Source organism: Rhodococcus sp. SJ-3, from assembly GCF_051918125.1.
GTDB lineage: Bacteria > Actinomycetota > Actinomycetes > Mycobacteriales > Mycobacteriaceae > Rhodococcus.
This window is the reverse complement of record NZ_CM123306.1, coordinates 227996-342279: the sequence shown is the minus strand read 5'-3', so window position 1 is coordinate 342279 and position 114284 is coordinate 227996. Positions and strand designations below refer to the sequence as shown.

Genomic DNA, 114284 nt, shown 5'->3' with positions numbered 1-114284 from the left:
CGCCGACATCACGGTGGTGGTCGGAATCGACCGCCAGCCTGCGGTACTCGGATGTGAGCCCGGTGGCAGTGTCGACGAGCAGGGCCGCGCCGACGCCGGAGGCGCCGACGGAGATCCCTAGCGACGTTGGCATTGTTCACCTCTCGTGCGTGACTGGCGATCGTCGGGGCGAGGTTCGCTCGCCGCCGTGATCACCGAATGGTCACGCTCTCGGTTTCCGTTATTGAACCGTAACATGCGAGCCGTCTTGTTCGCTCTCCGCGTGTCAGCACCCGCAGCCCTTGAGCGCTGGCACTCGCATGTATAGAGTGCTAGTGACACCGAGCGTCGGCCCGGCACCCGCGACGACGGGACTGCGCGAGGAGTCACTCTGGTGACTGAACAAAACCGAGTTCGAGGACGACGAGAGCCTCGGACCCAAGTACCCCTGAAAGTGGAGGGCTCATCGTGGCGAGCGTGAACATCAAGCCGCTCGAGGACAAGATCCTCGTCCAGGCCAACGAGGCCGAGACGACGACTGCCTCCGGCCTGGTCATTCCTGATACGGCGAAGGAAAAGCCCCAGGAGGGCACCGTCGTCGCCGTCGGCCCCGGCCGCTGGGACGAGGATGGCGACAAGCGCATCCCGCTGGACGTCAAAGAAGGTGACGTCGTCATCTACAGCAAGTACGGCGGAACCGAGATCAAGTACGCCGGCGAGGAGTACCTGATCCTTTCGGCCCGCGACGTTCTGGCTGTCGTCGCAAAGTAGGCCGCAACTGTTCCGCCCCGGAGTTCCGTAACGGACCCGGGGCGGAATCTGTTGGGGATCATCCGAACCCAGGAGTAGTCGGAGAACATGTCCAAGCAAATCGAGTTCAACGAAACCGCGCGCCGTGCCCTCGAGCGCGGTGTCGACCAGCTCGCCGACGCCGTCAAGGTCACCCTCGGCCCCCGTGGGCGGCATGTGGTGCTCGCCAAGGCGTTCGGCGGTCCCACGGTGACCAACGACGGTGTGAGCATCGCTCGCGAGATCGAGTTGGAGGATCCGTTCGAGAATCTCGGCGCCCAGCTCGTCAAGAGTGTCGCCACCAAGACCAACGATGTTGCAGGCGACGGCACGACCACTGCCACCGTCCTCGCGCAGGCGCTCGTCAAGGCCGGCCTGAAGAACGTTGCCGCGGGTGCCAACCCCATCGCACTCGGCGTGGGGATCTCCAAGGGGGCCGAGAAGGTCTCCGAGGCGCTTGTGGCCGCGGCGACTCCCGTCGAGGGAAAGAAGGCCATCGCTCAGGTCGCCACGGTGTCCTCCCGTGACGCCGAGATCGGCGAGATGGTGGGCGAAGCGCTCACCGTCGTGGGAGAGAACGGTGTGGTCACGGTTGAGGAATCCTCGACCCTGAGCACCGACCTCGTCGTCACCGAGGGTGTCCAGTTCGACAAGGGCTACCTGTCGCCCTACTTCATCACCGACGTCGACGCTCAGGAAGCAGTCCTCGAGGACGCCCTCGTGCTGCTGTACCGCGAGAAGATCAGCTCGCTGCCCGACTTCCTGCCGTTGCTCGAGAAGATCGCCGAATCCGGTAAGCCGGTTCTGCTCATCGCAGAGGACATCGAGGGCGAGCCGCTCTCGACCTTGGTGATCAACTCGATCCGCAAGACGCTCAAGGCTGTCGCGGTGAAGGCCCCGTTCTTCGGCGACCGTCGTAAGGCGTTCCTCGACGATCTTGCCGTCGTGACCGCAGGTACCGTGATCAACTCCGACATCGGCCTGTCCTTGAAGGAAGCCGGACTCGATCTGCTCGGCTCGGCCCGTCGTGTCGTGGTGACGAAGGACAACACCACGATCGTCGACGGTGCAGGCTCGGCCGAGGACATCGAGAACCGCGCAGCTCAGCTGCGTCGCGAGATCGAGAACACCGATTCCGATTGGGACCGGGAGAAGCTCGAGGAGCGCCTCGCCAAGCTCGCAGGTGGAATCGCCGTCATCCAGGTCGGTGCTGCCACAGAGACCGATCTGAAGGAACGCAAGTTCCGTGTCGAGGACGCTGTCAACGCCGCGAAGGCTGCCGTCGAGGAGGGCATCGTGCCCGGCGGTGGCTCCGCGCTGGTGCAGGCGTCGTTGGCGCTCGCCGAGCTCGAGGCCTCGCTGTCCGGTGACGAAGCCACCGGTGTCGCAGTGTTGCGGACCGCCCTCACGGCACCGCTCTACTGGATCGCCTCGAATGCCGGACTCGATGGTGCGGTCGTGGTGAGCAAGGTCGCCGAGGCGACCAAGGGGCACGGCTTCAACGCGGCTACGCTCACCTACGGCGACCTGCTCGCCGACGGTGTAGTCGACCCCGTGAAGGTGACCCGGTCGGCGGTCGTCAACGCTGCCTCGGTGGCCCGGATGATTCTGACCACGGAGAGTGCTGTCGTGGACAAGCCCGAGCCGGTCGAGGACGACGGCCACGGGCACGGACACGCCCATTAGGTAGTACAGGCCCTCCGAAGAGCTTCGGGAGGCCACGATGTGCGAAGCCCCGCACGGATTTCTCCGTGCGGGGCTTCGTCGTATCTCGGTGGCATACATCCAGGAACCGGCTGTCAGCCCCGCAGCGGGCGCGGCGGAGTTTCGGCCCAGGCGGCGCTCACACCGCCACCTTACGGCGATGGTGTCGCGTGTACAGCTCACGTTCACTTTCCGACATTCCGCCCCAGATGCCATACGGCTCCGCGACCCGAAGGGCGTGCTCGCGGCACTGGATGAGGACGGGGCAGCTCTGGCACAGTTCCTTGGCACGGTTCTCGCGCTGGCTTCGGGCGCGACCGCGCTCGCCATCCGGGTGGAAGAAGACGGAGGAGTCCGCGCCTCGGCACTTACCATGCATCTGCCAGTCCCAGAGGTCGGCGTTCGGACCGGGCAGGGTGTGAGGTGCGGGCATGTGCACTCCTTTGCAGCGTGCTCACCCGAGGAGGGGAGCGGACCATCGTTCGGAAAGGCGTCCTTCCGAACCGGACCCCAGTAATGTCCGGCTCTCTCACCGTAAAAGTGGTATCGATTATTCGTCAATGCCTTCGGTCAGTGGGGAAGTCCATAACGAAAATGGAAAGAATTAACGGCGAAAATATTTACATTGGCCGGTGATCATGATCGCAGTACGGGTACGACGGCGGGCGCAAGGCTGAGATTGCGCCGGGATGCCGACCGGTTAAGGACCCTGAACAGGGGTTTCGTTCAGGATGCGGGGTGTGCTGGGCTGTGATAATCGACGTGCAATATCACGATTCACCTCACGCAAACCTACATGCACCATGTATGCAATTCATTTTTTGTTCAACTGGATGTCGGTTTCAGGACTGGAGAAATGCCTGAATCCATTGTTTGGGAATTGTTGCGCCCTCAGTGCGAAATTCTCGAATCCGAGGGAATGGGAAACTTTGCAGTGGCAGTGCAATGATTCTCCCTATGTCGATCCTCAGCAACTCGGAACCCGAAATCGGCGCGGCGCCTCCGGGTGATGCAGCTTCGTTTCGTGTGGCGGCCTTCGGCGGGAGCCCGGCTCACGTGCCCACAGCGGCTACTCCTGTGATCGAAGAACGCTGGATGCGTGCGGTCGCGCTCGGGGCACAAGGTCGCTACAGCGCCGCCCGGACGGAGTTGGCAGTGGTGAATCGGTCGGGTTCGCGAGGAGTGTGGGCGTCGCTCGCTGCAAGCACCGAAGCATCGTTCCTGAGGCAACTCGGATGGCACCGCGCTGCCGCAGTGCACGATGGTCGCGCCCTGGCCGCAGTCGCAGGAATACCCGTTGACACCCGCAGTGCCGATCTGGGCGTGCGACTCGCGGAGGCACGTTGCGATGCACTGACCGGTCTGGCCGCTGACGCGCTCGGCCGGGGGAGACTCGCACAGGCGCGTCGACTACTCGAGCGATGCTCGGAGGTTCTCGCCAGGCCACGGTCGGGCAACAACGAACTGCACGGCGAAGACACACTGTTGCGTCAGCGGATCCGGTTGTCGTGGGTCACTGCGGAGACTGCCCTGGCATCCGGCGACTTCGAGACCGCGCGTGTGTTCGCGGATCGTGCTGCGACCGCCTCCGAAACTTTCGCGTCGGTACGCCATCAAGTGAAGTCGGACCTCCTTCGTGCTGCCGCACTCACCGATGCACCGGACCCGACTCCAGCCCTCGAGCTTGCGACCGAGGTGTGTGGCAGGGCCGCTGTGCACAGATTGATTCCGCTGCAGTGGGCAGCGTCGATGTTGCTCGTCGGTCTGGGTGCGGGGGCCGGCGCCGAGCGCATGCGTGATGAATGCGCTACCGCCGTGGCGCGCGGTGGAGGCCGGTTCGCAACGATCCGGCCCTAGTTCGGTGCCCGCCCGCGATTGTTCGTCACGGGGTGTCGTTACTCTGGAGACGTTCCACTGCCAGGTGGAAGCACGCCCGGTTGGGGGACCGTGCCACTTGTAACGCCAGGACTTGCGCATTCGATGACTGTTATGGGTGAGGAGTTGGGCTCCGCCGTTGCTGCGGCTGCGCAGGGCGATCGGGCTGCTCTCGCTCGAGTACTTGCAAGTATTCGGCCTCTCGTCGTCCGGTATTGCCGGGCACGGGTCGGATCTGCCGAGCGTGGACAGCTTTCGGCAGACGATGTGGCGCAGGAGGTGTGCCTGGCGGTGATGACGGCGTTGCCCCGTTACCAGGATCAGGGGCGTCCTTTCATGGCGTTCGTGTACGGCATTGCCGCACACAAGGTCGCCGATGCGCATCGCAACTCCGCGCGCAATCGTGCGGATCCGGTAGCCGATGTACCCGAGGTGATGTCGCTCGACGACAGTCCCGAAGACCACGCGTTGAACTCCGAAGCGAGCAGGCAGATGAAGGATCTGCTCGGCACGCTGCCCGAGAAACAACGGGAGATCCTCATCATGCGTCTGGTCATGGGGATGTCGGCCGAAGAGACGGCGTCTGCACTCGGGAGTACTGCAGGTGCGATCCGGGTGGCCCAGCACCGGGCCATCGCGAAACTCAAGAAGGAAGTGACGAGAGCAGGTGAGAGGAATGGGTAGGAGGCGCGGCGCGGGGCACGGCATATCCGACGATTTTCCCGACGACGGCACCCCCGTGGACATCGCGGCAGTGCGGCGCGATGACGCCCTCATCGATGCGATCTCGGGCGATGGTCCAGTGGAGACCCAGTCGACCGAAGAGTACGAGCTCGCCACGATGCTCGCGGGGTGGCGAGCCGAGATCCTGGCAGATCCGCTACCCGCAGGCCCTGATTTCGACGAGGTCGTCGCTGCAGTCAACCGTGAGCTCGGTGCCCGTGAGGCCCTGGCGGCGCAACCGCCGGCGCGTTCCAAGGGTCAGCTCCGGCTGATCCGTCCACTTGCCGGAGCCGCCGCACTCATCGCGGCTGCCCTCGGTGGTGCTGCCACCGTCTCCTACAGTGCGGAGCCGGGAGACGCACTGTGGGGCGTCAAGGAAGTCGTGTTCAGCGAACAGGCCGAGTCGACCATGGCGAGGATCGATACCAGTTCGACCTTGCAGAAGGCCGAAGAACTGATCGCAGGCGGCGAGACCGAGGCAGCGACCGAACTGCTCCGATCGGCGGAAGTGCGGTCGTCGGAGGTCAGGGATGCGGGCCAACGTAACGAACTCGGCGATTGGTTGCAGCGGCTCACCGAAGAGATGAACCGAGCGATTCCGCCGCTGCCGGTGCCGCCGCCGCTGCCGGGGATGCCATTGCCTGCCGGGCCGGAAGCAGCAGCAGTGCCGTCCGTGCAGCCGAGCGTTCCGGGTACACCGCAGCCGTCGGCGCCCGTCGAACCCACGACGAATCCGGGTTCGAGCGTCGATCCGACCATCCTGGACGCGCCTACGTCGCCGGTGGAGACCACTTCCCCATCCGTGCCGCCGTCTACCGGGACGCCCGCCCCGGACAGCTCGACCGGCACGACCCAGCCCGCTCCGACGACCACGGTGTCCGCGCCGGAGCCGAGTACCTCGACCGCAGCGGATACGCAGGGGTCGAGTACCGCGCAACCTTCGTCGGCCGACCTGAACGTCGACCAGTCGACGGCGGGGGGCGCCTGACAGCGAAGAACGACAGATAGGCCCGGCAGCGCGCGCTGCCGGGCCTATCTGTCGTTCTTCGCTGTGACGTTCGGATCGTCAGGGATCGAGTCCGTACGGGTCGACCGGCATCGCCTCGTTCATCGATGCGTCGGCGTAGCCGCGACAGTAATCCCACGTGACGTACGCGTCGGGAGACGGGTCGAATGCGGGCTCATGCGGGCGAACTGTGCCGTCGACGAGCAGTTGGAGCAGGTTTGCGCGGAGCATGTCCCAGTCGTGGTAGTGCTCCTGGTGGCAATCCTCACAACATACGACGAGTCCGCGGACACCGCGGGGAGCCAACAACGCTTCGTACACCGCGAGGTCGGCAAGATCCTCTTCGACCGCGAGGCGTTCGGCAGAGTCCAAGGGTTGACCCGGTTCGATCGCGTCCAATGCGGCAGACGGATCGTCGGGATCTCCTGCAAACGGATCCGGTGGCAGACCGGGGGGCAACTGATCACGCACGCCACCACGGTACGCAGTTCGAGGGGGTCCGCGCCAGCCGTCGGGGGTGGACACGCCGACGAACGGGGGGTATTCGGGAGATCTCGACCACGCCTGCACGGGTTGCGGCGAGTCACGCGGTTGCAAACAGATACCATGGTCGTCGACGGCTTCGCCATCTGTGACGTTGTCGTTCACACAATCCCACTGTCGGACGGTCCGTCCGTCCGCCCCCATCGATCATCACGGAGGGTCCGAACCGCATGAGTAGTACCGGAGGGCACGTGCACACCGGCGGTGACGACCCGAACAAGGTCGCAATGCTCGGTCTGACCTTCGACGATGTGCTGCTGCTGCCCGCGGCCTCGGACATCGTCCCCAGCAAGGTCGACACTTCGAGTCAGCTCACCCGCGAAATCCGCCTCCGGATTCCCCTGGTCAGTTCTGCCATGGACACGGTCACCGAATCACGTATGGCGATAGCGATGGCACGCGCCGGTGGCATGGGCGTCCTGCATCGCAACATGCCTGCAGAGGTACAGGCCGCGCAGGTCGAGACCGTCAAGCGCTCGGAGGCGGGCATGGTCACCGACCCGGTGACCTGCAAGCCCACCGACACCCTCGCCGAGGTCGACGCGAAGTGCGCGCGATTCCGGATCTCGGGCCTTCCGGTGACCGACGACGCAGGTCAGCTCGTCGGCATCATCACCAACCGCGATATGCGGTTCGAGGTGGACCAGAACCGCCAGGTCGCCGAGGTGATGACCCACGCTCCGCTCGTCACCGCAAGCGAAGGCGTGACCGCGGAGGCCGCACTCGGGCTCCTGCGCCGCCACAAGATCGAGAAGCTGCCGATCGTCGATGGACAGGGCAAGCTCACCGGTCTGATCACGGTCAAGGACTTCGTGAAGACCGAGCAACATCCCTTCGCCACGAAGGACCGCGACGGGCGACTTCTCGTCGGTGCCGCGGTCGGTGTCGGCGACGAGGCCTGGTCTCGTGCGATGACGCTCGCCGACGCAGGCGTCGACGTGCTCGTGGTCGACAGCGCTCACGGACACTCCGCCGGAGTGCTGTCCATGATCTCGAAGCTCAAAGCAGAGGTAGGCGACCGAGTCCAGATCATCGGCGGCAATGTCGCCACCCGCGAGGGAGCCACGGCGCTCATCGAAGCAGGCGTCGACGCAGTCAAGGTCGGTGTCGGGCCCGGCTCGATCTGCACGACCCGCGTCGTTGCCGGCGTCGGCGCACCGCAGATCACGGCGATTCTCGAGGCCACCGCGGCTGCGAACGCTCTCGGCGTTCCTGTGATCGCCGACGGCGGCCTGCAGTTCTCCGGCGACGTCGCGAAGGCTCTCGCTGCAGGCGCCTCCACCGCGATGCTGGGCTCTCTCCTTGCTGGTACCGCCGAATCGCCGGGCGAACTGATTCTCGTCAACGGCAAGCAGTTCAAGAGCTACCGCGGGATGGGTTCGCTCGGCGCGATGCAGAGCCGCGGCGAGGCCAAGTCGTATTCCAAGGACCGTTACTTCCAGGACGACGTCCTGTCGGAGGACAAGCTGGTTCCGGAAGGAATCGAAGGCCGCGTTCCGTTCCGGGGGCCACTGCAGCAGGTCACCCATCAGCTCATCGGTGGTCTGCGCGCCGCGATGGGCTATACCGGGGCCTCGACCATCGAAGAACTGCAGCGCGCCCAGTTCGTACAGATCACCGCCGCGGGGCTCAAGGAGAGCCATCCGCACGACATCACCATCACTGCGGAGGCACCGAACTACGCTGCCCGCTAGGTTCGGTGCGTTCGCAGTAGGTCTCGTCTCGGTCGACGGGGCAACCGCATTCTCACGAGAAAGGGGCGCGCGTGCGCGACCTCGTTGAAATCGGCATGGGCCGGACAGCCCGCCGCACGTACGAGCTGGACGATGTGGACATCGTGCCGTCGCGTCGTACCCGCTCGTCCAAGGAGGTGTCGACAGCGTGGCAGCTCGACGCCTATCGGTTCGACATTCCTGTGCTCGCACATCCGACAGACGCGCTCGTGTCCCCGGCGTTCGCGGTGGAACTCGGCAAGGCCGGCGGCCTCGGTGTGATCAACGGTGAGGGGCTGTGGGGGCGGCACGCCGATGTCGATGCCGTGATCGCCCGGCTGGTCGACATCGCCGAGAGCGATCCGGATCCGAGCGCAGCGATCGCATACCTGCAGGAGCTGCACGCAGCGCCGTTGCAGGGCGATCTACTTGCCGCGGCCGTCGCGCAGGTGCGCGACTCGGGTGTCACCACCGCAGTGCGTGTGAGTCCGCAGAATGCCCGGGCACTGACGCCGGAGCTGGTCAAGGCGGGTGTCGATCTTCTGGTCGTGCACGGCACGATCATCTCGGCAGAGCATGTGGCGCACGGCGAGAGCGAACCGCTCAACCTGAAGACGTTCATCTCGGAACTCGATGTGCCGGTGGTCGCGGGGGGCGTGAGCGATCACCGCACAGCTCTTCACCTGATGCGCACTGGCGCCGCGGGCGTCATCGTCGGTTTCGGGTCGACGCACGGAGCCACCACCACGAGTGCATCGCTCGGGATCGGTGTCCCCATGGCCACCGCGATCGCGGATGCTGCTGCGGCCCGCCGCGACTACCTGGACGAGACCGGGGGCCGGTACGTCCACGTCATCGCCGACGGCGACATCGAGACCTCCGGCGACCTCGCGAAGGCGATCGCCTGCGGTGCTGATGCTGCGATGCTGGGTGCCCCGCTCGCCATTGCTGCGGAGGCGCCGGGCAGTGGATGGTACTGGCCATCCGCAGCCGCACATCCGTCCCTTCCTCGGGGTACCGCACTCCAGGTCGCCTTCGACGAGCGGCCGAGCCTCGAGCGCGTGCTGACCGGGCCGTCCGACGATCCGTACGGTTCGCTGAACTTCGTCGGTGGTCTGCGACGGGCGATGGCGAAGTCGGGATACTCGGATCTCAAGGAATTCCAGAAGGTCGGGTTGTCTGTGCGCGCCTGACCGAATCCGCCGTGCCGTTGTGGCCGGATGTGACAATCTGTGCGTTGTAGTGCACAGATGTCGCATCCGGCCACTTTTGCCTCGAGTGACCTGCAGTTTCTGCAACCATCCGTAACAGTTAGGATGCCCTTGTGTGCGTAGTCACATGCGGGGCGTGCATACTGGCCGGTAACAATGCAGGTTCGGCGGAGGTACTCCAATGGGTAGACAGCGGGTCACGGACTACGACGTCCTGATCGTCGGGTCGGGTTTCGGTGGCAGTGTCACCGCATTGCGACTGGTGGAAAAGGGATACAAGGTCGGCGTTCTCGAGGCCGGTCGCCGGTTCGCCGACGCCGACTTCGCCAAGACCAGCTGGGATCTGAAGCGATTCCTCTGGGCACCGAAACTCGGATGCTTCGGCATTCAGCGGGTCCATCTCCTCCGCGACTGCCTGATCCTCGCCGGAGCGGGTGTCGGCGGTGGATCGCTCAACTACGCCAACACGCTGTACAAGCCGACCGCCGCGTTCTTCCAGGACCAGCAGTGGGCGGACATCACCGACTGGCACGACGAACTGACCCCGTTCTACGACCAGGCGCGACGCATGCTCGGCGTCGTGCAGTACCACCGTATGACCGCGGCGGACAAGGTGATCAAGGAAGTGGCCGACGACATGGGCGTGGGCGACACGTTCATCCAGACGCCGGTGGGTGTGTACTTCGGTGAACCCGGGAGGACTGTCCCGGATCCGTACTTCGGCGGCGCAGGCCCGGATCGTGCCGGTTGCATCGAATGCGGCGAATGCATGACGGGGTGCCGCCACGGAGCGAAGAACACCCTCGTCAAGAATTACCTCGGCCTTGCCGAGAGTGCGGGTGCGGACATCCTCCCCATGACCACCGTGACCGATCTGAGCGAAGGGGCGGACGGCACGTGGACAGTACACACCGAACGCACCGGCGCGTTGGTGCGCAAGGGCAAACGGAGTTTCACAGCATCGCACGTCGTGCTCGCTGCAGGGACCTGGGGCACACAGCATCTGCTGCACCATCTCAAGGACACCGGGGCCCTGCCGAAACTGTCCGACCGCCTCGGGCAGCTCACCCGCACCAACTCCGAGTCCATCGTCGGAGCAGGCAAACTGAAGGTCGATCCCGAGATGGACCTGACCGACGGGGTCGCGATCACCTCCTCGTTCCATCCCACCTCGGACACTCACATCGAACCCGTCCGGTATGGCAAGGGCTCCAACGCCATGGGTCTGCTGCAGACGCTGATGACCGACGGCGACGGCCCGGTCCCGCGCTGGGTGAAGTTCCTCGGTCAGGTCGCGAAGAACCCCACCAGGATGCTGCGGATGCTCTCGGTGAAGGACTGGAGTGAGCGAACCATCATCGCGCTGGTGATGCAGAACCTCGACAACTCCATCACTACCTACACCAAGAAGAATGTGTTCGGACGGCGCAAGGTGACCAGCAAGCAGGGCCACGGGGAGCCGAACCCGACGTGGATCCCGGCGGGCAACGAGGCGACCCGCCGGATGGCGGAGAAGATCGATGGTATCGCCGGCGGCACCTGGGGCGAAATCGTCAACATCCCCCTGACAGCGCACTTTCTCGGCGGCGCAGTCATCGGAGCCGACCGGGAGCACGGTGTCATCGACCCGTACCACCGCGTGTACGGCTACCCGACGCTGAGTGTCGTCGACGGGGCTGCCATCTCCGCGAACCTCGGCGTCAATCCCTCCCTGACCATTGCGGCACAGGCAGAACGTGCGGCGTCGCTGTGGCCGAACAAGGGTGAGCAGGATCTGCGTCCCGTACAGGGTGAATCGTACGGTCGGCTGCAGCCGATCGCGCCGAAGAACCCCGTCGTTCCAGAAGGTGCGCCCGGCGCGCTGTCCCTGCCGATCGTCGAGATCACCGGTGGTTCGGGAGCGGCCTGAGCGCCACGGCAGATGTGATCTGTGCAGGACCTGAGCGGCCGCGTCCGGATGTCCGGGCGCGGCCGCTTAGACTGTTCGGGTGTCGCAAACCCAGCAGTCCCGACCCGTACTCGTCGTCGACTTCGGAGCCCAGTACGCACAGCTGATCGCACGACGTGTGCGCGAGGCCAATGTCTATTCGGAAGTTGTCCCGCACACCACGAGCATCGAGGAGATCGCGGCCAAGGAACCCCTTGCGGTGATCCTGTCCGGTGGTCCCTCCAGCGTGTACGAGGACGGTGCTCCGCAACTCGACCCGAAACTGTTCGGCCTGGACATTCCGGTGTTCGGCATCTGCTACGGCTTCCAGGCCATGGCGAATGCGCTCGGCGGCACTGTCGCGCACACCGGAGCCCGTGAGTACGGCCGCACCGACCTGTCCGTGTCCGGTGGTGTGTTGCACGACGGTCTGCCCGCGACGCAACCCGTGTGGATGAGCCACGGCGACGGCGTGACCGTGGCACCCGAGGGATTCGAGGTGACCGCCACGAGTGCAGGCGCACCCGTCGCCGCATTCGAGGACCGTGCGCGTCGTCTCGCCGGCGTCCAGTACCACCCTGAAGTGCTGCATTCACCGCACGGCCAGCAGGTTCTGAGCCGGTTCCTGCACGAGATCGCGGGCATCCCCGGCGAGTGGACCGCCGCCAACATTGCCGATGCACTCGTCGAGCAGGTTCGCGAGCAGGTCGGTGACGGACGCGCGATCTGTGGGCTCTCCGGCGGTGTCGATTCCGCAGTGGCTGCGGCGCTCGTGCAGCGCGCCATCGGTGACCGATTGACCTGTGTGTTCGTCGATCACGGTCTGATGCGTGAGGGGGAACGGCAGCAGGTCGAGCGCGACTTCGTCGCAGCGACAGGGGCTCGGCTCATCACCGTCGACGCGTCCGAAACGTTCCTGAGTGAACTGTCCGGCGTCACCGATCCCGAGACGAAGCGCAAGATCATCGGTCGCGAGTTCATCCGTAGCTTCGAAGGTGCAGTGTCGGAGGTCTTGGGTGAAGGTGCCTCGAAGGGCGAGAAGGTCGAGTTCCTTGTACAGGGCACCTTGTACCCCGACGTCGTCGAATCCGGCGGAGGATCCGGAACCGCGAACATCAAGAGCCATCACAATGTCGGCGGGCTCCCCGAAGACCTGCAGTTCGAACTCGTCGAACCGCTCCGCCTGCTGTTCAAGGACGAGGTGCGCGCGGTCGGTCGTCAGCTGGGTCTGCCCGAGGAGATCGTGGGCCGTCAGCCGTTCCCGGGCCCCGGTCTCGGTATCCGCATCATCGGTGAGGTCACCCGCGAGCGTCTCGAGATCTTGCGCCATGCCGATTCGATCGCCCGCGAGGAACTGACGTCTGCAGGTCTGGACGGTCAGATCTGGCAATGCCCGGTGGTGCTGCTCGCCGACGTGCGCAGCGTCGGCGTTCAGGGCGACGGACGCACCTACGGTCACCCGATAGTGCTGCGTCCGGTCTCCAGTGAGGATGCGATGACTGCCGACTGGACGCGCCTGCCCTACGAAACCCTCGAGCGGATCTCCACGCGCATCACCAACGAGGTGGCCGACGTCAACCGCGTGGTCCTCGACGTGACGAGCAAGCCGCCGGGAACCATCGAGTGGGAGTGACGACACCGCAGGTGTCGTGAGATATGCCTGTGCCCTGGACCGTCACGGTCCGGGGCACAGGCATTGTCGTCCCTAGTGGTGGTTCTTCCGGCGCCCCGGAATCAGCACGAGGATTGCGCCGATGACGATCGCGGCACCGACGAGAATCCATCCGGTGTCGAATGCGCCGAGGAAGTCGAGGGAGAAGGGACCGATGAGGGCCCATCCGCTGACCACCAGTGCTGCGATCGCAGAGAGCAGAAGCAGGATCGAAGGCCCGCGTCGTGATTTGTCGGTTGCGCCGGCGTCGGTTCCAGCGTCGAATGTGGTGTCGAAATCAGCCACGATGCACCTCCGTGTTTCCCATGACGGTGTCGATGTCGATGGACAGGACCGGTCCTCCGGGGCCGTCGTCTCCACCGTCGAATCCCTGCATGGCACACGGGGACGCGGCGGTCGAGCTGCACGTGATGTCGACGTCGAGGTTCGGTGGCAAGAAGATCTGCGAGTCGCCGAGCCGGGTGTCGATCGAGATCGCGTGGTCCTGCGTCAGATCGAGGTTCGTCAGATCGAGCTGTAGGTCTCCGAGCTGGACGGAGTACTCCGAGTTCAACTCGGCGGCCGTACGCGCCTCGAATCGTTGCTCGCCCGACGACTGGATGTCGAGCGGCCCGACCAATGATCCGAGGATGACGAACCCCATCAGCGGACCGGTCACCACGAGGAGACCGTATCCGCGGTGCAGGAACGCACCGAGCAGCAGACCCAGACCGATCACCGCAAGAGCGATCGCCGCGATCCGTGCCGGGGTCAGCCATTGGACGTCGGTGGAGACGGCGACCGTCCCGGCAGCTGCCGCTGCCAACACGGCGAACCCGAGGATTGTCGTGGTCAGACGCGAACGCGGCTTCTTCTCGACGGGGACAGGTGAGTGCGTCGGTGCCGGTTCGGGGAGGTCCCACGCGAACGGCGCGACACCGAGCGGATCCCAAGCGGGTGGTGTGGCACTGCCGGACTGGAACGGCTGTTCCCCCCGGGTCTGTGTGATGCCCTCCGGCGCGGGGGCGTCCTTCGATTTCGACAACGAGACGGTGTTGTCGTTCTCCGGGATGCCGGGGCCGGGACCGTCGGTGGTACCGCCGATGTCGTCACGCCGGGTCGTCGTTTCGGATGTGTCCGGTGACGGGGAGGGCGGGGTGAACGTCGGATCTGTGAACGGCATCTGGAACGGCTGACCGAACGGCGGCGCCGGGAACATGTTGCGGTGGAACGAGAACCCGGTGGCCGGCGGCGGAAGGACGGGAGGCTCGGGTCGGCGTTGATACAGTAACCACCAACCACCGAGCATCAGGACCATGCTGATGAAGCCGGACCCGCCGGAGCCGACACCGACCGGGCCGACCGCGCTCGCAGCGATGGCGAGTGCGACGAGAAGGACGATCACCTTGCTGCTCGAATCGGAGCTGTGGCCGCGGCCGACGAGTGATTCGATCGCCGAGACCTGGTCGCCGTGCCGGGTGAACAGTACCCACGCCGCCAGGTACAGCACGATGCCTGCACCACCGAAGAGCGCTGACACGACGAACGCTATCCGCACCAGCACGGGGTCGATGCCGTACCGCACACCGATACCTGCGCACACACCGGCGACGTGTCCCTGCTCGGGCAACCGCACAGGGCGGGTGCGCCACATATCTGTGAGTTGTTCTGGGAAGGTTCGCGTGGTCATGGCCTCCATCCTGTCGGTCCGGGTCGTTCCGCACATCAGGGGCGAACCCTGATTTCGTGACCGTTGGTGGAGGCTTCGACCTCAGGGTCGTTCCCCGATGCCCCGGGGCGCTACATCGTGTCAGTATCGACGAGTGGACCTTGTATCCGGATTACCCGTGCCTGTCGATCGCCTCCAACGGAGGGTCGGCGGTCGAGTCGTCGGTGGGGTCGCAGGCGGCCTCGCCGACCATCTCGATATCGACGTCACCAAGGTACGTGTCGCATTCACGGTGCTCGCCGCGCTCGGCGGACTGGGCATCGTCGCCTACGGACTGCTGTGGATGTTCGTTCCGCCCGGAGCCGACACGGATCGGCCGTCCGGAACGGAACGCCGTCGCGCCGTGGGACTCGCAGTCATGGGTATCGCGCTTGCCATCGGGTTGTCGTGGTTGTTCAGCGGAGGTGCGGCCTCGGCGATTGCGCCGGTCGTCGTCGTGTCGGTGGGCGCGGCCCTCGTCTGGCGGGAGTTCGACGCCGAAGGGCCCCGTTCGGTGTTCGGTCTGCCTGCGAAACCGACAGTGCTCGCGTGGGCGCGCGTCCTCGGAGGTCTCACCCTCGTGGTCACCGGCCTCGGTGTCGTCGTCCTCGCTCAGGTGGACGTCGAGGCGCTGCGATCGTCGCTGCTCGCTGTCATCGTCACGTTGGTCGGGGCCGCCCTGCTGTCCGTGCCGTTGTGGATTCGCATGTGGAGAGCCCTCGAGACCGAGCGCGCGGCACGGGTCCGCACTGAGGAACGCGACGAGATCGCCTCGCATCTGCACGATTCCGTGTTGCAGACGTTGGCGCTGATCCAGAAACAGGCGGACAGTCCGCAGGAGGTCGTGCGGCTCGCGCGCAGCCAGGAACGTGAGTTGCGGCGCTGGCTCTTCGGCGGCGACGAAACTCCGCGTACGTCCCTGGCCGAAGCACTGCGCACCATCGCCGGGGAAGTGGAGGACCAGCGCGGCGTGTCCGTGGCTCCCGTGATCGTCGGCGACGTGGCGCCCGATGACGAGGACGTATCAGCGGAGGCATTCACAGCGGTGCTCGGTGCCACACGGGAAGCCCTTGTCAACGCAGCGAAGCACGCGCAAGTGGACAACATCGACCTGTTCGCAGAGGTCGAACCCCACGAGATCAGTGTGTTCGTCCGCGATCGCGGTGTCGGTTTCGACCCGGACGCGGTGCCGGAAGACCGGCATGGCCTGGCGCGGTCGATCACCGCGCGGATCGAGCGACGCGGTGGACGCACCGTGGTCAAGACCGCGCTCGGGAAGGGCACGGAGGTCCGCATTCATATGCCCCGATCCGGTGGGGGACACGCCACAGAGACGACCCCGCAGAGGGCAGGTACGGAGGAGGCGACCCTAGAGTGGGAGGCGACACAGCCCCACCACGAGGAGCAGCCCCAGTGAGTTCGACTTCGGCGACACCGTCCGAGATCTCCGAACCGACCCGGCGTTTCCGGGTTTTTCTCGTCGACGACCACGCGGTGTTCAGGTCCGGCGTCCGAGCCGAACTGGGACGCGAACAGGACATGGAGATCGTCGGTGAGGCCGGCGGTGTTGCGGAGGCTGTCGCAGGGATCGGCGCCGCGAAACCCGATGTGGTGCTGCTCGACGTGCACATGCCCGACGGTGGCGGTGTCGCAGTGCTCAGCCGTATCGATCCGGGGTCGGTGTGCCTGGCGCTGAGCGTGTCCGATGCCGCCGAGGACGTCATCGCGGTGATCAGGGCGGGAGCACGCGGCTACGTCACCAAGACGATCTCCGGCCCGGATCTCGCCGACGCGGTACGACGGGTGGCGGGGGGAGACGCGGTCTTCAGCCCACGCTTGGCCGGGTTCGTGCTGGATTCGTTCACCGGCAGGTCGACTGCGCCGGAGCCCCCGCTCGATCCCGAACTCGATTCACTGACTCCGCGCGAACTCGAGGTGCTGCGACTGCTCGCCCGCGGATACACGTACCGCGAGATTGCCGAGGAACTCGTGATCTCGGTGAAGACCGTCGAGACGCACGCGTCGAATGTGCTGCGCAAAACCCAGCAGTCCAACCGCAATGCGCTTACCCGGTGGGCGCATCGACGGCGTATCGACTGATAAAGGGCGGGGAGTCGGTCAAGCCCGTCAATGTGTGACGAGGCGTTCGGTGCTCCTCTCCGCGAGCGCTCGTGTCACGTTGTCGATGCCGGATCGGACGGTGGCGCCGTACCCGTCGTCGGCGAGGGCGTCGAGGTAGATCCGTGCTGCGGTGAGGTGCTCGGTAGCGGCATCGAAATTGCCCAGGCGGCGGTGATCGTCGGCAAGGTTGAGATGCAGCGACGGGTAGAACCCACGGATCTGCAGCGACGCGTGCTCCTGCTGCACTCGGGTGTCGTCGAGAGAATCGGCGGCCTCGAGTGCCCGGGCGTCCCACGTGAGGGAAATCGTGGCATCGTCGTAGAGATCGGCAAGGAAATGCGCGAGAGCGCAGCGGTGCAGCGCGTCGCCTTCGGGTCCGATTTCCTCCCACAGAGTTTCGAGACGGACACGCGCGGCGACGGTGTCGCCGGAGCGGCCCGTGGTGACGGCTTCGGTGATGGCGGCCATGGTCGGATCGGGTGTGGTCGGATCGGATGTGGTCATTGGGTCTCCTCGTGCTGGTTTCGCCGGGCTGACGAACAGTGGCACACGGCACCGACACGCTGCAGGGGATCAGGCCACGGCGGGGATCAGGCCACGAGGAACGCGATGACCAGCGCGATGACGAGCGCGATGAGGATGATCGCCCCCATCACCGCCATCGCCATGGGTGCATATGCGAGAACCTTCTCCTGCGTCGATTCCGGGAGGTCACCCTTGGGAATCAGACGGTCGAGTACAGAGGCCGGCCACGAGGACGGCGAGCCGGTGCCTCCGGCCCTCGGTGTCGTGGGCATGGTCAAAGGCTGATCCATGAACGAACTTCGGGGGCGTGTCTGGTCGTCGGCCGGAGTCGAACGTTGGGCCCAGGACGGAACGGTGCCGTCCTGGGACACGATGGGCCTGCCGCGGAGCACAGCCGGGTTTCCGCCTGGGCCGAGCACCACTTCGGTGAGGCGATTGCGTGCCTCGACCATCGTCGGCCTGCGTGCCGGGTCGGGTTCGAGCATGGCGAGCAGGGTGTCGGTGAGGAGCCCGGTTCTGGTCGGAGGGATGATCTCGGCACGGGCGACGCGGTGCAGGAGTGCGATCGAGTCCGCTTCGTAGCCGAACGGTGGCTGTCCCTCGATTGCGGTGTAGAGGGTGGCGCCGAGGGAGAACACGTCGCTCGCCTCGGTGGGATCGCTTCCCCGGGCGACCTCGGGTGCGAAATAGGCGGGGGTACCGATGATCACACTGGACGGATCGTTGTCGCCCTTGGCGCGGGCGATGCCGAAGTCGCTGATCTTCACGACGCCTGCGTCGTTGCCGCGTTCGGCGATGAGGATATTGCCCGGCTTGACATCGCGATGCACGATGCCTGCCTCGTGGGCGGCTGCGAGAGCATCGGCGACATCGGCACCGATCTGCGCGACCACGTACGGCGGCAAGATGTCGATCGCGTTCATGACCTGAGCGAGGCTGCGGGACGGCAGGTGCTCCATGACCAGCCACGGTTCGCCGTAGTGGAGTGCGACGTCGTACATGGAGATCGCATGCTCGTGGGTGAGCTGGGCGGCGACCCGGCCCTCGCGGAGAGCGAGCCTGCGGATCTCCTCGGCGGCGGCAGGGTCGAGATCTGCGGTGGAGATCACCTGCTTGACGGCCACGTTCCGCCCGAGTCGATTGTCGCGGGCGAGCCATACGGCGCCCATGCCTCCGCCACCGAGCTTGGAATCGAGTCGATATCGTCCGGCCACCAGGTGATCCGGACCGACGACCCTTCCCTCTCGTTCCCGTTCTGCCACCTCACGAGGGTAATCGATCCCGCCGGATACCTCGGCGGGTCGACGGATCACGGTGGGGGCGATCACTTGACGGCAGGTGCCGGCATCGGGTCTACTGGACAAGTTCGAAAATACGTTCGAATTCAATTCGGGCTGGGCCACGTCTTCCCCGTGGTCGGCAGGTCGTGAGCGAATGCGGCAGGCGGATGACAGGGGTGCATGTGGGTGAAGTGGCCGAATTTCCGGTCGATGAAGAAACGGTCGGCGACAGTGGAGGGCCGAGTAGAACGGAGCGGATCGAGGCGCTGAGGCGCCAGATCTCCGCGGTTCCGGCGAAAGGGGAGACCTCCGCGCCTGCTCCGGTGCACAGTCCGGTCGAGCGGGTGCTGCCGGTGCCCGAACCTCTCACCGAACTGCTCCCACGTGGAGGATTGGTTCGCGGCACCGTGGTGTCCGTGTCGGGGTCGGCATCGTTGCTGCTGGGCATGGTGGCGGCGGTGACCGCAGCGGGTGGGCACGCGGCCGTCATCGGTCAGCGGCGACTCGGATTGCTCGCGGCGGCGGAAATGGGAGCCCGGCTGAGCCGGGTGGCGATGATCCCCGACCCAGGGCCCGATCCGGTGGAGGTCGCGGCCGTGCTGCTCGATGGGCTGGACCTGGTGGTGCTCGGTTTGGGAGGAAGGTCGGTTCCGCCGTCGCGGACCCGCGTCGTCGCGGCTCGTGTGCGGAGCAAAGGTGCGGTCTTGGTGGTCACCGACGGGCGTTGGGACGGCGCGCAGGTGCGCCTCGAGGCACAGGTGAGTGGTTACGAAGGACTGACAGGACCGGGACGGGCGCGGTTGTGCGGTATCGGGTTGTCGGTGCGGGCCTCGGGACGTGCCGCCGGTCCCCGAACTGCGCGTATCGATGTCTGTGCCGAGTCCGATGGCGTGCGATGGGTATCCGGTGAGCGGCGGCGAACAGATGCGGTGTCGACCGTCGATTCCGTTCCGAACCTCGTGGTGGCCCAGTGATCAGGGATGATCCAGTGACCAGAGGTGGCCGGTCGACGTCGCGTGTCGTGGCGGTGTGGTGCCCGGACTGGCCCGCGGTGGCTGCGGCTGCGGCGGCAGGCATTCCTGCCACCACACCGATCGCTGTGGTGTCCGCGAATCGGGTGGTCGCATGTTCGGCGTCGGCCCGAGCGGCCGGTGTGGTCCGTGGCTCGGTGCGTCGTGAAGCTCAAGGAAGATGCCCTGAACTTCATGTGGCACAAAACGATCCGGATCGGGATGCTCGGCTCTTCGAGCCGGTGGTCGCGGCGATCGATGCGGCCGCTCCCGGCGCCGAGGTGCTGCGCCCGGGCCTCGTTGTACTCGCGGCGCGCGGCGTCGTGCGATGGTTCGGATCGGAAGAGGCCGCCGCAGAACGTCTCGTCGACGAGGTCGCTTCCGTGGGAGTGGAATGCCAGGTCGGTGTTGCCGACGAACTGTCCACCGCAGTGCTCGCTGCCCGTCGGGCTGCGTTGGTGTCGAGCGGCGACGGCCCTGCGTTCCTTGCTCCGCTGCCGATTTCTCAGTTGGCAGTGGAACCGGCGCTGGCTGCGCCGGAGCGTGCCGACCTGGTCGATCTGCTACGTCGGCTGGGGGTGCGCACGATCGGGGCGTTTGCGGCGCTGCCGGTATCCGATGTGGCGTCGAGGTTCGGCGCTGACGCAGTGGTGGCGCACCGGTGTGCGCGTGGACTACCCGAGCGTCCGCCGTCGGGACGTGCGGTGCCTCCCGATCTCACGGTGGGGCACGTGTGCGATCCCCCGATCGAGCGGGTGGACACCGCGGCGTTCCTCGGCCGGATGCTCGCCGAACTGTTGCACACCCGACTTGCTGCGGCCGGTGTGGCGTGCACGCGGCTCCTCGTGTCGGCCCACGCCGGCAGCGGTGAAGAACTGGCGCGGACGTGGCGTTGCGCCGGGCCGTTGACCCCCGAAGGGACCGCGGACCGGGTGCGCTGGCAACTCGACGGCTGGCTTACCGGACGCAGCGCCGATCGCGCCACCACTGGAATCACCATGTTGCGTCTCGAGCCCGTGGAAGTGGTGGATTCCGGCACTTTGCAGTTGGGCCTGTGGGGCGGTATCGGCGAGGAGGACGAACGGGCACGGAGGGCACTGGTCCGAGTGCAGGGTCTGCTCGGAGGTGATGCGGTCCGGGTGGGGGTGCTCAGCGGTGGACGCGGACCCGTTGAGCGAATCACTCTCGTCCCGGTGGGGGAAGAGGCGGTGCCCTCGTCGGATCCGGACGCGCCCTGGCCCGGACGGTTACCGCCCCCGGCCCCGGCCATGGTGATGCACGTGCCGCCGCCGATCGCGTTGGACGACGACGTGGGTGAGGAGGTGACGATCACCGAACGGGGTCTGCTCAGCGGTCGGCCGACGCAGTTGCGATGGGGAAGTCGCAGCTGGCAGGTGACCGGATGGGCGGGACCTTGGCCGGTGGACGAATACTGGTGGGATCCCGAGACCGCCCGCGACATCGCGCGACTGCAGGTGCAGCTCGATGGAGGCCGGGCCCTGCTGATCGTCCACGGAGCAGACGGGTGGAGTGTGGAGGGTGTCTACGACTGAGCAGACCGGCTGATTAGGCTGGATATCGTGGCTACCTCAGTGCTCACCGCGACGCCGAACGATGTCGCGATCGCCTACCGGGATTCGGCGCCTCGCAGAACTGCTGAGGGGGTGCCGGTCGTGCTGGTGCACGGCATGGGCGGCGACGCGCGCACCTGGGACGGGTTCACCCGGCGGCTCACCGCCGCCGGGCGCCGGGTGGTCGCTGTGGACCTGCGCGGACACGGCCGCAGCGCTCGCGCGACGTCGTACCGGTTCTCGGAGTTCGCCGCCGATATCGCAGGCCTGTGCGAGCACCTGGGTTTCGACACTGTGGATCTGGTGGGGCATTCCCTCGGTGGCCACGCCGGTTCGCTGGTGGCGCAGCAGCAGCCCGGGCTGGTGCGACGGCTCGTCCTGGAGGAGGCGCCGCTACCGTTGCGCGCGAGCGATCCGGTTCCCGAAGTTCCTGCGCACCGCCCGACGCCCGCCGAACTGTGGCACGCCGCCACCAGCATGGTGCTCAACCCGCGGGCAGTGTTCTCGTTCGACCGATCGATGATCGACTCCGTGGTATCTCAGTTCCACACGTCGAATCCGGTGTGGTGGGAACAACTTCCGTCGATGAAGTCTCCGACGATGCTGCTGCGCGGTGCGCGCCGTGGAAGCATGGTCGACCCGCGACTGCTCACCGAGGCCCTTGCGCTGCTTCCGGACGGTGTGGTGCGGGAGGTTCTGTGCGGACACAGTATCCATCGCGATCGGTCGGGAGAATTCGCGGCGACGGTGCTGCCCTTTCTCGCCGACTGACCATCCGGGTGTGGCGGTCTGCTCATTCGGTGGTGCTGTCGAGGGCGGTTGGCCAACCCGGTGTGAAGGGCTCGACCTCCGGCGCGGTGGTGAGGACGTCGCCAGGGAAGGCGAGCGGGTCGGACCGTTGGAATACGTCTGTGCAGTAGTCGACCAGCTGTCGGTCGACCGGATCGCGGGTATCGAAGAACCAGTCGTCGAAATCGACAGATTGTTCGATGGTCCATCCTTTCAGTGCGTTCCAATTCGGATGGGCAGTTCTCATATTGTGATCGAGTATTGGTACCACGTTCGGGGGATCGGTTCGGGTGACTGCGATAACCGTTATGCTGCTGCCCGGATCTCGCACGGTCCATGTATTTTGCGTGGGTTCGGCCGTGCCCGACCGATCTTCGCAGAAGGTGACGCGGGTGGTATCACGTCCCATCCGGTCGGTGAGTGCCCTGATGTCGATGATATGATTGTGAATGGTTCCGGTTCGGGGAAATGCCTGCGTAGTTTCGGGCACATTGTATGGCGCGGCGTCGACGAAGCCGGGATATGTGGAAGAGGCGCTTCCTGAACTGTAGTAGAAATCCTCCGACTCCTGGAACGCACGGACGGTCTGGATCTCAGGGGATTCCAAACTGACTCCAGGGCCGGCGGTCCATCGGTGCGAGAGGTTCTGTGCTTCGAAACCCGCAGTATCGGAGGGCTTCGATGGAATCCCTGGAGGGGGTTCGACCGGGGAGCATCCAACGCAAAGGAGAACTGCGCAGGTACCCGAAACTTTCACGATCCACTTCATGTGGAATTACCGGACAAAGTTGACGGTGGGCGCAACATCGCGGTAACTGATTAAATACTCCTCGTTGTAATTGTTCGAATAGTCAGTGCCGTATTCGGCATTCAGTGCAGTCGTGATCATCTTTCGAATTTCCTGAGTGGGGTGACTGAGGGGATCAGTGCGTTCTGTAGCTGGTGTTCCGTCGGCAGAGAGGATCCCCGCTGCGGCGAGATTCTCGACTGCGGACGGATGTGAGGGGATTCCATCTGTTTCGACAAGATAGCGCGTAATTCTCATATCGTTCTCCGCGGATATTGTCGAGTCGTTCAGCGTGAACGCGCTGTTCTCTGTGGGTGTTTCGGGAATAGTGAAGTGGTCGCGCACCATCGGGTTCAGCATGTCCATCGTCAAGCCGGCTGTAAAGTTTGCGGGAACGAACGATGCGATCGTGTTGCGCATCATCGTGTAGCCGGTGTCGTATGCCTGATTGCGGCGTTCCGCGACGAGATTCTGGATGTTCTCTTGGTCTCGGGTCTGTTCGAGGGCGGCATTGTAGATGCCGGTGTCGATCAGAGCCTGGATGTGGGCGGTGTTCCCGGCCGCGGCGGTATTCGGTGAAATCATGCCGTACTTGTCGGGTTCGACGAGGCTGCGCACGAACTCCCGGTCGTATGCTTCCTGGAACGTCAACGCACCACCCATGAATGTCGTGTTGGCATCGGCTCCGGTCGACATCAGTGAGAAGACGCGCTGAGCGTGGACGAACCGCTTGTCTCCGTCGTCGCTGGATTCGACTGCGCGCAAGGTCCATTCGCTGCTGTCCGTATCGATTCCGGCGAGGTGCGGGATGTAGCCGACAAGACCGCTGCTCATGGCGTGAAGCAGGGCAGGGTTCGCCTCACCCAGATCGGACGTGTCGGAACCGTGAACATCCATGAGCCGCTCGTAATTCTCGGCGTGCGAGATGTACTGCGCCAGTCCGAGTGCGGCGCGGTCGGCCTGGTCTCGCCGTGCGACCGTGTCGGCGTCATTCGGGTCGGTCGCACCGATGGCCTCATCCGTCATCCACGATGTCATTCGGCCGAGTGCTGCGCCGTCGTCCTCCCAGTCGTGGGTGAACAACGGGGTGAGGATGTCGTCGCGTTGGGTGTCAGCGATACCGTCGCCGTCGAGATCTCCGGTGAGGATTCGTGTGTTGACGTCATTGTTGCGGGTGGCCACATCGAGCAGGGGTTCGCCGAGACCGGCCGGTGCCGATCGTGACGTGGACGCGAACGGAGTGTGGTCCGGCGCATCGAACAAACCCACCTGTGTGGAGGCCGCCTGGACGAGTTCGACGCCGAGGCGCGATCCGGGTACCGCCTCGGACGCCGCGACGGCCGCCCAGAAATCGTTCTGCTGCCCCACCCGGCGGGCGTAGGTGCCGTCGGGATCCAGAAGGTGTTCGGCGTGTGCGGCTGCGGCTGCGCCGGGTACGGATTCGAGTCGTTCGCGTTCGAACGGCGACACGGATTCGAGGAATTCGCCGAGTGTCGTGGCAGCTGGTGTGGACGGCCTCAGTTGGGTCAGCGCTCGCACATCGTCCGGGAGTCGCTCCCAGCCGCCTTGTGCGCCGTCCGCGTCGAAGACCTGCTCGTGCGACACGATCAGAACACCCGAACTCAAGGCTTCCGCGGCAGCTACCGCCTGCGGCCCACCGTCGTCCGTGAGGGCGCGATGGAGGGCCAGGAATCCGTCGACACCGCCCTCCCGATACAGGTCTTCGAGGTACTGGACTGCTCCGGTGGGGAGCGTGCGGATCTCCTTCCCTGCCGCAAGGTCGGCGAGCGCAGAAGGATCGAGTCCTGCGGCCGTCAGGTTGGATAGCAGGCGGCCGACCTCCCCGTCGGTGAGCTCGCCGTCGTCGAACATCTTCCAGTCGCGCGCTGCTTCGTCCGGTGAGAAGGTGGCGGCTCGTGGTGTCACGTCTATCAGTTCGGAGACCGCCTGAACGATGAGCGCGGCATAGTGGTCGTCGATCTCTCCGAGGCCGACGAGGTGGGTGCGAATTGCGTCGGAGTGCTCCGCGGCCGTGCGCTCACCGGGTTCCGGATCAGCAGTCCCTCCGGTGACCGTACCGGAGTCGTCGACAGTGAAACCGGCACGTTCGGCGTCAGCAATCGCGTTGTGGACGGTGAGGATCATCCATGACAGCGACTCCTCCGCTCTGCGGATCAGCGCGGCCAGGGCTTCGAATTCGCCGATTACGGTGCCGATGTGCCGCTGTTCGTGGTCGAGGTGGCGTTCGCATGCCTCGGCTGCCCGACCCTCCCAGTGGTGCCACAGAGCCGACGAGACTCCGGAGAGTCGGGTGCGGGACGCGTCGAGGCCGGTGGCCGCGTCGTCGACGGCTTTCGCGCAGTCGGCGAGCACGGAAGGGGCCCAGCGTCGGGCGTGACCGAGCTGTGGGATCATTCAGGAACGGCCGCAGCGAGTTCCGCGGCCAAGTATGCGTCGGTGTGCTCGTAATCCGCACTGACGCGATCGAGGGTATCGGCCAACGACCACGCGCGATCGGCGATCATCGAGATCGCGCGCCGCATCGCGGCCTCGGTCGAGCCCAGCGCCGTCACCACTGCCGCGCCACCGGTAAATCCGTCGGCCGCTCCCGCGACCACCCCGCGTGTGTCGATGCGGCTGACAACCTCCGCATTCGAATCGAAAGAATGAGATACCACACGCATCTCGTCGATGTCGGCTCTGATGGTGTCTTCCATCATCTCCCCCCCCGGGCCGTTGACAGTGCGAACACGATAGCGCACACTCTGCGCCGAGCTCACGAGACGGTCCCTCCGACGCGGGCACTCTTCAGTCACTCGCCTCGGAGTGGACTGGCATACGATCGGGTCATGTCCTTGTCCTCGCCCGACCGGAAGCTTCTCGCGACCTCCGCTCTGTTCGTCGTCTCGCAGGCGAACATCGCCCGCGTCCTCGGTTCCACCGCGCTGACCGTCGGTACGGTGCAGACGACGTTCTCGGCATCGAAGTACCGGAAGATCCTCGATAGTCTCGGACCAGCCGAACTCTCCCGTTATCGGGAGCACTACTACTGGGACATGTTTCATCCGCTGACCTTCGCTGTGGCGTTGCGGGCCGGTGCGCGCGCACTCGACCACCATCGGCCGCTGTCGCCGGCCGTGCGCAGGATTCTGCTCACCGCGCCCGTGATCGCTGCGGCAGGCGATTACGCGGAGAATGTCGCCGGCCTGTACCTGCTCGACCACCGCGACAAGATCACCGACGACACGGTGCGCGCCGCATCCACGATCAGCGTCACCAAGTGGACGCTCGCCCTCGGCTGCCTCGCCTATCTGTCCCAGGGCTTCCTCAGGATCTGGACGCAGGCGGGGATCAGGCGACTGCGGCGCACCCGCTGACACCGTCGCCGCCCGACTTTCTTCGGATGTGCGGGCGGGACACAATGGCGGCGTGACCACCGCTGCCTCCACTTGTTCTGCGCTGTCCGCCGTCGACGAGCCTTTGCCCGGCACCACCGCGACAGCCCCCGGCTACGTATGCTTGGAGTTCCCGTCGGCTTGGGGGCGTGACGTGCTCGACGGCACTGCACTCGGTGCGGAGCTCGCAGCTGAACTCTCGGCCCGCGCGGATGCGGCCGGGGTGCGGATCATGTTCATCCGGCGTCCGGGCCGCGATGTCCCGCGACCGACGAAGACCGTCCTCCTCGCTCGTACCGAGCCGGGCAATGCGTGGTGCGAACGACTCGAGATCACCGACCCGGCGGAGTTACTCGATATCGTGCCGCGCGTGGTGGCCGGCCCCCCGCCGAGGCTGGGAGAGGCGGTGTCCGGCCCGACCGTACTCGTCTGCGCGCACGGAAAGCGCGACCAGTGTTGTGCGGTGCTCGGACGCCCTGTCGCGTCGGCGCTGAAGGAAGAATTCTCGGACGCGGTCTGGGAATGCTCGCACACCGGCGGGCACCGATTCGCTCCGTCGATGATCCTGCTGCCTACCGGTTACTCATACGGTCGTCTCGACGCCGAGCAGAGCGTCGAGGTGGTGCGCGCGGCCGTACGCGGTGAGGTTCCCGCGCTCGGTGCGCGTGGCCGCAGCACGTGGGGAGCAGCAGGTCAGGTTGCCGAACTCGCGGTACGGGGTGCTGTGGGCGACCTGTCGATCGATGCCTTCACCGTCGACGAGACCGGAACCGAACCGCTCGTGCGGCACCGTGACGGACGGGAATGGCGGGTCGACGTCGAGGTCAGGGAGCTCTCGGAGCGACCCGCGAGTTGCGGTGCCGCGCCCAAGCCAGTGCGGCCCGTGGTGGCCACGAAGCTCACGCAACTGTAGGAAGTTCGGCCGACGAACCTTTCAGTGCCCGAGCCCGAATTTCTCGTGGACCTTCTTCATCCACTGCGGAGCCCACCAGTTCGTCTCGCCCATCAGTTTGATCAGCGACGGCACCAGCAGCATGCGCACGACGGTCGCATCGATGATCAGGGCAATGATCATGCCGACACCGAGGAATCGCATGATCGACAATCCCGAGATGGTGAATGCTCCGGTCACCACGATCAGCAGCAGGGCCGCGGACGTGACCACACGTCCGGTGCGTGAGATGCCGTACTCGACGGCCTCGACAGTCGTTGCCCCTGCTGCACGCGCTTCGACCATGCGCGACATCAGGAAGACCTCGTAGTCGGTGGACAGCCCGAACACCACAGCAAGGATCAGCACGACGAATGTCGGCTCCAACTCGTTGGGCACCACATTGATCAGCGATGCGCCGTGCCCGAGCTGGAACACCCACGTGAGCACGCCGAAGGTCGCGGCGAGACTCAGACCTGCCATCAGCACGGCCTTGATCGGCAGTACCACCGATCCGAACGCGAGGAACAGCAGGATCAGGGTCGAAACCACCATGATCAGGACCATCCACGGCAGTGCGTCGGAGACCGCGGTATTGGCGTCGTCGACCAACGCCCGGCTGCCGCCGACGAGCAGTTCCGAGCCGTCCGGGACGGGGATCGACCGCAACTCGTCGGTGATCTCACTGGCCCTGTCGGTACCGTCCACGCCCTGTGCGTAGATGGCCTGCACCACGGCGACGTCGTCCTGCTGCCCGACGGTGACGACCTGCGAAATCCCCTCGATGCCTGCGACCTCACGCGACACGGTGCGGAGGGCATCGGCGTCGACGGCCTGTCCGCCGTCGTCGCGCAGGACGAGTGTCGGGCCGTTGCCCGTGCTCGGGAACTCGTCGAGAAGCGTCTGGGTCGCCGCGCGTGCGGCGCTGTCCTCGGGCAACGCGGTGTATTCGACCTCGCCGAACTGAGCTTTCAGGACCGGGGTGGCGAGGAACAGCAGGCCCGCGGTGATGGCGATTGCGATGAGGGCGGGTCGCTTCATCACCTTGTGTACGACGCTGCCCCAGAACTTGCGTGCACGGGCCTCGCTGCGTGTCGACGCCTCGCGATCCCAGGTCCACGCGTTGATGCGGTGCCCGAGGAGCGCCAACACGGCAGGCACCGCCGTCAGCGACAGGACGGCGGCACTGAACACCGAGGCCATCGCTCCGAGACCGAGCGATCGGAGGACAGCCTGTGGGAAGACGAGCATGCCCGCGAATGCGCAGATGAGCAGGGCCGCCGAGAACATCACGGTGCGGCCCGCCGTCAGCATCGTTCGTTTCGTCGCGGCAGCAGGATCGGATCCGGAGGCGAGTTCCTCGCGGTATCGGCTGACGATGAACAATCCGTAGTCGATCGCCAGCCCCAGGCCGATCAGTGAGGTGATATTGAGGGCGTACGACGACACTTCGGTGACCGTCGAGAGCAGCCGTAGCGTCGCGAGGGAGGAGAAGATGGCCAGCACCCCGACGAAGACGGGGACAGCCGCGGCTACGACACCGCCGAAGATGAGGACGAGCAGGATGAGCGTGATCGGAATCGCGATGGCCTCGGCCTTGACGAGATCGCGCTCGAGCGTGTGAGTGAACTCGATGGAGACGACGGTGTTGCCCGCGAACTGGGACTCGACGCCGGGCACCTCGAGTTTGTCGAGGGCCGATTGGAAGTCGGCCGACGTCACACCCGAGCTCGTGCCGAGCGTGATGGTGGCCGCCACGCTCTGCTGGTCTGTCGAGAGCAACAGCTGATTCGTCGGTGGCGGTGCCGTCCAGTAGGTCGTGATGGCCTCGGACGGATACTGCTCGTCGAACGCGGCGAGCGTCTGCTCGATGTCGGGCCGGATGTCGTCGACGGTCCTGCCCTCGGGGGCGGTGTACATCGCGATGATGTCGGCAGTCTGCGACCCGAACGTGTCGTAGATGATCTGCTGCGCCTGCATGGCTTCGCTGTCGGCGACGTAGTAGCCGGCGCTGGAGAGCTTGCCGAAGACACCGATGCCCCATGCACCTGCAACGAGAACGACGAGTAGGACGAGGGCGAGGACCCACCGGCTTCTTGTCACGACGATCTCGGCCCAGCGATTCATACGTTCTCCCGGTCTGCTCGGTGTTGCCGAACGGCAACTGTAATCGCGAGCAGGACGCAGGTGATCGTCGGTGGGGCGGAGAAGAGAGGCGGACCGGCGCGTCGGGTGCCTCACGGCACGGGGCGCAACGTGGTTCCAGCCGGACGGTATTCCACGAAGGCAATTCACATTGGCTCCGGGGCGTACCGGCGCGCCGATCCGAATGGGTCAACGCGGTCGCGCGAGGATCTATTCCGGAGCCTCCACTGTGCGACGAGGCCCACACGCGGTCACCCGCTGTGGTCCTCTGCGCTGTGCCTCGCGCTGCCGTGGGCCGAGCCGAGAGGAAGGACGCCCACCTGATCGACTTCCTCGGCGCCGACGACCACGAACTGGCCCATCATGCCGTCGTCCTCGTGCCGGAGCAGATGGCAGTGGTACATGTACGGAACGTCGGGGTCGGCGTGGTCGCCGAACCGCATGAGCAGTCGCACAGTGGCGCCGGGCGGGACGTAGACGGTGTCCTTCCTGCCGGTCAGCGTCGGATGGTCGGCAGGCATCCCGGTCGCCTCGACGACCTGGAACTGCACGTCGTGGATGTGGAAGTTGTGGACCATCCCGCTGATGTTGGTCACCTCCCACAATTCGGTGGTGCCGGCAACGACGACCTCGTCGATGCGGTTCATGTCCATCGGAAGGCCGTTGATCTCGGTTGCGCTGGTGAGGTCGAAGGTGCGCGTGACGGTCGGTTCGCCGAGATCGTCCAGCGTCGCCAGTGGTGCCGGGACCAGTTCGTTCGGTTCGAGAGTGTCGGCGGCGCGCAGTTCGAGAACGTCGACGCTGTCGTCTCCGCCCGAGAATCGGGTCTGCCAGAAATCGGCGCGTAGATCGGGTGGGGTACTGCGGAGCACGTTCCGGGTTCCGGCGGGCGCCTCGACGACGATCTCGGCTCGTTCGCCGGGGGAGAGTTGAAGACTGCGGAGTGTCACCGGTGCCTCCAATAGTCCGCCATCGGTGCCGATCAGACGGAACGGCAGACCGGTGTCGAACGAGAAGTTGTAGATCCGCGCGTTCGATGCGTTGAGCAGCCGCAGCCGGATGCGTTCGGTCGTCACGTCCAGGAAAGCGCCGGGCGTGCCATTGACGAGGATTTCGTCGCCCAGGGTTCCGACGTTGGCGAACATCGTGTTGTCCTCGTCGAGCCGGGTGCCGTCGAACTTCTTGTCCTGCACGATGATCGGAAGGTCATCGATGCCGTACCGATGGGGAAGTTCGGGGCCGCTCGCCTCGTCGAGGAGGAACATGCCTGCGAGACCGCGGTACACGTGCGCTGCCGTGGAGCCGTGCAGGTGCGGATGATACCAGAGCGTCGCAGCAGGTTGATCGATCGTCCAGTGCGGCGACCACGTGGCACCGGGTTCGATTCTCTGGTGGGGACCTCCGTCCATTGCGGCGGGAAGGTGCATTCCGTGCCAGTGCAGGGTGCTCGTCTCGCCGATCTCGTTCGTCACGTTCACGCGGATGTTCTCACCGCGCGTGGCGCGCAGTGTCGGGCCGAGGTAGTTGCCGTTCACACCCCAGGTCTCCGTTTCGGGGCCGTGCCCGAGGTCGCTGGTACCGCGCTGCAGGGTCAGGTCGAACACGCGGGTGCCGTCATCGGCCACCGTGCTGTCGGCGAGTGGAGGAACATGCAGCGGCCGGTCGAATGCCACCTGTCCTGTCGTGTCGATCGAGGCTGTGTTCCAGAAGAAGAGCCCGGCACCCGCCGCGCCGAGAATCAGCGCCACGCCGAGGGCGAACAGGGCCGACACGATCCGCACCAGTAGTTTCACGTGCTTGATCGTGGTCGTCCGAGACCGGGAGCACATCAGGTCCGGAGCCTGATCTTCGACTGGGGGAGAACCCTCGGTCCTCGTCCGACTCCGCCTCAATTACAGGAGAAGCTCTTCTGTAATTGAGGCGGAGTCGCTACCGTGCATGGCAGGACCGAATCCTTCGGAGGGAGAAGATGATGCGTGCTGCTGGGTTGCGAGATGGAAGGGTCGAAACCCGGGTCGTCGACGATTCAGTATCCGGATCGGGCGAACTCCTCGTCCGATCTCTGGCGTGTCGCATCTGCGCATCGGGCCTACATTTCGACGCAAAGGACTGTCGATGAGCGATGTCGAGGAACTGCGCGAGATGGTCGCCGCGCTGGCCGCCGAGGTTCGCGCGCTCAGTGACCAGGTCGAGATCATGCAGCTGGTCGCCCAGTACGGACCCGCGGTCGACAGCGGGTCAGGGGAGGCGGCGGCTGCACTCTGGACCGACGACGGTATCTTCGACGCCGTTCCGCAGCGGCGGATGCGCGGGCACGAGGAGATCGTCGGCATGGTTCACGGCGACGGCCACCAGAGCCTGCTCCGAGACGGATGCGGTCATGTCCTGACCGTGCCGCACATCGTGGTCGACGGTGACCACGCCACCGGCCGTAGCTACGCGCTCAACATCCGCTGGGATGCCGACGCCGACCGATTCTGGGTGGCGCGAGTCTCTGCGAACAGTTGGCGTTGGGTGCGTACGCCGAAAGGTTGGCGGATCGAGGAACGGATCAACGCCAATCTCGACGGCACCGCCGAACACCGGGAGATGCTCACCCCGTCCACCGAAAGCGACTGAACGATGACGACAGACTTGGCAGGCAAGTACGGGCACTGGGGCATCGTCGTCGGCGGTTCCGACGGGATCGGTGCCGCGTTCGCTCACGGCATGGCAGGCCGGGGCATGAACGTTGTGCTGGTGGCACGACGAACAACCGTGTTGGAGGAGTGCGCCACCGAAATCCGAGCGCGGCACGGTGTCGAGGTGCGCACGGTCGCGCTCGACATGAGCACTTCCGACGCTCCGGCACGGCTCGAAACCGCGACAGCCGATCTCGGAATCGGGCTGTTCGTCTACAACGCAGGAAGTGACGATCGCAGTAGCGCGTTCCTCGACAAGGATCTCGATACCCACCTGTCGCTGGTCCATCGCAATTGCACGAGTGTGCTCGAAACGACCTACAGGTTCGGCGGCCCGATGGTGGCGCGGGGTCGGGGGGCCGTCGTCCTCGTGACCTCAGGTGCCGCATGGGTCGGGGGCCCCACCCTCGCGACCTACGGTGCAACGAAGGCGTTCGATCTCATCCTTGCGGAAAGTCTGTGGGCCGAGTGGCGCGGTAGCGGGGTCGATGTTCTGGGACTCGTACTCGGCGCGACCGACACCCCGTCGATGCATCGAGCGCTCGGCGCTGCGGGTGAAGCGCGCCGCGATCTGGCAGACCCCCACGACGTCGCGGAGGAAGCGCTCGAGCACCTGTCCGATGGACCCACGTGGATCTGCGGTGCCGACAACCCGACCGGCGGCTCACCGTTCGGCGCCTTGGGCCGCCGCGACGCAGTGCTCGCACTGAGCCGGAGTCTGGGTGTGAGCGACAAATAGGACGTCCGGAACACCTCCGGTGCGTCCTTGTCTCGATGACGGCGCCGCGCGGCGATAGGGTTCTATCCATGCGCATTCACCTGGGACCCGGTCACGATGATCACCTTGCGACCGCGATCGTCGACGGCGGTGCCGCGCTCGCCGAGTTCGACGACGCCGACGCACTGGTGTGGGACGGTGGTCCCGACGATTTCCCGAAGAATTTGCCCGATCACATCCGTTGGGTGCAGCTCACCTACGCAGGCATCGAGCCGTTCTTCCGGGCCGGGCTGATCGACGACCGGCGCATCTGGGCGAATGCCTCGGGCGTGTACGCCGACAACGTCGCCGAATACGCCGTCGGGGGGCTGCTCGTAGGGTTGCGCCAGTTCCACACGTCACTCGGAGCGACGAGCTGGCGGAAAGACGAGATCGATCCGCGGGTCCGGACGCTCCACGGGTCGACCGTGGCAATCGTGGGAGCCGGTGGGATCGGCCGCGCCATGATCCCGCGGTTGCACGCTCTCGGTGTGGAAGTGGTGGCGGTCAACCGTTCGGGTCGGCCGGTCGACGGAGCGAAGGTGACACTGCCGTCGAGTCGCACCGCGGAAGTGTGGTCCATGGCCGATCACTTCGTGATTGCGGCTCCGGCAACCGAGGACACCGATCGGCTCGTCGACGCCGCTGTGCTCGAGGCGATGCCTGACACTGCATGGCTCGTCAACGTTGCGCGCGGCAACCTGGTCGACACGGATGCACTCGTCGACGCGATGCGCGCGGAGAAGATCGCAGGGGCGGTCCTCGACGTGACCGAACCCGAGCCCCTGCCCGATGGACACCCGCTGTGGGATCTCGACAACGTCGTGATCACCCCGCACATTGCGAACACTCGAAGCGGTCTGACCGCGGCGTTCGCGCCGACGCTGCGTGAGAACGTGCGCAGGTTCATTGCGGGGGAGGAGCTGCTCGCTCGGGTCGAGCCGAGCGCCGGGTACTGAGAGTCAACTGAACCTTCCTCCTGCCCCACGGGTTTCCGTTGGTCGTGAACGTGCAGAAACCCTTGGAACTGGAGGAAAGACCAGAGCGCGATTCGATCAGCGTGTGTATTCAAGGTTGAACAACTTCTTCGACCACAAGTACCCGCCGAGGGCGATCAGCGCGCACCAGCCGAGCGCGATCCACCCGTGGTTTCCGATCGGGGTGCCCATCAGCAGACCGCGCAAGGTTTCGATGATCGAGGTGAACGGCTGGTACTCGGCGAACCACCGCAGCCCCGCGGGCATGGAGTCGGTGGGGACGAACCCGCTGCCGAGGAAGGGCAGTAGGATCAGCGGCATCCCGACATTGCTCGAGGCCTCGACGCTCTTGCTCGCCAGCCCGAGCGCGACCGAGAGCCAGATGAGCGCGAACGCCACCACGATCAGGAAGCCGGCCGTGGTGAGCCATTCGCCCGGTCCGGCCGTGGGCCGGAAGCCGATGAGCAGCGCGACACCGAGGACGGCCGCGATACTGAGCATGGTCTGGACGAGGCTGCCGAGCACATGTCCGGTCAGCACCGAGACGCGGGCGATGTGCATGGTGCGGAACCGGGCGATGATGCCTTCGGTCATGTCCATCGCGACAGAAATTGCGGTTCCTTGGACCGCGGCGGCGATGGTCATCAGGATGATTGCGGGCGTGACATAGTTGACGTATTCGGCTCGGCCACTGGATGTTCCGTCTATCCCAGCACCGAGTGTGCCGCCGAACACGTAGACGAACAGCAGCAGGAACACGATCGGCATCCCGATGAGCGTTACGGTCATCGAAGGATATCGTTGCATGTGCCTGAGGTTGCGACGCAGCATCGTTGCCGAGTCACGCAAGGGATGGAACGAGAGATCGGCGGGGGTCTTCCCGGTAAGTGTTGGAGTACTCATCAGTGGGTCACCTTGTCGTTGAGGGCACTGTCGTCGAGGGTGCCGCCGGTGAATGCGAGGAAGACGTCGTCGAGATCGGGTGTGTGTACGGACAGTTCCTCGACGTCGATGGATTCGTCGTCGAGACGGTCGATCAGGGTTTTGAGGGAGCGCATGCTGCCGTCCCCGGGCACCCGCAGGGCGAGCGCGTCCTGCTCATGGGAGGCCTGGTCGAGGATGCGTTCGGCCTTGTCGAGGTTGCTCGGGTCGGCGAATCGCAGGCGGACGTGGCTACCGGGAATGCGGCGTTTGAGCTCGTCGGGGGTGCCTTCTGCGACCAGCCTGCCGTTGTCGAGGACCGCGATCCGATCGGACAGTTCGTCCGCTTCTTCGAGATACTGAGTGGTCAGGAAGACGGTGACCCCGGTGGACACGAGGTTGCGGACGATCTTCCACATGCTCCGGCGACTGCGCGGGTCCAGGCCGGTGGTCGGTTCGTCGAGGAAGATCACTTGCGGACTGCCGACCAGGGTCATCGCGAGGTCGAGTCGCCTCCGCATCCCGCCCGAATAGGTCGATGCCGGCTTTCCGGCCGCGTCGATCAGGTCGAACTGTTCGAGCAGCTGGGCCACGACTTGTCGCCCGGTGCTGCGAGAGAGGTGCTGCAGGTTTGCCATCAACTGCAGGTTCTCCCGTCCGGTCATCAGGTTGTCGACCGCTGAGAATTGACCGGTGACGCCGATCGCGGCTCGGACCGCGTCGGGTTCGTGGGCGACGTCGTGGCCCGTGATGCTGACGTACCCGGCGTCGGCGTTGATCAGGGTGGACAGGATCTGGACCGTGGTGGTTTTGCCTGCACCGTTGGCGCCCAGCAGGGAGAACACTGTTCCCTGCGGCACGGTGAGGTCGATGCCGTCCAGTACGACGTGGTCTCCGAACGACTTGCGTAGCCCGGTCACCTCGATTGCGGGTACGGAATGTGTGGTGGTCATGGGTACTCCCTCGATGTGTGAGCTGGATCAGGAACGGCGGGCCGTGATGCTTCCGAACGAGGTGTGAGCGTGAACCTCGACGGTCGCGTCGGAGGGTTCGGGTGCGGTGGCGTCGTCGAGCAGGTTGTGTACCTGCCCGAATCCGGTGTTCACGTCCAGCCATGCAGCGGTGCCCTCGGCAATACCGATCTCCAGATCACCCATTGCGGTGCCGAGTTCGACCGAGCCGTGGACGATCTCGCCGAGGCGGATGCTGCCGTTGGACGTCTTCGCCTCGACATGTGCGGTGGCCCGGTCGATCGAAATGTCTCCGTTCGCCGAGCGCACCCGGACGTCGCCGGTGACCTCGCCGATCACGGTGTCTCCGTTGTTGTTCTTCACGATTGCGGAGCCGTCGATCTCACCGACGCGGATTTCTCCTGTGCCGGTACGGATCTCGGCGTTCCCCGCGACACGGTCGGCGGTGATGTGACCGGCCGAGGTGTCGGCGCGCAGCGGGCCGGTCTGCTCGAGCCGGGCATTCCCTGCGGAGGTCGTGAATCGGCACTCCCCGAGCCGACCTGTGGCACTGAGGTTCCCCACTTGCACCTCACCGGACAGCCGTGAATCGCTGGGTAGGTCGATGGAGATCTCGACTGATCGGGTCTTGTTGGAGAAGTCGAAGAGGCGTGCCTTCGGCCCCGTGATCCGGAGCGCGCCGTGCTCGAGGTCGATGCGGACTCGTTGCGCGGCCTGCACGTCCGACTCATCTGATTCGTTGCTCGGGCGGACATCGACGGCGGTGTCGGTGCGGTCGCTCGCAGTGATCCGTACGTTGCCGACGCTGAGTTCGACCGTGACGGAGATCGGTTCCGGTGTCTCGAAAGTGGGCATAGGTGTCCCCTGGTCATAGGTGGGTGAAGCATGTCCGCAGGCCGGAGATGCGGTGTGGTGGTAGTGGTGCGGTCAGCGAACCCAACCGGTGAAGCGTTGCTTGGTCGGTCTGCTCCGGATGTCGGTGTGCTGGTCGCGGCTCGGTTGCTGTAGCGCGGACGATGCAGCGCGGACCAGCCAGGCGTTGACCGAGCGGCCTTCCTCGGCCGCGGCCTCTTCGACTGCGGTCTTGAGTTGCTCGGGGAGACGCACATTGATCCGCGCGGTCGGCCCGTCTTCGGGGATCGGCGCACTGCTCGCCGGTGCCGAGGTCTCGTCGGCCACGGTTACCTGTTCGGCGGGAGGTGCGGTGACGACGAATTGCGGATCGCGGCCGCGGAGTCGTAGTTCCACCGAGCCGGGAGCCAGGTCGAGGGTGATCTCGTCGGCGGCGGCGGACAGTGCTTCGAGGATGGTCATCCGGATTGCCGATTCGAGAGATCCTGTCAGGCGCTCGACCAGTGCCCGGGATTCGTCGCCGCCGGCTTCGGCGAGGGTGGCGAATTCGCGTCCGAGATTGTTCACGTACGAGTTCAAATCCATGATGCCAGTGTGGCACACGCTTGGCACCAGGGAAATGGTTTATGGCTCATTTTGGCATCAATTTGGCTCGCTCCTACTATTCGAACATGTGTACGATAGGAATGTCGGTGTCGCGGGAGGTGAAGATGGGGTGGAACAACGGTCCGCCGACCTGGTCGGAGATGGAACGTGTCCTGTCCGGCCGCTCCGCTCCGATGCATCCGGGCGACGGCAACGACGCCCCTGCCTGGTCCCGTACTCGCCCCGGCTACGAGGGGAAGGTGCAGCTGCCGCGCGGCCCCGTCGTGCCGTACGCCGAGCTGCACTCGCACTCGGCGTACAGCTTCCTCGACGGCGCCTCTACGCCCGAAGAACTCGTCGAAGAGGCTGTTCGTCTCGGCCTCGATGCCCTCGCGCTCACCGACCACGACGGCCTCTACGGCGTCGTGCGGTTTGCGGAGGCCGCGCGGGAACTCGGCATGCGCACCGTGTTCGGAGCCGAACTCGGTCTCGACGACGCGCACCTGCTGGTCCTCGCGCGTGGCAGCGAAGGGTACAGGCGCCTGTCGCGACAGATCGCCGCCGCGCACCTGGCGGGCGGGGAGAAGAACAAGCCCCGCTACGACTACGACGCACTCACCGACGCTGCCTGCGGACATTGGCAGATCCTCACCGGATGCCGCAGGGGGCATGTACGGCAGGCCCTCGACGCGGACGGCCCCGATGGCGCCGACCGTGCGCTGCGCGAACTCGTCGACCGCTTCGGAACCGAGCGCGTCACCGTCGAACTCGCCTGGCATGGCCTGCCCGACGACCATGAACGCAACACCGTCCTCGCGGAACTTGCCGGACTATACGGACTTTCGTGCGTGGCGAGTACCGCTGCGCACTTCTCCGTTCCGGGCAGGCGACGGCTCGCGATGGCCATGGCGGCGATCTCCGACCGGCAGAGCCTCGACGCCGCTGCGGGCAGACTGCCCCCGGTCGGCGGCGGCCACCTGCGATCGGGCGCGGAGATGGCACGTCTGTTCGGGGCGTTTCCCGGTGTTGTGCAGGCCGCCGCTGACCTCGGCCGCGAATGCGCCTTCGACCTGAGCCTCATCGCACCGAAACTGCCGCCGTTCGATGTACCCGACGGACACACAGAGCAGTCATGGCTTCGCGAACTCACCTACGGCGGAGCCCTGCGCCGATACGGACCCCCGGAACGCTACCGGGACGCCTACCGGCAGATCGAACACGAACTCGCCATCATCGAGCAACTGGGTTTTCCGGGATACTTCCTCGTCGTCCACGACATCGTGCAGTTCTGTAAGAGCAACGACATCCTTTGTCAGGGAAGAGGTTCTGCGGCGAATTCTGCCGTGTGCTATGCGATCGGCATCACCAACGTCGATCCCGTCCGCAACGGTCTGTTGTTCGAAAGGTTCCTGTCGCCGGAACGTGACGGCCCACCGGATATCGATCTCGACATCGAATCCGACCGCCGTGAAGAGGCCATCCAGCACGTCTACGAGAAATACGGGCGCACCCATGCCGCGCAGGTGGCCAACGTCATCACCTACCGTGGCAAGTCCGCGGTGCGCGACATGGCGCGGGCGCTCGGCTATGCGCAGGGCCAGCAGGACGCGTGGAGCAAGCAGGTCAGCCGCTGGGGCGGAGTGGGCCCCGGATCCGAGACCGCGACCGCGACCGATATCCCCGATCCGGTGCTTCGGCTCGCAGCCCAGATCGAGGGTCTGCCGCGACACCTCGGGATCCACTCGGGCGGGATGGTGATCTGCGACCGTCCCGTCGCCGATGTCGTCCCCGTCGAATGGGCACGGATGGCCGGTCGCACCGTCCTGCAATGGGACAAGGACGACTGCGCCGCCGCCGGACTGGTCAAATTCGATCTGCTCGGCCTCGGCATGCTCTCTGCGCTGCACTACATGATCGACCTCGTCGCCGAACACGAAGGCATCCCCGTCGATCTCGCGCAGCTCGATCTGTCGGAGGACGCCGTCTACGAGATGCTGCGCCGCGCGGATTCCGTCGGCGTGTTCCAGGTGGAGTCGCGCGCGCAGATGGCGACACTGCCACGGCTGAAACCGCGGCACTTCTACGATCTCGTCATCGAGGTGGCGCTGATCCGCCCCGGACCCATCCAGGGCGGATCCGTGCACCCGTACATCCGGCGGCGCAACGGCCTCGAACCCGTCGTCTACGACCATCCGTGCCTCGAGAAAACGCTCGAACGCACTCTCGGGATCCCGCTGTTCCAAGAACAATTGATGCAGATGGCCGTCGATGTCGCCGGTTTCACCGCTGCGGAAGCCGACCAGCTGCGTCGCGCGATGGGGTCGAAGAGATCCCCGGAGAAGATGGAACGTCTGCGCGCGCGGTTCTATCAGGGCATGCGAGAGCTGCACGGACTGACAGGGGAGGTCGCCGATCGCATCTACGAAAAGCTGTACGCCTTCGCGAATTTCGGATTTCCCGAAAGCCATTCGCAGAGTTTCGCCTCGCTGGTGTTCTATTCGTCCTGGTTCAAACTGCATCACCCCGCGGCATTCTGTGCGGGTCTGCTCCGAGCTCAGCCGATGGGTTTCTACTCGCCGCAATCGTTGGTAGCCGACGCCCGGCGACACGGTGTCGTGGTGCACGGACCGGACGTCAACGCGAGCCTTGCCCACGCCACCGTCGAGAATCGAGGCCAGGAAGTGCGCCTCGGGCTGGGGGAGGTGCGACACATCGGCGACGATCTTGCCGCACGCATCATCGAGGAACGACAGGCACACGGCCGGTACCTCTCCCTGCTCGACCTGACCGCCCGCATCGAACTCTCCACGGCTGCGACCGAAGCCCTCGCGACGGCCGGTGCATTGTCGAGTTTCGGCGTCACCAGGCGAGAAGCGCTGTGGGCGGCCGGTCCGGCATCGACGCAACGCGCGGGCCGGCTGCCGGGCATCGGTGCGTCCGCCCCGGCCCCCACCCTGCCCGGCATGAGCGATGTCGAGCTCGCCGCCGCCGACGTGTGGGCCACCGGAGTCTCACCGGACAGCTATCCGACGCAGTTTCTGCGCGACCGGCTCGACGCGCTGGGGGTGATCCCCGCGTCGCGCTTGCTGCAGATCCCGGACGGGACTCGGGTGCTCGTCGGCGGTGCTGTCACCCATCGGCAGCGTCCGGCGACCGCAGCCGGTGTCACCTTTCTCAACCTCGAGGACGAGACCGGCATGGTGAATGTGGTGTGCTCGGTGGGGTTGTGGGCGAGATACCGGACCCTCGCACACACTGCCCCCGCGCTGTTGGTGCGCGGACGAGTCCAGAACGCGGACGGTGTCGTGACGGTGCTGGCCGACCGACTGCAGCAGATGGATCTACGGACACCGGTGAAATCCCGCGACTTTCGATAGCATCGCGCCCCATGAGACGCCTGCTGATGGTTGCGCTCCTCGCGCTGGTCGCGCTCGTCGCCGCTGCGTGCGGTGAGGGAGGTGACGGTGGCTCGGGGCCGATGAGGGATTCGGGACCTGCGATGGATTCGGGGCCTGCAATGTCGGAATCTGCGCCGGCGCTCACCGACGGCGCCCGTTCCTCGTCGCCCGCAGACGAGGCAGAGCCGGACCGGAAGGAGGTCGTGACCGGACGTATCATGCTCACCGCGGACGATCCCGTCGCAGCCGGTCGCGAGGTGGTCACCATCGTGGAAGACTCTGACGGCCGTATCGATTCGATCACCGAACGACCCGAGTCGAGCAGTGTGCTCACCGTCCGTGTCCCTGTGGACGGGCTCGACGCCGTGATCGACGACGTGCGGCAGCTCGGACGCGTCACGAGCCTGACCACGAGCCGCGACGACGTCACCCTGCAGTACACCGACCTCGAGGCGCGCGTCGGCGCGCTCCGCGCCTCGGTCGACCGGCTGCGTACTCTCATCGAGTCGGCCGACAACACAGCCGACATCATCGAAGCGGAGAACGCCCTTGCCGAGCGGCAGGCCGACCTCGACAGCCTCGAAGCCCAGCGTCGGCAGCTGGCCGACATGGTCGACCTGTCGACTCTCACCGTCGACATCAGCACACAGCAGCGCCCGTCGGACAGTGACAGTTTCTGGGACGGCATCGTCGAGGGGTGGAACGGCCTGTGGGCGACCCTGGGGGCCGCGGTGGTCGCAGCGGGTATCGCGCTACCGTGGTTGGCGTTCCTGATCGTGTGCGCCGGAATCATCTACCTGGTGGTCCGGTGGATCGCCCGATCGGGACGGTCTTCCGCCGGAAATCCCGGCGAGGCCCCCGACGAGAGGACCGACAACGATGCGTGAAGTCGATCTGGCTGCACTGGAAACCGCACTCGCCGAGGGTGCGCCCGTCATCGACGTGCGCGAACTCGACGAGTACATCCAGGTGCGGGTTCCTGGCGTGACGCACATACCGCTCAGCGAGTTCGTGGCACGGGTCGAGGAGATCCCCGCGGCCGAGACCGTGTACATCATCTGTGCGGTGGGGGGACGCAGCCTGCAGGCCGCCGACTATCTGTCCGGTCGCGGCATCAACGCCGTCTCCGTTGCCGGTGGCACCGACGGCTGGCAGCAGTCGGGCCGCCCCGTCGAGAGTGGTGCCTGAGCGTCAGTGCAGGTCCGGTGTGGGCAGTGCGTTCGACATGCGTGATCGCCGCCTCCCGCTCCTTGCCGGTGCCTGCGCTGTAGTCGTTCTGGTGCTGACGGCATGCACCGCCGAGAGCGGTACTGCAGTGGCGGGATCCTCGACGGCATCTCCGCAGATCACGGAGAACACCTCGACCTCGATCGGCACCACAACGGCCACCGAAGCCGATCAGCAGCCGTATCGTGCAGAGACCCTTCTCGTGTCCGGATCGACCGATCGCGTCGACTATGCCGTCGAGATCCCCCAGATCGGTGGCGGGGACCCCGCGGTCGTCGACGAGTTCAACGAGTCCATGCAGGCCGCGTTGCAGGACCTGATCGACGGCCGCGGGACCGAGCGCTACACGCTCGCCACGGGCACACAGGAGGTGACCCGGATCGGTGAGCATGTCGTCGCCGGACTGTTGATCACGTCCTACAACATGAATCCACCCGGCGCGCACCCCACAGCACTCGTGTCCACCGTTGTTGTCGACACCGACAACGCCACCCCCGTCACGCTGCAGGACCTGTTCCCGGACCTGCAGGCCGGACTCGACCGATTGTCCGAGCAGTCGGCGCTGCTCCTTCCGGAGACCGCGGCCGGTCCGGACTACGTCCGCGAGGGCATCGCACCCGAGGAGAACAACTTCGCCGACTGGCTCCCGACGCCCGAGGGTATGCAGATCCGGTTCGGCGATTATCAAGTGGGCCCGCACGCCATCGGACTCGTGGACATCACCGTTCCCTGGGACGAACTGGCCGATGTCATGGATCGGGCGATTCTGCCGGTGGTCAGCAGCTGAAACAGACCGGTCAGACTGCGCCGTCGAACCCGTGCTGGCGCCACGCCTCGTAGGCCACCACCGCGGCGGCGTTCGACAGGTTCAGCGAGCGGCGTCCGGGCAACATCGGAATGCGGACCTGTGTGGTGACATGCGGATCGGCGAGCACCTCGCCGGACAGCCCGGTCGGTTCGGGACCGAACAACAGGACGTCGCCCGAGCGGTACTCGATGTCGGCGTAGCTGGTCGTGGCGTGCGCCGTGAACGCGAAGACACGCTCCGGTTTCAGTGCTTCCCACGCCGCCTGCAGATCGGCATGCACCGTCACCGACGCCAGATCGTGGTAGTCGAGCCCGGCCCGCCGCAGCTTCGGCTCGGACAGATCGAATCCGAGGGGCTCCACGAGGTGCAGCTCGTCGCCGGTCGCGGCGACCATCCTGATCGCATTACCCGTATTCGGGGGGATACAGGGCTCATGGAACATCACTCGGAACACTCGTTCCAGCTTGCCAGCCGGTTCGAGACCGGACACACGCGGGGGGATGCGGCCTCGGCCGAGAGCTGTTTGAATCGGACGGGCAGACGCACAGCGAGACCGCGGAGGCGAACCATCGCGATGACACGCACATACGGGGTTCGTCTGGCTCCGCGCGACGCCCTCCACGTGTTCGTCGAGGAGGCGAACCCAGAAGACCCACCTGCGGTAATGCTGAGTTTCTATGTGTGCGACACGGAACAGGACGCGAATCCGATCGGCACCAACGCCGAGGCGGTGACCTGGTTCCTCGATCGGCTGGAACGGACGCCGGCGCTTCGTCGCCGCCTGCATCGAGTTCCCGCCGATCTCGACTACCCGTACTGGGTCGAGGCGGACGTCGACCCCGAGCACCACATTCGCTTCACGACGGTCGGCCACACCTCCCGCACCGAACTGCACAGGCGCCTGGCGTCGATGAAGGAGGCGCCCCTCGACCTGACAAGGCCACCCTGGGAGGTGCATGTCCTGACCGATGTCAGCGGGGTCGACGAGCTCCCTGCGGCGTCGACCATCGTCGCGTTGCGAATACACCATTCGCTCACCGACGGACTGGGAGCAGCCGAGATCGCCCGCGCGTTGTTCGACGATCCGGACGCGAAGCCGGCAGGCACCGAGGCGCTCTCCTCGGTTCCCGGTGTGGTCCGGGCGGTATCGGCACTGCCGTTCCGGTTCGTGCGGATGGTACCTGCTGTGCTCGCTGCGCTCCGCGCGCGGAAGGCGCTGACCACGCTGACCGCAGCGGGAACGATCACCCCACCGGCGCCGTGCCGTCCACGAACGCGTTTCGATACCGGTGGCAGCGGGTCGCGGCAGTTCGGCCGGGTCCGCATGGATCTGCGCGACGTCCGGGCCGTCGCTCGCTCCACCGGAACATCCGTCAACGATGTGATCCTGTCCGTGGTCTCGGGCGGTCTGCACTCGTATCTCGAGCAGCACGGAGAAACCCCGCCGGCGTCGCTCGCGGCGATCGTCCCCCGGTCGACCCGGCGCAGGTCCGGCGTCGAGGGAGGGAAGACCCGTGCGGCGAACGAGGTCACGCTCATGTACGTCGACCTGCACACCACCGACCATGCGGACCCGCTCGAGCGACTCCGCCTCGTCCGGGAATCGTCGAACTTGGAGAAGCAGCGTGTCGCGCGTCCGGAGACGGCGGCAACCACCGCACCCGTCGATGCTTCGCCCGCAGTGGACCTGAAGGTGTCGATTCGGCGTGCCCGCAACCGGAGGATCGAGTCGAGCGGCGCCGTCGTCGCTCTGGCGAACACCGCGGTGACCAATGTGCCCCGCGGCCGGGTCGAGGGCCTCCGTTTCGGCGGCAGCCCGGTGGTGGAAGCGCTGGGGACACCGATGCTCAGCCGGACCTCCGCCCTCGTCCATTCGGTGACATCGCTCGGAAATACTCTGAATCTGACGTTCCTGGTGAGTGTTTCGTCGATGCCGGACCCCGAGGACTACGAACGCCGTCTCGCGTCGGCGTTCGAAGATCTGTACCGCGCCGGAGCCCCCGACGGCAATCAGGTGGACTCTCGCGGTTGTTCCCCGTCCGGAACGATGTGGCACCGCCCGCCGCGAGCGAGTGGATACCTGGAAGAATGAGTGACGTGACTGCGACCATCCTGGACGGCAAAGCAACCCGCGACGAGATCTTCGAGGACCTGGTGGTCCGCGTGACAGCGCTGAAGGACAAGGGCATCACGCCCGGCCTCGGCACGATCCTGGTGGGCGACGACCCCGGATCGGCGGCGTACGTGCGCGGCAAGCACAACGACTGCGCCAAGGTGGGCATCACCTCGATCCGCAAGGATCTGCCCGCCGACATCACCCAAGAACAGCTCGAAGCGGCGATCGACGAACTCAACGCCGACCCCGCATGCACGGGGTACATTGTGCAGCTTCCGCTGCCCGGGCACCTCGACGAGAACGCCGCCCTCGAGCGGATCGACCCTGCCAAGGATGCGGACGGACTGCATCCGGTCAACCTCGGACGCCTGGTGCTCGGCAAGGAGGCGGCGTTGCCGTGCACCCCGCGGGGCATCGTCCACCTGCTGCGCCGCTACGAGGTGCCGATCAACGGCGCCCATGTGGTGGTCATCGGCCGCGGCGTGACCGTGGGCCGCCCGATCGGGCTCCTGCTGACCCGTCGCAGCGAGAACGCGACAGTGACGCTGTGCCACACCGGCACCAAGGACCTCGCCGCCGAGGTGAAGCGCGCCGACATCGTCGTTGCCGCAGCGGGTGTGCCCGGTCTGATCACCGCCGACATGGTCAAGCCCGGTGCAGCAGTGCTCGACGTGGGTGTCTCGCGCACAGCCGACGGCCTGCGCGGCGACGTCGCCGGCGACGTCCGCGACGTTGCCGGGTTCCTCTCGCCCAATCCCGGTGGTGTCGGACCCCTCACCCGCGCGTTTCTGCTGACGAACGTCGTCGAACGCGCCGAGCACGACGCCGGTCTCTGAGCAGTCAGCAGATGGACAGTTCGGTGCGTCTTACACGACTGAACCTGCCGCTGCTGGCGGTCACCGTGGTGATCGCCGCGGCGGTGGTCCTCGTGCTGGCCGATCGCTGGCGCCGAGGCGCTTTCGTGTTCGGTGGTGCGATGATCCTCGCGGGGATTCTCCGCTGGGCTCTCGACTCCGATCAGGTGGGAGTGCTCGCGGTGCGAAGCAAACGCTTCGACGTGGCAGCGATGCTCGCCATGGGTGGGGCGATCGTCGGACTGGCTGTCTCGATCGACCCCCTGGGCACAGGGTAGGGGGAACAGGCCGGCGAGCGCTGTTACGCGCTCGCCAGCTCCATCAGCTCGACGAGCAGCTTCGCGACCGCGTCGGCCTCGGTGAGGAAGCCGTCGTGTCCGTCGCGTGATTCGAGCACGCGCAGCCCGGCGCAATGGGGGAGACCGTCTGCGATCTCCTGCTGCAATCGAATCGGGTAGAGACGATCCGAATCGACGCCCGCGACGATCGTCGGTACCTGCGTGCTCGCCAATGCGGCCTCGACGCCACCGCGACCGCGGCCTACGTCGTGCCGGTTCATCGCGTCGCTCAGTACCACGTAGGTCCCGGGGTCGAACCGCTTGACGAGCTTCGCTGCCTGGTGGTCGAGGTAGCTCTGCACGGCGTAGCGTCCGTCACGCCACGGATCCTCGTCGTCTTGAGGGAGGTTGGCGAACCGCGAGTCGAGTTCTTCCTCGCTGCGATACGAGAGATGGGCCATGCGCCGCGCGATACCCAGCCCGGCCTCGGGCCGGCGGCCGGTCTCGTAGTAGTCGCCGCCCTGCCAGTCCGGATCCGCCATGATGGCAGCGATCTGGGTGCTCTGGACACCGATCTGATCGGCGGTTGCGCGGGAGCCGACCGCGAGGACCAGTGCCGCCCGCACCCGGCTCGGGTGGGAGACGACCCATTCGAGCGAACGCATGCCGCCCATCGATCCACCCGTCACCGCGGCCAATGTCTCGATGCCGAGGGCGTCGAGAAGGGCAGCTTCCGCGGTGATCTGATCGCGGATGGTGATCCGCGGGAAACGGGAGCCCCACGGTTTGCCGTCGGGCGCGGTGCTGCCCGGGCCGGTGGTGCCCTGGCATCCGCCGAGGACGTTCGTGGCCACCACGCACCACCGGTCGGTGTCGATCGGCGCGCCGGGGCCGACCATGCCGGACCACCAGCCTGGCGACGGGTGATCCGGTCCGGCCGGTCCGGTGATGTGTGAGTCCCCGGTCAGCGCGTGCTCGACGAGCACGACGTTGTCGCGGGTGGGTGACAGCGCGCCCCACCGCTGCAGAGCGACGGTGACATCGGGAAGGATGGCACCGCTTTCGAGGGTGATGCTGCCGATGTCGATGGTGTCGAGCTTTCCGTCTTCTGCGGGAAGCTCGATCCGTCGACGGTTGGTACCTGTTGTCAAGATGCGACCGCCTCGAGGCCAGTGGTGATGGTCAATGTGTCCTGCTTGCCATGTCGGGGCACTGGGACGAGAGCCGGTATCGACAGTCCATCAGCATTTCGAACCTCCCAAGAGCCGGCTTGTCGTCTGCGGTGCGCCGACGACCGTGTCCTCACCCGGAGCACCCCACCCTGGCCGGAGGGTTGCCGACCAGCAAGCCGGGGCTTCGCGCTGGCACTCATGACCTCGTCGGCAGTCTAACGGCTGGATCCTAGGGCTCGACACGCGGCTCTCGACCTTCCCTCCGCCTGCGCCCGAGCAGCAAGAAAGTTACCGGTCAGTAGCGCTTGGGGGCCGCAGCCGGGGTTGTGCGTGCATCGAATAGCAGTACGCTTGTTCTGTTTGGCTCAGTACCCGACGCGTGCGGAGCCATGCTCAGACGCCTGAGCTGAAGGCGGTCGCATTCCGGAAGTGCGGCCGCTCGGGGACTCGACTGCCGTCCAAGGAGGACACGAACCGCGTATGTCCAAGATCAAGGTTGAGGGTAAGGTCGTCGAACTCGACGGCGACGAGATGACGCGCATCATCTGGCAGTTCATCAAAGACAAGCTCATTCATCCCTATCTGGATGTGGATCTCGAGTACTACGACCTCGGCATCGAGAACCGTGATGCGACCGACGACCAGGTCACCATCGATTCCGCGAACGCCATCAAGAAGCACGGCGTCGGTGTCAAGTGCGCGACCATCACCCCGGACGAGGCGCGGGTCGAGGAGTTCGGCCTGAAGAAGATGTGGCGGTCACCCAACGGCACTATTCGTAACATCCTCGGCGGCACCATCTTCCGTGCACCCATCATCATCTCCAACGTGCCCAGGTTGGTTCCGGGTTGGACGAAGCCGGTCATCGTCGGCCGTCACGCATTCGGCGACCAGTACCGTGCCACAGACTTCAAGGTCCCCGGCGCAGGCACCGTCACCATCACCTACACGCCGGACGACGGTTCCGAACCGATCGAGCACGAGGTGTGCAGGATCCCCGAGGACGGCGGCGTCGTCATGGGTATGTACAACTACAAGAAATCCATCCAGGACTTCGCACGCGCCTCGCTGTCCTACGGTCTGCAGCGCAACTACCCGGTATACCTGTCCACCAAGAACACGATCCTCAAGGCCTACGACGGCATGTTCAAGGACGAGTTCCAGCGGATCTACGAGGACGAGTTCAAGGCGGAGTTCGACGCTGCCGGACTGACCTACGAGCACCGCCTGATCGACGACATGGTGGCGTCGTCCCTCAAGTGGGAAGGCGGCTACGTCTGGGCCTGCAAGAACTACGACGGTGACGTCCAGTCCGACACTGTTGCGCAGGGCTACGGCTCGCTCGGACTCATGACTTCCGTGTTGATGACTCCGGACGGCAGGACCGTCGAAGCGGAGGCCGCACACGGCACCGTCACCCGGCACTACCGGCAACATCAGCAGGGCAAGCCGACATCGACCAATCCCATTGCGTCGATCTTCGCGTGGACACGCGGTCTCGAGCACCGCGGCAAACTCGACAGCACATTCGAGGTGATCGAGTTCGCGCAGGCACTCGAGGACGTCGTCATCAAGACCGTCGAGGCAGGCAGCATGACCAAAGACCTTGCACTGCTCGTCGGTCCCGAACAATCGTGGCTGACCACCGAGGAGTTCCTCGGCACGCTCGACGAGAACCTGCAGAAGGCCCGCGCCTCGCAGTAGCGTTGCCGCGTCGAGAACCGACGCGTCGACGAGCAGTACGCGCGACGAGACGGGCCGCCCCATCGGGGACATCCCGTGCTTTCCGCTCTGTCTGTGGAGTCGGATACGGTGTGCGGCGTGTCCCTCACCATCACCACCGTGAATGTCAACGGCGTGCGCGCTGCGGCAGGAAAGGGCCTGCTGGCCTGGCTCGAAACCTCCGCTGCCGACATCGTCTGCCTCCAGGAAGTACGCGCGACCGAGAAGCAGTTCCACGCCGCGATCGCGCCCGCCCTGGACGCCGGTTGGCATGTCACGGGATCAGAGGCGTCCGCGAAGGGACGCGCGGGGGTTGCGATCCTCTCGCGCACGCCGGCGGACGCCGTCCGCGTGGGTTTCGACGTCGACGAGTACGTCGACTCGGGCCGCTACATCGAGGCGGATTTCGGGGCCGTGACGGTCGGCAGCCTCTACCTGCCCACTGGGGAAGCCGGAACCCCGAAGCAGGACGACAAAGAACGCTTCATGAAGGGTTTTTCCGCGTATCTGGGAGAGCGCGCCTCCGACGTCGTTTCGGCCGGTCGGGACATGGTGGTGTGCGGCGACTGGAACATCGCCCACACCGAGCGCGACATCAAGAACTGGAAGGGCAACGTCAAGAAATCGGGCTTCCTGCCCGAAGAACGCGACTGGGTGGGCGATCTGCTCGCCACCGGCCGATGGCACGACGTCGTGCGTGACGTCCACGGCGACGTCGCAGGCCCCTACTCCTGGTGGTCCTACCGCGGTAAGGCCTTCGACACCGACGCCGGCTGGCGCATCGACTACCACCTCGTGACGCCCGCGCTGGCGGAGCGGGTCGTCGACGCCCGGGTCGAACGCGCCGCGACGTATGCGGAACGCTGGTCCGATCATGCGCCGGTGACCGTCCGATTCCACTGACACCTCCTGCGGCGGCCGGATCCGGTGCGTGAAAGTATCGAGGCCATGTCGACGCCAGATCAGAACACCACAGCGCAGGACTCCCGGCCGGCCGCCAGGCCCCGGGTGCTCTCGGGCATCCAGCCCACCTCGGATTCGTTCCACCTCGGGAACTTTCTGGGGGCGTTGCAGCAGTGGGTTCCGGCGCAGGACGAGAACGACGCCTTCTACTTCATCCCCGACCTGCACGCCATCACGGTGCCGCAGAAACCGAAGGAGCTGCGGCAGCGGGTCCTCGTTGCCGCAGCGCAGCTGCTTGCGATCGGGATCGATCCGGAGCGCTCAGTGCTGTTCGTGCAGAGCCAGGTTCCCGAGCATGCCGAGTTGTCCTGGGTGCTCAACTGCCTCACCGGTTTCGGTGAAGCGAGCCGCATGACGCAGTTCAAGGACAAGTCGGCCAAGCAGGGGTCCGATCATGCGAGCGTCGGCCTGTTCACCTATCCGGTGCTCATGGCCGCGGACATCCTTCTCTACCGCGCCCACAAGGTCCCCGTCGGTGAGGACCAGCGCCAGCACCTCGAGCTCACCCGCGACCTCGCGCAGCGTTTCAACAAGCGGTTCGGAAAGACCTTCGTCGTTCCGGAGCCTCAGATCGTCAAGGGCACAGCCAAGATCTACGACCTGCAGGACCCGACGTCGAAGATGAGCAAGTCGGCGGCCACCGATGCCGGCCTGATCAATCTGCTCGACGACCCGAAGATCTCGGCGAAGAAGATCAAGTCGGCGGTGACCGACAACGACCGTGAGATCCGATTCGACCCGGAGAACAAGCCGGGCGTGAGCAACCTGCTCACCATCCAATCAGCACTGTCGGGCCGCTCGGTCGACGAACTCGTCGCCGGGTACGACGGCAAGGGCTACGGCGATCTGAAGGGGGACACCGCCGAGGTCCTCACCGAGTTCGTGACTCCGCTGCGCGCGAAGGTGGATGAGTACCTCGCAGACGAAGCGGAACTGCTCCGAATCCTGTCGAACGGAGCGGAGCGGGCACGCGAGGTCGCTTCCCGGACGCTGACGCAGGTCTATGACAAGGTGGGATTCCTACCCCGGAATTGACCCGTAAGGAGACCCAGATGGTCGGTGAGCCGGACGGCGACAAGAAGCCGAGTTTTCTCGAGCGTCAGCGTGCGGCCCGACCGTGGCTCGACCATCTGGTGCGGTCCGGTGTGCGGTATCAGGAGAACAAGGGCGACTATTACGCTGCGGGCCTGACCTACTTCACGGTTCTTGCGATCGTTCCGGTCATCATGGTCGGGTTCTCGATAGCCGGTTTCGTCCTTGCCGGTCGGCCCGAGATGCTCGAGCAGATAAGCGCGGCGATCACCGAGAACATTCCCGGTGAACTCGGTGGCACCGTCCAGGGAATCATCGATTCCGCGATCGATTCCCGCGGCGCGGTGGGGGTCATCGGTCTGATCACCGCGTCGTACGCCGGCCTGGGCTGGATGGCGAACCTGCGGGATGCCCTCACCGCGATGTGGGACCATCCGCGCGAGAAGGGGAACTTTCTCGTCGTCAAGCTCAAGGACGGCGGTGCGTTGATCAGCCTGGGTTTGGCGATGGTCGTGTCGTTGGGATTGTCCGCGGTCAGCAGCGGGCCGGTGATGCGGTGGATCGTGGAACTGCTGAACATCGAGAACATCGTCGGTGTGGGTGTGCTTCTGCGTATCGTCGCTCTTCTCATTGCGGTCACTGCCACGAGTGCGGTGTTCACGTGGGTCATCGCCCGGCTGCCCCGTGAGCCGGTCACCTTCCGCAGCGCGATCCTCGGCGGTGTGATCGCGGGAATCGGCTTCGAAATCCTCAAACAGGCCGGCTCGATCTACCTCGAGAGTGTTCTCCAGGGCCCCGCAGGTGTCGCGTTCGGTCCGATACTCGGCATCCTGGTTTTCGGAAACATCACTGCGCGACTGGTGTTGTTCTGCACCGCATTCGCCGCGTCGACGAAGGCGAACTTGGCACTCGCGTATGTCCCGGCGCCGGATTCCGCGATCATCACCCCGCGTGTACAGGTCAACGAGGGGACAGGGGTGCGCGGCGGGATCGCGCTGGTGGGGGCCGGTGTCCTCGGTGGCGCACTGCTCGGATCGCGGGTCCGGAACCGGCGTTCGCGCGGTTAGGCGCCGGATTCAGGTCTGCGGCCCCGACTGCCTACGCACCGCTTCGATGAACAGGGCCGGTCGATTCGGTGAGATCACCTGCCACCGCTGCCGATCGGCCGTACCGTCGAAACCATGAAAGCCGTCCAGTACACCGAGATCGGTGCGGAACCGGTCGTCGTAGAGATTCCCACGCCTTCCCCTGGTCCCGGCGAGGTTTTGCTGAAGGTCACCGCTGCGGGCCTGTGCCACTCCGACATCTTCGTAATGGATCTCCCCACCGATGCCTACGGATACGGGCTGCCGCTGACCCTCGGCCACGAGGGAGCCGGTACCGTCGCCGAACTGGGTGCAGGCGTCGGCAACCTCGCGGTCGGCGATGCGGTCGCCGTGTACGGGCCGTGGGGGTGCGGTGACTGCCATGCGTGTGCCCGCGGCCGCGAGAACTACTGCGCCCGTGCTTCGGACCTCGGGATCACCCCGCCGGGGCTCGGTTTCCCCGGATCCATGGCCGAATACATGATCGTCGATTCGACCCGGCACCTCGTGCCCATCGGTGATCTCGACCCGGTCACCGCGGCGCCGCTGACCGACGCGGGTCTGACCCCATATCACGCGATCAACCGGGTGCTGCCGCTCCTCGGACCCGGGTCCACCGCGGTGGTGGTCGGTGTCGGCGGACTCGGTCACGTCGGTATCCAGATCCTGCGGGCGATCAGCGCGGCCCGGGTCGTCGCGGTCGATCTCGACGACGACCGGCTCGCACTGGCCCGCACCGTCGGCGCCGATGCCGCGATCCGATCCGATGCGGGAGCGGCCGCTGCGATCCGCGACCTCACCGGTGGGCAGGGTGCGACCGCGGTGTTCGATTTCGTCGGAGCCCAGGCGACGATCGACATGGCCCAGCAGGTCGTGGCGATCGACGGTCACATCTCGATCGTCGGAATCCACTCCGGCGCCCACGCGAAGGTCGGTTTCTTCCTCGTTCCGTTCGGTGCCTCCGTCGTGACCCCGTACTGGGGGTCACGTACTGAACTGATGGAGGTGATCGCCCTCGCGCGAGCCGGCAGGCTCGACATCCACACCGAGACTTTCACCCTCGACGAAGGTCCAGAGGCGTACCGGAGGTTGCGTGAGGGCACCATCCTCGGCCGAGGCGTAGTCGTTCCCGGCTGAGAGGACATGGTTTCAGATACAGCGAAGGCCCGCACACGAGTGTGCGGGCCTTCGTCGGGGCTGCAGTGGTGGTCTGCTGTCAGCGTGCAAACATCAGCGCGCGCTTGACTTCCTGGATCGCCTTCGTCACCTGGATGCCGCGAGGGCATGCGTCAGTGCAGTTGAAGGTGGTGCGGCAGCGCCACACGCCTTCCTTGTCGTTGAGGATGTCCAGCCGCTCGGCGGCACCTTCGTCACGCGAGTCGAAGATGAACCGGTGAGCGTTGACGATGGCAGCGGGACCGAAGTAGCTGCCGTCGCTCCAGTACACCGGGCACGAGGTGGTGCAGCAAGCGCACAGGATGCACTTGGTGGTGTCGTCGAAACGTGCGCGGTCGTGCTGTGACTGGATGCGCTCGCGGGTCGGCTCGTTGCCGGTCGCGATGAGGAACGGCTTGACGGCACGGAACGCGTCGAAGAACGGTTCCATGTCGACGATGAGATCCTTCTCGACGGGCAGGCCGCGGATGGGCTCGATCGTGATGGTGACCGGCTTGCCGTCCTTGGGCAGCATGTCCTTCATGAGGATCTTGCAGGCCAGGCGGTTGACGCCGTTGATCCGCATCGCGTCGGACCCGCACACACCGTGTGCACAGCTGCGCCGGAACGTGAGGGTGCCGTCGAGGTAGCCCTTCACGTACAGCAGCAGGTTGAGCATGCGGTCGGTGGGAAGCGCGGGAACCTGGAAGGAGTCCCAGTGCTGGCCCTTGCCGTCCTCCGGGTTGAACCGGGCGATCTTGAGCGTGATCATGGTCGCGCCCTCGGGCACGGGAGGCAGCTCGGACGCGGAGACGCTGTCGTTCTTCTCGATAGTTGTCATCAGTACTTACGCTCCATGGGCTCGTACCGGGTCTGGACCACCGGCTTGTAGTCCAGGCGGATGTCGGAGATCAGGTCCTCGCCCACCTTGTAAGCCATGGTGTGCTTCATGTAGGTCGCGTCGTCCCGGTCGGGGTAGTCCTCGCGGGCGTGACCGCCGCGCGATTCCTTGCGGTTGAGGGCACCGACGACGGTCACCTCGGCCATTTCGAGCAGGAAGCCGAGCTCGAGGGCCTCGAGCAGGTCGCTGTTGTAGCGCTTGCCCTTGTCGTGGACGGTGATCTCCTTGTAGCGCTTCTTCAGCTCATGGACATCATTGAGCGCCTGTGTCAGCGTCTCCTCGGTGCGGAACACCGATGCGTTGTTGTCCATCGACTGCTGGAGGTCGCGGCGGATATCGGCGACGCGCTCACTGCCACCCTGGTGCAGGATGAGGTCGAGCCAGTCGTCGACGTACTTCGTGGGGTTCTCAGGCAGATCCACGTGCTCGGAGCTGTTCGCGTATTCGGCGGCAGCGATTCCGGCGCGACGACCGAACACGTTGATATCGAGCAGCGAGTTGGTGCCGAGACGGTTGGCGCCGTGCACCGACACGCATGCGCATTCGCCGGCCGCGTACAGACCCTTGACGATCTCGTCGTTGTTGCGCAGGACCTCGCCCTGGACGTTGGTGGGGATACCACCCATGACGTAGTGGCAGGTCGGGTACACCGGAACGAGCTCGGTGACGGGGTCGACGCCGAGGTAGGTCCGTGCGAACTCGGTGATGTCGGGAAGCTTCTCCTCGAGCACCTCCTCGCCGAGGTGGGTCACGTCGATGTAGACATAATCCTTGTTCGGCCCGGCGCCGCGGCCTTCGAGTACCTCGAGCACCATCGAGCGCGCGACGATGTCGCGGGGTGCGAGGTCCTTGATGGTGGGGGCGTAGCGCTCCATGAAGCGTTCGCCATCGGCGTTACGGAGGATGCCACCTTCACCGCGGACGGCTTCGGAGATCAGGATGCCCAGGCCCGCGAGTCCTGTCGGATGGAACTGGTGGAATTCCATGTCCTCGAGCGGCAGGCCCTTGCGGAAGATGATGCCGAGGCCGTCACCGGTGAGGGTGTGGGCATTGGACGTCGTCTTGTACATGCGGCCTGAACCGCCGGTCGCGAACACGATCGACTTCGCGTGGAAGACGTGGATCTCACCGGTGGCGAGTTCGTACGCGATCACGCCGGTCGCGACGGGCCCGTCCGGGGTCTCCGTCAGAGAGATGTCGAGCGCGTAGAACTCGTTGAAGAACTCGACGTCGTGCTTGACGCAGTTCTGGTACAGCGTCTGCAGGATCATGTGTCCTGTGCGGTCGGCTGCGTAGCACGCACGACGGACCGGGGCCTTGCCGTGGTCACGGGTGTGGCCACCGAATCGACGCTGGTCGATCTTGCCCTCGGGCGTGCGGTTGAACGGAAGGCCCATCTTCTCGAGGTCGAGGACCGCGTCGATGGCTTCCTTCGCCATGATCTCGACAGCGTCCTGGTCGGCGAGGTAGTCGCCGCCCTTGACGGTGTCGAATGTGTGCCACTCCCAGTTGTCTTCCTCGACGTTCGCCAGGGCAGCACACATGCCACCCTGTGCGGCGCCGGTGTGGCTGCGAGTGGGGTAGAGCTTGGTCAGAACCGCGGTGCGGGCCCGGGGGCCTGCTTCGATCGCGGCGCGCATTCCGGCGCCACCTGCACCGACGATGACCACGTCGTAACGATGTTCCTGCATGAAGTCTTGGCTCCCCTAGCTCGCAACGATGTTGGGATCGAAGGTGAAGATCACGTAGGTACCCAGACCCATGATCAGGATCATCGACACGACCAGGATCGTGTTGAGCCAGAACCGGGTGGAGTCCTTGCGTGCGTAGTCCGCGATGACGGTGCGCAGACCGTTGCCACCGTGCAGCTGTGCGAGCCACAGCATCGACAGGTCCCAAACCTGCCAGAACGGGCTGGACCATCGACCCGCGACGAAGGCGAAGTTGATGCGGTGCACGCCGTCGTCGAGCATCAGCATGATCAGCAGGTGGCCGAGCACCAGGATGATCAGTGCGACGCCGGACAGGCGCATGAACATCCACGCGTACAGCTCGAAGTTGTTCTTCGCTGCGCGACGCGGAGACCGCGGATTGTCGAGGCTGGCCGGGCGGTCGTACGACGTGCCCAGGGTCTTCGCTTCGGTCATGTCAGTGCCCCGCAAACATGTTGTAGAAGATGCGAATGGTCGCGGGGATCATCACCACGAACCAGATCGCCAGGATCGTCCAGAGCATCACGCGCTGGTACTTCGGGCCCTTGGACCAGAAGTCGATCAGCATGACGCGCAAGCCGTTGAGAGCGTGGTAGAGCACCATGGCCACCAGGCCGAGCTCCATCAGGCCGACGATCGGGTTCTTGTAGGTGTCGATGACCGCGTCATAGGTCTCGGGGTTGACCCGGACGAGTGCGGTATCGAGGACGTGGACGAATAGGAAGAAGAACGTCGCCACGCCGGTGATCCGGTGTAGAACCCAGGACCACATGCCGGGGTCCCCCCGGTATAGCGACCGTGTGCGCCCCGCCGGTGCGGGGGCGGCTTCAGTCGTGCTGCTCATCGAGTGCTGTGCCTCCAACGTCAATGGTGGACGCGTCGAGCCGCTCTCGCTGTGGAAATCCGCAGTACCGGGCCCGACGTGAAACCTGAACCGACTTGGCTCGACTCTAAACCCATCGCAAAGCCGGGAACTAATCTCCCGGCTGATTCGTACGGGGGTGAAATCATAAGTTAGGTTTGCCTTTCCAACTGTGATCACGGGCGGTGGGGGCGTCGAAGCGTTGCGTAGGCCACCATGGAAGGATGGGAAACCGTGCCGGAAATTGACTGGAAGTCCTTGCGCGCCAAAGCACATGAGGTGATGGCTCGTGCCTATGCTCCCTACTCGAGGTTTCCGGTGGGGGCTGCGGCTCTCACTGTGGACGGCCGGACTGTGAGCGGGTGCAATGTGGAAAATGTCTCACACGGATTGGGTCTTTGTGCCGAATGCGTACTCGTCGGTAACTTGATCTCCGGTGGTGGAGGGCGTCTTCGAGCGGTCGCCGTGTGCGACGGTCGCGGGGAAATACTGGTGCCATGCGGCCGATGCAGGCAGGTCCTTCTCGAGCACGGTGGCCCCGGTCTGCTCATCGACACCACAACCGGTCCCCGCTCGATGTCGGAACTCCTTCCCGATGCCTTCGGTCCCGAGCACCTCGCCGCGGTGGGCCCCGAGGGGGGTGGCCATGCCTGAGATCGCCTCGATCATCCGGAGCAAGCGCGACGGCTTCGAACTGACCGGATCCGAAATCGACTGGGTGATAGAAGCGTTCACTCACGGGATCGTCGCCGACGAGCAGATGTCCGCGCTTGCCATGGCCATCTACTTCCGCGGAATGAGTCGCACCGAGACTTCGCGCTGGACAACGGCGATGATCGACTCGGGCCGGCGGCTCGACTTCACCGGCCTGGGGCTGCGTACTGTCGACAAGCATTCGACCGGTGGGGTGGGGGACAAGATCACCTTGCCGCTCGCTCCGTTGGTGGCCGCGTGCGGCGTGGCGGTGCCCCAGCTGTCGGGTCGCGGTCTCGGACATACCGGGGGCACGCTCGACAAGCTCGAATCGATTCGCGGGTGGCGTGCCGAGCTGAGCACCGCCGAGATGGCCGAGATCCTCACCGACCCTGCCGTCGGGGCCGTCGTCTGCGCCGCCGGCGCGGATCTGGCGCCTGCCGACCGGAAGCTCTACGCGCTGCGCGACGTGACCGGCACCGTCGAATCGATCCCACTGATCGCCAGTTCGATCATGAGCAAGAAGATCGCCGAAGGCGCGGGAGCGCTCGTTCTCGACGTGAAGGTCGGCAGCGGGGCGTTCATGAAGGAACTCGGAGAAGCCCGCGAGCTCGCCAGGACGATGGTGGAACTCGCTTCCGATGCCGGTCTGAGCACCACTGCCCTGCTCACTCGGATGGACACACCGCTCGGGCGCACCGTGGGTAATGCCCTCGAAGTGGGCGAGGCGATCGAGGTACTCGCAGGCGGTGGTCCCGAGGACGTCGTCGAACTGACGCTCGCGCTCGCCCGCGACATGCTCGCAGCGGCGGGCGTCGACGATATCGACCCCGCCGATCGGCTTCGCGACGGGTCTGCGATGGACCGCTGGCGTTCGATGATCGTCGCTCAGGGCGGTGACCCCGATGCGTCGCTACCGACCGCGTCCTGCACCGAGACCATGTACGCCGAGTCGGACGGGATCCTGATCGGCCTTGATGCCATGGCCGTCGGACTCTGCGCGTGGCGGCTCGGTGCGGGCCGCACGCATCAGGGCAGCGCTGTGCAGGCAGGCGCGGGTGTCGAACTGCACGTGGTACTCGGCGATTCGGTCCGTGCGGGCCAGCCGATCGCAACACTCCATACCGACACGCCACAGGCGTTCCCGACCGCGCTCACGAGTTTGCGCGACGGAGTGCAGATCGGAACAGAGCCGCCGGAGCGGCGCCCGCTCGTCATCGAGCGGATCACCGAGTAGGCGACTACCGTCCGAGACATGAACGAGCAGCCGAGCGGGGCGCGGCTCCGGATCGCGCCCAAAGTGGTCCTGCACGACCACCTCGACGGCGGGCTGCGGCCCGAATCGATCCTTCAACTCGCCGGGGAGTGTGGTCATCGACTGCCTGCCGATACCGCAGACGGACTCGCCTCGTGGTTCCGTGACTCCGCCGACAGCGGGTCGCTCGAACGTTACCTGGAGACCTTCGAGCACACCGTTGCCGTGATGCAGACTCCCGAAGGTCTCGAGCGGGTCGCGCGGGAATGCGTCGTCGATCTCGCGGGCGACGGCGTCGTCTACGCAGAGGTGCGGTTCGCGCCCGAACAGCATCTCGAGCGGGGTCTGAGTCTCGACCGTGTGGTCGAGCATGTCCTCGAAGGATTCCGGGCCGGGGAGTCGGAAGTAGCAGCGGCAAGTGGGCGACGCATTCGGGTGGGATGCCTGCTCACCGCGATGCGGCATGCTGCCCGTTCTCGGGAGATCGCCGAACTGGCCGTGCGGTACCGCGACCGCGGGGTCGTCGGATTCGACATCGCGGGGGCCGAGGCCGGAAATCCTCCGAGCAGACATCTCGATGCTTTCGAGTACACGCGCGCCGCGAACGCACATTTCACGATTCACGCCGGTGAGGCGTTCGGCCTGCCGTCGATCCATGAGGCGGTCGCATTCTGCGGTACCGACCGTCTCGGGCATGGCGTACGCATCGTCGACGACATCACCGTCGGCTCGGATGGCGAGGCAACCCTCGGTCTGCTTGCGAACTACGTGCGGGACAAGAGAATTCCGTTGGAGCTGTGCCCCAGTTCCAACGTGCAGACCGGTGCAGTGCGAACGATCGAGGAACACCCCTTCGACCTGCTCGCCCGCCTGCGTTTCCGCGTGACCGTCAACACCGACAACCGGCTGATGAGCGACACTACGATGACGCGGGAGATGTCTCGGCTCGTCGAGGCGTTCGGCTACGGGTGGTCGGATCTCGAGCGTTTCACCATCAACGCGATGAAATCGGCGTTCCTCCCGTTCGACCAGCGCCTCGAACTGATCGACGAGGTGATCAAGCCCGGATACGCAGTGCTCGTGGGGTGAGCACCCGGTAGGCACCGCCCCGCGTGGTCCGCGCGGAGAGCCTCACAGCTTGCGTAGATGGGCCTCGAACTCACGCTCGAGGTCGCGCCACGCGACGGCCTCTGCATCGAACGGGGCGCTCGGCGCGGGCCTGCTTGCATCCGGTTCGATCACGTAGTTGACGAACCAGCCGAGCTCGGTGGATCCGGCAAGGGCGGCGTCGGTTGCGTCCTCGCCGACGTAGTTCGCGGCATCGGTGAACAGCTCGACGGCGAGTTCCATCTGCTCGGGATCGACCGCGGCTACGCCTTCGACGATGTCGTCGGCGATGCCTGTGAGCACGTAGACGTTGTCCTCGGTGACCGCGACCTCGAGTGAGCCGTCGGTGGCGGCGTGCCTGATGGTCTCGTAGGTCTCCAGCGGTGCCAGATCATGGTCGTGGTTGTCGGCAAGGTACCGGCCGAGCGCGCGTTCGGACCCGAATACGAGGATCGAGCCCTCGAAGCCGAGGAACACGGCGTCATCGTCGAGATAGCACCGCAGCGTGAACCACGTGCCCTCGCTGGTGATGATCTTGATGGGATCGATGCCCACGGACGTCCAGAAGTCGTCGCCCGCCTCGTCGTCGACGTACTCGTATTCGTCGTCCTCGGCATCATCGACCGCGTCGTCCGCCTCGACATCGTTCTCGTCGACCGCGACCAGTTCGGATTCGATCTCCGAGACGGCTGCCTCATCTGTGTCGGGGGTCGTGACGACCGCGTCGAGTGCGTCGATCACGTCGTCCCAATCCTGGACCACCGCGGCACCGAGCTCGTTCCACAGATCCGCGCCGGTGCGGTCGTCGAACGCCGCGACACCGTAGCGAAGGACCGTGTCCACTTCGGGCCGCTCGAAGAACTTGGTGACCACATCGAGCTCGCACACGTCGCCGAGAATGCTGACGATGTCGAAGGTGTCCTGGAGCTCCGAGACGAAGACCGGGTCGAGGTCGCCCGCCACCAGCTCCGGGACTCCGACCAGATCGAATGCGTGGGCCTCGTCGGGCTCGAATTCGACGGCGGCGAGCTTCGACACGACAGGCCACGCCGGATGCTCGACGAGATCGTTGTCGTTGTTCGCACGCACGAACGCGACGAGGTGCGCGACCGACGGGAACCCGTACAGGTCGTCGCCGTGGCCGAGGAAGGCCTCCCACTCGTCATCACCTTCGCGCCACTTCGGCGCCCACAAGGTGACGAGGTCGCCGTGGGTGAGACCGAGTTCGATCGGGACGATGTCTCCAGCCATGGCGCGAAGCCTAGCCATTGCGGCGTCGAAGATATAGCGGGGGAGGGGAGAAAAGCGTCACGCGAGTGCACTCCGCAGGTCTTGGAGCAGACGGGCACGTTCCGCGCCGGCTCGGCGCGCGGCCTCGTGAGCGGTCGCGAGGATCTCGGATCCGAGCGCGGCCGCGTCGCGCCGGGTCACTGATTCTGCCAGTTCCAGGCGTGTCAAGGCGCCGCGACCGTCGACGTGCGCGACGATGCTGCCGTCCACGTTCTTCGCGGAACCCCGCACCGTGCGGAGTCCGTCGAGTGTGTGCTCGAGCGCGCCGAGCTGTGTGCGTACACGGTCGACGATCTGCTCGACCTGTTGTTCACTCATGAGCTGCTGTCCTTCGGACTCGTGGTGCCGGGTTGCCGGTCACAGAGGGCGGTGGATGAAGGCCGGGTGCGGGCCGTGACCTTCGTGGTCGCGTTCGATATCGGGGAGGTCGGCGCAGGTGGGCATGCCCATCCGGTCGAGGACGTCGCTGTGAACGCCCTGTGCCGAGAGTTGCTCGCGCCGCAGAATCGCCGCTTCGAGCGCTGCCTGGCGATTGAGCGCCACGATGGCTTCGGCGAGTTGTGCGGCTGGGAACCGCAGTTCACGCGGGTCGATCCGCAGATCGATCGGGAGGCCTTCGTCGGTGGAGCGGACTCGGATCGTGCCTGCAGTGTTCTGTGCTGTTGCTGTCACCGGGACTGTCTTGTTGGTGTCCATACACGGTTGGACGCATCAGGCGGCGTATCGGTTCCACCGGGCCAGGGAAAGGTTCGGTCACTCGGTAGGCCGATAGAAGCCCTGGAAGCCCATCCCACCGTTCGTGGTGCGGATCGGGGTCACCGAGACGGGGTCGCCTGCTTCGATCATCATCCCGCCACCGACCACCATTGCGACGTGCCCGTCCCAGACCGCGAGGTCGCCCGGAAGCACGGACCCGGCGTCGACAGGCGTACCGACATCCTGTTCCTGTGCGAGACGCGGAATCGCGACACCGGCTTCCCCGTATGCCCACTGGGTCAGGCCGCTGCAGTCGAGTCCGCGGCCGGGAGTGGTACCACCCCACACGTACGGCGTCCCCTGTTGGCCGAGCGCGCGACGAACGGCTTCGGCAGCGGTCGGGTTCGGAGCATGCGCGACAGAGCCGTCGGGCAACGCCACCGCGACCCCTGCGCCGGCCTCGGCTGCCGAGCCGCTCATCGTGGAGATCTCGCCGTATTCCGCCGGCCGTCCTCCTGGTGCGGCCGGTACGGTGCCACTCTCTGCCGGAGGCAGAACTCCCGTCGGTGGCTCGGGGAGCAATGCTGTCACCTTCGCGGTGAGTTCGGAGAGGGACGACGTCACTCGGGTGAGAACGTCCAGACCCTCGACGATGTGCTCGATTGCAGCGGTGATCAGCATCAATTGGCCCTGCGGGAGAGCCAGCGCGGGTGCTGCCTGCTGGGCGAGCCTGACGAACGAATCGATGATGCGCTTCAACTCGGCCGCCCCGGTGGCAACCGTGACGGTCGCCTCGAGCGCGCTCGTGGCGAGCTCGATGCCTCGGTCGACGGCGCCGATGGTGTCGGCGAGAATCCGCTCGGCGCTGCCGATTGCCGCTTCGGCGGCGGTGCCGGTCCACCCCCACGAGAGCTCAGCGAGCGCGTTCCGGCAGCCGGCTTGGGCTTCTTCTGCCATCGCGCATCCCGCGCGCAGGCCGCTGCCCGGGTCGTAGCCTGCAGGCGCGTCGGAACCGAGGGTTCCGAGCAGATCATGAAGGGGCGAGACGAGGGTGTCTGCGCCCACCCCGGCCATCACAGGGCGCCCTCGGAGCTGCCCAGCACGTCGGTGCTGCCGTGCAGGGCAATGACGGTTTCGTTCTCGGTGCGTTCGTAGGCGGCCGCGGTCAGCGTCGCCATCGTGCTCATTCCCGAGAAAGCCTCGCGAATCCGATCGAGTTCGCAAGAGTGACCGTCGTATGCGGCGGTGAAGGCGGCGAGGAAGTCGGCACCGACCGGTCCGAGCAGGGGTATGAGCGCGGCCGGGTCGCTCGATCCGGTACGGAGTCCGGCCTGGTCGACCTGGTCGGCGAGTTCCGCGGCGACGCGACCGAAGCCCGCGATCACCGCTGTATCAGCATGGAGTGTTCCAGTGTCGGTCTGTGGGTGGGGCACCGCTCGTCTCCTCGTTCACCGATGGATCTGTGTCACATAATGTGTGTCACATTGTTTCGACGCACCGGACGGCACTTCGGTTCCGTCGTTCTATCCTTCGATTCATGGACTCGCTCGTGGTCGACCACCCGCTCGCCGCTTCCCTGCTCACAATTCTTCGGGATGAACGCAGCGACAATGCTGCATTCAGGCACGCCCTGCGCCGACTCACTCAAATGTTGATCTACGAGGCGGTGCGCGAGGCCCCGCTCGAGACGTTCGAGGTTCGCACTCCCGTCACCGTCACGACCGGCGTCCGGTTGAAGCAACCGCCGCTGCTCGTTCCGGTATTGCGTGCCGGGCTCGGCATGGTCGAGCAAGCGCACGCCCTGATACCGCAGGCGCAGGTCGGGTTCGTGGGGCTTGCCCGCGACGAGGAGACCTTCGAACCGGTGCCGTATCTGGAATCGCTACCCGAGGACCTGTCGGGGCTGCCGGTGTTCGTGCTCGATCCGATGCTCGCGACCGGTGGCTCGATGGTGCAGACGCTGGACATGCTCGCGTCGCGCGGCGCGACCGACATCACCGCGGTGTGCGTGGTGGCTGCGCCGCAGGGAGTCGAGACGCTTGCCGCGTCGGGGCATCCGGTACGTCTGGTGACCGCGTCGATCGACGAGGGGCTCAACGAGGCGAAGTACATAGTGCCGGGATTGGGAGACGCGGGCGACCGGCAGTTCGGACCGCGCTGATACCGCCGGGGGTATGTTACCAATGTGTTCGATGGGTCTGGTGTGACGAAAGAGTGTTTCTGATTCGTAATTGAACGGTGACCGGCTTTGCCATGTCGCGGCTGCGACATCGTTACGCTGCTGGCTGTTCGCAACGTCCGTTGCGACGAATTACCTCTGCGGAACAGGGAAATGCGATGCGCAACAGACTGTCCTACGCATGTAAGAAACCAGCTTTCCGAGTGGCCGTACTCGGTGCGGCCGCGGTTCTCGGAGTGTTCGCCAACCCGGCAGCCGCGAGCGCCGCTGTCGACAATGCGAGGGTCCTTCCGCTCGACGGTGGCCGCGCAATCGAAGTGGCTCAGGCCGACACGTCCATCCAGTGGTACCCCCCACTCGACAGCTCACCGCTCAGCGTCGAATTCTTTGCCGACGGAACGACAACCGTCCGGATCACCGGGTACGAGGCGGCTCGAGCGACGGGGACGAAGCTTACCGTCGGGTATCAGATCGGCTATCCGGCCGCGCTTCCCGGCGCGGTCGCCCACGTCGTCACCCCGGGGCTGAACATCGGCGGAGACAATACCGCCAACCTGGGTGTGGAGATCATCCCCGACCTCGCGGTGGGCGTCGATCTCGGTACCGCGACCGGCTGGGACGCCTCGATCATCCCGGAACAGGAACTGGAGGTCGACCTCCAGCCTGGCGGTATCACCGACATACCGATCATCGAAGATCACCAATTCGACGGCGACACGGCCACAGTGCGGTTCGCGGGCATCCACGGTTCGGTCTCCGGTGCGCTCGGTCCGGTCACCTTGCGGCCGTATGCGAAGGCGGTGACCTCCTCCAATGATGTCGTCGTCACCTATGGTGCACCGCACCGCTTCTGACGCGCGCCTACTCGGGAATCAGGCCGGTTGCCCAGTGGCGTAATGCCTCCAGCGAGGCACTCGCGGCCTCGCGATCGCCGCCTCGGGACACGGCTTCGAGGTAGCACTTGAGCTTCGGCTCGGTGCCCGAGGGCCTGACCACCACGCGGACCGTGTCGCCCTCGAAAGCGAGCGCGTCGGTGTTCAACGGCCCCGGGTCGGCGGCGAAGTCGGTCACGGTCACCGGTTGCGATGCCAGTTCGGACGGGGCGCAGTGCCTCAACCCGGACATGATCGTGTCGATCTGTGCGAGATCGGCGACACGGAACGACACCTGGTCGCCCACGTGCACCCCGAACTCGCGATGCAGGTCGTCGAGTGCATCGACGAGGGTTCGATCCGATGCCTTCAACTCGGCCGCATAGTCGGCGACCACGACCGCCGTACCGATTCCGTCCTTGTCGCGCACGAACTCGGGATCGACGCAATGCCCGATCGCTTCTTCGTACGCGTAGACCAGACCCTCACCGGCGCGGGCGAGCCATTTGAAGCCGGTGAGAGTCTGGGCGAATCGGGCTCCGCGCGCGGCAGCCAGCGTGCCGAGCAGCGTCGAGGAAACGATGGTCGTCGCCACGAGCGACCCGGCCGGTGCGTTCTCGAGGATGCGGTCGCCGAGCAGCACACCGGTTTCGTCGCCGCGCAGCATTCGCCACCCGGACGCGGTGGGCACTGCGACCGCACACCGGTCGGCGTCCGGATCCAACGCGATCGCAATGTCGGCGTGGACGTCTGCGGCGAGGTCGAGCAGGGCGTCGACGGCCCCCGATTCCTCCGGGTTCGGGAACACGACCGTCGGGAACGCGGGATCGGGTTCGAACTGCGTGGCGACGACGTGCACATCGGTGAAGCCTGCCGCGTGGAGCGCAGCGACCGCGGTTGTGCCTCCGACGCCGTGCAACGGCGTCAACGCGATTCTCAGGCTCCGGTACGGCGAGCGTGGCAGCGTCGACACCCGCGCGAGATAGCGGTCGACCATGTCGTCGCCCGAGGTCGTCACTGCTGCACGAGGAACCGAGTCGGCCTCCGGCGTGTCGTCGATCGCTGCCTCGATCTGTCTGTCGGCCGGCGAGACGATCTGGGCTCCTCCCGCCAGGTACACCTTGTAACCATTGTCGGACGCCGGGTTATGTGACGCGGTGATCTGTACTCCTGCAACCGCATTCATTTCGCGAACGGCGTATGCGGTGACCGGGGTCGGAAGCGGTCGGGGGAGGGCGACGACGTCGAACCCGGCGGCGGCGAGTACCTCGGTGGTCGCGGCGAAGAACTCTGCGGATCCGGTGCGCGCGTCGCGCCCTACGACTACTGCGCCGCCGCGGCAGCCCTGCTCGACCAGCCATGCCGCGAGGCCCGCCGTCGTGCGCACGACGGTTGCGACGTTCATGCAGTCCGGTCCGTCGCCGACGGGTCCGCGCAGCCCTGCTGTCCCGAACCGGAGGGTCATGACCTGGCTGCCAGGTCGCGCAGCAGATCACCCATGCGGATCGCAGCGTTTCGCCCTGCGGCGAGGACCTCCTGGTGGTCGAGGGGGGCGCCCGTGATGCCCGCCGCCGCATTGGTGACCAGCGAAAGTCCGAGGACGCGCGCCCCTGCCGCACGCGCGGCGATTGTCTCGTGCACCGTCGACATGCCCACGAGGTCCGCGCCGAGCACACGCAGCATCCGGATCTCGGCGGGAGTTTCGTAGTGCGGCCCGGGCAGACCGGCATAGACGCCCTCGGGCAGCGTGGGGTCGATCTCGCGGGCGAGTGCGCGCAATTCGGGGCAGTACGCGTCGACGAGATCGACGAACTGGGCTCCGACCAGTGGTGATCGTCCGGTGAGATTGAGGTGGTCGGAGATGAGCACGGGCTGTCCCACCTCGAATTCGGGATCGATGCCACCGGCCGCGTTGGTCAGGATCACTGTGTGGGCTCCCGCCGCGACCGCGGTGCGCACCGGATGGACCACCCTGCTCAGGTCATGGCCCTCATAGGCGTGGGTGCGTCCGGCGAGAACGAGCACCGCCTTCTCCCCGACCGTGAACGAGTGGACGGTACCGGGGTGCCCGGCAGCGGTGGGAGGTGCGAAGCCGGGCAGGTCACTCATCGGGATGCTCGCGTTGGGTTCGCCGAAGCGGTCGACGGCGGCGCGCCAGCCGGAACCCAGGACGACGGCAATGCTGTGCGCGGTGATGCCGGTGCGTTCGGCGACGACGTCGGCCGCGGTCTTGGCTGCTGAGACAGCATCGGCTGCGGCCTTCGCCGCGGCGGCGGGATCGAGGATCTCGGGGGTTTCCATGAGGTCAGACCCTATCGGCACAACAGAAGTTACTCACGAGTAAGGAAGGGGTATTCTCGTGGTCATGCCATACCTCGAACGCGACGGCGACGTCTTCGTCCTCTATCTCGGCAACCAGGGCGAAGAGATCAACGAGAACCGATTCCACCCCGACATGCTGACCGAACTGCACCGCAGGCTCGACGAGGTCGAGGAGCACGAGGGCCCCACCGCCCTCGTCACCGCCGCAACCGGGAAGTTCTGGAGCAACGGCCTGGACACCGACTGGATCTTCGGCAACTTGGCGGACCTCCCCGGTTATCTGGATTCGGTGCACGAACTCTTCGTGCGGCTCCTGACCTTCCAGGCACCCACGGTCGCGGCCGTGCAGGGCCATGCCTTCGGAGCGGGTGCGATGCTCGCCCTCACCCACGACTTCCGGGTGATGCGCGCCGACCGCGGTTTCTGGTGCCTGCCCGAGGTGAACCTGAACATGCCGTTCACCGTCGGCATGTCCGCCCTGATGCGCGAGCGCCTCCCCATCCGGACCGCGGTCGACGCGATGACAACGGGCCGCCGGTTCGGGGGCGTCGATGCAGTCGCCGCAGGCATCGCCGAGCAGCACGTGGACGGCGACGGTGTCCTTGCCGCCGCTGTCGAGAAGGCGGCGGCACTGACCTCGACGCGGGGCAAGAATCTGGGCGGAATCAAGCAAGGGCTGCATGCACCGCTGATCGAGGCACTCCGGACGAAGACGGACGAGTCGAACTTCCGCCTGGGTTGACCACCCGACAGGATCGCGTGGCATCGTCGAACACGCCTGTCCGAACATGACAGACTGGGCAATGTGACGACCGAATCCGACAGTGCGATCGAAACTGTTTCAGACAGCTTGATCGCACTGTCGCATTCGATCCACGCGGAGCCGGAACTGGCGTTCGACGAGCACCGAAGCGCCGCCAAGATCATCGACGTTCTGCGCGACGCCGGGTTCGAGGTCCGCACCGGCGTCGCCGACCTCCCCACCGCATTCGATGCCCGATACGGCAGCGGTGAGCTCGTGCTCGCGTTCTGCGCCGAATACGACGCGCTCCCCGGCATCGGGCACGCCTGCGGACACAACATCATCGCGGCCGCGGCGGTCGGTGCAGGAATCGGACTGGCCGCGCTCGCGGACGAACTCGGCGTGACCGTCCGTGTGATCGGCACTCCGGCCGAGGAAACCGGTGGCGGCAAGGTCCTCATGCTGGAGCGGGGCGAGTTCGACGGTGTCGGTGCCGCACTGATGGTCCATCCGGGTCCCTTCGACATCACCGGGGCCACCTCGCTCGCACTCGCCGACATCGCCGTCTCCTACATCGGACAGGAAGCGCACGCCTCCGCGGCACCTGAATACGGGCGCAATGCGGCCGACGCCGCAACCGTCGCGCAGGTCGCGGTAGGTCTCATGCGACAGCACCTGATGCCGGGACAGCAGATCCACGGCATCGTCAGCGACGGTGGGGCAGCACCGAACATCGTGCCCGGGCACTCCGAGATGCTCTACTACCTGCGCGCGACCAGCGCAGGCCTGCTCGACGACCTCCGCGAACGCGCCGGACGCTGCTTCGAAGCCGGCGCCCTCGCCGCCGGCTGTACCCACAGCATCCGAACCGTGTCACCCACCTACACCGAACTCACTCCCGACCCGTGGCTGGTGCAGGCATATCGTGAAGAGATCATCGGTCTAGGGCGCGTACCGCTGCCCGTCGAAGAGGAAGGGTTCCGCCCGCTGGGCAGCACCGACATGGGAAACGTGACGAACGTCGTGCCAGGAATACACCCCGTCATCGGCCTCGACTCGGGTGGCGCCGTCACACACCAGGAAGCATTCGCGGCGGCGTGTATCACCGAGTCTGCCGACCGTGCTCTCCTCGATGGCGCTCGTGCACTCGCCGCGACCGCAGCCCGAGTTGCCATCGACGCCCCTCAGCGTGCGCGGCTGCTCGAAGGGGCGGGCCGCCGATGAACCCCTACGTGGAGAAGTGGCTCGACGAGCACGGCGGCGATCTGATCGCGTGGCGTCGCCACATCCATGCGAACCCCGAGTTGGCGAGGCAGGAGTATGCCACCACCGAACTCGTCGCGACCGAGCTGACCGCTGCCGGACTCGCACCCAAGGTGCTCCCACGGGGAACCGGTCTGATCTGCGATCTCGGGCCGACGGACGGGCCACGCATCGCCCTGCGCGCCGATATGGATGCCCTCCCGCTTCAGGAGATGACAGGTCTTACCTTCTCGTCGACCGTTCCCGGCGTCTCGCACGCGTGCGGGCACGACGCACACACCACCGTGTTGCTCGGGACGGGTCTGGCGCTCGCGTCGGTTCCCGAACTCCCTGTCGGTGTCCGGCTGGTGTTCCAGCCCGCGGAGGAAGTCATGCCCGGTGGTGCGCTCGATGTCGTCGCGGCCGGAGGTCTCGACGGGGTGTCCAGAATCTTTGCGTTGCACTGCGACCCGCGGCTCGAGGTCGGCAAAGTGGGGATGCGGGTCGGGGCGATCACCTCGGCGGCCGACACCATCGAACTCGTGCTCGATTCACCCGGCGGGCACACGTCGCGTCCACACCTGACGGGCGATCTCGTCTACGGGCTCGGCACCGTGATCACCGGACTCCCCGGTATGCTCAGCCGGCGCATCGATCCGCGGACCGGCACCGTCATGGTGTGGGGTGCGGTCAGCGCGGGCAAGGCCCCGAACGCCATCCCACGCACCGGCATGCTCGCGGGTACCGTGCGCACGGGCGACCACGAGACCTGGGAGTTGCTCGAACCGATGGTCCGCGAGATAGTGCACGGCCTTCTCGCTCCCACTGGAGTGAGCTACGAACTCCACTACCGCCGCGGTGTCCCGCCCGTCGTCAACGACGAAACTTCCGCGCGGATGTTCGAGGATGCCATTCACGCTGCCGGCCCCGGCATGCTCTCCGATACGCCGCAATCCGGCGGCGGGGAAGATTTCTCGTGGTACCTGGAACAGATCCCGGGTGCGATGGGGCGGCTCGGCGTGTGGTCGGGGTCGGGCCCGGAACTCGACATCCACCAGCCGACGTTCGATCTCGACGAGCGGGCACTCCCTGTGGGTGTGCGGGTACTCACCAACCTCGTGCTCGGCTCGGCCGTATAGCTCCTTCGCGAGGCGAACCCCTCGCGAAGGAAATAGCTCTCCAGAGGGATGTCCGACAGCGAACACTCGCTCTAGTGTCGGGTGTGCTCCATACGAGATCGAGGGCGGCCGCCGCGTCGTCACGTGTCCGGGTGGTCTCCCGTGCCTTGGTCCAGGCCGCTGTCGAGGCGTGGACACCGGAGAGGTCGTACGCTCCGCTGCGCCCGCGCGGGCCCAGCGGAACGATCGGACTCGTCGGCTCCGTGTTGTTGCTGACCGTACTGTTCGGCACGTCGGTCGGGCAGCTGACCGACATGGTGCCGTGGGTCGTGGCCGCGTACCTGCTCGGGGCGGTACAAGTGCTTCCGCTGGTGTTCGTGTTCGCGAGCCCGCTGGTGACATGGCAGCTGATGACCTTCGGATTTGTCGCGGGCACGGTCTCGGGACTGGTCCAGGACGAAGTTGTGCCGTGGCCGGTCGCGAGTTGCATCTCGGCGGGCGTGGCACTGATCGCACTCGCGTTGGGCCGGCCGCTTCGGATGGTATCGGCAGCAACATCGACTTCACTGATCCTGGTCGTCCTTCCTGCAATGTGGACGGTCGGCCTGCCGCTGCATGCGGTGGCGATGATCGCTGTTGCCGCCACGGGGATCGTGGCTGCCGGCACGGTCTTTCGGCGGCTGCGCGCCGCCGAGACGCATCTGGTCGTGGAACGAGGCCTGCGCCGTGAGCAGGAACACCGCGAAGCCATCACCCGCGAGCGCACTCGTATCGCGCGAGAGCTGCACGACGTGGTTGCCCACCACATGTCGATGATCGCTGTTCAGACACAGGCCGCGACGTTCACGCATCCGGAGCTGCCTGTGAGTGTCCACCGCACATTCGACGATATCCACACGGCTGCCGCGACCGCGTTGACCGAGATGCGCAGCGTCGTCGACGTCCTCCGAGAGCCCGAAGCCGAGGGCGGATCGGAAGCCCCCGTACTCGACCGGCTCGACGACCTGATAGCGGGCTGGCGCGGATCGTCGGGGAGGCAGGTGGACGTGTGCATGGTCGGCGCGCCGGAAACCGTGCCGCCGGAGATCTCGTCCGCGATGTACCGCATCGTCCAGGAAGCGCTGACCAATGCGCATCGGCATGCGGCCGGGCAGCCTGTGACCATAGAAGTTCGGATCGCTGCCGGACGCGCGCGTCTCACGGTGCGTAACGCCATCGTGTCCGGTCACTCGGTGCACGACGGTGGTGGGCACGGGTTGATCGGAATGCGGGAGCGAGCCGCAGCGTACGGGGGCACCGCGGAGATCGGTCCCGACGATCGCGGACGGTTCGTCGTCGATGTCGGGTTCGATTATCCTGCGGGAACACACGACGAACTCGGGGAGAAGCGGTGACGATTCGAGTGGTCGTGGCCGACGACCAGGCACTCGTCCGTGACGGAATCGCCGCGGTTCTGAACTCGCAGAACGATATCGAAGTGGTGGGCAGTGCCGCGGACGGTACGGAAGCAGTCGAACTCGTCGCGGCACTGGAACCCGATGTCGTGGTCCTCGACATCCGGATGCCCAGGCTCGACGGTATCGGGGCAGCGGAAGCGGTACTCACGCGACCGGACAATCGCACCCGGGTGATGATGCTGACCACGTTCGACCTCGACGACTACGTCTACGATGCACTGAGTCTCGGGGCAAGTGGATTCCTGTTGAAACAATCGCCCGCATCGGACTTCATCACCGGGGTCCGCACCGTCGCGGCGGGGGAGTCGATGCTCGCACCGTCGGTGACCACCCGTCTGATCGCCGAATTCACCAGGCGCAGGGGCACTGCGGTCGTGGAATCCGTTCGGGCGTCGGTGTTGACGCCGAGGGAGCGGGAAGTCCTGCAGGTGATGGCGCGCGGCATGTCGAACCCGGAGATCGCGTCGGAGTTGTCGGTGGCGGAGGAGACGGTGAAAACCCACATCGGCCGGATTCTCGGAAAGCTGGGCCTGCGCGACCGGACCCAGGCGGTCGTGTACTACTTCGAGCATCTCCAGGGGCGAGTCTGACCGAGCTGCTGTAGCTCGATCGAGCTAGATCGAAAATCGCTGTCACAGGGGATGTTCGGGTGACTCTACCGCCGTAGCGTTTCCCGCATGCTTCTCGAGCACGCACATTTTCGCCGCCCGGTACGTTTCGTTCCGGCGGATTTCCTTGCTCGCCCTTGGGTTCTGATGTACGGGGCCATGTCCGTGGGCACTTTCGCTTACGCGGCACTCACACACTTGCATCCGCATCGTGTATGGGCTTTGTGGGCAGTCGCCGGATACGTGGTCGCGGCCATGCTTACGGTGAAAGGACGCATCACGGCAGCTGCCGTGTCCGCCGCGATCGGTGCTGTTCTCGTGCCGGGAACGGCGTTGATCGCGACGAACACCGCCCAGCTCGAGGTGTCGGTGGTCGCAGAGTCGGCCGCATCTCTGGTCGCAACGGGTAGCCCTTACGCTCCGGATCCGTCGGTGCTCGACCAGTACAACCCGTACGGCCCGGCGATGACGCTCTTCGGCATACCCTCGCAACTGTTCCCGGAGAACAGGATCGGTGACCCGCGAATCTGGTTCGCGCTGTTCTTCGTTGCGTGTGTCCTGCTGACCGCGAAGATGATCCTGGCGCGGCCGCTCACGCACCACTCCTGGGTCCGGCTCACTGCGCTGATCGCGTCACCGGTGATCGCACTGCCGATGGCAGTCGGCGGAGTCGACCTTCCGGTTGTCGGTGCGGCGCTCCTCGGTCTCGCGGCGGCGACCCGAGGGCGCGTAGTGACGACGGTGGTCTCGTTCGCCTTCGCGTGCGCTCTCAAACCGCTCGCGGTTCCGGTCCTCGTGGTCGCACTCGCCCTGCTGGCTACGCGCCATGGCGGACGAACAGCCCTGTCTGCAGGGTCGGCGTGTGCGGCGCTGGCAATAGTGTTTCACGTTCCGGCCTTCACCGATCCGGCGGCATTCGTGCAGCACACTTTGTTCTTCCCGCTCGGGCGCACGGATGTTGTGACACCGGCCGGACACTCGCTCGTCGGTGGAGCACTCGCTCGTCTGGTGCCGTACGGCGCGACGCTCGCGTTGGTCGTTCTGGTCGTGGTGGGGATCTGTGCCGCTGTCATGCTTGTGCGGAACCCTCCGGATTCCTTCGTGCACGCCTCCGGGTTCGCTGCGGTCGGCCTGACGGTTCTGTTCCTGCTCGCGCCCACTTCCCGGTTCGGGTACTTCGTCTACCCGCTGATGCTCGGTGGAGTTGCCGCAGTGATCGCCCTCGAATCGACCTGTCGCCCGAAGCGGGCACCAGTGAATATCATTCGGGAGGCGGCGTGGTGAACACGCAGAACCGCATCCTGGTCGTGACCAACGATTTTCCTCCCAGGCTGGGTGGTATCGAAACGTTCGCGTTCGAGATGGTACGTCGTTTCGATCCGTCCGACGTGGTCGTCTATACCTCTGCGGAACCCGGCGCGTCTCGGTTCGACGCCCAGATGCCGTTTCGGGTGATCCGAGATCGTTCGCGCATGCTTGTCCCCACTCGTCGTGTGGCACGGACGGTGCAGTCGATCGCGGTCGCGCACGGGTGTGATCGTGTCTGGTTCGCCGCTGCGGCCCCGCTCTCGTCTCTTGCACACTCGCTGCGTGAGGTGGGTGTGAAGCGCATCGTCGCATCCAGTCACGGGCACGAAACATGGTGGGCAACATTGCCACCGACTCGGGCATGGTTGCGGCACATGGCTGGCAGTGTGGATGTCTTCACGTATATCAGCGATCACACCGCGGCAGCGCTGCGACCTGTCGTGCCCGACCGGACGTGCTTCACGCAACTGCGGCCGGGTGTCGACCCCGCCCTGTTCGCGGTGCCGAGTGGGCATGATTCCGATCGGACGCGGGGAGCTGTGATCGTGTGTGTTGCGAGACTGGTGCGCAGGAAGGGGCAGGACGCCTTGATCCGGGCGATGCCGATGATCCGTGACCGTCACCCGGACACCCGACTCGTGCTGGTCGGCGACGGTCCTCGACGTCGTGACCTGTGGGCGCTCGCCCGACGGCTCGGCGTATCCGATGCGGTGACCTTCGAGGGTGGTCTTCCGCACTCTCAGATCCCCGCAGTGCTCGCTGCGGCCGACATCTTCGCGATGCCGTGCCGCACCCGAAGGGCCGGGCTCGAGGAGGAAGGTCTGGGCATCGTGTTCCTGGAGGCGTCCGCAGCAGGGCTGCCGGTCATTGCCGGCGACTCGGGCGGTGCGCCGGAAACGGTCCTGGCCGGAGCCACAGGTCTCGTGACAGCGAACGATGCGGAATTGTCGAAGGCTCTGCTCATGCTGCTCGAGGACTCCGACGCCGCTACCCGAATGGGCAGCGCCGGACGGGAGTGGGCGAAGAATTGGACATGGGACGCCACCTGGAAGACGCTCGCAGGTCTCCTGGAGTGAACCCATTTGCGGAGGTGCATGAAAGTTGACCATTGGTTAAGAAAGGCTTACCTTAGGAGTCGTTACGTCACCTCACGAGCGTCATGCTCGACCTAACGGAAGAATCCTGTGTCAGCACCTGAACGCATCGCTTCCGGCCCAGGCGAATCTGCCTCCGCCGCACTCGCTCCGGTCCTACGAATCACCATGGGCTCCGACAACCTCGCGGGTGGTGTCCACGGTGATCCTCGACTCGGCGAGGTCGACATCTACCGCCTGCCGAGCATCGACCTCACGTCGGTGCGCGGCCTGATCATCGGCGGAGGGTCCGATCAGATCTTCCTCGAGCGAAACAAGGACCTGCTCACCGAGTTCGTCACCTCGGGTGGCCGGGTCGCGGTCATGGGGCACGTGCTCACCGGCTTTCTTCCGGGGCTGGGTGTGTGGCGCAAGCTGGCGTACACCGGGCCGAAAGACCTGGCGATCACTCTCGGCGACCCGCATCCCGTCTGGGACGGCATCGATCCTGTCGATCTGAGTACCCGCAAGGGCGTCACCGGGTTCTACGCGCGCGGCTACATCGACAAGATTCCGGAGGACGCCCTGGTCACCACCCGGATCGGACGCCACGCCCTCCCTCTCGACTACGTCTATCCCCTGGGAGAAGGTCAGGTGCTCGCGCACGGCGGCAACGACCTCACCGGCTGGGCGAACGACCCCAACAGCTCCTCGAAACTGACCACGCAACTCATCGATTGGCTGGTGCAGCGGTGACAACCATCGAACCCTTTGCTCGCACCGACCGCGCCTTCCGGAGTGGCAAGCGACTCGCAATCGTCCACGGCGGCACCTACTACCACCTGCAGACGATGAAGGACCCCGCTGTATTGGCATACCAACCGGACTTCCTCTATCTCCCGGAACTCGACGATGGTGATCTGGACGGATACGACACCGTCATCATCGGTGAGCGTCTCCATCCGGAACTCGTCGCGAAGAACGCCGCGCAGTTCAGATCTGTGGCCGAGCGCGGCGCCACCGTTGTCGCCCTCGGTGAAAGCGGCGCCCACAACTGGCTTCCGGGTGTGCAGTGGGAACAGCGACCCACGAATTTCTGGTGGTGGCTCACGAAAGAGGATCCGATGATCCGCACACGCAGCCACGACCACGAATCGTGGCAGTACCTGACCTCGAAGTCGGTCATCTGGCACCACCACGGCATCTACAACACCGATGCCGACGTCGTGCCTTTGCTCGTGTCGGAAGAGCCCGACGCCGAAGGTAATCCGCACGACGCAGGCATGATGCTGTACGAGGACACCGTCACCACCGCGGGCCGCATCATCGCGACCACACTTGATCCGATGTACCACCACGGCAGCAACTTCATGCCGGGCGCGACCCGATTCCTCTACGCGCTCCTGCGTTGGGTCGACAACACCTGAGTGCGGCTACTGAGCTCCGGGTTCCTTCAGGGTATGGGCCACAAGCGCATTCGCGTGACCGTGGCCCATACCGTGATCGGCTTTCAGCCAATTCACGAGCTCCATGTGTTTCGTCATATCGGATGAGCGGATCAAGGTCTTCCACTCTTCGATCGGGCGGCCGTATTTCTTCTCGATCGATGGGAAATACGATTCGGGGCCCTTCGTCTTCTCGGTCATGATCGAGAGGTTAGCGGTTGGGGGTGACACAGAATCACGGGTTGACCGTATCCGCGCCAGCGCATGCATGGTCGTCGGGGGACGGCGAACGCACGTTGTCGTTCCAGGTGGTCACCTGCTCGCGGTTCTCGACATCGACACCATGGACGGACTCGTCAGCCGGTCCAGATCATCCGAGCGTCAACGCGCACGCCTGTCGCGATGCCACCTCACCGTCTTGACCGGTACGCGTTCTGCGCGAATCGGGTGAGGACCGCGACGATCGTCAGGCCGGTGATCATGCCGAGGACCAGCAAGGTCAGCCCTATTGCCCACAAGCCGCTCGAATCCGATGATGCCGCATCGCGCGCCCACATTGCTGCGAACCCCGCGGTGACGCATGCGATCACCGCGATGCTGCCCCTGACCGAACAGCGCAGCGCCACGCATCCCGCGACGACGATGCAGGCGATCGTCGCTCCGCACGCGATCACCTGCATCGTCGAATAGGGCCCCTCCACACTGCCGTCCGGAAGTTCGCGGTAGCCAGAGTCCCAACCGAGCCACGCGAACCAGGCCGCCGCGGATGCAGTGGTGACGACGAGCGGGGTCAGTGCTGTGCGCGTGGTGGACATGGTCGTACGGTACGGTGACCTACCCGATGAGGTCGTAGACCTCATCCGCGGGCGCCGCGAGCAGGCGATCGGCCATCTCCTGCTTGAGGACCGTGAGTCGTGCATTCTCGGTCTCGGTGCGATCCGCCTTGCGTCCGAGGCTGATGAATTCGTCGGTGACGAACCCTTCCCGGATCTCGAGGCGCACGGTGGTGCCGCGGTAGGTCAGCACGAATACGTAGCGTTCGAGGGTCGAACCTCGGTCGGAGCGCTCGAGCGTCGAGTCGACAGTGAACCGTTCCTCCGTGACGGCGCGTGTCACCGCTTCGAACGTGTCGCGCACGCCTTGGCCGCGGTGCGCAGTGGCGACGGTGATCTCGCGACGTTCCGCTGGGGAGTCGGGGCTCAGAACCGGCAGGGCACGCTCGAGCACCTTGACGGCATGGGCGACGCCCCCGGGGAATCCTGGGCCGTGGTACTTCATGACATCGTCGACGGTGAAGTCGACTTTCATGCCGTCATCGACAAGTTGCAGTGGTGCAGACATTTCTTCTCCTGTAGGGCGGTTGGAGCGCGCCGGTCGCGGCGGCCACCAGGGACGCCGTGTACTGGTGCGAGGGGCTGGTGAGAACGTCGGTGGCACTTCCGGTCTCGACGACCCTCCCGTCCTGCATGACCATGAACGTGTCACAGCTGCGGGCTGCGAGCGCCAGGTCGTGGGTGATGTGGAGGACCGCGAGATCCTGGGTGCGCGCAAGTTCCGACATCAGATCGACGATCTCCACGCGCAGCGACGCGTCGAGACCGCTGGTGGGTTCGTCGGCGAGCAGGAGCCGGGGCCGGGTCACGAGTGCCCGCGCGAACGCGACGCGTTGTCGCTGCCCACCCGACAACTCGTGCGGGTAGCGATCGACGAAATCGGCAGCCGGTGCGAGCCGTACCGACGCGAGTGCGTCCAGCACAGCGTCTCGCCGGCCGGCCTTGTCACCGATGCGGTGGATCACCATCGGTTCCGCGACGATGTCGCCCACCCGCATGCCGGGTGGGAGCGACGCATACGGGTCCTGGAACACCAGGTGCATACCACGGCGAAGCGCCCTGCTCGTGCGCCGTGGTGCGGACACGAGATCGACACCGTCGAAGACGATGCTGCCGGACATCGCGGTCACGAGGCCTGCGATCGCACGCGCCACCGTGGATTTCCCGGCGCCCGAACCGCCGACCAGCGCGATGGATTCACCGAGCCCGACCTGCAGGTTCACGTCGGTCACCGCGGGTACCCCGTCGAAGACCACCGACAACGATTCGACCTCGAGCAACGGGCTCATGGGGCCACCTTCTCCCGGAGGGGTTCGAGCCTCGGAGCGGCGTCGACGAGTGCTCGAGTGTAGGGATGCTGCGGGTCGGTCGAGATCTGGGCGGCAGTACCGATCTCGACGAGATCGCCGTCCTTCATCACCGCGATGCGATCGGCGATCCGTTCGATCACCGGCAGATTGTGCGTGACGATCAGCAGTGCCAGCGAATGGCGCGTGCGCAGATCGTTGAGCAGAGCGAGTACCTCCGCCTCGCGGAGCACATCGAGACCACTGGTGGGCTCGTCCGCGATCACCACATCCGGTTGGTTCGCCAATGCCATCGCGATGACCACTCGCTGGCGCATACCGCCCGACAGCTGATGCGGATACGAGTCGGCACGGTCAGCTCCGAGCCCGACCTGGGTGAGCAGTTCGACGGTTCGGTTCCGTGCCTCACGCCGCCCGCACCTGCGGTGTGTACGAATTGCCTCGTCGAGCTGAGACCCGATGGTGCGCACGGGGTTCAGTGCGCTCAACGCCTCCTGCGGGATGAGGGAGATCCGGTTCCCCCGTATTTCTCGGACCTCGTCTTTCGACAGTGTTGCGACATCTCGGCCGGAGACGAGGATCCGTCCCGAGGTGATCCGTGCGGCGGAAGGCAGCAGTCCGATCGTGGTAGCGGCCACGGTGGACTTGCCGCTGCCCGACTCGCCGACGAGGCCGACGAGTTCACCGGGCGCAACGGTGAAGGAGACATTCGTTGCGCCGCGGCCGTTCTCGCCGTACACCACCGTCAAATCGTCGACGATGAGGGGTGCGGTCGGATTCTCCTCGGTCACAGGGATATCGACCGGGCGAGTCTTCCGGCGCAGACGTGACCGCGCACGGGTGAGAACCGGGCGTGACCGCTCTTCGATAGCGTTCCCGAGCAACGCGAACCCGAGTACCGTGACCGCGATAGCGATGCCGGGTGGCAGGACCCACCACACCCACGCGTCGGTGAGAAACGCATTGCGTGCGTGTGCCATCGACAGCATCGAACCCCAGCTCGCCGCCGAGATGTTGCCGAGTCCGAGGAATGCCAGTGATGCTTCGAGCAGGATCGCGGTCTTGACGGTGAGCACGAACTGCGGGATCACGAGCGGGAAGATGGCCGGGAGAATGTGCCGGCGTAGCACATACAGCGGGCCGGCGCCCATTGCCCGTTCCGCCTGGATGTAGTCCCTCTCGCGCAGGGTGAGCACCTGCGACCGCAGTTCCCGGGCCAGGCCCGCCCACAGCACCGCCGAGATCACTGTGATCTGTGTGGTCAGGCCGGGGCCGGCGAAGACTCCGATGACGATGGTCAGCGGCAGTACCGGCAACGACAGGATCACGTCGACGACGCGCATCAGGATTGCATCGGTGGCTCCGCGCACGTATCCGGCGGCAATGCCCACCACGGTGCCGATCGTCGTTGCGACGAGTGCGGCAACCACGCCGACGAACAGCGAGATCTGGGCGCCGTGGATGAGCATCGACAGCAGATCGTGTCCCACGTCGTCCGCGCCGAGAAGGTGCTCGGCCGACGGCTTGGAGAACGGCCGTGTGACGCGCTCGGTCGGGTCGTACGGCGCGAGCCACGGTGCGGCGACCGCACACAGCAGAAGGATGCCCAGAATGACTGTGCCCACGAGTGCGAGGCGCTGCGAGCGGGTTTTCGTGCCGAGAAGCGTCATGCCGGTATCCCTTCCGGTGATCGAGCGTCGTGCCGCTTCGCTGCGGTCCGGTCCTTGCGCACCCGCGGGTCCAGCAACGGATACGTCAGGTCCGCGAGCAGATTCGCCGCGATGATGCCGACGGTGGCGAGCAGGAACGCACCCTGAAGCAGCGGATAGTCACGTGCGGTGACAGCGTCGAAGGTGAGCTTGCCCAGACCGGGATAGGCGAAGACGGACTCGACGACGACAGCTCCCGACAGCAGCACACCCACGGTGAGGGTGAGCGTGGTGTACACGGGCAGCAGAGCGTTGCGCAGGGCGTGTCCGACCGCGACACGGAACTCGCCGAGTCCCTTCGCACGGGCGAGCCGGATGAACGGCTCGTCCAGCACGCCCACCATCGACGCACGGGTCATGAGGAAGAACCCGCCGATACCGGCGATGGTGAGCGTCGCGACGGGGAGAGCCATGCGGGACGCGACTTCGGTGAGCCATCCGAATCCGGTGGCATCGAATGAGGCCGCGCCGTACGACGGGAACCACCCGAGTGTTACCGAGAACACCGCGATGAGGATCATGCCGATCCAGAAACCGGGCATCGAATCGATCGCGAGAACCGTGACGACGGTCCCGGTTTCCTTCGCGGAGCCACGGCGCCATGCCGCCCATGCGCCGAGCAGAGAGCCGATGACGAATGCGAGTAGCGTTCCGATGCCGACCAGTGCGATCGTCCACGGAAGCTTCTCCCACAGCACATCGAGAACGGGACGATTGTGCTGCACGGACATTCCGAGATCTCCGTGCAGCAGACCGGACCAGAAGGAGACGTACTGTTCGAGGATCGGCCGGTCGAGCCCGTAGTCTGCGCGCATCTGCGCGATGTACTTCGGGTCGAGCGACTGCTGGTCGCCGCCGTAGAGATAGTTGACGGGATCACCCGGTGCCAGGTGCGGTAGCGCAAAGTTCAACGTCACCGCGGCCCACAGAACCAGGGCGTACTGCCCCGCCCGGCGCAGGACGGTCATCAGTCCTGCGGCGCTTCCGCGTTCGCGGCGTCGACGACGTCGGAGGGCAGGAACGACCACTTGTGGACGATGCCGTAGCCGGGGGTCTCGACCCATCCGGCGAATCGGTCGGAGCGGAACGCCCAGGTCTCGTCCGGGTAGTACAGGGCGATGGCGGTGGGCTGGCGGTTGAACAGTTCCTGCATCTCCTGCATTGCCGCGATGCGCGACTCATTGGTCTCGGTGACGCGCCACTTCTCGTACAGCGCATCGAATTCCGGGTAGGCGAGATCGGGATGCTTCCACAGGTTTCCCGAGCGGTGCGACATGATGAACTGTGTGGAGTCGGCCACCGCATGTGGGCTGTTCGTGGTGACGTAGAGGTCGAAGTTCTTCTTCGCAGAGGCGTCCGAGAGCGACCCGGCGTCGAGCGGGCTGACGACGACGTCGATACCGACCTCGGCGAAGTCCTCCGCAATCAATTCGGCGGCGCGGACCTGCGGCGCGTCACCACCGTTGACGATCAACGTGAACGCCGCGGCTTCTCCGGCCGGGTTCTCGCGCGTACCGTCGCCGTCCACGTCCTTCCACCCGAGTGAGTCGAGCAGCGCGGTGGCCTGAGCCGGGTCGTACGGGGTGGATGCGTCCGGATCGGCGAACGGTGCATCCGGATGGACGTAGCCCTGGGTGCCGGGGCGGCCCTGGCCGAGGCCGACGAGGTCGAGCATCTGATCGCGATCCACCGCGAAGTTCAGTGCGGCACGGAAGTCGGCCTGTGCGAAGGGTTCACGGGTGAAGTTGAGCTTCAGCTCGGGGTAGGTCAGCGGCGCCACGGTGATGGTGCCGATGTCGTTCGATGCGGTGAACTGATCGACCAACTCCGGGGTGAGCGCGCGATCGACCGCGTCGACCTGGCCGGAGCGCAGGGCGGTGAATGCGGCCGAAGAATCGGCGATCACCGGCATGACCAGTTCGTCGACCGTCGGAGCACCGGGGAAGTAGTCGGCGTTGGCCTCGAACTTGTACCCGGTGGTCGGGCTGTAGTCGACAAGCTTGAACGGCCCGGTGCCGATCGGGAGGTCGGTCACCTCCTTCGCCTGCGCGGGGTCGACCTTCGACCAGATGTGCTCGGGGAGGACGGGAAGATCGGCGAGCGTGACCGTGCCGAGTTCGGGGCAAGCGTAGTCGCACACGAACCGCACCGAGGTCGGGCTCGTCGCTTCCACCGTCGAGATCGACGGTGTGTCGTTGACGTGGTGTGTGAAACGTCCGGTCGGCGCGGCATGCATGTAGTGGAAGCTGAAAGCGACATCGTCGGCGGTGAACGCTTCGCCGTCGTGCCAGTTCACGTCGTCGCGCAGATCCACCTCCCAAGTCGTGGCGTCGACCTGTCGGACATCGGTGGCCAGCCACGGCTGCGGTTCGGCGACGTACGGCGAGGGGGAGAGCAATTTGTCGTAGACGAGTTCGGTCATCTGGTCGGACGCACCGGCGAAGATGTTGAGGGGTCCCGTGTCCTTCGCGACGGCGACCGTCAGAGACTCGGCTTCGGCCGGCCCGTCCGCGCTGGACGATGACGTGTCGGACGAGCCGCATGCGGCCGCGAGAAGCGCGGGAATCAGGATCAGTGCGGGTACGGCAGAGCGCGCTCCCGCCGATCGGGGCGTGGCGGGTCCACGCCGGTTACTGCGAATCACGAGGGGTCCACACTCTTTCTCGATGCCAAGATTGGCTTACCTAAGTTTGGTTAGCGTGACCTTATACCACCGCTCGACAATGCAGAAAGGTGTGGTTCCGAACCCGGTATCCGGGCTCGGAACCACACCTTCGAGAAAGGGGTTACGAACTGCTCGACATTCTGTGAGCAAATGTGAACAAACATGACCGAATGTGTTCACAATGCGTGTGAAGCCGACCGAATGGGCGCACCCACAGGCTACATGTCGGACCCCTCTGCGAGCATGATCATCGTGACGTACCGCAACCGTCCGGTCCGGCTCGGAGCCCTGCATCCGACGGTGGCCCTGCCGGCGCAGGACCGCCGGATCGTGGCGGGCGATCATGGTGAGACCGAGGACGATCCGGTGCGGGACCTCATCGAGGATCCGACCTCGAGGTGTCCCCGCCTCTACCGCCACAACCGTGCGCGCACTCGTGCGATGCGGCCGGTCACCACCACGCATCACCGGCCTGTCGAGGCGAGATCCTGATGGCCAGATTCGAGATCCCCGACGGCTGGACCGCGCAGGCCTACACGTTCGCGCTCGACCCCACACCCACCCAGATACGAGCATTCCGCTCGCACGCCGGCGGGGCCCGTAAGGCGCACAACACGATGCTCGCCGCCGTGAAAGCGGTCATGAACCAGCGGCAAGCCGAACGCACCTACGGCCTCGACGAGGACGAGTTGACACCGGCATTGGGATGGTCACTCGCGGGTCTGCGCAAGCAGTGGAACGCCCGCAAACACGAGGTCGCGCCGTGGTGGGCCGAGAACTCCAAGGAGGCCTACAACTCCGGGTTGGACGCGCTCGCTCGGGGATTGGACGCGTGGTCGACATCCCGCAAAGGTATGCGGGCCGGGAAAACGATCGGGTTCCCTCGCTTCAAGACCGTCCGGTCCCGCCGATCGGTGCGGTTCACCACCGGCACCATCGGTGTCGAGACCGACCGGCATCATGTCACCCTGCCGAGGTTGGGGCGGATCCACACCTGCGAGTCCACCCGGAAACTGGCCCGCCGGATCGAGGCGGGCACCGCCCGGATCCTGTCTGCCACCTTGTCCGAGGATTCGGCGGGTCGGTGGCATGTGGCGTTTCAGGTTCTCGTGCACCGTGCTGTCGCCGTGCCGGGGCATGTCGGTGAGGGTGAGTCGGTGGTCGGTGTCGACGTCGGCGTCAAAGCCGACTCCCTGATCGTTGTCGCGACGCCGGACGGACGCGAACTCGACCGGGTTCCGGCACCGAAGTCCCTGACCGCAGCCCAAGCCCGGCTGCGGGCCTTGCAGCGCAGGGTCGCGCGGCAGCACGGCCCCTACGATGTGGCCACCGAGACGAAGCAGAAACCGTCGAAACGCTGGATCACACAGCAACGCCGGATCGGCCGCACCCACGCCCACGCCGCTGCGGTGCGCCGCGACGTGGTGCACAACGCCACCACCGAGTTGGCGCAGCGGCATCGGGTGATCGCGGTGGAAACATTGAACGCGAGTGGGATGCGGTCGGCGGGTGGGGCGCGGAAGAGGGGCCTGAACCTGGCTCTGTCCGACGCGGCGTTGGTGCAGGTCCGCCGGATGCTCGGCTACAAAACCACGTGGTACGGCTCGGTGTTGATGGAGGCCGGCCGGTACTTTCCGTCCAGTAAATTGTGTTCGGGGTGTGGCAGGCGAAAACCAAACCTGGCTCTCGCGGACCGGATGTATGTGTGTGACCACTGCGGAGTGACGATCGATCGTGATCGTAATGCCGCGATCAACCTCGCCCGCCTCGGCGAGACCCACCGCACGGGTGCTACGGGGACCGGTACCGGGAGTAGCCCGGCCGCCACCGATTCGGGTGGGGACGGACGTGGAGCCACGCGGGAGTCCGCGACCACACCAGTGGTCAACGCTGCAGGCGAGGAAGCGTCAACCCGGCACCAGCAGTTGCTGGGTGAGTCCGGGACTGTCTCATCGGAAGGTGAGGCTGCCTGATGGGAAAGCACACAGAGCATGTTGACGTTTGCTCACCAGAAGGCAACGGCTAGAAGGAGTCGGGACGCCCCGGGCCGACGTTGCGGCTGTTGCGGGTGCGCAGGTTCATCACATAGTCCGACGGAGCGCCTGCGATCTCTGCGGCGTCGGCCATCACGCCCAGATAGCGAGCGGACGGAAGCCCGCCTTCGTATCCGTCGACGACATACAGCCAGGCAAGGGCGGGCCCGTCGGCGGTGTCGATGCGGACGCGGATCTTGCGGTGGAAGCCGAGTTCGGCGCCCTCCCAGCGGTCGAGGCTGCGCTCGTCGTCCTCGGGTACGTCGTACAACACCACGAACACCTTGGAATCGGCGTCCTCCACCACGGTCGCCAGTGCGCCTTCCCAGCCGATATCGGCGCCCGCGAACGTCAGCCGCCACCCGTGCAACCAGCCGGTGCCGGACATCGGCGAGTGCGGGCAGCGCGTCAGCATCTGCTCCGGATGCATGTTGGACCCGTAGGCGGCGTAGATCGGCACGTCCACAAGGCTAACGGTTCGGTCTCGATCGCACCGTGCCGGGCGTCGCCAGCGGTGACCGAGTCGCCGACACCGTTGCACGGTCTGTCTGCGCCGTGTACCCGCGGTGGCATAGCGTTGTCGCGGGCGTTCGCACACCCCCGCGGATGCCCGAGTTCGGCCCGATACCCTTATTCGGAATCGATACAGAGGAGAACAATGACTCGGATTGTCATCATCGGCGGCGGACCCGCCGGTTACGAGGCGGCGCTCGTGGCAGCGCAGTACGGCGCGTCGGTGTCTCTGATCGATTCGGACGGCATCGGCGGCGCATGCGTTCTCTTCGACTGCGTCCCGTCCAAGACCTTCATCGCCTCCACCGGCGTCCGCACCGACATGCGCCGCGCCGCCGACCTCGGCATCGAACTCGAACGCACCTCCGTCGCATTGCCGCAGGTGCATGCACGTGTCAAGAGCCTCGCACGTGCACAGTCGGCCGACATCCGCACGAAACTCGAGGCTGCAGGAATCTCGCTGCTGTCCGGGTACGGCGAGCTGATCGATCCCGAGATCGGGATGGCCGCCCACAAGGTCCGCGCCAAGCTGTTCACAGGTGAAGACAAGGTGCTCGACGCCGATGTGGTGCTCATCGCGACCGGCGCGAGTCCGCGCGTTCTTCCCAATGCAGAACCCGACGGCGAGCGCATCCTGACGTGGCGTCATCTCTACGACCTCGACAAGCTCCCCGAGCATCTCGTCGTGGTCGGCTCCGGTGTGACCGGCGCGGAGTTCGTCTCGGCATACACCGAGGTCGGGGTCCAGGTCACTGTGGTCTCCAGTCGCGACCGCATCTTGCCTCACGAGGACGAAGACGCGGCACTCGTGCTCGAGGAAGTGCTCACCGAACGCGGCGTCACCCTCGTCAAGCACGCGCGCGCCGATTCGGTCGAACGCACCGGAAACGGCGTCCGGGTGCTCCTGTCGGATGGTCGCGTCGTCGAGGGCAGTCACGCACTCATGACGGTCGGATCGGTCCCGAACACCCAGGGCCTGGGACTCGACAAGGTAGGACTCGAACTCGACCGGGGCGGCTACCTGCCCGTCGACCGTGTGTCGCGCACGTCGGTGCCGGGAATCTACGCCGCAGGCGACTGCACCGGCCTCCTGCCGCTCGCCTCCGTCGCCGCGATGCAGGGGCGCATCGCGATGTACCACGCGCTCGGCGAGGGCGTGAGCCCCATCAAACTCAAGACGGTCGCTGCGGCAGTGTTCACCCGCCCCGAGATCGCGGCCGTGGGTGTCAGTCAGGCAACCATCGACAAGGGCGAGATTCCTGCCCGCACAGTGATGTTGCCGCTCAACACCAACCCACGGGCGAAGATGTCCGGGTTGCGACGCGGCTTCGTCAAGATCTTCTGCCGCCCCGCGACCGGTGTGGTGATCGGCGGAGTGATCGTCGCGCCCAACGCATCCGAACTCATCCTGCCGATTGCCTTGGCGGTACAGAACAACCTCAATGTGACAGACCTCGCGCAGACCTTCTCGGTGTACCCGTCGCTGAGCGGGTCGGTGACCGAAGCCGCTCGGCAGTTGATGCGGCACGACGACCTGGGCTGATCGGCCGGGTCACACGCGATGGCGGCGCCGGGGTTTGACTCTCCCCCCGGGGGAGGGAAGACGGTGAGATGTATGAGCACCTTCACAACACGGAGTACATCCGTCACGCAAAGCATCTTTCCCGTCGTCCCGGTCGCCGACATCCGCCGCAGCTGCGACTTCTATGTCGGTCTCCTGGGGCTGACCGTCGTGTACGACAGCGACTGGTACGTCCAGCTGCAATCATCGACCACCGAATCGGTGCAGCTCGGGCTCGTCATACAAGGCCACGAGACGATCCCGGAGGGTTTCCGCGGATCGCCCGCGGGAGTGCTCGTCTCGGTCGAGGTCGACGACGTCGACGCGGTCCACGACTGTGCGAGGGCGGCAGGACTGCCCATCGCCTCGAGTCTGCGCAGTGAGGACTTCGGGCAACGGCATTTCATGACCGTCGACCCCGACGGTCTGCTCGTCGATGTGATCACGGTGATTCCGTTCACGGATGGCACCGGCGCGACATGACCGATCCGACGCAGTGGATGAGTATCGGTGAGTTTGCGCGGGCGTGCAGACTCACTGTGAAAGCCCTGCGTTACTACGACCGCGAGGGACTGCTTACCCCGGGTCGAGTCGATCCGCACACCGGATACCGGTACTACGCGCCCGCCCAACTCGCATCGGCGCTGAGGGTCGGCCTGCTCCGTCGAGCCGGAGTTTCTGTCGCCGCGATCCGCCGCATCGTCGATGATCCGGCGGGCGGTGCGGATGTGCTGGCCGTCGAGCGTGCCCGTATCGAGCACGAGGCCGAGCGGGCAATGCGCTCGCTCGCCCTCGTCGGTTCGCTCGAAGAGCTTGCCGCAATGAAACTTCCGGTTCGGCTGCGACGCATCGACGATCAGGTCGTGCTGTGGCGCGAAGGCAGTGCTGAGGTGGATGACCTCGACAGCACCGTTGCTGCGTCGATCGAAGGCCTCCTCGGGGACGCACTTGCGCTGGGTGTCGACACGGAGGCGCCGGTGGTCGGTCGATATCCGGTAGTGCTCGAGGGGACCGTCGACTTCGGGGTGGGCATCGAAGTCGCTCCCGAAGCCGGCGTCGACGCTCTTCTGATGCCAGGCGGTCTTTTCGCAGCGGTGGACTTCACTGGTCCGGCGTCGCTCCTGCCCGTTGCCTATCACGCCCTGTTCGCAGACCTCGCGGCGCGCGGAGTCGATGCCGTGGGCCCGGTACGCGAGTACTACCTCACCGATCCGGCAGAGGTCGGCGCCGAGAACATGCTCACGAGGGTCGTCCACCTCGTGCCCGAGCCTGATGCGAAGCGGTCGGCATTCCCCCTGTAAATCTTATGGTGTGACTTACAGTAATAACGTAGTCTCGGTCTCGTCCAGGAGGGGCTGCCGGGAAGGGTGCCAATGTTTCGAGGGAGACTGTCATGGAGGGGGCGCACCATCGATGCGGCAGCGGCCGCGGTATGCTCGGTCCTGCTGCTGAGCGCGTGTGTCGGATCGGATTCTGCTGGTACACAAGGTGATTCTGCAGAAATTGGAGATCCGGTGGCGGGCGGTGTCGCGAACATCATCCAGATGGGTGAGCCGCGAACCCTCGACCCCGCGGCCATGAGCAACACCTATGCGGGATCGTCCCTGCTGGGAAATGCGCTGTACGGCACATTGATGACCACCGACGTCGACACCCTCGAGATCGGATATGGCCTGGCCACCGACTTCTCGAGCGACGACGGCGGCACCACGATGGTGCTCACGCTCCGGCCCGACGTGACGTTCTCCGACGGAACACCGCTCGACGCCGAGGCGGTCAAGTTCAACTGGGATCGGTTGCGCGACCCCGCCACCGCGTCGGGATCGATCGGTGAGGCATCGCAGATCGCCTCGACCGAGGTGCTCGGCCCGACGACACTCGAGGTCACGTTGACCGCACCGAACCCGAACTACGCACACAGTGTGATCGTCAGTTCGATGAACTGGATAGCTTCGCCTGCGGCGCTGCAACAGGGCGCGGCAGCATTCGACGAGAACCCGATCGGTGCAGGTCCTTTCACGCTCGCAACGTGGTCCCGGCAGAACGTCATCGAGCTCGAGAAGAACCCACGGTATTGGGATGCGCCCAGGCCGTACCTGGACGGCCTCACGATCCGTACGTCCCCCGACACCACACAACGACTCAATTCGATCACCACCGGCGGTGCCGACCTCGCCTCGGACAGCAACTGGAACACCCTCGCCAAAGCCGAGAACGCCGGAACGGCCGTCGAGATCGTGCCGATGGGCGGTGGGCAGTATCTGGGCATGAACAACCGTCGCGCTCCCTTCGATGATCCGCGTGCCCGACGGGCGGTGGCGCTCGCCGTGGACCTGGATGCGATGAACACGACCGTCTACAACGGCGAAGGTGTCGTTCCCGAGACCCTCTTCCTGGAGGAGTCTCCGTGGTACTCCGACATCCCGCTGGGCCGACACGATGCAGACACCGCACAGCAATTGTTCGATGAACTGGCGGCGGAAGGGAAGCCGGTGTCGTTCACCTTCACCACCTTCCCGACCGTGGAGAACAAGGCGGTCGCCGAGACCGCACAGGCACAGCTGAGAGCATTCGACAACGTCGACGTCGAGGTCGAGGTCCTCGATTTCCCCGCGGCCTTCGCGCGATTCGGTACGCGCGACTTCGACATGATGGTGCACGGCGTGACCATTCAGGACCCCGATCACTCGCTCTGGTCGAGTTTTCACTCGACGTCCAAGGGGAACATCGTGGGAGTCGACGATCCCGACCTCGATGCGGCGCTCGATGCCGGTCGTGTCGGCACGACCGTCGAAGAGCGCACCGCCGCGTACGAGGTCGTGCAGCAGCGCTTGGCAGAGCTGACCCCAGGTGCGTGGTACGTCCGGCCCGCGCCGGCGGTGCTCATCGGCGACCACGTGCACGGGGTCCGCCTCTCCGGACTCGGTGCGCCGATTCCCGACGGCATGTGGGTCACCGAGTAGGTCATCACGCCCAGTCGTAGGTGCGTTCGACCGCCTTGTTCCATGCGGCGAAGAGACGCTCACGTTCGGCCGTGACCATGTGGGGTTCCCACGTCTTGTCGGCGGCCCAGTTCCGTCGGATGTCGTCCTCGCCACTCCAGTAGCCAACGGCAAGACCGGCCGCATAGGCCGCGCCGAGCGCAGTGGTCTCCGGCACGATCGGACGAACCACCGGCACGGCGAGCATGTCTGATTGGAACTGCATGAGCATTTCGTTCGCGACCATTCCGCCGTCGACCTTGAGTGTGCTCAGTTCGACGTGCGAATCGGCGCGCATCGCTTCGAGCACCTCCCGTGTTTGGAATGCCGTGGCCTCCAGGGCGGCTCGGGCCAGGTGGCGCTTGTCGACGAACCTCGTGAGTCCCACGATCACTCCGCGTGCGTCGGGTCGCCAGTGCGGCGCGAACAGTCCGGAGAACGCCGGAACGATATAGGCGCCGCCGTTGTCGGGCACCGCCGACGCGAGGGTCTCGATCTCGGCGGCGGAGTTGATGATGCCGAGGTTGTCGCGCAGCCATTGCACGAGTGATCCGGTCACCGCGATCGACCCTTCGAGGGCGTACACGGCGTCGGCGTCACCGATGCGATAACACACGGTGGTGAGCAGGCCGTGGGTGCTGTGCACCGGCGTCGTACCGGTGTTGAGAAGCAGGAAATTGCCCGTGCCGTAGGTGTTCTTGGCCTCCCCGGGCGAAAGGCACGCCTGACCGAAGGTTGCGGCTTGCTGGTCGCCGAGGATGCCGGCAACGGGAACCCCGGCAAGCGGGCCCCGCTCGCGCGCATATCCGTAGACCTCCGACGAACTACGAATCTCCGGCAGCATGGACATGGGAATCCCGATGTCGTCACAGATCTGTGGATCCCACTGCAGGGTCTCGAGATCCATCAGCATCGTGCGCGACGCGTTGGTGACGTCCGTGACATGGACACCCGGTGGGTTGCCGTCCTGCCCACAGCCGCCGGTGAGGTGCCACAGAATCCAGGTGTCGACCGTGCCGAACGCGAGACGGCCCGCCTCGGCTTTCTCCCGCGCCCCGTCGACGTTGTCGAGGATCCACCGAACTTTCGGGCCGGAGAAATAGGTGGACAGCGGCAGCCCGGTAGTGGCGCGATACCGATCGGGTCCGGCATCACCCGCAAGTTGCTCCACCAGCCGATCGGTCCGAGTGTCCTGCCACACGATCGCGTTGTACACCGGCTCGCCGGTGGTGCGATCCCACACGATCGTGGTTTCACGCTGGTTGGTGATCCCGATCGCAGCGACGTCCTTCCTGCGCAGATCCGCCTTCGCGAGAGCCGCAGCACCCACTTCGCGAGTGTTGAGCCACAGTTCCTCAGGGTCATGCTCGACCCAGCCGGCCTGCGGGAAAACCTGCCGATGTTCCTTCTGAGCAACCGACACGACGCGCCCGTCGTGGTCGAAGATGATGCATCGACTGGACGTGGTGCCCTGGTCGATCGCGGCGATGTACTGGTTCACGGGAGTCCTCGAGGTATCGGAAGAGTGTTCACTGCACAGCACTGTGCGGTCGAACCTACTAGCGTTGTACAGGACATGTCGGCGACTGAGGGAGTGGCGCGGTGACCAACCGATCAGGTGTGCAGATTCTCGGTCCGCAGCAGCGCGAGGACGCATGGCGACGCCTCGGCGGCGAGCAGTTCGACATCGTGGTGATAGGCGGCGGTGTCGTCGGGGCGGGAACTGCTCTCGACGCCGCGACCCGTGGCCTGCGCGTGGCACTCGTCGAGGCACGGGACTTCGCGTCCGGCACGTCGAGCCGGTCGTCGAAGATGTTCCACGGGGGCCTGCGGTATCTCGAGCAACTGGAATTCGGCCTGGTCCGCGAGGCGCTGCGCGAACGCGAACTGTCGCTGTCCACGCTCGCGCCGCACCTGGTCAAGCCGCTGAAGTTCCTGTTCCCCCTCACCCATCGCGGTTGGGAGCGCCCCTACATGGCGGCGGGCATCTTCCTCTACGACCGGATGGGCGGAGCGAAATCAGTTCCCGCGCAGAAACATCTGACACGTGCGGGCGCACTGCGAATGGCGCCGGGACTCAAACGCAATTCCCTCGTCGGTGGGATCCGCTACTACGACACGGTTGTGGACGACGCCCGCCACACCATGACGGTGGCGCGGACTGCGGCCCAGTACGGCGCGGTGGTGCGAACCTCGACCCAGGTCGTCGGCTTCCTGCGTGAGGCCGACCGCGTGTCGGGTGTGAGAGTGCGCGACAGCGAGGACGGCTCTGTCACCGAAGTGCGTGCCCACGTGGTCATCAACGCGACCGGCGTGTGGACCGACGAGATCCAGGCATTGTCGCGTGAACGCGGCCGATTCCGGGTGCGCGCATCGAAGGGCGTGCACATCGTGGTTCCGCGCGACCGCATCGTGAGCGACTCGGCGATCATCCTGCGGACCGAGAAATCGGTGCTGTTCGTCATTCCGTGGGGAAACCACTGGATCATCGGCACCACCGACACCGACTGGAACCTCGACCTCGCACATCCCGCCGCGACGAAGGCCGACATCGACTACATCCTCGACCACGTCAACAGTGTGCTCGTCGTCCCGCTCACCCACGACGACATCGACGGTGTCTACGCGGGCCTGCGTCCGTTGCTGGCAGGGGAGAGCGACGAAACCTCGAAACTGTCGCGCGAACATGCGGTCGCCCGTGTCTCGCCGGGCCTGGTAGCGATCGCAGGGGGCAAGTACACGACCTACCGGGTGATGGCCGAAGACGCGGTGGATCTCGCGGCCGAAGACATTCCGGCCCGCATTGCGCCGTCGATCACCGAGAAGGTGCCGCTGCTGGGTGCGGACGGATACTTCGCCCTGGTCAATCAGACGATGCACCTTGCTGAGCAGCACAACCTCCACCCGTACCGGGTCAAGCATCTCCTCGACCGGTACGGCTCACTGGTCGAGGACGTACTCGCGTGCGCGGAGGGCAGGCCCGAATTGCTGGAGCCGATCACCGACGCCCCGCTGTATCTCCAGGTCGAGGCCGTCTATGCGGCATTCGCCGAGGGCGCGCTCCATCTCGAGGACATCCTCGCCCGCCGGACCCGCATCTCGATCGAGTATCCGCACCGGGGCGTGCATTGCGCGGAACAGGTCGCGCATCTCGTAGCGCCGATCCTCGGTTGGAACGAGGCAGCGATCGACCGGGAGGTCGAGACGTATCGGGCCCGGGTCGAGGCAGAGGTCGATTCGCAGAGCCGGCTCGACGACGAATCCGCTGATGCGTTGCGCGCGGCCGCTCCGGAGGCGCGCGCCGAGATCCTCGAACCGGTCCCTGTGAAGTGAGCAGTGTCTTCGAAGTGATCAGTGCGTGAGCAGGACCTTGATCACCACGATCGTCGCCCCCACGAGGGCGAGCGCGCCTGCAGTCATCAGCAGTCGAGTGCTGGGACGCTCACCGTTGAGTCGTCCGATCACGAACGCGATGCCGCCGATTCGCACCAGGACCGCAAGCTCCGCCAGCAGCTGAGCGGTACGCGGCTCGATCCAGCCGAGCCAACCGATCGCGAGGACGACGCACGGGACCACTGCAGAGGTGAGAATCGGCACGGAGTCGCGTACTTCGGCCCGCCGTTCGGCTGCGGTGAGGCGGCTGCCCTGCCGGACGCTGTGCCCCACCGATTCCGCAAAGGCGTGCGCCACGAACGTCGACAGGGCGGTGCCGAGGACGATCGCGATTCCGACGTAGTTCGGTCCGGGGACAATCGGGATGAGCACTGCCAGCACCAGTACGTTGCCATAGACATACGCGCTGATGCGACTGGCGGCATTGTTACGGTCGAGTGGCGCATCGCGGGAGAACAACGGCCCGTGGAGTAGCGCGTTGGCGTCGAGTCCCATATCGACAGCGTGGCATGAGTCGGCGAAAATCTCAGCGTTGTTCGGAAAGGTCCTGTCGTCTCGGCCGACGTCGGCTCAGCTCCCGGCGAAGGACTCTGACTACGTATGTTGCCAGAGTAGGATCCGATCACACGTAGTCGACGACGGGAATCGCACAGTGGACACCACGCGCCGAAGCTGGGCGGGTATCGGCCTGGACGAGCGTCGGCGTGTCCGAAGGGAACGTCTCCTCGACGCGGGGATCGCCCTCATCGGCGCGCCCGACGGATCCGCCGCGAATGTGCGCGCGGTGTGCCGGGCAGCCGAACTCACCGAACGCTACTTCTACGAGAGCTTCACCGACCGCGACGCATTCGTCCGGGCGGTGTACGGGCTCGTGGGTGACCGCGCCCGCGACGTGCTCGTCGCGGCAGTGAGCTCAGCGGCGCATGCCCGCCGGGCGGAAGCAGCGGTCCGGGCATTCGTTGCCCTGATGGTCGACGAGCCGGCGATGGGTCGCGTACTTCTGCTCGCACCGCTGCGCGAACCCGCAATCAGCGGCAGAGGCGTCGAACTCGCACCGGTGTTCGTCGCACTCGTCAGCGCCCAACTCACAGAGATCGGTGACGACGCCGTCCGCAACATGGTGGCTGTAGGACTCGTCGGAGCCTTGACCAGCTTGTTCATGGGGTACCTCGAAGGGGCGATCGCCGTCCCACGGGAAACGTTCGTGCACCACTGCGTTGCGCTTCTCGAGCGCGCCGCGCACGACGCTCAGCGCAGGAGCTGACACCCAGGGCAGCGGTAGACCACGCGATCGGGATCGGATGGACCGGCCAGGCGTCCCGATTCGATGGGCCGCCCACAGCGCAGACATGGCCTGCCGGCGCGTCCATACACCCACAGCCCACGACCCCGGCGCGCATCGCCGGTCGTGACCCGCGAAGTCCTGTTCCGGTTGGCGTACAACACACGGTGGGCGAGTTCTGCCCAGCCGGCCGGGTCGCCGGCCTCTCGTACCGGTGTCGCAGGATCGACGCCGCGCAGGAAGCACAGCTCACTACGGTAGACGTTGCCCACCCCGGCCATGATGCGCTGGTCGAGCAATGCAAGCCCGATCGGGCGGGCAGGATCACGCATGAGATTGACGGCCGCAAGCACCGGATCCCAGTCCGGTCCGAGCAGATCCGGTCCGAGGTGCCCCACCGCGTCGCTCTCCTTCTCTCGGGGCAGCACTTCGACGATGCCGAGATCGAACCCCACCGCCTGCACGTGTTCGGTGCCGAGTACCGCACGAGCCTGGAAACCCGGCTTGCGCCAGCGTGTTCCGCGCTCATACACGTGCCACTGACCGTCCATCATCAAATGCGAGTGAAAAGTGTGATGCGGCAAGCGAACCAGAATGTGCTTGCCTCGTGCGGCCACTTCCTCCACCGTTTCACCGGTGAGATCGACAGTCGCGAAGCGGGGAACCCGAAAATCGCTTTCGGTCAGGATGTTTCCCGCAAGCGCCGCGTGCAGTCGTGCAGCGGTCTGGAACACCGTATCGCCTTCGGGCACGTCAGGACCTCAACCGATATCCGCGCGGTGTCGCGGAGAACCCGGCTTCGCCGAGCAGTTCCGCGAGGGCATGACCGTGGATCGAGACACCATCGATCTTCTCGACCACGATCTTGTCGACGCCACCGTTCTTGACGGTGTGAGCGAGCGACGCGAATGCGGTGCGGAGCCGACCGGGATCGTCGGTGAAGGTGAGCAGAGTGCGCCCACCGCGCTCGACGAACACTACGAGGCTCCCGTCGACCAGTACCACAAGGCCACCGGCCTTCCGGCCAGGCCGGTGCTTCGACGTGCTCGCCGCCGCTGCAGCTGCCTTGGGCCACGGGAGTGCGGCGCCGTACGGATTGGCGGGATCGCAGGCGGCGAGCGTCACCGCCTCGGTGCGGGTGTGGCGACCCTCGAGGGAATCGGAGAACGAGCGCAGCCGATCCACCACGTCCGGGGTCGAGAACTGTGCGCCGCCGAGAGAATCGACGAAGTACCCCCGTCGGCAGCGCCCCGTTTCCTCGAACCGGCTGAGCACCTTGTACATGAGCGCAAACCCCCCGGGGACGGCCTCGCTCGTCACGGCGCCCCGGGTCACCACGCCGTACCGCTCGAGGAGCAGTTCGGCAGTCGTGTGCGCCCGCACCGTCGGGTCGGTCTCACGCTCGGGTAGCAGCGACCACCGGCCCGCAACGGTCGGCGGCCCAGTCCGTGACGGAACGGTCGGACGCGCCCGATACATGCGGGCCCGCGGAGCCCTCCGCGGCACACGATGCGCGGGTGTGGCACGTGATGTGTCGCCGATGAGCGCGCGGAGCGGTGCGAGTGTGTCGCCCGCGATGTGCCCACTCCAGACCAGATCCCACATCGCAGCACTCAGAGCCGTATCGGTCGCGTCCGGTTCGAGCGCTTTCACTGCGTCCCCGAGTTGCCGTACGAAGTATGCGCCCCCACCCGAGAGGGCCTCCAGGATCGCCCGGTGGATGCCCGTCAGCTCGATCTCCTCGGCAGGAGCGAGTGTGGCGGGGGCGAGGTCGGCGGGATGTAGCGAGATCCAGCCGTCCTTTCCCGAGATCGAGCCGACGCCGGACCAGATGATCTCGCCGTTCGACGTCAACTCGTCGAGCATCGCGGGCGAGTAATCGCGTACCCGCGGCGCAAGGATCAGCGGTTCGAGGGCGCTCGCCGGGATCGGCACACCCGCGATCTGCTCGGCGACGGCTACGACACCATCGAGACCGTAGAGCGCGCTCGCGCCGGGCCCGCGTCCGAGATGGTGCCAGTCGGGCAGGAAACGGCCGAGGGTTGCGGTGCTCACCGGCTCGACCTCGTGGCGTGCCGCGGCCAGGGAACGTCGACGCAGACGGCGCAGGACCTCGCTGTCGCACCACTCCGCTCCGGTGGCGCCGGGACGGAATTCACCCGAGGTGACGCGCTTGTCGTCGGCCAATCGCTGCAGAACGGATTCGACGACCGCCGCGCCGAGACCGAAGCGGGTCCCCGCTGCCGCCGTGGTGAACGGCCCGTGTGTGCGGGCGTAACGTGCGACGAGGTCGCCGAGTGGATCCGCGACCGGTTCGATAAATGCCGTGGGGACCCCGATCGGTAACGGCACTCCGAGCGCATCGCGCAATCGTGACGCGTCTTCGATTGCCGCCCACCACTTCCGGCCTGCGTACGACACCTGCAGAACGCGTCGCTGGGCCGACAGCTCGGCGAGCCACGGAGCAGGGTCGTCGGTACTGCGCTCCCGCACTTCGGCATCGGTCGACGGCCCAAGCAAACGCACCAGATCCGCAACGCCCTCCGCATCCCGAGCACGCCGCTCAGGCACCAGGCGCTGCAATTCGAGTTCGGCCTGCTCGATCACGTCGGCGTCGAGCAAGTCGCGCAACTCGACCCGGCCGAGCAACTCCGCGAGCAACGTCGAATCCAAAGACAGCGCAGCCGCGCGCCGCTCGGCGAGCGGACTGTCGCCCTCATAGAGGAACGCACCGACATAGTCGAACAGCAACGACGCGGCGAACGGTGACGCTGTGGGTGTCTCGACCTCGACGAGCCGGATCTGCCGCCGCGCGAGACGGCCGAGCAGGTCGCGCAGCGCGGGGAGGTCGTAGACGTCCTGCAGGCATTCGCGCACCGTCTCGAGCAGGATGGGGAAACTCGGGTACCGGCGGGCCACGTCGAGCAGTTGCGCGGAACGCTGACGTTGCTGCCACAGGGGCGCGCGTTTACCGGGGTTGCGCCGCGGCAACAGCAACGCGCGCGCCGAGCATTCACGGAACCGGGACGCGAACAGGGACGAGCCACCCACCTGTTCGGTGACCAGATCCTCGATCTCGTCCTGGTCGAAGACGAAGATGTCGGCGCCGGGCGGATCGTCCTCGGTGTCGGGTAGCCGGACGATGATGCCGTCGTCGGACGGCGAAGGATGTGCCTCGATGCCAAACCGGTCCAGCAGACGCGCCCCGACTGCGAGAGCCCATGGTGCGTGGACACGCAGACCGAACGGGGAATGCAGGACGAGACGCCAATCGCCCAGTTCGTCGCGGAAGCGCTCGACGACGAGGGTGCGATCGGTGGGGAGGTGGCCGGTGGCGGTGCGTTGTTCGTCGAGGAGGCCGATCAGATTTGCGGTCGCGTAGTCGTCGAGTCCGCCGGATCGGCATCGTGCGTCGGCGTCGTCGGGTGCAGCGTGGCCGAGCTCGCGGATGAACGCACCGAGCGCCGCGCCGAGTTCTGCAGGGCGTCCCTGGTTGTCACCGTGCCAGAACGGCAGACGCCCGGCGCGGCCGAATGCGGGGGACACGAGCACCCGGTCGAAGGTGATCTCCTCGATTCGCCAGCTCGTCGCGCCGAGCGCGAAGACATCGCCGACCCGCGACTCGTAGACCATCTCCTCGTCGAGTTCTCCCACGCGGGTGTTCTTCTCGCCCACCATGTACACGGTGAACAAACCGCGGTCAGGGATGGTCCCGCCGGACGTGACGGCCAGTCGTTGTGCCCCGGGCCTGCCGGTCAGCGTGCCGTCGGTGCGGTCCCACACCAGGCGGGGACGGAGTTCGGCGAACTCGTCCGACGGGTAGCGGCCCGAGAGCAGATCGAGCACCGATTCGTAGACGCCCCGCGACAGCGACGTGAACGATCCGCTCCGCCGGACAGTGTCGAACCAGTCGTCGACCCCGAGGGGTTCGAGTGCGGCCGCTGCCACGGTCTGCTGTGCGAGGACGTCGAGGGGATTCGCCGGGACCTGCAGGGCCTCGATGTGCCCGGCGACCATCCGCTCGACGGTGACGGCGCAATGGATCAGGTCGGTGCGGTGCTTGGGGAACAGCACTCCGCGTGAAGTCTCACCGACCTGGTGCCCGGCCCGCCCCACTCGTTGCAGCCCGCTCGCCACCGATGGTGGTGCCTCCACCTGGATGACGAGATCGACCGCGCCCATGTCGATACCCAGTTCGAGGCTCGAGGTAGCCACGACGCAGCGCAGCCGACCGGACTTCAGATCATCCTCGATGAGAGCGCGTTGGTCTTTGCTCACCGAACCGTGGTGGGCACGGGCAAGGACCGGTTCGGCGCCGTAGGTCACCTCGGTGGATGCGCCGAGGAGCGCCGGCGGCGCGGTCTCGCGGTCGACGGCGCTGCCGGTGCGTTCGGTGTAGATCTCGTTGAGCCGGCCGGTCAACCTTTCGGAGAGTCGGCGCGAATTCGCGAACACGATCGTCGAGCGGTGGGCGGTGACGAGATCGACGATCTGCTCCTCGACGTGCGGCCAGATCGACCCGGCCTGCGGCGTCGGTGACTCGGAATCGTCGTCGATACCGGATGTGCCCAACTCCGTCATGTCCTCGACCGGCACCTGGACCGTGAGCTCCCAGGTCTTGACTGCTGGAGGGGCGACGATCCGGATTGGCTCGCCCCCGACGAGGAAGCGGCCCACCTCCTCGTGCGGACGCACCGTTGCGGACAGTCCGATCCGCTGAGCGGGCTTCGGTAGGAGCAGGTCGAGACGTTCGAGGGACAGCGCCAGATGCGCGCCACGTTTGGTCCCGGCGACAGCGTGCACCTCGTCGACGATCACTGATTCGACGCCTGCGAGTGTCTCGCGTGTGGCCGAGGTGAGCATGAGGAACAGTGATTCGGGGGTGGTGATGAGGATGTCGGGAGGTGTACGGGCGAGCTTGCGCCGGTCGGCCTGCGAGGTGTCGCCCGAGCGGACACCCACGGTGATCTCAGGCGGCGCCAGACCGAGCCGTTTCGCGGTCTGGGTGATGCCGACGAGCGGTGACCGGAGATTGCGCTCGACGTCGACCCCGAGTGCCTTGAGCGGCGAGATGTAGAGGACCCGGGTGCGGTGTTCGCGCGGTGAGTCGGATGTCTCCAGGGGGCGGGCAGCGAGCCGGTCGAGTGACCATAGGAACGCCGACAGCGTCTTGCCTGAGCCGGTGGGCGCGACGACGAGTGTGTGCGCACCCGACGAAATCGCATCCCACGCGCCGAGCTGCGCAGGTGTGGGCGCGTCGAATGCACCTCCGAACCACTCCCGGGTGGGCGCGGAGAAACGGGCGAGGACGTCGGTCACCAGTCCATGGTGCACCCGATGTCCGACAGTCTCGGGAATTACGCGTTGCCGGTCACTCCAGTGCGAACATGGCGAGCTGCGGGCAGTGCACATCCGCCCAGTGGTTCCTGCCGTTCTGCATCAACCTGCGGACGAGTTCGTGCGCCGCAGGCCGCCACGGGAGCGCATCGAACTGCTCGCGACTTGCCGGTATCTCACTCCACCCGATCGACACCTGATCGCCGCGACGGCGGAGACTCAGCGCGGGGGAGCTTGCCGTGATCCGATCGAAGTCGGCGCCGCACGACTGCTCGAGGATGCGTACGTCGACTGTCACGAAACCGCCGATCTGCCTGTCCTCGCGGACACTGGTATCGACGTACAAGCACGCGATCTCCTGGTCACCGGCATGGACACTGATCATCCGATGCCCCTTGTCCGATGCTCCGACCGACGGCAGACATACGACGGACCAGTACTCGCGTTCGCTGATGCGTGCATTCTCGATCGTCGAGCGGACATAGTCGCGCAACCACGCGGTGACGAAGTCGAATTCAGGGTAGAGCTCGAGCTCCCGATAGCGGGTGTCGCGCAATGGAAGATCGGTACCGGCCTCTGGCATACGCATGTTCACGCCCCGATTATGGCGTGTTCCCTGCCGCGGCGGCACCGAGGTGCGGAAAGGTGCTGTCGTGGGGTCGATCGGTCGGCCATTCGTCACAGGACAGCCCCTGGGTTGAGGATCGAGCGGGGGTCGAGGGCGTTCTTTATCAGGCGGGTCAACGCCATCACGTCGGGGCCCACCTGCTCCGGCAGCCAAGGTTTCTTGAGCCTGCCCACGCCGTGCTCCCCGGTGATAGTGCCGCCGAGGCCGATCGCGAGGTCCATGATCCGGCCGAACGCGGCGTGTGCCCGCTCCACCATCTTCTCGTCGCCGGGGTCGTAGACGACCAGCGGGTGGGTGTTTCCGTCTCCCGCATGCGCGATCACGGCAACCGTCACTTCGTTGCGATCGGCGATTTCCGCTACGCCGGCGACCAGGTCCGGGAGCATCGGCAACGGTACCCCCACATCCTCGAGGAGGAGGCTTCCGAGGCGTTCGACCGCGGGAATCGCCATCCGCCGCGCAGCGGTGAACGCAGCACCTTCATCAGGATCGGAGGTGTCGAACACGTCGTGAGCCCCAGCGTCCCGGCACGCACGCACCATCACCTCGATTTCGTGTTCCGCGGCCGCACCCGGAGCGTCGGATTGTGCGATCAGCATGGCCTCGGCTCCGCGGTCCAGGTCCATCCGCAAGGCGTCCTCGACAGCGTTGATCGTGGTGCGGTCCATGAATTCGAGCATGGCCGGGCGAAGCGTTGCGGTGATCGCGATGACGGCGTCCGCCGCGGACTTCACCGACCCGAAGGTCGCAACCATCGTCGACGCCGGTGGTTGCGGTGGAATCAAGCGGAGCGTCACCTCGGTGATCACTCCGAGAGTGCCCTCGCTGCCCACGAACAGTTTCGTCAGCGATAGACCCGCAACGTCCTTGAGTCGGGGGCCACCGAGCCGCACCGCGGTGCCGTCGGCGAGAACCACTTCGAGCCCGAGCACGTAGTCGGAGGTCACCCCGTACTTGACGCAGCACAGCCCACCCGCATTGGTCGCGGCGTTGCCGCCGATCGAGCAGATCTCGAACGAAGACGGATCCGGCGGATACCACAGGCCATGTTCGGCTGCGGCTGCCTTGACCTCGGCATTGAGCAGGCCCGGACCAGCGACGGCGGTGCGTGTGGCGGGGTCGATCGTGATGTCACGCATCTTCTCGGTGCTGAGAACGATTCCGTCGGCCAGACCGCCGGAGCCTCCGGACAGGCTCGTTCCGGCGCCGCGGGGCACCACCGGCACACGGTTCTCGTACGCCCACCGCAACGTGGTCTGCACATCAGCGGTGGAGGTCGCGCGGACGAGCGCGAGCGGCACGGCCGCGTCGGGGTCGAACGCACGATCGTGCCGGTATCCCGCGAGGATGTCGGGATCGGTGACGAGGACCCCGGCCGGGAGCTGCCCGGCCAGGGTCGTCGGGTCGGCAGGCGGTGACGTCACGACACAGCCGGAACGTAGCGGGCGCGCAGCTTGTGTTTGACGAGCTTGCCGGTCGGGGTGCGAGGCAGGTCGTCGGAGAAGTCGATGCTGCGCGGAGCCTTGAACTTCGACACCTTCGACCGCACGTACTCGAGTAGTTCTTGCTCGACCTCGGGTCCGGGTTCGACACTTTCAGCGAGTTGCACAACAGCCTTGACCTCTTCGCCGAACTCGTCGTTCGGCACGCCGATGACCGCGACGTCGAACACCTTGGGGTGAAGGGTCAGAACGTTCTCGGATTCCTGCGGATAGATGTTCACACCGCCCGAGATGATCAGGAATGCTGCGCGGTCGGTGAGATACAGGAACCGATCCTCGTCCAGATACCCGATGTCGCCGCTGGTCGTCCACGTGGGGTGATCGGGATGTGTTGCCTTCTCGGTCTTCTCGGGGTCGTTGTGATACTCGAACGGACGCTCGTCGCGCTCCCACCACACCGTCCCGATCGATCCCGTGGGTAGTTCCTGGCCGTCCTCACCGCAGATCCGGACGTGCCCCATCACGCCGTCGTGACCGACCGAACCCGGACGAGCGAGGGCCTGTTCGGAGTTGATGAAGGTCGCGCCGGAGCCTTCGGTGGAGGCGTAGTACTCGTTGATCACCGGTCCCCACCACTCGATCATCGCCTGCTTGATCTCGGGTGGGCACGGTGCTGCAGCGTGAATTGCGACCGACATGCTCGACACGTCGTACTTCAGGCGGGTTTGCTCGGGAAGCTTGAGCATGCGCACGAACATAGTCGGCACCCATTGGCTGGCGGTGACCTCGTACCGATCGATCAGCGCAAGCGCTTCTTCCGCATCGAACCGATCCATGAGGATCACCGTGCCGCCCACCGACTGGATTGTGCCGCAGAACCGCAGTGGCGCAGCGTGGTACAGCGGTGCGGGACACAGGTACACCGTGTCCGAATCGAAGCCGTACATCGGGGTGAACACAGCTGTGTACGGGTCGGGAATGTCCTGGACCTGCCCGTCCGGCAGCTTCGGCTTGATGCCTTTGGGGCGGCCCGTGGTGCCGGACGAGTACAGCATGTCCTGACCGCGCGGCTGATCGTGAAGAGGTGTGGTGTCGAAGCGTTCGACGGCCCGCGCGTAATCCTCGAATCCAGGCAGCGTTCCGCCGTACGCGAGCCGGTGCTCTACGTTCGGATATGCGTCGGCAGAGGTGTCCACCGCGTCGGCGGCATTCGCGGAGACGATCAATGCCTTCGCGCCGCAGTCGTCGACCACATATGCGGCTTCGTGAGCGGTGAGGTGCCAGTTTACGACGGTGATGTACAGGCCGGAGCGCAGTGCAGCCCAGTACACCTCCATCACGCGGAGGTCGTTGTCGGAGATGAGGGCGACGTGATCACCAGGCTTCAGTCCGAGTTCGCGCAGGTATTTCGCGAGCCGGAGCGAGTTCTCGTCGAGTTGTCGGTAGGTCAATGACTCGCCGGTGGCGGGGCGCACGATAGCGGCCTTGTTCGGTGAGGTGGCGACGAAGTTACCTGGGTACATGCACCCTGGTTTATCACAGGTTGTGGCGCGCGCCACAGCGTCCGTTCCGGTGGGACGATTGAGTGTGGCACCGCGGGGTACCCGGCATGAACCGAAAGGAGACCGCAATGCCGAATCCGTCGATCAAGAACGAGAAGATGTACGAGGACCTCCGCGACGACGGTGCGTCCAAGGAGAAAGCTGCCCGCATCTCGAACGCCGTGGCGAATCGCGGAAAATCCGATGTCGGTCGCAAGGGAGGGAAAGCCGGGTCCTACGACGACTGGACTGTCGCCGATTTGAAGAAGCGCGCCAAAGAGCTGGGCTTGACCGGGTACTCCGACATGAAGAAGAGCGAGCTCATCGACGCGCTGCGTAACCATTGACGCAACGGGTGGCCACAGAACTTCGTCCGAACTCGACTGATCATCCGAACTCGACACCCTGGGCGAGTGGGAGGCCGTCGGAATAGTTCACAGTGTTGGTCGCGCGACGCATGTACGCCTTCCAGGAGTCGGAGCCGGATTCGCGTCCCCCGCCTGTTTCCTTCTCCCCGCCGAACGCGCCGCCGATCTCGGCGCCGGACGTGCCGATGTTCACGTTGGCGATACCGCAGTCCGAGCGCGCAAGGAAGCGCTCGGCCTCGCGTTGGTCGGTAGTGAAGATCGACGACGACAATCCCTGGGGAACATTGTTGTGCAGAGCGATCGCTTCGTCGAAGTCGTCGTAGGGGAGCACATACAGGACGGGTGCGAACGTCTCTTCACGTACGACGTCGGTCTGCGTGGGCATCCGCAAGAGCGCTGGAGAGACGTAGACGCCGTCGCCCTGCACCTGCACCCGTTGCCCACCTGCTACGAGGATGCCCCCGTCGAGTTCGGCGCGGTCGAGGGCCGAGCGCATCGCATCGTAGGCGTGTGAGGAGATCAGCGGTCCCACGAGAACGCCCTCGTCGAACGGGTTCCCTACCCGGAGCCCGCGGTATACGGTCGCGAGGCGCTCCACGAGGTTGTCGATGACGGAGCGATGCACGATCAGCCGGCGCAGCGTGGTGCAGCGTTGTCCTGCGGTGCCTGCCGAGGCGAACACGACTCCCCGCACGGTCAGTTCCAGATCTGCCGAGGCGGTGACTATCGCGGCGTTGTTGCCACTGAGTTCGAGCAGGCAGCGGCCGAACCGTGCGGCGACCCGGGGCGCGACGATCCGTCCCATCCGGACCGAACCGGTGGCGCTGACCAACGCTATCCGTGGATCGTCGACGAGCGCTTCACCCGCGGTAGCGTCGCCGAGCAGGACATGATGCAGGCCGGGGGGCGCATCGACGTCCGCTGCGGCACGACGCAGCAGTGCGTCACACGCAAGAGCGGTCAGCGGAGTGGTCTCCGAGGGCTTCCACACCACAGGGTTGCCGCACACCAGCGCGATCGCGGTGTTCCAGGACCACACCGCCACCGGGAAGTTGAACGCGGATATCACACCGACCACACCGAGGGGGTGCCACGTCTCCATCAAGCGGTGGCCTGGTCGCTCGGAGGGCATGGTGCGTCCGTAGAGCTGCCGCGACAGGCCCACGGCGAAGTCGCACACGTCGATCATTTCCTGGACTTCGCCGAGTGCCTCGGACGGTATCTTTCCGACCTCGAGCGTGACGATCTCGGCGAGATCGTGCTTGTGCTCGACGAGTAGATCACCGAACCGGCGGACGAGCCGACCTCGTACGGGAGCGGGGACGTTGCGCCACTGCTCGAACGCGTCTGCGGCAGCGTGTATCGCCGCGTCGATCTGGGCCGCGGTGTGTGGTTCCAGCTGTGCGAGTTCGGTGCCGTCGATGGGTGTGGTCGCCGCCAGAGCACCATCGCCGTCGGGCAGCGTGGCGCCGCACTTCTGCACAGCGGTGCGCGCACGATTACTGAAAGTGTCCGTTGCATTCATCGGTGGGTCCTCTGTCGCTCGGTTAACCTGCGCTGGTGCCGGAATCTTCGAAAGAGTCGTTGGACGAGATCGATAGGTTGCTGTTGCGTGAACTGATTGCGGACGGACGCGCCACCTTGTCGGTGCTTGCTGAGAAGGCCGGGTTGTCGATTTCCGCGGTGCAGTCGCGAGTGCGCAGACTGGAGTCCCGGAACGTGATTCGCGGCTACACCGCGAAGGTGGACCCGGAAGCACTCGGCCTCATGCTGTCGGCGTATGTCGCGATCACCCCTCTCGACCCGTCCCAACCCGACGACGCGCCCGCACGTCTACGTCACATCGAAGCAATCGAATCGTGTCACTCGGTGGCGGGCGATGAAAGCTATATGCTCCTTGTGCGTGTTGCGACGCCGCGGGAACTCGAGTATCTCCTCCAAGAAATCCGCGCGACTGCGAATGTTGCCACTCGAAGCACAGTCGTGCTGCAGACATTTTACGAGAAGTGACATATCGACGCTTTGTTCTTCAATTGAAACTACGGCTGGGCTGAAAATGTTCGCGTACCCTCGCGGATATGAGCACTGCATTCCGTGATCGGGACGGTGCCGAAGTCGTGGCACCCGACCGGGTACACGCCGTCATCCGAGCGCACATGGTGGCCGACGGATTTCCCCTTGTCCTGGATCTCGAACGCTCGAGAGGGTTGCGCCTCGTCGACCGCCGCGACCGCACATGCTATCTCGATATGTTCGGCTTCTTCGCGTCGTCCGCTCTCGGGATGAACCACCCCGACATTGCCGACGATCCTGCGCTGCGGGACGAACTTGCCGCGGTTGCTGCCAACAAACCCAGCAACTCCGATATCTACACCGTGGTGATGGCCCGTTTCGTCGACGCATTCGCGCGAATACTCGGCGATCCGGCACTACCGCACCTGTTCTTCATCGACGGTGGCGCCCTCGCGGTCGAGAACGCACTCAAGGCCGCGTTCGACTGGAAGAGCCGGCTGAACGAATCGCACGGTCGCGATCCCGCACTGGGGACCAAGGTGCTGCACCTGACAGAAGCGTTCCACGGGCGCACCGGATACACGATGTCGCTGACCAACACCGATCCCGTCAAGACCGATCGCTTCCCGAAATTCGACTGGCCTCGCATCGATGCTCCGTACCTGCGTGACGGTGGCGCCGTCGAGGAGGACGAAGCACGCGCGCTCGCGCAGGCCCGTGCTGCTTTCACGAACAATCCCCACGACATCGCGTGCTTCATCGCCGAACCCATTCAAGGTGAAGGCGGCGATCACCATTTCCGGCCGGAGTTCTTCCAGGCGATCGCGGCACTCTGCCGCGAGCACGATGCACTGCTGGTCGTCGACGAGGTGCAGACCGGAGTCGGCATCACGGGAACGATGTGGGCGTACCAACAGTTCGGCATCGAGCCCGACATCGTTGCGTTCGGGAAGAAGACCCAGGTGTGCGGGATCATGGCCGGTGGGCGTCTCGACGAGGTTCCGGACAATGTCTTTGCGGTGTCTTCGCGGCTCAACTCCACCTGGGGTGGAAACCTCACCGACATGGTGCGTGCCCGCCGCATCTTCGAAGTGATCGAGCGCGATCGACTGGTCGATCGTGCGCGGACGACCGGTGCGCATCTGCTGGCTGCGTTGCGGCAGCTCGCGGCGCAGTATCCGATCGTCACCGAGCCGCGGGGCCGTGGGCTGATGTGCGCGATCACATTGCCATCACAGGAGTTTCGTGACCGAGTGCTCGCTCGTCTGTACCACGAGGAGCAGGTCCTCATGATCGGTTCGGGGCAGCGCGGCATCCGTTTCCGGCCGCCCCTGACCGTCACCTCCGAGGAACTCGACGAGGCGATCGCCGCGCTCGACAGGGTGCTCGCCACTGTCGCCTGAACAACTGCTGTCGTCTGAGCAAGTGCTGTGATCAGGGTGTGCTTGCCTCGAGATGTCGTATCACCGCGAGCACGCGACGATGGTCCTCCGGTTCCGGATGCAGCCCGAGCTTGAGGAAGATCGACCGTATGTGCGCCTCGACGGTGCGTTCGCCGAGGAACAGTGTCGCACCGATCGCGCGATTGGATCGGCCCTGGGCCATGAGCGTGAGCACCTCGCGTTCCCGCGCCGACAGGTCGTCGATCGGCCTCGAATCAGAATGAGGGCGCGACACCATCCGGCTCACCACACCGGGATCGATCGCCGACCCGCCGTCGGCGACACGGTGGAGTGCGTCCACGAACTCGTCGATGTCGCCGACGCGATCCTTGAGTAGATATCCCACACTTGCTGCGCCGGTTGCCAACAGATCCATCACGTACTCGGATTCGACGTACTGCGACAGCAGTAGCACTGCGGTCTCGGGATATTCGGTGCGGATCGTTCGTGCGGCTTCGATGCCCTCGACGGTGTGGGTCGGCGGCATCCGGATATCGACGACGGCGATGTCGGGTCGAGTTCGTGCCACCGTATCGATCAAGGTCTCGACGTCGTCTGCTTCGCCGACCACGTCGAGACCCTCATCTGTGAGCAGGCTTCGGATCCCTTCCCGAAGAAGCACAGAGTCGTCGGCGAGAACGACACGCAAGGGGCTGGACCGCCGGCGCCGCGGACCGGTGCGAGCACTAGGTGTGGTCGGTAAGGGCGACACCTGGGTGGGATCGAGCAGTGCGCCCGTATCGCGGTTCAGCACTGCCCGCGCAGCGTCGCAGAACGCCCGACACGTGTCGTACCGGTCGTTCCGGTTCTTCGCCAGTACCCGCGCAACGACGGCATCCATTGCCGGGCTGAGATCGGAACGCAGTGCACTCGGCCGCGGGATCGGGTCCCGGGCGTGTCCGTGCCACAACTGCGGGAGCGTCTCACCCGGGTACGGGGGTCGTCCGGTGAGCAGATGATAGAACGTGCAGCCGAGTGAATAGAGATCGGCGCGGGGATCGAGTTCCACCGTCGTGTCGAACTGCTCTGGTGCGGCGTTGTGCAGGCTCGCGACGAACACCCCGGTACGGGTGAGACGTCCCGGTTCGTCGAGGGCCTTTGCTATACCGAAATCCGTGAGTAGGACACGTTCTCGTTCACCGGGGCCGGCGGGTTCCACGATCAGGATGTTCGCCGGCTTCACATCGCGATGCAGAACGCCCGCGCGGTGCGCATAGTCGAGCGCTTTCCCGGTCTCGGTGATGATATGCAGGGCTCGTTCCACCGGCGTGGGGCCGGCAACGATCAGGTCGGCGGCGGTCGTTCCGGGTACGTACTGCATCGTGAACCACAGGCGGTCGTCGGTTCGTCCGCGGTCGTAGATCTGCACGATGTTCGGGTGTTCGAGGCGCGCCACATGCCCGGCTTCGCGTTCGAAGCGGGCGGCGACGTAGTCATCCGAGGTGAGACCGGAATGGAGAAGCTTCAGCGCAACCGTGCGCGGTAGGTGCGGGTGGGCCGCCAGATAGACGGCCCCCATACCGCCTACACCGAGCAACTTCTCGATTCTGTATCCGGCAAACACCGAACCGGCCTCCAGCCGACCGTTCACCGCCATCGCCTGCACCTTCCGCCGACGACCCCTCATCCATTGAACCGCGCGGCGCGGCGGTGCGGAAGTGTCGCTTGGTCAGCTGTCGGCGTCCGCGCGAAGCTGCAGCGTGACCGTCAAAGTTGTGCCGCAGCCGGTCGGGCTGTCGAGAGTGAAGCTGCCGCCGAGGGCTTCGGCACGATCCGACAGGCCGTCCAATCCGCCTCCGGGAACCCGCCGGGCGCCGCCCGATCCGTTGTCGGTGACCGTCAAGCGGAGCGTATCGCCCTCGCGGTACACCATGATTCTCACAAGGGTCGCGGACGAGTGCTTCGCGGCGTTGGTCACAGCTTCCGATGCGATGAGGTACGCGGCAAGTTCGACGTGGCTCGGCAACCGTGACTCGAGATCTTCGTCGATGCACACCGGAATCGGTGCTCGCTCGGCCATCGAGTTCAATGCGACCGCCAAACCTCGCTCGGCCAGCACCGGCGGGTAGACGCCACGCGCCAGGTCGCGCAGTTCCGTGAGTGCGGCGTTCAGCTCGGCAGCGCCGTCGGTGAGGAACGAGCGCATCTGCATACCGTCGTCGGTTCGCTGTGCCCGGCGGAGCAGCAGTGAGGCCGCTACCAGCCGTTGCTGAGCGCCGTCGTGCAGGTTGCGCTCGAGGCGGCGCCGTTGCACATCGCCCGCTGTGACGATGCGTTCGCGAGACCGGCGCACCTCGGCGAGCTGCTCCTCGAGGGCGCGCTGGAGGCGATCGTGGTCGAGGGCCAGGCTGGTTGCGCCACGCACCGCGGCGAGTAGTTCCGGCTGGGCTTCCAACGTGGCGTCGTAGACGAGCGCCCCAGCGGGTGTTCCCTCGTGTTCGAGGAGAGTGAATCCCCGCGTGCGGGAGCGGCGGGGCAAGGTCTGCGGTTCGCCGTCGGAGTCGAGGTAGGTGCCGTCCGAGTATGTCCACAGGGCCAGGCTCGGGTCGTGCACGGCGCGGCGTAACGCATCGACGAAACCGACGTCGATGGGGATGTCGCCGATCTCGACCATCGCGTCGGTTACGGCCGCCCGGGTGAGCCGGTATCGGACGAGTCCGATCGCGACGGCGAGTGGGAACAGTGCGGCCCCGGGATAGCGCAGATTCAGAATCCAGGTATGGGGAGAGCCCGGAACTGCGATGGCGAGTGTGGCGATTGTGAGGAGTCCTGCAGCTGCGCATGCGATCCCGAGCGGCGCAAACCCCGCTCGATATGCCGGAGATCCCCGTTTCAAGCGGGCGACCACCACACCGACGAGGATCGCGGTGAGCACAACTGCCCCCGTACCGACACCGAGTTGGATCGCGTCGGAGATTTCGGGACCGTGCCGGATCAGCAGCAGATTCGTGGAGGTCGACGATTGTATCGACTCTGCGGCGCGCGGATCGAAGAACATCCATTCGGCCGCGACGCCGACCACAGCGAGTGCCCACGCGGCGCCGACGAACCACCGTTCCCAACGTTGCTGTAGGCGACCGGTGGGGAAACCGATCACAGCCTGGAGAAGTAACGGCAGATACAGGTTTGTTGCAACGATACCGACGGTGAATGCCACTGGGTTACTGGAGCGACGTAGCCCACCCAGAAGCCACAGCGCACCCGCAACGACGAGAAGCAGTCCGGTCAGATCGTGTGGGCGGTACGTCCACGCGACTGCGCCGGCGACGAGGAATGCCACTCCAGCGCAGACGAACAGTGCCATCTCGGTCGGACTGAATACCGGAAGATACGGGCCTTGTGCTGCTGCGAACGACTCGCGCGGTCCGAGAAGCAGACTGCGCGCGGGGTCGCGTCGTGCGATATCGGACCAGTCGACGGATGCCACCACCATCGCGACCAACGCAATGACGAGCCCGGACAGCAGAAGAATCGTGCGACGACTCATCGAGCCAGCCTCCTCACCGAACTGTTCCAGTCTCCTCTCCGGCACCTCACGACTCCACCGTGCTGCCACGGATGAGGCGGACCGTGGCCGCGCGGGGAACAAATGTGGGGTCCGCACGGATTCGCCGTGCAGATTGTCAGCGGAGAGTTGGTGTCGTGGCCGGAATGGCCGGCACATTCACCAGATGCGGCAAGCGCCGTACAGTCCGAGGAGTAACCATGGACCTGTTCACGATCATCGTCACCGCGTTGACGAACTTCTTTGCGCTGCTGGTTCCCAGTGACGCGACCATCAAGCACGACGTCCAGGCGGTCGAGCGGTAAAGGAAGAGTTCCCGTGACACTCACGAATGAGCGTGACCGAAAAGATATCGAGAGGAGACTCCCCGAGCTCCCCGGGCAGTGGATTTCCACGGCCCGGGGGCGCCGGCGCGCTCGACTCTCGGCACGTAGCCGGCATCCGGTTGCGTGGATGCGGTCAATTGCCACCCGCAGACGTGGAATTCCGGCGCAAACACCGGTCAGTGCCGACGAAATTCTCGTTCGACTGGGCGAATTGCCGCTCAGCGTATGGACGTACGGGTTCGACCACCACTCGGTCCGGCACCTCGGCCCCATGGCCCAGGATTTTGCTGCAGCGTTCGGGCTCGGATTCTCCGAACGACATATCCCCGTCGTCGACGCCAACGGTGTGTGCATGGCCGCAATTCAGGCGTTGTATCGCAGAGTCGTAACCCTCGAACTAGCGCTCGACGAATCGCGTCGATCACTCGACGAATCGGCATTGTGACTTCACTCAGCGACGGGCGTCTCGGGCGTTGCAGAAGCATTGAAGGGATATGACAACACATTCGCTGCACATCGCCCGGAGAGATGCGAATGTTGTGGCCCGCGGGACCGATGACCTGCTTTTGGCAGGCCGTCGGGTGGCTGTGGGTACCGGCGTGAATTTCGGTAGCGCGTGCCCGGTGTCCTGACGTTGACCTCGGGCGCGCCGAGGGCGCACTCTTGGCGCCATGAGCATCAAGGTCGACCTCGACGCACTCGACGCCGCGCTCGGTGACTTCGAGTACGCCTACCTGCTGACCACCGGTACCGACGCCAAGCCACACGCGGTTGTGGTGACTCCGGTCCTCGTCGATGGTGTGTTCCGCATCGGCGAGCCGGGTCGCCGGACCGGCGCCAACGCGCAGGTGCATCCGGGCGTCTCACTCGTGTACCCACCGGCGATCCCGGGCGGATACTCGTTGATCGTCGACGGGAAGGCGGAACTGGATGGGTCGGTGCTGCATGTCCGGCCGACCTCTGGAGTGCTGCACCGGCCTGCCACCGCCGAGCATCCCGCGACGAACCCTGGGTGTGATGCCGACTGCAGACCACTGGCGAACTAGAAGTAAAGCCAGCCACCGTTACCAGGGCACACGAGTGCCCTGGTAACGGTGGCTGATTCTGTGTTCTGTGGTGGAGCTACGCGACCAGATCCGGCCTGTTCCCCGGTATCGGTTTACGGAACACATCCACACTCACGGGCGGGATGAACTGCGGCCGACGCTCGCCGGTCATCTCCACCTCCCACTCGGTGTGATGCATCAACCGATGATGATGACCACAGAGCAATACCAGATTGTCGAGATCGGTATCACCACCATCGACCCAATGGCGAAGATGATGCGCATCCGCCCACGCCGGTGGTGACGAACACCCCGGGAAAGCGCATCCACCGTCACGGACTGCCAGGGCACGTCGCTGCTCCCGACTCGCGGTGCGGCGGGTCTGCCCGTGCGCGAGCGGCACCCCGTGTTCGTCGAGAAGGATCCGGGTGACCTGACAATCACACGCAAGCATCCGGGCAGCGTCGATCGACAACGGCCCGGCCCACGGTTCGGTGGCGTATCCCTGTTCTGGGGAGTTCACGAATAGTTCTTTCACCGCAGTGTTGGTCGTCAGGTCGTTGATCGACGCGGTGACCGTCACGTGCGGTTTCACGCCGCCTTCGACCGGGGCGAGTCCGGCGGCTTCGACGAACTGAAGGAGTTGATCGAACCCGTCGGCGTTGCGTTTCGACGCCGGCCGATCGTCCTTGACGCCATTTACCTCCGGTCGTGGTGTGGCCAGCGGGGACAGCAGATGCCGCAGACGCGCGCCGGTGAGCGCGTCGAACTCGCCTTTGATGACGACCCGGCCGTGCCAGGTGGTCGAGACGAACAGTTCGTTGCGTGAAGAGTCTTCACCCGGTGGTGGTCCGTCGCCGGTGCCAAAGAGGTGTTCGAGTCGGCGGATCAATGCCCGCACGGTCGCTGTGGTCGCGACCTTCTTGCTGGCGTGCTCGATGAGGATGTCGCGGGCCTTCTCGAACTCGCAGGGGTTCATGGTGCGGGGGTAGTGCTGGCAGAAGTAGGCGATCTGCCGTGCCTTCTGTGCATCGAGAAGGCCGGATGAATAGGCTTCGCGCACTTCCGGTTCCAACCGTAAGAGCCGAGCGAGTGTTTCGATGCGGTGGCATTCCCCGAGTTCGAGGTTGGTGGCGGCGCACAGCCAGTGGGCGGGGCTGCGGTAGCCGTGCTCTTTGACGGTGTCGCGTTCGATCATCGCGATGATCAGATCCAGGCGGTGTGCCTGCCAGGTATGGATTTCGGCGGAGACGGCGAGCGTCTCGGCCATGAGTTGTGTGTCGTTGTATTTCCAGAGGTCCCCACCCATGATCGAAGTCTATCGAACATACAAGCGATATACAAGGAAAATCGAACAATTGATCTACTGCAACGAAAGGTGGGACCGTGTGCTGCTGGATCGGATCATGTTGCGTAACTTGGGTGGCATGACCGATGCCGTGGATGCGACCGATGTCACGCCGACTTTTGCGGTTCCGTCGCTCGTCAACCTCCGAGACATCGGTGGCCGAGCGAGCTCGTTCGGTGGTGTCATTCGCACCGGTGTGGTCTTTCGCTCGACAGCGTTGGTCGATCTCACCGACACCGATATCGATGTGCTCACCTCGCTGCAGATTTCAGCTGTGTACGACCTCCGGACGGCTGAGGAACGTGAGCGGCGCCCGGACCGGCTACCCGGCGGCGCGAAACTCATCGGTCTCGATGTGCTCGCGGATCGTCCGACGGGCTCGGTCGCGGGATCCCTCGCCGACGTGGTCGCCGACCCTGCTGCTGCCGCAACTCATCTGGGGGACGGGCGCGCCGAGCAACATCTGCTCGGCACCTACCGAGAACTCATCACCCTGCAGAGTGCAGTGACCTCGTACCGTCAGCTGTACACCGGTATCGCCCACGGAGATGTTCCGGCGCTCATTCACTGCACCGCAGGCAAGGATCGCACGGGTTGGGCCGCCGCAGCGCTGCTCATGTTCGCCGGCGCGACCGAGCAGGACGTCTTCGACGACTACATGTTGACGAATGAGATGCTGCTACCAGAGTTCGAAGAGATGTTCGCCAGGTTCGAAGCCGCCGGTGGCGACCGTGCTCTGTTTCTCCCACTGCTCGGGGTTCAGCGCGCTTATCTCGAGAGTGCTTTCGACGAGGCGCTCCGTCGGTACGGCACGATCGACGAGTATTTCGCAGCCGGACTAGGACTCGACGACGACAGCCTGCAGGCATTGCGCACCCGGATGATCGACACCGAGGGCCATTCCGGCCGGGGGTGATGCCCGGTGTGGCAAGCGGCTACCGAATGTCCCCGCCGGCGGTAGCTTGTTGCGTATGACCGATGAGGTGGGCAATGACCCCGGTATGGCGGCTTTCGCGGTTCCTTCGTTGGCCAACCTACGGGACATCGGAGGCAGCGCCAGCAGTTTCGGTGGGACGATCCGCACCGGAGTGGTGTTCCGGTCCACAGATCTGAGTGCCGTCACCGACACCGATCTGGACGTCCTCACCGAGCTGAAGATCACCACCGTGTTCGACCTGAGAACGGTGGACGAA

General features: G+C 65.5%; 108 protein-coding genes and 1 riboswitch (2 of these 109 running past the window's edge). Of the genes, 60 read left to right on the top strand and 48 right to left on the bottom strand.

Annotated elements, in window-relative coordinates:
* Window positions 1-133: the 5' portion of an Hsp70 family protein gene (locus tag ACTDXD_RS01645; protein ID WP_440125480.1), read on the bottom strand. 1562 nt of this gene lie to the left of the window's left edge; only the first 133 of its 1695 coding nucleotides appear in the window; its start codon is at window positions 131-133; its stop codon lies off the left edge, out of view.
* A gap of 314 nt (window positions 134-447) precedes the next feature.
* Here ACTDXD_RS01645 and groES point away from each other — a divergent pair, with 314 nt between their 5' ends.
* Both groES and groL read left to right on the top strand, forming a co-directional pair.
* The gene (gene groES, locus ACTDXD_RS01640; RefSeq protein ID WP_006550071.1) at window positions 448-750 is read left to right on the top strand and encodes a co-chaperone GroES; all 303 of its coding nucleotides are present in this window, start codon (window positions 448-450) and stop codon (window positions 748-750) included.
* Between the two features lie 87 nt (window positions 751-837).
* Window positions 838-2454 carry a chaperonin GroEL gene (groL, locus tag ACTDXD_RS01635; RefSeq protein ID WP_440125479.1) on the top strand — a complete coding sequence of 539 codons (1617 nt, stop codon included), beginning with the start codon at window positions 838-840 and terminating at the stop codon, window positions 2452-2454.
* A 157-nt stretch (window positions 2455-2611) separates the two neighbouring features.
* Here the strand turns inward: groL and ACTDXD_RS01630 are convergent, their stop codons facing one another.
* Window positions 2612-2905, bottom strand: a complete 294-nt coding sequence (locus ACTDXD_RS01630) for a WhiB family transcriptional regulator (protein WP_054719026.1) — start codon at window positions 2903-2905, stop codon at window positions 2612-2614.
* Window positions 2906-3528: 623 nt separating this feature from the next.
* Here ACTDXD_RS01630 and ACTDXD_RS01625 point away from each other — a divergent pair.
* The 3 genes from ACTDXD_RS01625 to ACTDXD_RS01615 all read left to right on the top strand — a co-directional run bounded on the left by ACTDXD_RS01625 (window position 3529) and on the right by ACTDXD_RS01615 (window position 6058).
* Window positions 3529-4329: a hypothetical protein gene (locus tag ACTDXD_RS01625; RefSeq protein WP_440125478.1), complete on the top strand. Its 801-nt coding sequence runs from the start codon at window positions 3529-3531 to the stop codon at window positions 4327-4329.
* A 123-nt stretch (window positions 4330-4452) separates the two neighbouring features.
* Window positions 4453-5031 (top strand): sigma-70 family RNA polymerase sigma factor, encoded by a 579-nt coding sequence (locus tag ACTDXD_RS01620; protein WP_169685613.1) that lies wholly within the window; start codon window positions 4453-4455, stop codon window positions 5029-5031.
* On the top strand, window positions 5024-6058 hold the full coding sequence (locus ACTDXD_RS01615) for an anti-sigma-D factor RsdA (protein WP_440125477.1): 1035 nt from the start codon (window positions 5024-5026) through the stop codon (window positions 6056-6058). Before ACTDXD_RS01620 ends, ACTDXD_RS01615 begins: the two co-directional genes overlap by 8 nt.
* Window positions 6059-6136: 78 nt before the next feature.
* Here ACTDXD_RS01615 and ACTDXD_RS01610 read toward each other — a convergent pair whose 3' ends face one another.
* Window positions 6137-6547: a DUF5319 domain-containing protein gene (locus ACTDXD_RS01610; RefSeq protein ID WP_440125476.1), complete on the bottom strand. Its 411-nt coding sequence runs from the start codon at window positions 6545-6547 to the stop codon at window positions 6137-6139.
* Window positions 6548-6789: 242 nt separating this feature from the next.
* Between ACTDXD_RS01610 and guaB the strand changes: the two genes are divergently transcribed.
* The 4 genes from guaB to guaA all read left to right on the top strand — a co-directional run bounded on the left by guaB (window position 6790) and on the right by guaA (window position 13102).
* Window positions 6790-8313, top strand: coding sequence for an IMP dehydrogenase (gene guaB / locus ACTDXD_RS01605; protein ID WP_169685619.1), 1524 nt, complete (start codon window positions 6790-6792; stop codon window positions 8311-8313).
* Between the two features lie 71 nt (window positions 8314-8384).
* Complete coding sequence (locus ACTDXD_RS01600) at window positions 8385-9524, top strand: GuaB3 family IMP dehydrogenase-related protein (protein ID WP_440125475.1); 1140 nt, start codon at window positions 8385-8387, stop codon at window positions 9522-9524.
* A 199-nt stretch (window positions 9525-9723) separates the two neighbouring features.
* Window positions 9724-11451, top strand: a complete 1728-nt coding sequence (locus tag ACTDXD_RS01595; protein ID WP_440125474.1) for an FAD-dependent oxidoreductase — start codon at window positions 9724-9726, stop codon at window positions 11449-11451.
* Window positions 11452-11530: 79 nt separating this feature from the next.
* The gene (gene guaA, locus ACTDXD_RS01590; RefSeq protein ID WP_440125473.1) at window positions 11531-13102 is read left to right on the top strand and encodes a glutamine-hydrolyzing GMP synthase; all 1572 of its coding nucleotides are present in this window, start codon (window positions 11531-11533) and stop codon (window positions 13100-13102) included.
* A 72-nt stretch (window positions 13103-13174) separates the two neighbouring features.
* Here the strand turns inward: guaA and ACTDXD_RS01585 are convergent, their stop codons facing one another.
* Together ACTDXD_RS01585 and ACTDXD_RS01580 are read right to left on the bottom strand one after the other, a co-directional pair.
* A complete protein-coding gene (locus ACTDXD_RS01585; RefSeq protein ID WP_440125472.1) occupies window positions 13175-13426 on the bottom strand; it encodes a hypothetical protein in 252 nt (83 codons plus the stop codon).
* On the bottom strand, window positions 13419-14810 hold the full coding sequence (locus tag ACTDXD_RS01580; RefSeq protein ID WP_440125471.1) for a PspC domain-containing protein: 1392 nt from the start codon (window positions 14808-14810) through the stop codon (window positions 13419-13421). The genes ACTDXD_RS01585 and ACTDXD_RS01580 overlap by 8 nt, the downstream gene beginning before the upstream one ends.
* 97 nt (window positions 14811-14907) lie before the next feature.
* Here ACTDXD_RS01580 and ACTDXD_RS01575 point away from each other — a divergent pair, with 97 nt between their 5' ends.
* Both ACTDXD_RS01575 and ACTDXD_RS01570 read left to right on the top strand, forming a co-directional pair.
* Window positions 14908-16245: an ATP-binding protein gene (locus ACTDXD_RS01575; protein ID WP_440125470.1), complete on the top strand. Its 1338-nt coding sequence runs from the start codon at window positions 14908-14910 to the stop codon at window positions 16243-16245.
* Window positions 16242-16928 carry a response regulator gene (locus ACTDXD_RS01570; protein WP_440125469.1) on the top strand — a complete coding sequence of 229 codons (687 nt, stop codon included), beginning with the start codon at window positions 16242-16244 and terminating at the stop codon, window positions 16926-16928. The genes ACTDXD_RS01575 and ACTDXD_RS01570 overlap by 4 nt, the downstream gene beginning before the upstream one ends.
* Window positions 16929-16955: 27 nt before the next feature.
* Here the strand turns inward: ACTDXD_RS01570 and ACTDXD_RS01565 are convergent, their stop codons facing one another.
* Window positions 16956-17453 (bottom strand): hypothetical protein, encoded by a 498-nt coding sequence (locus ACTDXD_RS01565; RefSeq protein WP_440125468.1) that lies wholly within the window; start codon window positions 17451-17453, stop codon window positions 16956-16958.
* A gap of 86 nt (window positions 17454-17539) precedes the next feature.
* Window positions 17540-18688: a serine/threonine-protein kinase gene (locus tag ACTDXD_RS01560; protein ID WP_440127496.1), complete on the bottom strand. Its 1149-nt coding sequence runs from the start codon at window positions 18686-18688 to the stop codon at window positions 17540-17542.
* A 248-nt stretch (window positions 18689-18936) separates the two neighbouring features.
* On the opposite strand from ACTDXD_RS01560, the gene ACTDXD_RS01555 reads away from it, so the two are divergent.
* The 3 genes from ACTDXD_RS01555 to ACTDXD_RS01545 are packed head-to-tail and all read left to right on the top strand — an operon-like array spanning window position 18937 to window position 22106.
* Entirely contained in the window at window positions 18937-19728 is a 792-nt protein-coding gene (locus tag ACTDXD_RS01555) for a hypothetical protein (protein ID WP_440127495.1), read from the top strand.
* 14 nt (window positions 19729-19742) lie between these two features.
* Window positions 19743-21317, top strand: a complete 1575-nt coding sequence (locus tag ACTDXD_RS01550) for a DNA polymerase Y family protein (protein ID WP_440125467.1) — start codon at window positions 19743-19745, stop codon at window positions 21315-21317.
* A 27-nt stretch (window positions 21318-21344) separates the two neighbouring features.
* Window positions 21345-22106 carry an alpha/beta fold hydrolase gene (locus ACTDXD_RS01545; RefSeq protein ID WP_440125466.1) on the top strand — a complete coding sequence of 254 codons (762 nt, stop codon included), beginning with the start codon at window positions 21345-21347 and terminating at the stop codon, window positions 22104-22106.
* Between the two features lie 22 nt (window positions 22107-22128).
* Here the strand turns inward: ACTDXD_RS01545 and ACTDXD_RS01540 are convergent, their stop codons facing one another.
* The 3 genes from ACTDXD_RS01540 to ACTDXD_RS01530 form a co-directional block, all read right to left on the bottom strand.
* Entirely contained in the window at window positions 22129-22731 is a 603-nt protein-coding gene (locus ACTDXD_RS01540; RefSeq protein ID WP_440125465.1) for a hypothetical protein, read from the bottom strand.
* A 168-nt stretch (window positions 22732-22899) separates the two neighbouring features.
* Window positions 22900-25326, bottom strand: a complete 2427-nt coding sequence (locus ACTDXD_RS01535) for a TPR repeat region-containing protein (RefSeq protein WP_440125464.1) — start codon at window positions 25324-25326, stop codon at window positions 22900-22902.
* Window positions 25323-25631, bottom strand: a complete 309-nt coding sequence (locus ACTDXD_RS01530; RefSeq protein ID WP_440125463.1) for a hypothetical protein — start codon at window positions 25629-25631, stop codon at window positions 25323-25325. The genes ACTDXD_RS01535 and ACTDXD_RS01530 overlap by 4 nt, the downstream gene beginning before the upstream one ends.
* A 129-nt stretch (window positions 25632-25760) precedes the next feature.
* Here ACTDXD_RS01530 and ACTDXD_RS01525 point away from each other — a divergent pair, with 129 nt between their 5' ends.
* Entirely contained in the window at window positions 25761-26288 is a 528-nt protein-coding gene (locus ACTDXD_RS01525; protein WP_440125462.1) for a hypothetical protein, read from the top strand.
* Between the two features lie 52 nt (window positions 26289-26340).
* A complete protein-coding gene (locus tag ACTDXD_RS01520; RefSeq protein ID WP_440125461.1) occupies window positions 26341-27219 on the top strand; it encodes a sucrase ferredoxin in 879 nt (292 codons plus the stop codon).
* A gap of 21 nt (window positions 27220-27240) precedes the next feature.
* Here the strand turns inward: ACTDXD_RS01520 and ACTDXD_RS01515 are convergent, their stop codons facing one another.
* Together ACTDXD_RS01515 and ACTDXD_RS01510 are read right to left on the bottom strand one after the other, a co-directional pair.
* Complete coding sequence (locus tag ACTDXD_RS01515) at window positions 27241-29364, bottom strand: MMPL family transporter (protein WP_440125460.1); 2124 nt, start codon at window positions 29362-29364, stop codon at window positions 27241-27243.
* Window positions 29365-29633: 269 nt separating this feature from the next.
* Complete coding sequence (locus ACTDXD_RS01510) at window positions 29634-31211, bottom strand: multicopper oxidase family protein (protein ID WP_440125459.1); 1578 nt, start codon at window positions 31209-31211, stop codon at window positions 29634-29636.
* 286 nt (window positions 31212-31497) lie between these two features.
* Here ACTDXD_RS01510 and ACTDXD_RS01505 point away from each other — a divergent pair, with 286 nt between their 5' ends.
* The 3 genes from ACTDXD_RS01505 to ACTDXD_RS01495 all read left to right on the top strand — a co-directional run bounded on the left by ACTDXD_RS01505 (window position 31498) and on the right by ACTDXD_RS01495 (window position 33779).
* Window positions 31498-32001 (top strand): nuclear transport factor 2 family protein, encoded by a 504-nt coding sequence (locus ACTDXD_RS01505; RefSeq protein ID WP_440125458.1) that lies wholly within the window; start codon window positions 31498-31500, stop codon window positions 31999-32001.
* A gap of 3 nt (window positions 32002-32004) precedes the next feature.
* The gene (locus tag ACTDXD_RS01500) at window positions 32005-32802 is read left to right on the top strand and encodes an SDR family NAD(P)-dependent oxidoreductase (protein WP_440125457.1); all 798 of its coding nucleotides are present in this window, start codon (window positions 32005-32007) and stop codon (window positions 32800-32802) included.
* 68 nt (window positions 32803-32870) lie between these two features.
* Window positions 32871-33779, top strand: coding sequence for a D-isomer specific 2-hydroxyacid dehydrogenase family protein (locus ACTDXD_RS01495; protein ID WP_440125456.1), 909 nt, complete (start codon window positions 32871-32873; stop codon window positions 33777-33779).
* Window positions 33780-33875: 96 nt separating this feature from the next.
* Here the strand turns inward: ACTDXD_RS01495 and ACTDXD_RS01490 are convergent, their stop codons facing one another.
* The 4 genes from ACTDXD_RS01490 to ACTDXD_RS01475 form a co-directional block, all read right to left on the bottom strand.
* The gene (locus ACTDXD_RS01490) at window positions 33876-34700 is read right to left on the bottom strand and encodes an ABC transporter permease (protein ID WP_440125455.1); all 825 of its coding nucleotides are present in this window, start codon (window positions 34698-34700) and stop codon (window positions 33876-33878) included.
* A complete protein-coding gene (locus ACTDXD_RS01485; protein ID WP_440125454.1) occupies window positions 34700-35671 on the bottom strand; it encodes an ATP-binding cassette domain-containing protein in 972 nt (323 codons plus the stop codon). The genes ACTDXD_RS01490 and ACTDXD_RS01485 overlap by 1 nt, the downstream gene beginning before the upstream one ends.
* A gap of 27 nt (window positions 35672-35698) precedes the next feature.
* Window positions 35699-36544, bottom strand: a complete 846-nt coding sequence (locus ACTDXD_RS01480; protein ID WP_440125453.1) for a DUF4097 family beta strand repeat-containing protein — start codon at window positions 36542-36544, stop codon at window positions 35699-35701.
* A gap of 72 nt (window positions 36545-36616) precedes the next feature.
* Entirely contained in the window at window positions 36617-37126 is a 510-nt protein-coding gene (locus tag ACTDXD_RS01475) for a YlcI/YnfO family protein (protein WP_440125452.1), read from the bottom strand.
* 125 nt (window positions 37127-37251) lie between these two features.
* Between ACTDXD_RS01475 and ACTDXD_RS01470 the strand changes: the two genes are divergently transcribed.
* From ACTDXD_RS01470 to ACTDXD_RS01455, 4 genes are read left to right on the top strand one after another with little or no spacing between them, the layout of a single operon-like run.
* Window positions 37252-40503 (top strand): error-prone DNA polymerase, encoded by a 3252-nt coding sequence (locus ACTDXD_RS01470; protein WP_440127494.1) that lies wholly within the window; start codon window positions 37252-37254, stop codon window positions 40501-40503.
* A gap of 11 nt (window positions 40504-40514) precedes the next feature.
* Complete coding sequence (locus ACTDXD_RS01465; RefSeq protein ID WP_440125451.1) at window positions 40515-41411, top strand: DUF4349 domain-containing protein; 897 nt, start codon at window positions 40515-40517, stop codon at window positions 41409-41411.
* Window positions 41404-41712 carry a rhodanese-like domain-containing protein gene (locus ACTDXD_RS01460; protein ID WP_169685656.1) on the top strand — a complete coding sequence of 103 codons (309 nt, stop codon included), beginning with the start codon at window positions 41404-41406 and terminating at the stop codon, window positions 41710-41712. The genes ACTDXD_RS01465 and ACTDXD_RS01460 overlap by 8 nt, the downstream gene beginning before the upstream one ends.
* A gap of 37 nt (window positions 41713-41749) precedes the next feature.
* Window positions 41750-42538, top strand: a complete 789-nt coding sequence (locus ACTDXD_RS01455) for an RsiV family protein (protein ID WP_440125450.1) — start codon at window positions 41750-41752, stop codon at window positions 42536-42538.
* Window positions 42539-42548: 10 nt separating this feature from the next.
* Here ACTDXD_RS01455 and ACTDXD_RS01450 read toward each other — a convergent pair whose 3' ends face one another.
* Complete coding sequence (locus ACTDXD_RS01450) at window positions 42549-43013, bottom strand: tRNA (cytidine(34)-2'-O)-methyltransferase (protein WP_440125449.1); 465 nt, start codon at window positions 43011-43013, stop codon at window positions 42549-42551.
* 120 nt (window positions 43014-43133) lie between these two features.
* Here ACTDXD_RS01450 and ACTDXD_RS01445 point away from each other — a divergent pair, with 120 nt between their 5' ends.
* The 3 genes from ACTDXD_RS01445 to ACTDXD_RS01435 are packed head-to-tail and all read left to right on the top strand — an operon-like array spanning window position 43134 to window position 45807.
* Complete coding sequence (locus ACTDXD_RS01445; RefSeq protein ID WP_440125448.1) at window positions 43134-44651, top strand: wax ester/triacylglycerol synthase domain-containing protein; 1518 nt, start codon at window positions 43134-43136, stop codon at window positions 44649-44651.
* A gap of 5 nt (window positions 44652-44656) precedes the next feature.
* Window positions 44657-45511, top strand: coding sequence for a bifunctional methylenetetrahydrofolate dehydrogenase/methenyltetrahydrofolate cyclohydrolase (locus ACTDXD_RS01440; RefSeq protein WP_440125447.1), 855 nt, complete (start codon window positions 44657-44659; stop codon window positions 45509-45511).
* Between the two features lie 11 nt (window positions 45512-45522).
* The gene (locus ACTDXD_RS01435; RefSeq protein ID WP_440125446.1) at window positions 45523-45807 is read left to right on the top strand and encodes a DUF3017 domain-containing protein; all 285 of its coding nucleotides are present in this window, start codon (window positions 45523-45525) and stop codon (window positions 45805-45807) included.
* A 23-nt stretch (window positions 45808-45830) separates the two neighbouring features.
* On the opposite strand, the gene metX is transcribed toward ACTDXD_RS01435, so the two are convergent.
* Window positions 45831-46958 (bottom strand): homoserine O-acetyltransferase MetX, encoded by a 1128-nt coding sequence (gene metX / locus ACTDXD_RS01430; protein WP_440125445.1) that lies wholly within the window; start codon window positions 46956-46958, stop codon window positions 45831-45833.
* A gap of 110 nt (window positions 46959-47068) precedes the next feature.
* Window positions 47069-47183, bottom strand: a riboswitch (SAM riboswitch).
* A gap of 276 nt (window positions 47184-47459) precedes the next feature.
* Between metX and ACTDXD_RS01425 the strand changes: the two genes are divergently transcribed.
* From ACTDXD_RS01425 to ACTDXD_RS01405, 5 genes are all read left to right on the top strand, one after another.
* Entirely contained in the window at window positions 47460-48683 is a 1224-nt protein-coding gene (locus ACTDXD_RS01425) for an NADP-dependent isocitrate dehydrogenase (protein WP_440125444.1), read from the top strand.
* Window positions 48684-48800: 117 nt separating this feature from the next.
* On the top strand, window positions 48801-49604 hold the full coding sequence (locus ACTDXD_RS01420; protein WP_440125443.1) for an exodeoxyribonuclease III: 804 nt from the start codon (window positions 48801-48803) through the stop codon (window positions 49602-49604).
* A 45-nt stretch (window positions 49605-49649) separates the two neighbouring features.
* The gene (gene trpS, locus ACTDXD_RS01415; protein WP_440125442.1) at window positions 49650-50699 is read left to right on the top strand and encodes a tryptophan--tRNA ligase; all 1050 of its coding nucleotides are present in this window, start codon (window positions 49650-49652) and stop codon (window positions 50697-50699) included.
* A 17-nt stretch (window positions 50700-50716) separates the two neighbouring features.
* A complete protein-coding gene (yhjD, locus tag ACTDXD_RS01410; protein ID WP_440125441.1) occupies window positions 50717-51763 on the top strand; it encodes an inner membrane protein YhjD in 1047 nt (348 codons plus the stop codon).
* A 114-nt stretch (window positions 51764-51877) separates the two neighbouring features.
* Window positions 51878-52918, top strand: a complete 1041-nt coding sequence (locus tag ACTDXD_RS01405) for an NAD(P)-dependent alcohol dehydrogenase (RefSeq protein ID WP_440125440.1) — start codon at window positions 51878-51880, stop codon at window positions 52916-52918.
* Window positions 52919-52997: 79 nt separating this feature from the next.
* Here ACTDXD_RS01405 and ACTDXD_RS01400 read toward each other — a convergent pair whose 3' ends face one another.
* The 4 genes from ACTDXD_RS01400 to sdhC are packed head-to-tail and all read right to left on the bottom strand — an operon-like array spanning window position 52998 to window position 56393.
* Entirely contained in the window at window positions 52998-53777 is a 780-nt protein-coding gene (locus ACTDXD_RS01400) for a succinate dehydrogenase iron-sulfur subunit (RefSeq protein ID WP_440125438.1), read from the bottom strand.
* The gene (gene sdhA / locus ACTDXD_RS01395; RefSeq protein WP_440125437.1) at window positions 53777-55528 is read right to left on the bottom strand and encodes a succinate dehydrogenase flavoprotein subunit; all 1752 of its coding nucleotides are present in this window, start codon (window positions 55526-55528) and stop codon (window positions 53777-53779) included. Before sdhA ends, ACTDXD_RS01400 begins: the two co-directional genes overlap by 1 nt.
* Window positions 55529-55543: 15 nt before the next feature.
* Window positions 55544-55984 carry a succinate dehydrogenase hydrophobic membrane anchor subunit gene (locus ACTDXD_RS01390; protein ID WP_440125436.1) on the bottom strand — a complete coding sequence of 147 codons (441 nt, stop codon included), beginning with the start codon at window positions 55982-55984 and terminating at the stop codon, window positions 55544-55546.
* Between the two features lies 1 nt (window position 55985).
* Window positions 55986-56393: a succinate dehydrogenase, cytochrome b556 subunit gene (sdhC, locus tag ACTDXD_RS01385; protein WP_440125435.1), complete on the bottom strand. Its 408-nt coding sequence runs from the start codon at window positions 56391-56393 to the stop codon at window positions 55986-55988.
* 300 nt (window positions 56394-56693) lie between these two features.
* On the opposite strand from sdhC, the gene ACTDXD_RS01380 reads away from it, so the two are divergent.
* From ACTDXD_RS01380 to ACTDXD_RS01370, 3 genes are read left to right on the top strand one after another with little or no spacing between them, the layout of a single operon-like run.
* Entirely contained in the window at window positions 56694-57065 is a 372-nt protein-coding gene (locus ACTDXD_RS01380; protein WP_440127493.1) for a cytidine deaminase, read from the top strand.
* Entirely contained in the window at window positions 57058-58341 is a 1284-nt protein-coding gene (locus tag ACTDXD_RS01375) for a thymidine phosphorylase (RefSeq protein ID WP_440125434.1), read from the top strand. Before ACTDXD_RS01380 ends, ACTDXD_RS01375 begins: the two co-directional genes overlap by 8 nt.
* A gap of 18 nt (window positions 58342-58359) precedes the next feature.
* A complete protein-coding gene (locus ACTDXD_RS01370; protein WP_440125433.1) occupies window positions 58360-59448 on the top strand; it encodes an adenosine deaminase in 1089 nt (362 codons plus the stop codon).
* 42 nt (window positions 59449-59490) lie between these two features.
* Here ACTDXD_RS01370 and ACTDXD_RS01365 read toward each other — a convergent pair whose 3' ends face one another.
* From ACTDXD_RS01365 to ACTDXD_RS01345, 5 genes are all read right to left on the bottom strand, one after another.
* Complete coding sequence (locus ACTDXD_RS01365) at window positions 59491-60717, bottom strand: primosomal protein (RefSeq protein WP_440125432.1); 1227 nt, start codon at window positions 60715-60717, stop codon at window positions 59491-59493.
* Between the two features lie 57 nt (window positions 60718-60774).
* A complete protein-coding gene (locus tag ACTDXD_RS01360) occupies window positions 60775-61074 on the bottom strand; it encodes a YbaB/EbfC family nucleoid-associated protein (protein ID WP_440125430.1) in 300 nt (99 codons plus the stop codon).
* Window positions 61075-61113: 39 nt separating this feature from the next.
* Window positions 61114-61428, bottom strand: coding sequence for a hypothetical protein (locus ACTDXD_RS01355; protein ID WP_440125429.1), 315 nt, complete (start codon window positions 61426-61428; stop codon window positions 61114-61116).
* An 81-nt stretch (window positions 61429-61509) separates the two neighbouring features.
* Complete coding sequence (locus tag ACTDXD_RS01350) at window positions 61510-62526, bottom strand: C40 family peptidase (protein WP_440125428.1); 1017 nt, start codon at window positions 62524-62526, stop codon at window positions 61510-61512.
* Window positions 62526-62885, bottom strand: a complete 360-nt coding sequence (locus ACTDXD_RS01345) for a type VII secretion target (RefSeq protein ID WP_440125427.1) — start codon at window positions 62883-62885, stop codon at window positions 62526-62528. Before ACTDXD_RS01345 ends, ACTDXD_RS01350 begins: the two co-directional genes overlap by 1 nt.
* 104 nt (window positions 62886-62989) lie before the next feature.
* Between ACTDXD_RS01345 and upp the strand changes: the two genes are divergently transcribed.
* Both upp and ACTDXD_RS01335 read left to right on the top strand, forming a co-directional pair.
* The gene (gene upp, locus ACTDXD_RS01340) at window positions 62990-63613 is read left to right on the top strand and encodes a uracil phosphoribosyltransferase (protein WP_440125426.1); all 624 of its coding nucleotides are present in this window, start codon (window positions 62990-62992) and stop codon (window positions 63611-63613) included.
* A gap of 176 nt (window positions 63614-63789) precedes the next feature.
* Entirely contained in the window at window positions 63790-64485 is a 696-nt protein-coding gene (locus tag ACTDXD_RS01335) for an MspA family porin (protein ID WP_440125425.1), read from the top strand.
* Window positions 64486-64492: 7 nt separating this feature from the next.
* Here ACTDXD_RS01335 and ACTDXD_RS01330 read toward each other — a convergent pair whose 3' ends face one another.
* Window positions 64493-65968, bottom strand: coding sequence for a phospho-sugar mutase (locus ACTDXD_RS01330; RefSeq protein ID WP_440125424.1), 1476 nt, complete (start codon window positions 65966-65968; stop codon window positions 64493-64495).
* The gene (locus tag ACTDXD_RS01325) at window positions 65965-66804 is read right to left on the bottom strand and encodes a purine-nucleoside phosphorylase (protein WP_440125423.1); all 840 of its coding nucleotides are present in this window, start codon (window positions 66802-66804) and stop codon (window positions 65965-65967) included. The genes ACTDXD_RS01330 and ACTDXD_RS01325 overlap by 4 nt, the downstream gene beginning before the upstream one ends.
* A gap of 64 nt (window positions 66805-66868) precedes the next feature.
* Here ACTDXD_RS01325 and ACTDXD_RS01320 point away from each other — a divergent pair, with 64 nt between their 5' ends.
* From ACTDXD_RS01320 to ACTDXD_RS01280, 9 genes are all read left to right on the top strand, one after another.
* Complete coding sequence (locus ACTDXD_RS01320) at window positions 66869-67567, top strand: enoyl-CoA hydratase/isomerase family protein (RefSeq protein WP_440125422.1); 699 nt, start codon at window positions 66869-66871, stop codon at window positions 67565-67567.
* Window positions 67568-67630: 63 nt separating this feature from the next.
* Window positions 67631-68791, top strand: a complete 1161-nt coding sequence (locus tag ACTDXD_RS01315) for a M20 family metallopeptidase (RefSeq protein ID WP_440125421.1) — start codon at window positions 67631-67633, stop codon at window positions 68789-68791.
* Window positions 68788-69948 carry a M20 family metallopeptidase gene (locus tag ACTDXD_RS01310; RefSeq protein ID WP_440125420.1) on the top strand — a complete coding sequence of 387 codons (1161 nt, stop codon included), beginning with the start codon at window positions 68788-68790 and terminating at the stop codon, window positions 69946-69948. Before ACTDXD_RS01315 ends, ACTDXD_RS01310 begins: the two co-directional genes overlap by 4 nt.
* 131 nt (window positions 69949-70079) lie before the next feature.
* Window positions 70080-71321, top strand: a complete 1242-nt coding sequence (locus tag ACTDXD_RS01305; protein WP_440125419.1) for a sensor histidine kinase — start codon at window positions 70080-70082, stop codon at window positions 71319-71321.
* A complete protein-coding gene (locus tag ACTDXD_RS01300) occupies window positions 71318-71974 on the top strand; it encodes a response regulator transcription factor (protein WP_440125418.1) in 657 nt (218 codons plus the stop codon). The genes ACTDXD_RS01305 and ACTDXD_RS01300 overlap by 4 nt, the downstream gene beginning before the upstream one ends.
* Before the next feature lie 87 nt (window positions 71975-72061).
* Window positions 72062-73276, top strand: a complete 1215-nt coding sequence (locus tag ACTDXD_RS01295) for a glycosyltransferase 87 family protein (RefSeq protein WP_440125417.1) — start codon at window positions 72062-72064, stop codon at window positions 73274-73276.
* Complete coding sequence (locus ACTDXD_RS01290) at window positions 73273-74376, top strand: glycosyltransferase family 4 protein (RefSeq protein ID WP_440125416.1); 1104 nt, start codon at window positions 73273-73275, stop codon at window positions 74374-74376. The genes ACTDXD_RS01295 and ACTDXD_RS01290 overlap by 4 nt, the downstream gene beginning before the upstream one ends.
* A gap of 108 nt (window positions 74377-74484) precedes the next feature.
* Window positions 74485-75129, top strand: coding sequence for a hypothetical protein (locus tag ACTDXD_RS01285; RefSeq protein ID WP_440125415.1), 645 nt, complete (start codon window positions 74485-74487; stop codon window positions 75127-75129).
* Window positions 75126-75800: a hypothetical protein gene (locus ACTDXD_RS01280; RefSeq protein WP_169685715.1), complete on the top strand. Its 675-nt coding sequence runs from the start codon at window positions 75126-75128 to the stop codon at window positions 75798-75800. The genes ACTDXD_RS01285 and ACTDXD_RS01280 overlap by 4 nt, the downstream gene beginning before the upstream one ends.
* Window positions 75801-75806: 6 nt before the next feature.
* Here ACTDXD_RS01280 and ACTDXD_RS01275 read toward each other — a convergent pair whose 3' ends face one another.
* The 7 genes from ACTDXD_RS01275 to ACTDXD_RS01245 form a co-directional block, all read right to left on the bottom strand.
* Window positions 75807-76019 (bottom strand): DUF4287 domain-containing protein, encoded by a 213-nt coding sequence (locus ACTDXD_RS01275; protein ID WP_440125414.1) that lies wholly within the window; start codon window positions 76017-76019, stop codon window positions 75807-75809.
* Window positions 76020-76228: 209 nt separating this feature from the next.
* Window positions 76229-76633 carry a hypothetical protein gene (locus ACTDXD_RS01270; RefSeq protein ID WP_440125413.1) on the bottom strand — a complete coding sequence of 135 codons (405 nt, stop codon included), beginning with the start codon at window positions 76631-76633 and terminating at the stop codon, window positions 76229-76231.
* 19 nt (window positions 76634-76652) lie between these two features.
* A complete protein-coding gene (locus ACTDXD_RS01265) occupies window positions 76653-77159 on the bottom strand; it encodes a hypothetical protein (RefSeq protein ID WP_440125412.1) in 507 nt (168 codons plus the stop codon).
* Complete coding sequence (locus tag ACTDXD_RS01260) at window positions 77131-77940, bottom strand: ABC transporter ATP-binding protein (protein WP_440125411.1); 810 nt, start codon at window positions 77938-77940, stop codon at window positions 77131-77133. The genes ACTDXD_RS01265 and ACTDXD_RS01260 overlap by 29 nt, the downstream gene beginning before the upstream one ends.
* Window positions 77937-79628 carry a dipeptide/oligopeptide/nickel ABC transporter permease/ATP-binding protein gene (locus ACTDXD_RS01255; protein WP_440125410.1) on the bottom strand — a complete coding sequence of 564 codons (1692 nt, stop codon included), beginning with the start codon at window positions 79626-79628 and terminating at the stop codon, window positions 77937-77939. Before ACTDXD_RS01255 ends, ACTDXD_RS01260 begins: the two co-directional genes overlap by 4 nt.
* Window positions 79625-80635 (bottom strand): ABC transporter permease, encoded by a 1011-nt coding sequence (locus ACTDXD_RS01250; protein WP_440125409.1) that lies wholly within the window; start codon window positions 80633-80635, stop codon window positions 79625-79627. Before ACTDXD_RS01250 ends, ACTDXD_RS01255 begins: the two co-directional genes overlap by 4 nt.
* Entirely contained in the window at window positions 80635-82311 is a 1677-nt protein-coding gene (locus tag ACTDXD_RS01245) for an ABC transporter substrate-binding protein (RefSeq protein ID WP_440125408.1), read from the bottom strand. Before ACTDXD_RS01245 ends, ACTDXD_RS01250 begins: the two co-directional genes overlap by 1 nt.
* A gap of 222 nt (window positions 82312-82533) precedes the next feature.
* Between ACTDXD_RS01245 and ACTDXD_RS01240 the strand changes: the two genes are divergently transcribed.
* A complete protein-coding gene (locus ACTDXD_RS01240; protein WP_440125407.1) occupies window positions 82534-82824 on the top strand; it encodes a hypothetical protein in 291 nt (96 codons plus the stop codon).
* The gene (gene tnpB, locus ACTDXD_RS01235; RefSeq protein ID WP_440125406.1) at window positions 82824-84305 is read left to right on the top strand and encodes an IS607 family element RNA-guided endonuclease TnpB; all 1482 of its coding nucleotides are present in this window, start codon (window positions 82824-82826) and stop codon (window positions 84303-84305) included. Before ACTDXD_RS01240 ends, tnpB begins: the two co-directional genes overlap by 1 nt.
* A gap of 49 nt (window positions 84306-84354) precedes the next feature.
* On the opposite strand, the gene ACTDXD_RS01230 is transcribed toward tnpB, so the two are convergent.
* Entirely contained in the window at window positions 84355-84825 is a 471-nt protein-coding gene (locus ACTDXD_RS01230) for a gamma-glutamylcyclotransferase (RefSeq protein WP_440125405.1), read from the bottom strand.
* A 198-nt stretch (window positions 84826-85023) separates the two neighbouring features.
* Between ACTDXD_RS01230 and ACTDXD_RS01225 the strand changes: the two genes are divergently transcribed.
* The 4 genes from ACTDXD_RS01225 (at window position 85024) to ACTDXD_RS01210 (ending at window position 89402) form a co-directional block, all read left to right on the top strand.
* Window positions 85024-86421 (top strand): NAD(P)H-quinone dehydrogenase, encoded by a 1398-nt coding sequence (locus ACTDXD_RS01225; RefSeq protein WP_440125404.1) that lies wholly within the window; start codon window positions 85024-85026, stop codon window positions 86419-86421.
* Between the two features lie 72 nt (window positions 86422-86493).
* The gene (locus ACTDXD_RS01220) at window positions 86494-86922 is read left to right on the top strand and encodes a VOC family protein (RefSeq protein WP_440125403.1); all 429 of its coding nucleotides are present in this window, start codon (window positions 86494-86496) and stop codon (window positions 86920-86922) included.
* The gene (locus tag ACTDXD_RS01215; protein ID WP_440125402.1) at window positions 86919-87740 is read left to right on the top strand and encodes a MerR family transcriptional regulator; all 822 of its coding nucleotides are present in this window, start codon (window positions 86919-86921) and stop codon (window positions 87738-87740) included. Before ACTDXD_RS01220 ends, ACTDXD_RS01215 begins: the two co-directional genes overlap by 4 nt.
* Window positions 87741-87953: 213 nt before the next feature.
* Complete coding sequence (locus ACTDXD_RS01210) at window positions 87954-89402, top strand: ABC transporter substrate-binding protein (RefSeq protein WP_440125401.1); 1449 nt, start codon at window positions 87954-87956, stop codon at window positions 89400-89402.
* Between the two features lie 4 nt (window positions 89403-89406).
* Here the strand turns inward: ACTDXD_RS01210 and glpK are convergent, their stop codons facing one another.
* On the bottom strand, window positions 89407-90921 hold the full coding sequence (gene glpK / locus ACTDXD_RS01205; RefSeq protein WP_440125400.1) for a glycerol kinase GlpK: 1515 nt from the start codon (window positions 90919-90921) through the stop codon (window positions 89407-89409).
* 101 nt (window positions 90922-91022) lie between these two features.
* Between glpK and ACTDXD_RS01200 the strand changes: the two genes are divergently transcribed.
* A complete protein-coding gene (locus tag ACTDXD_RS01200; protein ID WP_440125399.1) occupies window positions 91023-92753 on the top strand; it encodes a glycerol-3-phosphate dehydrogenase/oxidase in 1731 nt (576 codons plus the stop codon).
* 18 nt (window positions 92754-92771) lie between these two features.
* Here ACTDXD_RS01200 and ACTDXD_RS01195 read toward each other — a convergent pair whose 3' ends face one another.
* On the bottom strand, window positions 92772-93308 hold the full coding sequence (locus tag ACTDXD_RS01195) for a hypothetical protein (protein ID WP_440125398.1): 537 nt from the start codon (window positions 93306-93308) through the stop codon (window positions 92772-92774).
* A gap of 187 nt (window positions 93309-93495) precedes the next feature.
* Between ACTDXD_RS01195 and ACTDXD_RS01190 the strand changes: the two genes are divergently transcribed.
* Window positions 93496-94077 carry a TetR/AcrR family transcriptional regulator gene (locus tag ACTDXD_RS01190; RefSeq protein ID WP_440127492.1) on the top strand — a complete coding sequence of 194 codons (582 nt, stop codon included), beginning with the start codon at window positions 93496-93498 and terminating at the stop codon, window positions 94075-94077.
* Here the strand turns inward: ACTDXD_RS01190 and ACTDXD_RS01185 are convergent.
* From ACTDXD_RS01185 to ACTDXD_RS01165, 5 genes are all read right to left on the bottom strand, one after another.
* A complete protein-coding gene (locus ACTDXD_RS01185; RefSeq protein ID WP_440125397.1) occupies window positions 94062-94847 on the bottom strand; it encodes a DNA-formamidopyrimidine glycosylase family protein in 786 nt (261 codons plus the stop codon). The genes ACTDXD_RS01190 and ACTDXD_RS01185 overlap by 16 nt on opposite strands.
* A gap of 1 nt (window position 94848) precedes the next feature.
* Window positions 94849-99414, bottom strand: a complete 4566-nt coding sequence (locus ACTDXD_RS01180) for an ATP-dependent helicase (protein ID WP_440125396.1) — start codon at window positions 99412-99414, stop codon at window positions 94849-94851.
* Window positions 99415-99466: 52 nt separating this feature from the next.
* Complete coding sequence (locus tag ACTDXD_RS01175; RefSeq protein ID WP_440127491.1) at window positions 99467-100021, bottom strand: hypothetical protein; 555 nt, start codon at window positions 100019-100021, stop codon at window positions 99467-99469.
* Between the two features lie 89 nt (window positions 100022-100110).
* Window positions 100111-101484, bottom strand: coding sequence for an FAD-binding oxidoreductase (locus tag ACTDXD_RS01170; RefSeq protein WP_440125395.1), 1374 nt, complete (start codon window positions 101482-101484; stop codon window positions 100111-100113).
* Window positions 101481-103025, bottom strand: coding sequence for an AMP-binding protein (locus tag ACTDXD_RS01165; RefSeq protein ID WP_440125394.1), 1545 nt, complete (start codon window positions 103023-103025; stop codon window positions 101481-101483). The genes ACTDXD_RS01170 and ACTDXD_RS01165 overlap by 4 nt, the downstream gene beginning before the upstream one ends.
* Window positions 103026-103132: 107 nt before the next feature.
* Here ACTDXD_RS01165 and ACTDXD_RS01160 point away from each other — a divergent pair, with 107 nt between their 5' ends.
* Window positions 103133-103390, top strand: coding sequence for a DUF7218 family protein (locus ACTDXD_RS01160; RefSeq protein WP_440125393.1), 258 nt, complete (start codon window positions 103133-103135; stop codon window positions 103388-103390).
* Between the two features lie 40 nt (window positions 103391-103430).
* On the opposite strand, the gene amaB is transcribed toward ACTDXD_RS01160, so the two are convergent.
* Window positions 103431-104936, bottom strand: a complete 1506-nt coding sequence (gene amaB, locus ACTDXD_RS01155) for an L-piperidine-6-carboxylate dehydrogenase (RefSeq protein WP_440125392.1) — start codon at window positions 104934-104936, stop codon at window positions 103431-103433.
* Between the two features lie 35 nt (window positions 104937-104971).
* Here amaB and ACTDXD_RS01150 point away from each other — a divergent pair, with 35 nt between their 5' ends.
* Together ACTDXD_RS01150 and lat are read left to right on the top strand one after the other, a co-directional pair.
* Complete coding sequence (locus tag ACTDXD_RS01150; protein ID WP_440125391.1) at window positions 104972-105421, top strand: Lrp/AsnC family transcriptional regulator; 450 nt, start codon at window positions 104972-104974, stop codon at window positions 105419-105421.
* Window positions 105422-105489: 68 nt separating this feature from the next.
* Window positions 105490-106827 (top strand): L-lysine 6-transaminase, encoded by a 1338-nt coding sequence (gene lat, locus ACTDXD_RS01145; protein ID WP_440125390.1) that lies wholly within the window; start codon window positions 105490-105492, stop codon window positions 106825-106827.
* Between the two features lie 31 nt (window positions 106828-106858).
* Here lat and ACTDXD_RS01140 read toward each other — a convergent pair whose 3' ends face one another.
* Both ACTDXD_RS01140 and ACTDXD_RS01135 read right to left on the bottom strand, forming a co-directional pair.
* Window positions 106859-108463, bottom strand: coding sequence for a protein kinase domain-containing protein (locus ACTDXD_RS01140; RefSeq protein ID WP_440125389.1), 1605 nt, complete (start codon window positions 108461-108463; stop codon window positions 106859-106861).
* 72 nt (window positions 108464-108535) lie between these two features.
* Complete coding sequence (locus tag ACTDXD_RS01135; protein ID WP_440125388.1) at window positions 108536-110353, bottom strand: ATP-binding protein; 1818 nt, start codon at window positions 110351-110353, stop codon at window positions 108536-108538.
* Between the two features lie 471 nt (window positions 110354-110824).
* Between ACTDXD_RS01135 and ACTDXD_RS01130 the strand changes: the two genes are divergently transcribed.
* Window positions 110825-111142: a tail fiber domain-containing protein gene (locus tag ACTDXD_RS01130; protein ID WP_440125387.1), complete on the top strand. Its 318-nt coding sequence runs from the start codon at window positions 110825-110827 to the stop codon at window positions 111140-111142.
* Window positions 111143-111368: 226 nt separating this feature from the next.
* Window positions 111369-111743 carry a pyridoxamine 5'-phosphate oxidase family protein gene (locus tag ACTDXD_RS01125; protein ID WP_440125386.1) on the top strand — a complete coding sequence of 125 codons (375 nt, stop codon included), beginning with the start codon at window positions 111369-111371 and terminating at the stop codon, window positions 111741-111743.
* A 76-nt stretch (window positions 111744-111819) separates the two neighbouring features.
* Here ACTDXD_RS01125 and ACTDXD_RS01120 read toward each other — a convergent pair whose 3' ends face one another.
* A complete protein-coding gene (locus ACTDXD_RS01120) occupies window positions 111820-113052 on the bottom strand; it encodes a DUF222 domain-containing protein (protein WP_440125385.1) in 1233 nt (410 codons plus the stop codon).
* 118 nt (window positions 113053-113170) lie between these two features.
* On the opposite strand from ACTDXD_RS01120, the gene ACTDXD_RS01115 reads away from it, so the two are divergent.
* Together ACTDXD_RS01115 and ACTDXD_RS01110 are read left to right on the top strand one after the other, a co-directional pair.
* Window positions 113171-114007: a tyrosine-protein phosphatase gene (locus tag ACTDXD_RS01115; RefSeq protein WP_440125384.1), complete on the top strand. Its 837-nt coding sequence runs from the start codon at window positions 113171-113173 to the stop codon at window positions 114005-114007.
* An 85-nt stretch (window positions 114008-114092) separates the two neighbouring features.
* Window positions 114093-114284: the 5' end (the start) of a tyrosine-protein phosphatase gene (locus ACTDXD_RS01110; RefSeq protein ID WP_440127490.1), read on the top strand. Its footprint extends 615 nt past the window's final position; only the first 192 of its 807 coding nucleotides appear in the window; it begins with the start codon at window positions 114093-114095; its stop codon lies off the right edge, out of view.

What these genes read in the sequence shown, in the direction of transcription:
- ACTDXD_RS01115 (WP_440125384.1), top strand. Translation starts at nt 113,171, where the DNA reads ATGACCGATGCCGTGGATGCGACCGATGTCACGCCGACTTTTGCGGTT.
- ACTDXD_RS01470 (WP_440127494.1), top strand. Translation starts at nt 37,252, where the DNA reads ATGGGGTGGAACAACGGTCCGCCGACCTGGTCGGAGATGGAACGTGTC.
- ACTDXD_RS01495 (WP_440125456.1), top strand. Translation starts at nt 32,871, where the DNA reads ATGCGCATTCACCTGGGACCCGGTCACGATGATCACCTTGCGACCGCG.
- ACTDXD_RS01195 (WP_440125398.1), bottom strand. Translation starts at nt 93,308, where the DNA reads ATGGGACTCGACGCCAACGCGCTACTCCACGGGCCGTTGTTCTCCCGC.
- ACTDXD_RS01265 (WP_440125412.1), bottom strand. Translation starts at nt 77,159, where the DNA reads ATGTCTGCACCACTGCAACTTGTCGATGACGGCATGAAAGTCGACTTC.
- ACTDXD_RS01530 (WP_440125463.1), bottom strand. Translation starts at nt 25,631, where the DNA reads ATGATGGAAGACACCATCAGAGCCGACATCGACGAGATGCGTGTGGTA.
- amaB (WP_440125392.1), bottom strand. Translation starts at nt 104,936, where the DNA reads ATGAATGCAACGGACACTTTCAGTAATCGTGCGCGCACCGCTGTGCAG.
- ACTDXD_RS01370 (WP_440125433.1), top strand. Translation starts at nt 58,360, where the DNA reads ATGAACGAGCAGCCGAGCGGGGCGCGGCTCCGGATCGCGCCCAAAGTG.
- groL (WP_440125479.1), top strand. Translation starts at nt 838, where the DNA reads ATGTCCAAGCAAATCGAGTTCAACGAAACCGCGCGCCGTGCCCTCGAG.
- ACTDXD_RS01135 (WP_440125388.1), bottom strand. Translation starts at nt 110,353, where the DNA reads ATGAGTCGTCGCACGATTCTTCTGCTGTCCGGGCTCGTCATTGCGTTG.
- ACTDXD_RS01475 (WP_440125452.1), bottom strand. Translation starts at nt 37,126, where the DNA reads ATGGATTTGAACTCGTACGTGAACAATCTCGGACGCGAATTCGCCACC.
- ACTDXD_RS01380 (WP_440127493.1), top strand. Translation starts at nt 56,694, where the DNA reads ATGGCTCGTGCCTATGCTCCCTACTCGAGGTTTCCGGTGGGGGCTGCG.
- ACTDXD_RS01175 (WP_440127491.1), bottom strand. Translation starts at nt 100,021, where the DNA reads ATGCGTATGCCAGAGGCCGGTACCGATCTTCCATTGCGCGACACCCGC.
- ACTDXD_RS01325 (WP_440125423.1), bottom strand. Translation starts at nt 66,804, where the DNA reads ATGGAAACCCCCGAGATCCTCGATCCCGCCGCCGCGGCGAAGGCCGCA.
- ACTDXD_RS01535 (WP_440125464.1), bottom strand. Translation starts at nt 25,326, where the DNA reads ATGATCCCACAGCTCGGTCACGCCCGACGCTGGGCCCCTTCCGTGCTC.
- ACTDXD_RS01365 (WP_440125432.1), bottom strand. Translation starts at nt 60,717, where the DNA reads ATGGCTGGAGACATCGTCCCGATCGAACTCGGTCTCACCCACGGCGAC.
- ACTDXD_RS01620 (WP_169685613.1), top strand. Translation starts at nt 4,453, where the DNA reads ATGACTGTTATGGGTGAGGAGTTGGGCTCCGCCGTTGCTGCGGCTGCG.
- ACTDXD_RS01465 (WP_440125451.1), top strand. Translation starts at nt 40,515, where the DNA reads ATGAGACGCCTGCTGATGGTTGCGCTCCTCGCGCTGGTCGCGCTCGTC.
- ACTDXD_RS01260 (WP_440125411.1), bottom strand. Translation starts at nt 77,940, where the DNA reads ATGAGCCCGTTGCTCGAGGTCGAATCGTTGTCGGTGGTCTTCGACGGG.
- ACTDXD_RS01350 (WP_440125428.1), bottom strand. Translation starts at nt 62,526, where the DNA reads ATGGCCGGGGTGGGCGCAGACACCCTCGTCTCGCCCCTTCATGATCTG.
- ACTDXD_RS01390 (WP_440125436.1), bottom strand. Translation starts at nt 55,984, where the DNA reads ATGACCGAAGCGAAGACCCTGGGCACGTCGTACGACCGCCCGGCCAGC.
- sdhA (WP_440125437.1), bottom strand. Translation starts at nt 55,528, where the DNA reads ATGCAGGAACATCGTTACGACGTGGTCATCGTCGGTGCAGGTGGCGCC.
- ACTDXD_RS01630 (WP_054719026.1), bottom strand. Translation starts at nt 2,905, where the DNA reads ATGCCCGCACCTCACACCCTGCCCGGTCCGAACGCCGACCTCTGGGAC.
- ACTDXD_RS01580 (WP_440125471.1), bottom strand. Translation starts at nt 14,810, where the DNA reads ATGACCACGCGAACCTTCCCAGAACAACTCACAGATATGTGGCGCACC.
- ACTDXD_RS01165 (WP_440125394.1), bottom strand. Translation starts at nt 103,025, where the DNA reads ATGTACCCAGGTAACTTCGTCGCCACCTCACCGAACAAGGCCGCTATC.
- ACTDXD_RS01615 (WP_440125477.1), top strand. Translation starts at nt 5,024, where the DNA reads ATGGGTAGGAGGCGCGGCGCGGGGCACGGCATATCCGACGATTTTCCC.
- ACTDXD_RS01435 (WP_440125446.1), top strand. Translation starts at nt 45,523, where the DNA reads ATGGACAGTTCGGTGCGTCTTACACGACTGAACCTGCCGCTGCTGGCG.
- ACTDXD_RS01240 (WP_440125407.1), top strand. Translation starts at nt 82,534, where the DNA reads ATGGGCGCACCCACAGGCTACATGTCGGACCCCTCTGCGAGCATGATC.
- ACTDXD_RS01295 (WP_440125417.1), top strand. Translation starts at nt 72,062, where the DNA reads ATGCTTCTCGAGCACGCACATTTTCGCCGCCCGGTACGTTTCGTTCCG.
- ACTDXD_RS01485 (WP_440125454.1), bottom strand. Translation starts at nt 35,671, where the DNA reads ATGACCACCACACATTCCGTACCCGCAATCGAGGTGACCGGGCTACGC.
- ACTDXD_RS01565 (WP_440125468.1), bottom strand. Translation starts at nt 17,453, where the DNA reads ATGACCACATCCGATCCGACCACACCCGATCCGACCATGGCCGCCATC.
- ACTDXD_RS01335 (WP_440125425.1), top strand. Translation starts at nt 63,790, where the DNA reads ATGCGCAACAGACTGTCCTACGCATGTAAGAAACCAGCTTTCCGAGTG.
- ACTDXD_RS01125 (WP_440125386.1), top strand. Translation starts at nt 111,369, where the DNA reads ATGAGCATCAAGGTCGACCTCGACGCACTCGACGCCGCGCTCGGTGAC.
- trpS (WP_440125442.1), top strand. Translation starts at nt 49,650, where the DNA reads ATGTCGACGCCAGATCAGAACACCACAGCGCAGGACTCCCGGCCGGCC.
- ACTDXD_RS01480 (WP_440125453.1), bottom strand. Translation starts at nt 36,544, where the DNA reads ATGCCCACTTTCGAGACACCGGAACCGATCTCCGTCACGGTCGAACTC.
- ACTDXD_RS01405 (WP_440125440.1), top strand. Translation starts at nt 51,878, where the DNA reads ATGAAAGCCGTCCAGTACACCGAGATCGGTGCGGAACCGGTCGTCGTA.
- guaB (WP_169685619.1), top strand. Translation starts at nt 6,790, where the DNA reads ATGAGTAGTACCGGAGGGCACGTGCACACCGGCGGTGACGACCCGAAC.
- ACTDXD_RS01425 (WP_440125444.1), top strand. Translation starts at nt 47,460, where the DNA reads ATGTCCAAGATCAAGGTTGAGGGTAAGGTCGTCGAACTCGACGGCGAC.
- ACTDXD_RS01160 (WP_440125393.1), top strand. Translation starts at nt 103,133, where the DNA reads ATGCCGAATCCGTCGATCAAGAACGAGAAGATGTACGAGGACCTCCGC.
- ACTDXD_RS01400 (WP_440125438.1), bottom strand. Translation starts at nt 53,777, where the DNA reads ATGACAACTATCGAGAAGAACGACAGCGTCTCCGCGTCCGAGCTGCCT.
- ACTDXD_RS01460 (WP_169685656.1), top strand. Translation starts at nt 41,404, where the DNA reads ATGCGTGAAGTCGATCTGGCTGCACTGGAAACCGCACTCGCCGAGGGT.
- ACTDXD_RS01120 (WP_440125385.1), bottom strand. Translation starts at nt 113,052, where the DNA reads ATGGGTGGGGACCTCTGGAAATACAACGACACACAACTCATGGCCGAG.
- ACTDXD_RS01275 (WP_440125414.1), bottom strand. Translation starts at nt 76,019, where the DNA reads ATGACCGAGAAGACGAAGGGCCCCGAATCGTATTTCCCATCGATCGAG.
- ACTDXD_RS01215 (WP_440125402.1), top strand. Translation starts at nt 86,919, where the DNA reads ATGACCGATCCGACGCAGTGGATGAGTATCGGTGAGTTTGCGCGGGCG.
- ACTDXD_RS01575 (WP_440125470.1), top strand. Translation starts at nt 14,908, where the DNA reads ATGCCCCGGGGCGCTACATCGTGTCAGTATCGACGAGTGGACCTTGTA.
- lat (WP_440125390.1), top strand. Translation starts at nt 105,490, where the DNA reads ATGAGCACTGCATTCCGTGATCGGGACGGTGCCGAAGTCGTGGCACCC.
- ACTDXD_RS01515 (WP_440125460.1), bottom strand. Translation starts at nt 29,364, where the DNA reads ATGAATCGCTGGGCCGAGATCGTCGTGACAAGAAGCCGGTGGGTCCTC.
- ACTDXD_RS01490 (WP_440125455.1), bottom strand. Translation starts at nt 34,700, where the DNA reads ATGAGTACTCCAACACTTACCGGGAAGACCCCCGCCGATCTCTCGTTC.
- ACTDXD_RS01255 (WP_440125410.1), bottom strand. Translation starts at nt 79,628, where the DNA reads ATGACGCTTCTCGGCACGAAAACCCGCTCGCAGCGCCTCGCACTCGTG.
- ACTDXD_RS01505 (WP_440125458.1), top strand. Translation starts at nt 31,498, where the DNA reads ATGAGCGATGTCGAGGAACTGCGCGAGATGGTCGCCGCGCTGGCCGCC.
- yhjD (WP_440125441.1), top strand. Translation starts at nt 50,717, where the DNA reads ATGGTCGGTGAGCCGGACGGCGACAAGAAGCCGAGTTTTCTCGAGCGT.
- sdhC (WP_440125435.1), bottom strand. Translation starts at nt 56,393, where the DNA reads ATGAGCAGCACGACTGAAGCCGCCCCCGCACCGGCGGGGCGCACACGG.
- ACTDXD_RS01250 (WP_440125409.1), bottom strand. Translation starts at nt 80,635, where the DNA reads ATGACCGTCCTGCGCCGGGCGGGGCAGTACGCCCTGGTTCTGTGGGCC.
- tnpB (WP_440125406.1), top strand. Translation starts at nt 82,824, where the DNA reads ATGGCCAGATTCGAGATCCCCGACGGCTGGACCGCGCAGGCCTACACG.
- upp (WP_440125426.1), top strand. Translation starts at nt 62,990, where the DNA reads ATGGACTCGCTCGTGGTCGACCACCCGCTCGCCGCTTCCCTGCTCACA.
- ACTDXD_RS01510 (WP_440125459.1), bottom strand. Translation starts at nt 31,211, where the DNA reads ATGTGCTCCCGGTCTCGGACGACCACGATCAAGCACGTGAAACTACTG.
- ACTDXD_RS01225 (WP_440125404.1), top strand. Translation starts at nt 85,024, where the DNA reads ATGACTCGGATTGTCATCATCGGCGGCGGACCCGCCGGTTACGAGGCG.
- ACTDXD_RS01310 (WP_440125420.1), top strand. Translation starts at nt 68,788, where the DNA reads ATGAACCCCTACGTGGAGAAGTGGCTCGACGAGCACGGCGGCGATCTG.
- ACTDXD_RS01130 (WP_440125387.1), top strand. Translation starts at nt 110,825, where the DNA reads ATGCGGTCAATTGCCACCCGCAGACGTGGAATTCCGGCGCAAACACCG.
- ACTDXD_RS01330 (WP_440125424.1), bottom strand. Translation starts at nt 65,968, where the DNA reads ATGACCCTCCGGTTCGGGACAGCAGGGCTGCGCGGACCCGTCGGCGAC.
- ACTDXD_RS01595 (WP_440125474.1), top strand. Translation starts at nt 9,724, where the DNA reads ATGGGTAGACAGCGGGTCACGGACTACGACGTCCTGATCGTCGGGTCG.
- ACTDXD_RS01525 (WP_440125462.1), top strand. Translation starts at nt 25,761, where the DNA reads ATGTCCTTGTCCTCGCCCGACCGGAAGCTTCTCGCGACCTCCGCTCTG.
- ACTDXD_RS01375 (WP_440125434.1), top strand. Translation starts at nt 57,058, where the DNA reads ATGCCTGAGATCGCCTCGATCATCCGGAGCAAGCGCGACGGCTTCGAA.
- ACTDXD_RS01360 (WP_440125430.1), bottom strand. Translation starts at nt 61,074, where the DNA reads ATGAGTGAACAACAGGTCGAGCAGATCGTCGACCGTGTACGCACACAG.
- ACTDXD_RS01455 (WP_440125450.1), top strand. Translation starts at nt 41,750, where the DNA reads ATGCGTGATCGCCGCCTCCCGCTCCTTGCCGGTGCCTGCGCTGTAGTC.
- ACTDXD_RS01270 (WP_440125413.1), bottom strand. Translation starts at nt 76,633, where the DNA reads ATGTCCACCACGCGCACAGCACTGACCCCGCTCGTCGTCACCACTGCA.
- ACTDXD_RS01500 (WP_440125457.1), top strand. Translation starts at nt 32,005, where the DNA reads ATGACGACAGACTTGGCAGGCAAGTACGGGCACTGGGGCATCGTCGTC.
- ACTDXD_RS01445 (WP_440125448.1), top strand. Translation starts at nt 43,134, where the DNA reads ATGACACGCACATACGGGGTTCGTCTGGCTCCGCGCGACGCCCTCCAC.
- ACTDXD_RS01320 (WP_440125422.1), top strand. Translation starts at nt 66,869, where the DNA reads ATGCCATACCTCGAACGCGACGGCGACGTCTTCGTCCTCTATCTCGGC.
- ACTDXD_RS01140 (WP_440125389.1), bottom strand. Translation starts at nt 108,463, where the DNA reads ATGGCGGTGAACGGTCGGCTGGAGGCCGGTTCGGTGTTTGCCGGATAC.
- ACTDXD_RS01220 (WP_440125403.1), top strand. Translation starts at nt 86,494, where the DNA reads ATGAGCACCTTCACAACACGGAGTACATCCGTCACGCAAAGCATCTTT.